The organism is Terriglobia bacterium, assembly GCA_020072645.1.
Classification (GTDB): domain Bacteria; phylum Acidobacteriota; class Terriglobia; order Terriglobales; family Acidobacteriaceae; genus Angelobacter.
The window spans coordinates 1-115,343 of the sequence record JAIQGK010000012.1 but is presented as its reverse complement, the minus strand read 5'-3'; the positions used below and the strand labels follow the sequence as shown (position 1 = coordinate 115,343).

Below are 115,343 nucleotides of genomic sequence, written 5' to 3'. Positions count from 1 at the left end.
CCGCCGGATTTGAAACTTCCGCCTGTGACACTGAAGCATCCCACAAGTTCCCTAACATGGTTGTCGCGAGGAGATATGGACATCAATAGCAGACCTGTCGTCGTAAAAAGAATGCCGGAGCGCCTGAACTCGCGCACAGCGCGAGAGTTTCTTCGTGACGTGCGTCCTTTTCTTGCGGCTGACCGTCCGCAACTGGTTTTCGACCTTTCGCTGGTAGCGCAGATTGACGCTTCCGGTGTGGAGATGCTGTTGAAATGCATGTCTGAGGCGCACAAGCGCGATGGCGACGTGAAGCTTGCTTCGCTCTCTGACCAGGCCGCTGTTGTGCTGGAGCTCACACGCACGGAGCGACTCTTTGAAATCTATGAAACATCAACCGAGGCGGCCCGCAGCTTCAGCGGATTTCTGCCCAACGCCATGCGGCAGCAACTTCTACACAACAAACGTCCCCAACCTCTTGCAGCATAGAGATACAGCGTGATGCCGCAATCTGAAAGCGTTATCACTCTCACACCGGCCGACGCCAGCGTTGCAGCCGCCCAAGCGCGTCCGCAGCGCAGCGACCGCTCCACCATGCTGAATGGCAGCGCCATCATGCTTGTTGCCATGATGCTGGTGAACATTTTCAACTTCGCCTACAACATGGTCATGGCCCGCATGCTGGGCCCGGGCGCGTTTGGCAATATCAATGCCGCCGTTACGCTGCTTCTGCTTGCTTCGTGCATCAGTCTGGCGTTCCAGTTGGTATGCGCCAAGTTCGTGGCCAGAAATCATGCTGATTCCAGCAAGGCGGCGGTGGTCCACAGCCTGCTCGGCAAAGCGTGGATGGCCAGTCTTGCTCTGGGCGGTGTACTTTTTCTGGCACAGAAACCCGTTGCAACGTATCTGAACGTTCCCAGTCCATGGATCATTGGCCTTCTCGCGATTGGCATTGCGGCCTATGCGCCGCTGGGCGTCAAGCGTGGCGCGATGCAGGGCGTCTGCGCGTTCCCACGGTTGGGCACGAACTTTGTTCTTGAAGCAGGTATCCGCTTCTTTCTGGGCGCGGGATTGGTGGTGGCCGGCTATGGAGTTCTCGGGGCAGTTGGCGCGATTTCGGCTTCGGTCATCGCGGCATGTTTTATTCCGCGAATCCCGGCGCAACTGCGTGTAAAGGCCAGCACGGCTGAGCCGCCATCGTATGCAGAGGCTGTGCAGGCGATTGTGTTCTTTGTGGGCCAGGTCATCATCAACAATATTGATATTTTGTTGGTAAAGCATTTCTTTCCCTCGGATCCTGCGGGTGTTTACGCTGCCATCTCACAGATTGGCCGGCTGCTCTATTTCGCTTCGTGGTTCGGTGTGGTCAACGCCATGTTTCCTGTGGCCGCGGCTGCCAGCCCGGAGCACAAGAAAGCCCACGGCATTGGCCTGCCCTTGCTGCTGGTGCTGGGCCTTTCATTGATATTCATTGCCGCTGCCGCGCTCTTTCCACACTTGATCATGGGTGTGATCTTTGGTTCGCGCTTTATTGAAATCGGCTGGCTGCTGGCTCTCTATGCCGCTGCCACGGCGCTGTATTCGCTGAGCGTTGTGTTCATCGCCTATGAAATGTCGCGGCGCATCGCCAACACGGGCTGGCTGCAACTGATCTTCAGCGGCGCTCTGGTGCTGGGCATCGGACTGTTCCACGGTTCGTTGCATGAAGTCATCATGGTGCGGGTCGTCTTGATGGCTGCGATGCTGGCGCTCGTCGCGCTGCCGTTTCTGCGCCGCCATAACAAGCCGGAGCTGGTTGAGGCCATATGAGAAAGCTGCGTCGTCTAACTGAAGCTGAGATCATCGCGGAGTTCCTTCGCGGCGAGTTTTTCCATAAGGAATATGACGCGGACCGCGATCGCTTTGCGTCGCTGGTCGAACAGCCGAACCTTACCGACGCCCAGGAAAACGAAATCCGCCGCATCCTGCTCTTCCGCCGCCGAGACACCATGTGGTGGGAGCTTCCTGAAGACCGGCAGTGGTGGGAGATTGAGTTTGAGCCGGAAGACGTGGAGCTGGTCAGCGTTTTTCCGCGAGCGCACTGGAGAAAGATCGCGCGCGGCAACTTCAGGGCCTTGGACGTGGCGGCTCGCATCCGGCAGCTCAAAGAGACCGAGCCGAACGAGTTCGTCAAAAAGATTTCCGATATCTGCTCCAATCTTTCCTCCGATCTGCCGCAGGGGATGGTCATCTTCCTGGGCATTGACGAAGAGCGCCCGGTCACGCTGCTGGAAGGCAACCATCGCTTTATAGCCGCTTTGCTGGCCGGCGGCCCGCAGCACCTTAGAAACGCCAGAATGGTGGCCGTTTTCTCCCCTCATATGGAAAAGTGCTGCTGGTATAAAACCAACCTCAAGACACTAGCCCGCTGCCTCAAAAACCGCATCCAACATCATTGGGACAGAGACACTGATTTGGCCCGGCTGCTGGCGGCAACTGCCGGAACAGAGAACCTGGGCGCGTTTGCCGGAAACACTCGTCCCCTGAAGTTCAAGTAACGACGTTGAAAAGATGACGTTCGAATAATGACGTTCAAATAAGTTCAGAAACCAAAGTTCCCCGAGGTTTTTATGACAGTGCAATACCGAATCACGAGAATCCTGAGTACCCTGTTGCTTGCCGGACTGTGCTCCGCGCCGTTGCTCCGCGCGCAGCAGACGAACCCTGCTACACCGCAACAGGCGCCGGAAACCAGCCAGCAACCGCAGCAGCCCGGCGCAACGCAGCCGGCGCAGGCAATCCCGCCCGCGACGACGGACCAGGCGCAGCCTGCCAATGCCGCGCCGGCAACGTCTCCGGCACAGAATACGCAGCCCGTGGCTCCGGCAAACCAGAACCAGCCGCAGCAGCAGCCACAACAACAGCAGCAGCCGCTGACGCCGGGAACAAGCGTGAACCCATCGCAAGCGCCGCTTGCGCCCGTTACCACGTATCCAGACGCGTCAGGGGCGCAGCAGGACCAGACATCGCCCAACGCAGAGCCACAAACAACCACCACGGTTCCAGAAGCGCCAAAGCCCAAGCCGCAGTCTGAGCCCGTGGGCGCCGCGACCGCTGAAAGCGTTCCGACGGCGGGAGGCGCGGCAGCCAAGCCGGCCGGTATCGCCATTGCTCCAGCCAAGCAGCACCAGACACGCTCATTGCTGATCAAGATCGGCGCAGTGGTGGCCGCAGGCGCAGCTTTAGGAACGGTCTATGCGCTCAGCCACAGCACCTCGTCGATTCCTCCGGGCACAGGCGTAGCCGGGGTTACGGGAAGATAGTTTGTAACGGCAAGAGCTTATGCAGCACAACTGATATGGACGGGCCGAATCCAATGACTCATAGCGCTTCCAGTACTTTCAGCACCCCCTTGCTCATCTCTTTCTCTGGCGTGGATGGCTCAGGTAAATCCACGCAGATTGAGAGCCTGCGCTCAGCGCTGCACGCCGCCGGACTCAAGACCACGTTGCTGGCCTTCTGGGACAACGTGGTCGTCGGCGTGAAATACCGCGAGGGCTTCGTCCATAAGGTCTATAAGAGTGAGCGTGGCATTGGCGCTCCGGGCAAGCCGGTAAACCGCCGGGATAAAAACGTCCGCGGCTGGCACCTTACGCTGGCCCGTCATTTCCTTTATCTTCTCGACGCCATCCACCTCTGCCGCGTGGTGGCCCGCGCCAAAAAGAGCGGTGCGGACATCGTGATCCTGGACCGCTATATTTACGACGAGCTTTCCAACCTGAACCTGCATAACCCGCTGAGCAGGACGTTCGTGAAGTTTGTCCACGGCTTTGTGCCCCGGCCAGATATCGCCTACCTGCTCGACGCTGACCCGGTCGCCGCCTATGCGCGCAAGCCTGAGTATCCTGTGGACTTCATGAAGAAGTGCCGGCGCGCCTACTATGAACTGGCCGGGATCCTAAAGACCATGACCATAATCCCAGCTCTGAGCCTGCCGGACGCCAAATCGGCCGTGCTGCGTGCCGCCGAACGCGAACTGGCAGCCCAGGGGCGCTCGAAGGATCTGGTGTCTGGAAGCTTGTCAGCGGCGTAATCCCTCTCGAGCGCAGCGAGAGATCCCTATCACTTTCTAGTATGACGGTGATTCCGGCGTTCGATTTGCTGGAAGCCAAGTAGGTGTCAGGGAGCTTGTCAGCGGCGTAAGGTAGGCTAGAGCCAAGCGCTCCGGTAGGCCGTGGGGTAGTTCTATTCAGCCTCGTCAAAGCTCCTGGGCCATTTACGTGCCGCGTGGAAGACACGGAGAACCTCAACAGAGTCACCGCGGACGCGATAGGGAATGATGTAAGGAGTGCTGGGTACGACCAGCTCTCGCGTTCCGGCAACGCGGCCAGGTCGGCCCATCGCAGGATGCCTGGTAAGGCGATCCACGGCCGTGGCAATTGAAGCTACGATCTTCGCTGCAGCCCTTGGATTGTCGCGCGCGATATATTCCGCCTCAGCGTCGAGTTCCGCCAATGCCGCGCGTAGCCACCTAACCCGCATTCCGGGTCCACTTCTTCATAACCTTTTTCACGTCTCGTTCGGCAGCAAAATCGCCGCTGTCTGCCTCTTTGACGGCCTTTTTGATCTCGTCAATCTGCCAATCATTGAGCGCTATGTAGTCGCGAATGGCTTCGGCTGCCAGGAACGATCGGCTGCGCTGAGTAGAGGAAGCTAGCTTGTCCAACTGCTTCTTTAAACCAGCATCCAGCCGAAGGGTCAAAATTGTTGTACTCATGGCAATACAAAGTATACAACGTAATACATTCGAATATCCAACCCCCATGTGCATTATTTTCTACGCCCCCGAGCCGCAGCAGTTCCGCGATCTCCGTCTGCTTGCCTTCCAGCACCCAGGCGAGCGCCGTGGAGTTGAATTGCTGGTTACGAAGAGTGAAGTCTGCGCCGTGGCCGATCAGAAACTCGACCATCTGCTGTAACCATGGATGGCGGCCCAGTGCAGGCCAGGAGCGCCGAAGAAGCCGCGACAATTGATGTCAACGCCTTTTCCAGTAAAAACTTTGCCACCGGGGACATGCCCATTGCGGCGGCAATGTGCAACGCTTCAGAGATGAGATCCTGATAGCTTTCCGCAGAGGCGCTTGCCACTTACCATTGCTTAAATCGCGTGTGCGCGTCTGCGCCTGCGACGGACCGCAACGTGGTGGGAGACTCCCAGAAGGACCGCCGTTAAGAATGCGTCCCATGGAACGCGGACGAAAGCCGGGAGGATCGCGCACGGTAAGGATGCAGTCGCGCGTCATCGCCCGAGATCGGAAAAGGCAAATTAGTTGAACGACGGGATCTGCTGCGGGCCTTTGCCTTTTGCTGGTTGGGGCTTGTTGGCGTCTGGTTTGGAAGCGGCGACGGCCTGCTGTTGGGCGGCGGCCTCAGCGGCCTGGGCGTCAAGGATGCGCGTTTGCTGGTAGGTGTATGCGATGCGGTGAATGATGGTGATGGTGGAAAGCACGGCCAGAACCCAGAGCACGGGCGCCATGGCCCCAAAACGGGCAAACAACGCGCCGATAATGACCAGCACCACGCGCTCAGGACGCTCCATGAATCCGACCTTGCAGGAACCAATGAGCGATTCAGCGCGCGCGCGCGTGTAACTGACCATGACGGAGCTGACCATGACGAACGCGACCAGCACGAGATAAAAGAAATGATTGCCGCGGGCGTAGAAAACCAGCAGTCCGAAGAAGAGCGCGACGTCACTGTAGCGGTCGATGACGGAATCAAAGAACGCGCCGAAGGTTGTGACCTGTCCAGTGGCGCGCGCAACGCGGCCATCGACCATGTCAAAGATTCCGGCGCCGATGATCACCAGTCCGGCATACGGAAACAGCCGGCCATAGTTTGAAGTGTTGGCGTAGCCGAAAAGAATGGCGGCGATGGTGTTGATGACCAGTCCAAGAAAGGTGAGCACATTGGGGGAGATGCGGGTAAGCGCAAGGCCGCGAACGATCGCGTACAGCAGAACGCGGCAAGCTCGTCCAAAAGCGCCGGTCCAGGTCATGAAGCCTCGTCGTGAATGGTGGTCAACTGCAGGACCTCCAGTTCGCGCTTGCCGTTCGGGGTAACCACGGTGGCCATGTCGCCTACCTTTTTACCCATCAGGGATTTTCCGATCGGTGAAGTTGTGGAGATCAGCCCTTTGGTCACGTCCGATTCCTCGCTCGTTACCAAAGTATAAACAATCTCTTCTTCCTTGGTATTGTCGAAAACCTTTACCTTGGAACCAAACGCGACACGGTCCTTGGGGATGTTGGTAAGGTTCACCAGAGCGAGCTCAGACATGCGTTTTTTCAGCTGTCCAAGACGGGCGTTTACGAACTCCTGGCGCTGCTTGGCCATGTGGTATTCGGCGTTTTCGCTCAGGTCGCCCATGGCAACGGCCTTTTTGATCTCTTTGGGCAGCTCGTGCGTGAGCTCATGCTCCAGAAGTCGGATCTCTTCTTCCAGCTTCTTCTTGATATGTTCCGGCATAGTAGCGGAAGATTACTCCCCTCTGGCGCAAAATCGGCGGGTTGCGAAGGCCCATTATAAACCTTTCAGCCTGAATACGTTAACAGCCCAAAAGGGGTCGCGTCTGATTTTTTTCCGGCCAAGCAGCTGCTGAACAGAATGATTGTTGCTAAATGTTGTTAAAAAGTTTATAATGTTTTCTGTCTGGAGTTCCCCCGCAATATGTCCCATCTAGGTGTTCAATGAATGGTCAACTGAACTTTGCAATAGGCGACAAGGTAGTTTATCCGAATCATGGAGTCGGGGTAATAGAACAGATCAGCAGCCGCACAATAGGCCCGAACGTCCACAAGTTTTATCTTCTCAAAATCAAGGCCAGCAGCCTGAAAGTGGAAGTGCCTTTCAACAATGTTGGCATGGTAGGACTGCGCCCCGTGGTCAAGAATGGTGAAGTCATGAAGATTATCACCTTCCTGGTCGACGGCAAGTGCGATAACCATACGGACTGGAAGTTCCGCTTCAAAGAAAACTCCGACAAAATGCGTACCGGTTCGCTACTGGAAGTGGCCGTGGTGCTGAAAAGCCTTCTGCTTTTGGCCAAAGACAAGCCGCTCTCCTTCCGCGAAAAGAAAATGCTGGACCGCGCACGCTATCTGCTGGTGACCGAACTGGCCATGTCAAAGAACGTGGAAGAAGTGGAAATCGAAGACATGCTCAACAAAGCGCTTAGCAAGAGCAAGCTGAAGTTCCCTGAAGTGACGGCTGACGCCTAGGTTCTGAAGTCTCGACCCTGAGCTTGCCGAAGGGGAGAGATCCCTACCAACAGATTATTGACGTTTAAGGCAGGCCTAATCAGCCTGCCTTTTTGATGCAATGCAGCTTGCCGGATACCGTTTTACCCACGAGTTCAATCCGGAAATAGGGTTCCCTCGCTGACGCTCGGGACTTCGGATCGCTAATGCTCTGTTTTCCCATCCAGCAGCTCCAGCGCGTGCGGCAGGATTCCGATCACTGCCTGCAATGATTCCACCGCCGCTGAAGGACTCCCGGGCAAGTTGAGAAACAGCGTTCTTCCCCGCACGCCGCAGACCCCGCGACTCAACGCCGCAAACGGTGTCTTCTTTGCGCCTTCCTGCCGCATCTTTTCTTCCACGCCAACGATCCGTCGCTCAATCACGGCAAGCGTGCCTTCCGGAGTGACATCGCGCATGGCGATACCTGTTCCGCCGGTTGTCACCACCAGGCGCGTAAGTTCGCTGCACTCGATCAGGCGCGCGGCAATCGCATCTTTTTCATCGGGCAGCACAGACGTGTGAATCACCTTGAAGCCAGCGGCCTCAAGTTCGCGCACAATCGCCGGCCCGGATGCATCTTCACGTTTCCCGATGTACGACGAGTCGCTGATGGTCAGCACGGCGGCGGTTTTGGCGGATGCGGCGGTCACCGGCTAAGCTTCCAGAACGTTTTCTTCGGTGTCGCGATTGGCTTCGTCCAGCAGCCGCAGGCCTTCCAGCAAAATGCCTTGCGACGACTGGGTAATCGTCTGCTCGCTGCTGCTGCCGGCAAAGTCAATCTCAAAAGTTCCGGCAGTCCAGGTGAGCACCTTGTACACCGCAGGATCGCCTTTCAGATCGCCATAGACGGCGTGATTGATCTGCCCTTCAGTGAAATACATCTTGCACTTCTCGCCGCTGTTGGTGAGCGTGAGCGCGCAGGTTTTGCGGCCCATATCCAGCGACTGCAATAGGTCCAGCACGTTCATCTGCGCCAGGCTTCCGCGCAGCACAGATTCTCCCGGAGCTTCGCGCGCCATCTTCTCCAAAGAAATCTTGTCCACTACCTTCTTGATTCGGGCCGCAGCTTCCTTCAGGAAAAAAGGCTTCTCAATAAAATCTTCCACCGTATCCTGGACGGTCTTGAGCTTCTCATTAATATCAACCTTGCTGGCCATCAGGATCACCGGAATCCCAGCGCTGGCGTTGCGGCTCTTGATCTTTTGCAGCAACTGGCGGCCATCCATGCCGTTCATGGCGTAGTCGGCAATGATCAGGTCGGGCTTGTCTTCAATGGCTTTCAGCAGCGCATCGGCGGCATCGGTCATCGGCTGTACGGTTGAAAAATGCGCAAGGGCCTGCCGCAACATCTCCAAAACCATGGGATTGTCATCGACCAGCAGGACCTTAATATTGCTCGGCATGAGACCTATTTCTTCAGGCGATGGCTGGACGACTTCCGCTGATAGTCTCCGCTTTTTCCACCTGATTTACGCTGCAAAACTATTTCACGGATGGCGATTCCTTTATCCAGGGCTTTGCACATGTCATATACGGTTAGCGCAGCGACGGTGGCTGCCATCAGCGCCTCCATCTCCACTCCGGTCTGGGCGGTTGTGGCGGCTTTGGAGTTGACCTGAACGCCATTTTCGCACACCTCAGTGGTCACATCAATGAATGAGAGCGGCAGCGGATGGCACATTGGTATCAAGTCGCTCGTTCGCTTAGCCGCCGCAATCCCGGCAAATCTGGCTACTTCCAGTGGATTTCCCTTGGGATTTTGCGGCAGAGCCTTGAGGACTTCTTGCGACATCTCAATAAACGCAGACGCTTCCGCTTCGCGACGGCTGGCCGTTTTCCCCGACACGTCCACCATCTTGGCGCGCCCGGCAGAGTCATAGTGCGACAGCTTGCCAGTCGATTGTTTACGATCATCTGCCCGAGTTGAAGTCTTTTTGCTCATGACATTTACATTGCGACAATCTTTTACTTCACGACACCGTCCAACCCTGTCATCCTGAGCGGCACTCCGCGACGAAAGGAGCGAGGTAAAGTCGAAGGACCCCGACAACGTATCCTTTGCCATGCCGCATCAGGGAGTTCTCACGAGGAACTCCGGTACGCTCGTCCTCTCCTGAAACCTCACCGCATCACCACCGTTACCATCTCGCCTTTCGCCAGCTTCTCCCTGTCCGGGGGCACCACAAGATAGCAGTTTGCCCGCGCCGCCGCCAGCATATCGCCGGATCCCTGCCACGGCATCATTTCGACTTCAGGATCGTCTAACGCGCCATCAAGTCTCGCCGGCAGAAATCTTGTTAGACCTGTTTTGGTTTTGAAATCTTTCTTCAGTTTCGCCTTGGCCGACTTCATTCGCTCAGGCTCAGCGCCGCTAAGAGCTTCCACCATCTGCCGCGCGAATAGCTCAAACGTTACCATTACTGAAACAGGATTCCCCGGCAGCCCAAAGAAAGGAACTGCTCCGACCTCGCCAAACACCACCGGCTTTCCCGGCTGAATCAAGGCTCCGGTAAAAAAGAACTTTGCTCCCAAAGCCTTGAGCGCCTGCTCCACCAGATCAAACTTTCCCATGGAAACGCCACCGGACAGCAGAAGCATGTCCGCCTTGAGCCCTTCCTGGATCAACTCCGTGAGCTTGCCCTCTTCGTCCGGCGCAATGGGTAGCTGCACCGGCTCACCGCCGCATTCCGCCACCAGAGCCGCCAGGGAATAGCTGTTGCTGTTGCGGATCTGGCTTGGCCCCGGCTTCTCCGCAACCTCCACCAGTTCGTCTCCGGTGGAGAGAATCGCAACTTTCGGCTTGCGATATAGCTTCACACTGGCTTTGCCCGCGGCGGCCGCCAACGCAATCTGCGCCGATCCCAGGCGCACGCCATATGGTAAAAGCTCCTGTCCTACCTTGGCTTCTGCTCCGGCCGGCACAACGTTTTCACCCGCCACCACAGGGCGCTGTATCTCGACCAAGTCTTCGGTTCTCTTCTCTACCGTCTCTGGTTCAGCATGTCCTGCAATGTCCAGAATATGATCGTCGTCCGTGATGCTCCCGCGATTCTCCGATTCCTTTTGCGTTCCTTCGCGCTCTTCGTGGCTGATTTCCCGGCTTTTGCGCTCCGTGTATTCCACCATCACTACGGCATCAGAGCCCGCAGGGACAGCCGCTCCAGTCATGATTTCTACGGCTTCGCCCGAATCCAGCGGAAGATCGTAACTGTCGCCAGCCCTCACCTGCCCCACCACGCGAAGAAGTATTACTCCGCGCGCCAAATCATCTGCCCGGACGGCAAAACCATCCCGCGTGGCCCTTGGGAACGGAGGAAAATCCCGATCAGCCGTGATCGGCTCCGCCAAGACCCGACCTACGGCCTGCATCAACAAGACTTCTTCGCTCGGGCGCCCCCCGGCCTTTAAGATCTGTTGGCAATGCTCGCGCACCACCTCGTAAGCGTCTTCAAAGTTCAGCACACCCGCGGACTGTACAGCCGTATTCATAAGATGATTTTAGCTTGAGAAGCTCAGAACTCACGGGGACTTCGTGGTCCTGGCGGCTTCAGGTTGGTTCGTTCCAGGGCGTTGTCGCAACCTCTGTTCGATTCGCGCCTTTTCTCCGCGGCAGATCGGCCTCTGCGGAGATCAGCGAAAATCTGTGGCGAAAACTTCTTATGCGATCCGCTCAGCCTCCTCGTCATACGAGCTTGCCTGATTCAGCTTCTCCATCGACTCGCGATCAAGTTCAAGTCTCATTGCCTGCGCCAGTTCATTTAGCTGTTCCACGCTGGTCGCGCTGGAAATCGGCGCCGTAATACTCGGACGCGCCATCAGCCACGCCAATGCCACCTGCGCCGGCTTGCTCTGGTAGCGTTCCGCCACCTGGTCCAGCGCCTGCAAAATGCTGAAGCCACGATCATTCAGATACTTCTTCGTCGTCCGGCCGCGCTGGCTTTTTTTCAAGTCGTCCTCTGACCGGTACTTGCCTGTAAGAAAGCCGCTGGCCAGAGAATAGTAAGGGATCACGCCGAGCTTTTCCTGCAACGCCAGAGGTTCCAGCGTGGTTTCATAAGCGGCGCGCTCATACAGGTTGTAATGCGGTTGCAGGCTCTCGTAGCGGGGCCAGCCATGCTTGCGGCTAGCTGCCAGGGACTCGCGAGTCCGCTCCGCCGTAAAGTTCGAGCAGCCAATCACCCGCACTTTTCCCTGCTGAATCAACTGCGCGTATGTTTCCAGAGTTTCCTCAACCGGCGTTGCCGGATCGTCGCGATGCGACTGGTAAAGATCAATGTGATCGGTCTGCAATCTATTGAGCGAAGCTTCCACCTGGCGCATGATCCACGTCTTACTCAGTCCTTTTCCCTGTCCTGGGATTTCCGCTCCCACCTTGGTGGCGATCACAACCTTGTCACGCTTGCCGCTGCGCTTGAACCAGTTGCCGATAATCGTTTCGCTCTCCCCGCCCTGATGCCCCGGCACCCAGGTGGAATAGGTGTCCGCGGTGTCAATAAAGTTCAGGCCTGCGGCTACGAACGCATCCAGGATCTTGAATGACGTTGCTTCGTCGGCGGTCCAGCCAAACACGTTGCCGCCCAGCATAAGGGGCGCTACTTCGATTGACGATTGTCCCAGTTGGCGCTTTTTCATCGCAGAAATCTCCCCTTCCATTTTACTGGTTCGACATGGATTGGAAGCTCCGCGATTGAGGAATGGTCAAAGTCTGCGTAGGTCCTGTGAAAAGTGTCTGCTCAAAAGATATAAGCGTCGCCAAGTACGTGGACAACAGGCGTTGGTCCGCACAAATGTGTTGGCTCCTAACGCATGCCCTTGCGCTGATCAGAGCGCGTCAGCGGCTGCCGCAATCGTCTGCTGGATGTCGGATTCTGAATGCGCCGCGCTCATGAACATGGCTTCATATTGCGATGGCGGCAGGTAAATGCCATGTTCCAGCATTGCGCCATGGAACTTGCCGAAGGCCTTCGTGTCTGATTTCGCGGCGGTGTCCCAGTCATGGATCGTGCCGGGCTGGAAGAACCATGTGAACATCGAGCCCACGCGATTTGCGGTGAGCGGCACGCCTTTCTTTTTTGCCGCGTCCAGCACGCCATCCACTAAGGCGGCGCTGCGCTGCTCAAGCTGCCGATAAATCTCAGGATGTTGCTTCAACTCGCGCAATGTTGCGATTCCGGCAGCCATGGCCAGCGGATTTCCAGAAAGTGTCCCTGCCTGATATACGGGCCCAAGCGGCGCGATCATGTCCATGAGTTCTGCGCGGCCGCCGTAAGCGCCCACTGGCAATCCACCGCCGATGATCTTTCCCAGCGTGGTAAGGTCAGGCTTAATCTTGTACAGGGCCTGCGCGCCGCCAAAGCTCAGACGAAAGCCGGTCATCACTTCATCCAAGATCAATACAGCGCCTTGCTGTTCAGTGATCGACCGCAGAAACTCAAGGTAGCCCTCATGCGGAGGAACACAACCCATATTGCCAACGACCGGCTCAACGATGACGCAAGCGATCTGTTCTTTGAACTTGGCGAACGCCTCTTGCAGCGCTTGCTTATTGTTGAATGGCAGCGCCAGAGTAAACTTAGCCTGCTCGTCGAGCACGCCGGCAGAGCCGGGAATGCCCAGCGTCGCAACGCCGGAGCCGGCTTTCACCAGCAGGGAATCAGCGTGTCCGTGATAGCAGCCTTCAAACTTTACGATGTATTTACGTCCGGTAAAAGCCCGTGCCAGGCGGATAGCGGACATCGTCGCTTCCGTGCCGGAGCTGACGAAGCGGACTTTGTCCATTGAAGGAAAGGCTTCGATCACAGCTTCTGCAAGTTCGGCTTCTGCGGGAGTACATGCGCCAAAGCTGGCGCCATCGCGGTTGGCTTTCTCCACGGCTTCCACCACGCTGGGGAAGGCGTGTCCCAGAATCAACGGCCCCCATGAGCCGACGTAGTCGATGTATTCGTTGTCATCGGCGTCCCATATGCGGGAGCCTTTGCCACGGACGATGTAGGGTGGCTCGCCGCCAACGGACTTGAACGCACGCACTGGTGAATCGACTCCGCCGGGGATCACCCGCGAGGCGCGTGCGTGCAGTTCCTGTGATTTGGTTCGCTGCTTCATTTGGACTCTTGAATATACCCCAACAAAAAGAGGAACCACAAAGGACACGAAGGGACACAAAGAGCAAATCAAGCAGATTTCGCTAAGTGGATCCTAAGTGCTGAAAAGGCCTTCGCTTGAAAAGCCTCAGCGAAAGAGCAACCCGATCACCGCCGAAATCTTAGAACTTCGATAAATCCCCTTTGTGTTCCTTCGTGTCCTTTGTGGTTATAAGTTTCTTGCGGTGGCTTGCCCGTGTTATGCCGCACTTTGCCGCTCGCGCACCAGCAATAGCCGTGGCAAGATCGCTTCTGTGGTTACGACCCAACGGAGGAGCAAGATGAAAAAACTATTTTTCCTTACTTTGATGGCATTTATTTCCAGCGTCGGCTTTGCCCAGCAGGGCTCACGGCTACCGGACAATAGAGAACTGGTCACGCGGGCGCGCAGCTATTACGTTGAAACCGATACTTTCTATATGAAGCGGGAGGCGCTTGAAAGTTCTTTGCTTGGGCAAGCGGAGTTTAAAGCCTGGAACTTGCAAGTAACCGGAAGAAAAGATCTGGCCGACATGGTTGTGCGGGTAAAGCGGGTGCCATTTTCCAACCACTTCAGCTATACCGTCACGGACCGCGAGACCGAGACAATCGTAATGGCCGGGAAAGTGGATTCTCTGGCCGGAACGGTCTATGGCCGCATCGCTAAAGAGATCGTGGACAAGATGGTGGCGTTGCGTGGCAATCCTTTGCCGGCGCAACAGGAGAAGCAACAGGCAGAAGCGGCAAAATAGCCCATCCCGTGTACCTCTCTTGGGAGAGGCAGCCTGTCATCCGGGGTAACTCAGAGGCTTTGTTAGAATAGGCAAGTGATCCTTCCATTCGTCCGCGAAGTCCTGGCGGACGTGGAAAAAAGCCCTGGGTTCCAGCAGGCGGCCTCATATTTAAAGCAACGGAGGGGGGAGTCAAAACCTCCTGCGGGGCGTATTCGCCTGTCCGGGCTCATCTCTACAGCAAAAGCCCTTCTGGTTCCCTATTTACAGCGCACTGCGGGCGTGCCGCTGGTCCTGATCGTCGCAGACAATCGTGCGGCTGAGGCAGTCTGCCCCGTAATCCAGTCATTCTGCGAACTGACCGGCGCGTGCAGTCCTCAGTCGGTAGTAAAGCTGCCGGCCTATGACGTGTTGCCGTTTGAGAATATGTCTCCGCATCCCGATATACAGGAAGAGCGCGCGACGGCGTTGTGGAAGATTTCCACCAACGCGGCTTCGATTGTGATTGTGCCGCTCAACGCGGCCAGCATGCGGCTGCGCTCGGCAGAGCACTACTCCGGGTTGGCGCGCATCATCCGGCGCACGGACATGCTGGACCCGGAAGAACTGGTCGAGCACCTGAACACCATTGGCTATTCAGCGGTTGACGTGGTGGAGATGCCGGGGCAATACGCGGTACGTGGCGGGTTGCTGGATGCATATCCTCCTGAGGCTGATCGGCCGTTGCGCATTGAGTTGTTTGGCGATGAGGTTGAGTCCATCCGCAAGTTTGATCCCGGCACGCAGCGGTCTGCGTCGGCCGTGGATGAGGTTGTGCTGCTGCCGTTATCTGAGACGCCTGTCCGCGAAGAACTGCTCACGGAGATTCATGCACGGCTTTCCGGCGCTCGGCTGGAAGGTGAAGGTGACGCGGTGCGGCATGCGCTGGCAGATACCGGTGTCTCTGTCTTTCCCGGCTGGGAGTTTTACGCCAACGCCGGAGCCAAGGGAACGCTGTTTGATCTGCTGCCCAATGCCGTGGTCTTTATGGACGAGCCGACGGCAATCGAGGCTGAGCAGGAACACTGGTGGGAAAAAGTTGTCCAGCGACACGAGCAGAGCCTGGTGGGCAAGCTGGCAAAGCCGGAAGATATCTATCTTCCTCCGGATGAATGGAACGCGCTGATCACACGGCTGCCGGGCGGAAGTCTTGAGCACTTGAATGTCTTGCGGATTGCACACGCGGAAGAAGAGCTGGGGCTAGTTGATCCGCAGGTTCCAGACCAGTCTCTAATTGAGTTTCCCGCGCACTCAACCTCGCGCTTTCACGGGTCGGTACCGGCGATGGTGGAGGAAGTAAAGAAGCTTACCGCGCAGGGCCAGCGCGTGATGTTTGCCGCGCCCAATACCGGCGAGATGGAACGGCTGGCCGACATCTTTACGGAGTATCAAGTACCGTTCCGGCTCGGCACGCGCACGCCCGTTCCGGGCAGCGAAACGTATCTGGACGAAACCGCATATTTTTCCGGCGATCTTCTTACTACAACAATTGTCCGCGCCGCGGTGCCGGAAGGTGTGGCGCTTTCCGACGCGCGCCTGGTGATCTTTGGCGCGCGCGATCTGTTTGACGATTCAGAGATCGAGCCCGCACAGCCATTGCGCCGCAAATCGAAGACAGCGGCGTTCATGTCAGACTTCCGCGATCTGGCGGTGGGTGACTTTGTTGTACACATCGAACATGGAATTGCGATGTACCAGGGGCTGAAGGAAATTGAGCAGGGCGATATCACCGGGGAATACATGGTGCTGGAGTTTGCGGAGGCTGCGAAGCTTTATGTGCCGCTCACGCGGCTGGACCTGATTCAGAAATATCGGTCGAGTGAAGGCGTGCATCCTCCGCTGAGCCGGCTGGGTGGAACGGCCTGGGCCAAGACCAAAGCGCGTGTGAAGAGCGCGATGAAAGACATGGCCGACGAGCTGCTCAAGCTCTATGCCGCGCGCAAAGCCGCGCAGGGCCATGCTTTTCCCACGGACACGCAATGGCAAAAAGAGTTTGAAGACGCCTTTGAGTTCAACGAGACCGACGATCAGCTCACGGCCACGGCGGACATCAAGCGTGATATGGAATCGACACTACCCATGGACCGCCTGCTCTGTGGCGACGTGGGCTACGGCAAGACTGAAGTCGCCATGCGCGCGGCGTTCAAGGCCGTGCAGGACAATAAACAGGTTGCGGTGCTGGCGCCGACGACTGTTCTGGTCTTCCAGCATTTTGAAAACTTCAAGCGCCGCTTCGCGGCTTTTCCGATCACGATTGAGATGATGAGCCGCTTCCGCAACGCCAAGCAGCAGAAAGAGACGGTGGAGCGGATCGAGCAAGGGAAAGTCGATATCGTCGTCGGCACGCACCGCATTCTTTCCAAGGACATCAAGTTCCAGGACCTGGGGCTGGTGATAGTCGACGAAGAACAGCGGTTCGGCGTGCGGCATAAGGAACGGCTCAAGACGCTGAAGAAAGAAGTGGACGTGCTTACCATGTCCGCCACGCCGATTCCGCGAACGCTGCACATGTCGATGGTCGGCCTGCGCGATATGAGCGTGATTGAAACACCGCCGAAAGATCGCATGGCCATACAGACAGTGGTTGCGGCTTACGATGAAAAGCTGGTGAAGTCAGCACTGGAGCATGAACTGGAGCGCGGCGGGCAGGCGTATTTTGTGCACAATCGCGTGGAAACCATTTATGAAATTGCCGCCAAGCTGCAGGAGATGCTGCCGAAGGCGCGCGTGATTGTGGGTCACGGACAGATGTCCGAGGGCGAGCTGGAAAAGGTGATGTTTGCGTTTGTGCGGCATGAAGCGGACATTCTGGTGGCGACCACGATCATTGAAAACGGCCTCGACATTCCGCTGTGCAACACTATCATCATCAATCGCGCTGACCGCCACGGCCTCTCTGAGCTTTACCAGCTGCGCGGGCGCGTGGGCAGGTCCAATCGCCGGGCCTATGCGTATCTGCTGGTACCGGCGGAGCAGGAGCTTACGCCGGTGGCGCGACGCAGGCTGGCTGCGCTCAAAGAATTTTCCGATCTGGGCGCTGGATTCAAGATCGCCGCGCTTGATCTTGAGCTGCGTGGCGCGGGAAATCTGCTGGGTGGCGAGCAGAGCGGCAACATCGACGCCGTGGGCTTTGAAATGTATACCGGCATGCTGGACCGGGCTATCCGCGAACTGAAAGGCGAAGAGCTGTCCGACAAGGTCAGCACACAGCTCAACCTCGGCATTGATCTGCGCATTCCGCCGACGTACATCGCAGAAGAGAACCAGCGCCTGCGCATGTATAAGCGAGCCGCAGGCGTTGAGAGCGAGGCCGCATTGGACGATGTCCGCAAGGAACTGCAAGACCGCTATGGAGAACCGCCTGCGCCGGTACGCTACCTGCTGGCGGCGTCCGCGCTCAAGCTGTTGTGTGAGCGAGTGGGCGTGCTGGCCATCGACCGCAAGCGCGATTCAGTAACGATCAAGTTCACGGAGCAGGCGTCGATTGAGCCCGAGCGGCTGGCGCGATTCGTGGCGCAATCCCGGGGCGCACAATTTTCGCCCGGAGGCGTGCTCAAGTTCAATATCAAGTCCACGCAGCCTGAAGCTGTGATTGACCAGATCAATGGCTTGCTGCGCGAGTTGAGTCCCGAGGTGGTGGCGCAGACGTGGCTGCAGGCAAAGTAAATTTGCTTGGCCTTTCCAAAGAGTGAGCAGCCCGCGGCGGTTTCCGGTCGATGAAATTAAGATTTCGCAAATTCCATCGCATTGCTTTTCAACAGGCATCCATATTCAAGGAGGTCCGGGCTGTCACCGTGGAAGCTGCGACCGCACTCTCTCTGAAAAGAACCACTCCACAAACAATTTGTTCGTGATTCATAGTCTTGCTAAGGTTCGCATGGTGCATATTAGGATATCCGGCAGCAAAGCCCCTCAGCGCACAATATTTCCTGATGCCCGTGAAGAGGCCCAGGGTGTCGTTCATGTTGGCAACTCCAAGTTCAGCTAGAGAAAGATTGGTCAATGTAATTGGCGAAGGATTGGGCTGTTTTTTGATTAGTATTGTTCCACAGACCCTTGTCCCATTCAGTCCAGTCGGAGCGTCGAAATAGTTAGGGAACCCCGCGAGATATCCATGCGCGGTGGCGTAGTCATGGGCCGCCCTCATTCGGCCCGCGAAATCATTGAGAGGCGGGTTGCCGAGCGCAGTGAGTGCAACATCCTTCCAATCGTCAAATTCAGGTTTGATTAAGAACACTTTTATTACTTTGTCCCCTTTAGTTAGTGGGTCGCTTCCGATGGCTGTTGTGCAGAAGGTGGGAAACCCCCCGAGAAGCTGGTGGTGCGATGCCTCTACCCCAGCAAGACGATAGATATCCATCATTTGGCCTTCAATAGACTGATCCGCCCAAGCCACTGTCGGCATTGCCATTGCGCCTGCCATTGCTAAGATACCCTTCATAAGCTCTCGGCGTTGAATGTTTGCCATGAAAATCTCCTTCTAAAGTCTTGTAAGTTCAAGGCTTAAATTCGCGCAGGGAACGAAGATACGTCTTGATCAAAACCTAATTTTTTCCTGATAAAATCTTGAGCCATTTCCTTTACGAGTGTCCTATGCCCGAGGCGAGCAAGATTTACGAGTTCGGTGGTTTCCGATTGGATCCAGCCGAGCAGCTCTTGCTTCGCGACAACGTACCTATCCAATTGAAGCCCAAGGTATTTGAGACTCTTGTCATCCTGGTGGAGAGCGGTGGAAGTCTGGTGACAAAGGACGAGTTCATGAAGCGCCTCTGGCCGGACACGTTTGCCAGTGATGAGGCTTTGGCGCAAAATATCTCCCAGCTCCGGAAGGCTTTGGGGAACGGAACGGGCGGGACGGTCCTTATTCAGACTGTGCCTAAGAGGGGATATCGTTTCACCGTCCAAGTCCGAATAGTCGAACCGGAGCCGGAACTGTCCCCAGCAGCTGCGCTTCAGCCACCCGCAGAAGCCCCTGCTATCGCCACTGCGCTTCCTGTGCAATCCAAGAACCGCTGGAGTCGAAACCTCCAGCGCCTGATCTTTGTGATGCTGGGGATCGCCGTAGTCGGCGTAGTCTCTACGTTTATTTCCCAACCGTCGCCACTAAAGCCGCCCCAGCTCACGCGAATCACATTTTCCGGGAAGGTGGACGCAGGGGGTGGAATTCACAGCGATGGCCTTCGGCTGATCTTCATGGAACGAACTGGAAGCCTCTGGCCGCTGATGCAGACATCCATAGGCGGTGGAGGGGAGCTTCCGTTCACAGCTCCATTTCCTAAGACGAGGGTTTGGGCCTTGTCGCCGGACCGGACGGAGTGGCTGGTCAGCAGCTTCACGGATTCAATCAGCAACATGCCGTTATGGATTGTGCCGGTTCAAGGCGGCCCTCCTCTTCGGGTGGGGGACGTGACGGTGGATTCCGCCACCTGGTTTCCTGATGGCAAGCGCGTCATTGCGGCCATAGGTCATCAAGTCTTTTCTGTTGATCGGGATGGCCGTAATCGCGACGAACTGTTTTCAGTCCAAGGCCGTGCAGCCGATTTTCACTGGCACCCCGATGGAAGCCGTTTTCGATTTACCGTGGTGAAAGAAGGATCAGAGTCAGAACCTTCACTTTGGGAAGCCTCCCCCAATGGTTCAGACCCTCATCCGGTAACCCTGGGCCTGCCACCCCAAACGCCGGCTTGTTGCGGGATGTGGATGCCCAATGGAAAGGACTATGTATTTACGGCCGCAGAAAATAAACGTGGAGACATCTGGGTCCTGCACGAGGCCGAAGGCATCTTCCCGATAGCCTACATTGGCGAAGGCCTGATTCTTTGGCGCTCCAGGCCCGATGGGTCCGAGCGATTGCAGCTTACCACTTCACCTATGCATGCTCTTAGGCCGCGATGGTCGCATGATGGCAAAGAGATCCTGTTTGTAGCAGACCTTCCAGATGTGAGCTATACAGCGTTCGTGGTGGCTGCCAATGGAGGAGCGACCACCCAGGTTTACAAAGAGGACAAAAAATATCGCAGCTTTGCCGATTGGTCACCTGATGGAAAATCCGTCATCATCGACATATTGGCCGGTTCCGAGCCCGATGAACCGATGACGCTCGTAAATCTCACCAGCGGGCAAACCTCAGTGTTTCCGGGATCTCAGGGCATGCGCAACATGCATTGGTCGCCGGACGGACGGTTTCTTGCTGCCAGCTCCGATGATACAAAAACTCTATATCTTTTCAATGCCGCTTCGCAGAAATGGATTCGTGCTGCCAGTGCGAAGTCAGTCGCACGCATGGAATGGTCAAGAGATGGACACTATCTCTATTTTCAAGACATCTTTGATCCAGCGGAAGCGGTATTCAGGTTAGATTCCCAGACCCTTGCTACGGAGCGCGTCCTGGATTTCAGCAAGCTGTTGGGAGCAGGCGCGGTCCGGTGCGGCTTTGAAGGCATTGCTCCTGATGGTTCCTTCCTAGCTTCCGTTCGTCGCTCCGCTCTGGACATATATGCGATTGATGTTGACGAGAGGTGAGCTAGCTTGACCGGCGTCTGAATCTGATCAAGTTGGAGCCATGTCGGCGAAGCTGCTGCGTGCCGCGGCTCACGCCGTCGAGGGTTCGACGGTAGCCGAAAGCAAGCGCATTACGCAGCTCGCGGCCCGTGGACGGAGTCAGCAATAGAGCAGCGGCAGCGCCGATCCCTATTCCCAGTAGGAGCCAGCCCACCGCATTCGAGGTTTGGTTGCGTTCAGATCCTTTCTCCATCTCCCACCACGGACCTTCATAGCGCGTACTTTCTCATGCTTCCTCATTGGAGTTGTTGACGGCGGCTTTCGACCGGCAAAAGGCTTCTATCTTTAGACTTAGAAAACTGAGGTCGTTGTGGTGTTGTCCCTAAAGGCCTGGGACGCCGGAAATCGCCGGGAATGGCTGGAGGCATGCAGAGAAGGACGTATTTGAGGTAAAATTTTTAGTTCGTCTAAAGGCCGCTGCGCAACAGCAGGTTTGGCCGCCTGTTTTGCTTTATCCCGCAAGAGAGCAGGCAAGACTCACCAATCAGCAATCGTTCTTAGGAGAGAGTTGAACACATGGCAATTCCAGCAACCCAGATGCGTCCGGGGATGATCATTAAACACAACAACGACCTTCATCTCGTTTTTACCGTGGAGCACCGCACGCCCGGCAACCTGCGAGCCTTCATCCAGGCCAAGCTGCGGAACATCCGCACCGGCGCCATGTTTGAGCATCGCTTCCGCTCCAGCGATCCCATTGAGAAGATCACGGTGGATGAAATCCCCATGGAATTCCTTTACCAGGATGGCGACAGCTACTGCTTCATGAACACTGAGAATTACGAGCAAACACACCTGAGCAAAGACACGCTGGGCGACTCCGTCGATTACCTGACGCCGAATTTGCAGATTAAAGTTGAGTTTTACGACGGCAAGGCAGTGGGCATCGAACTGCCGCAGACTGTCACATTAACTGTCGTTGAGACTGAGCCGGGGTTGAAGTCAGCCACGGCATCCAGCGTAACCAAGCCGGCCAAGACTGAGACCGGTCTGATCGTACAGGTGCCGCCATTCATCAATGAAGGTGAAAAGATCCGCGTGGATACGGCTGAAGGCGCTTATCTTTCAAGAGCGTAGTTGCTCAGGGGCTAAAAGCTCCATTTTTATGGAGCATTGCGCCACGACAAAGTCATGCCCTGACACGTGTTCTGTTCCCGAAAATTTCAGCAGGCGTCACGGGTGATATACCAGCAATAATTTATGATTGCCAAACGTTACATTGTTCGCGGACGTGTGCAGGGTGTAGGGTTCCGCTGGTTTGTTGACCATGAAGCGCGCTCGCTGGGACTGGCCGGCTGGGTCAGGAACAACATTGACGGCACTGTGGAAGCGCTAGCCATGGGCAGCGATCGGCAGCATGCGGCGTTTGCCGGCAAACTGCGCCAGGGGCCGCGCGCGGCGCGTGTGGATGAAGTTACAGAATTGCCGGCTGAGCCGGTGGATGGTCTTACAACTTTTCGCATTGAAGGAGCATGGTAGATGGAGCCGAAGACCGCAATGAACTGCGAGCATTTGAAAAAGCTGGTCCGCGAAGTGCCTGACTTTCCCAAGCCGGGAATTTTGTTTTATGACATTACAACGTTGCTAAAAGACAAAGCCGGCTTTGCCACGCTCATTGATGCGCTTTCCGAGCATTACATCAACCACGATATTGACCTCGTGCTGGGCATTGAGGCGCGCGGCTTCATCTTTGGGCCGGCGCTGGCGTATCGGCTGAATGCCGGTTTTGTGCCTATCCGCAAACCGCGCAAGCTGCCCGCTGAAACCGTAAAGTGGACTTACGACCTGGAATATGGCACGGACACCCTGGAAGTCCACAAAGACGCCGTCAAGCCGGGCCAGCGAGTGATTATCGTGGACGACCTTCTTGCCACCGGCGGGACGGCCAATGCCTGCCTGCAACTATCGCAGTCTCTGGGCGCCAAGGTTGAAGGCATGGGATTTGTAGTGGAGCTGGATTTTTTGAATGGACGAAAAAAGTTTCCGGGAACGGAAGTGTTTTCGTTGCTGCACTATGACAAGTAGGAAGAATTTCTTGTGGATATTGCCGCTCTGCCTTGGGCTGATGGCAGCGTCAGCCGAAAAGGTTCCTGATCCGCAGCAGTTGTTGGATGCTGCGCACAATGCCTCAGACGTTTCGCAACTCGGTTCGTATGTCCTGACGGCGCGGGTCATCGTAAATCCGGGTGACAGCAAGAGAGAGCAGGCCGGCACGCTTACTATCTCTCGCGATCACGAGCTTTCCCGTGTGGAACTAAAGATAAACGGGAAAGATGAGGTGCAGATTCGTCGCAATCGCGCCAGCTATATTGTCCCCAGCCAGACGTTGCTTGCCGCAAGCGGGCTTATTGACTTTGACAGAAGCTGGGACCCACTATATTTGAAAAGGATGGAAAACAACGATGCCAAGTACAACTTGAGCAAAGCGCACGCCAAAAACATCGGTGAACACCGGGCTTGGTGCTTCGACAAGAAAACCGCGTACACAAAATTTACGTCGACAGAGAAGCTCTGCTTTGATACTGCGCGACCGGTCCTCTTGCGCAGAAGCTTTGGCAAAAGCTGGAAGGAATTCACGGACTATACGCAACTGGGCACACAGGAATATCCACAAAAAGCAACCATAGTTCGCGAACACATGGCCCCCATTGAGGCGACTGACGTTCATATTGCCTCGGCTACTCTTTCCGGAGAGCTCTTTAAGCCGCAGGAGAATGCAATGGAAAGCTGCGCGAACGAACAACCTCCCCAACCTCAGCACACTCCTGAACCTTCTTATCCCGAGCGTGCGTCCGCGGAATCAAAAAAGGGAATGGTGGTTCTCAATGTGATTGTCGCCAAGGATGGGACCGTCCCAATGGCCCGGAGCCTTACCCCTGATAGTTACGGCTTTTCTGAAAGTGCAGAGCAAACAGTTCGCACATGGCAGTTCAAGCCCGCTACCTGCGATGGCCGTGCCATAGCAATGGAAATGAACGTAGAGGTAAATTTCAACCGCTTTTGATCAACCGCTAGCAGTTAATTCCCACTTTTTCGCGCTCGGTATTCTTGTAAGCCCAGGCCATGCGCGGCGTGTTGTGGGCGATTCCGAAGCGGCCACGCTGGTCCAGCAGGATCATGCCGCCGTGTCCGTTGAGCCGATTTTTCAGATACTGCATCGCTTCCTGGGCCACGGCATCCGGCGCTCCGCCGGTGCGTACACGGTCTGCGGCCCATTTGGCCAGCACCAATTTCATGATGGGCTCGCCCCAACCGGTGCAGGAACTGGCAGCGCTTAGGTTATCGGCATAGCAGCCGCAGCCAATGAGCGAAGAGTCGCCCACGCGTCCGGGATCTTTATTCAGCGTGCCGCCGGTGGAAGTTCCTGCGGCAATGTTGCCATTCACATCGAGCGCAACGCAGCCCACCGTGTCATGGCTGGAAAGGGGGCCGGCAAAAGTCAGGTCAGGATGTCCGGCAGCTTCTTTTTCCTGTGCCTCTTTCAGTCGCTGGATCTCGCGTTCGATGACCAACTCTTCATTGCGGCAAAGCGGCATGCCAAGCTTCTGGGCAAAGCGCTCCGCGCCTTCCGCGACAAAGTAAACATGAGGGCTTTTATCCAACACCAGCCGCGACGCGCGAATGGGATTGCGAATGCGCTCCACGCAGCCAACGCCACCGGCCCGCAAAGTCGCGCCATCCATCATCAGGGCGTCGAGTTGCACGCGGCCGTCGCGCGTGAGAAAGCTGCCGCGACCCGCGTCAAAGGTTTCATCGTCTTCCATGCAGACGATTGCGGCTTCCACGGCATCCAGCGCTGAGCCGCCGCCTTCCAGAACGTGCCAGCCCTTATCCAGGGCATCTTGTACACCACGAGTATGGGCTTCAACCATGTCGTCAGGGATGGCCCAGGCGCCGCCATGGACCACGATTGCAGGGAGTTGTCTCAAAGTGTTTAGCCTCAGTAAAACTGCAGAGATTTTAACAGAGGGCTATTGGCCTTTGGCTTTTGGCTTTCGGCCAGACGGTCCGTGTCTGAGGCATCGGTTGGCACTGGATAAATAAAATTCCGCACGAAAGATTTTCGGGAACTTTCGTTCTACTTGAGACATTAAGGATGTAGAGACCAAGGGTTTGGAACAGACGCTTCGGGCGGTGCGGCAAGGAAAGGACAACCGCAGGTGACAACGATCTGGGTGATGAAAGACCGGTGATGACGGCCAATGATCAGTGATGAAGCCCTGATGCTCGAGTTCCAGCGCGGATCGCGCGAAGCGTTTGAAGAGCTGTTCGCGCGCTATCGTGAGCCGCTATACGGCTTCTTTCGGCGCAGGCTGGCCAGTAAAGACCGAGCTGAGGACCTGGCGCAGGAAACCTTTCTGGCCGTGATTCGCGCGGCTGTGCGTTACGAACCAAGATCATTGGTCAAGACGTATCTCTATGGGATCGCATTGAAGCTGCTGGCTGCCGAGCGAAGAAAACTTTCTGGCAATGAGCCGCAACTCGATGAACATAATGAGCTGGCGGAAGATGGCCTATCGGCGGAAGCGCTGTGGGTACGGCAGGCGCTGGAGAAGTTAGACGCAGGCGAGCGCGAGATTCTGATGTTGCGGGAATATGAGCAACTCAACTATGCGGAGATTGCCGAGCTGCTGCGCCTGTCGGTGAACACGGTCCGGTCGCGGCTGTTCAGGTCGCGCATGTCATTAAAGAATTTTCTGGAACCGAAACGGAAGGCACAAAGCAGGACGCGCGGCGCGTCTGAGGGCGAGGCGAAACCATGAGCACCCACAATCATCCTATCGAACAAGAAGAGCTCATGGCCTACCTAGACGGCGAGCTGGCGACCAACCGCGCGGTCGCGGCAGCAGCGCATTTGGAACATTGCGCGGAATGCCAGGAGCTGGCAGCCGATCTTAGAAAGCTTTCGCAGGAGATGATGGCGTGGGAGGTGGACGAGTCGGATATTACAGAAATATCAAATGACCTTGCGTTAGCGTTGGAGCAGAGGAAAAGAGAACCAAAAAAGAAAAGCGCTTCTGTACGGGACTCGTGGAGCATGCTGTTTACACGGCGCAAGTTAGTGTTTGCAGGCGGCTCGACGGCAATAGCACTGTTCATTTTCTCGTATCTCACATTCAGCCCGCGGCCCCATCAAATGGCTCGACTTTATCAACGGCAGGAAGCCAAGCTGGAAGGCTATAGCCGGGATGATAGTTACATGCCCAAGTCGGCTCCGGTCGCCCCACCACCGCCGAAAATCTACGCGTACGATTCTCTTCACCAATCGAACGCGATGGGCGATTTGGCAAAGATAGCGCCCGGGATTGTCGGCAATGCAAACAGAACCAACAAGGCTGCAGAAGAAAAATATGCGGACGACGAGACGGACAGCAGCGACCACCCGGTTCCTACCGTCCCCATGATCGCGCGGGTTGCCGGGCTCACGCTGACAACCAAGGAATTCGACAAAACGCGCGCCAGCCTGGAAGAAATCCTGAAGCGCCACAGCGGTTATATGGGCGAGTTGAAAGTGAGCGCACCGGCCGATGCAGGGCGCTCTCTAACAGCCACGCTGCGCATTCCCGCCCAGAAGCTTGAAGCCGCGATGGCGGAGTTGAAGAAGCTGGGCCGCGTGGAAGACGAGTCGCAGGGCGGTGAAGAAGTCACGCAGCAATACGTCGATTTGGAAGCGCGGCTGGCCAATGGAATCCATACCGAGCAGCGGCTCACGGAGATCCTGCGCACGCGCACCGGCAAGCTTCAGGACGTGCTGAAAGTTGAGCTGGAGATTGACCGCGTGCGCGGCGAGATTGAGCAGATGCAGGCGGAAAAGAAAGAGCTGAGCAAGCGCGTGGCGTTTGCCACGTTGAACACTACCGTCAAAGAAGAATATTTCGCCAAATTACAGGGCACACCACCCTCCACAGGAAGCCGTTTCCGCAATGCCGCCGTGGACGGCTACAACACAGTAGTGGAGGGATTGATTGATGTTGGGCTGTTCCTGCTTTCGGCGGGACCGAGCCTGCTGCTGTGGGTGGCGGTACTGTTCTTCCCGGCGCGGTGGGCATGGAAGAAGTTACGCCACAAATTTGCGGAGCCTGAGATGCCTTCCGCTTCGTAACTTAGTTCCCGGGCTAAGGTTTGAAAGCAATGCATTTTGTGTCACCCTGCTGCACGTGCGGCTCACTTGCGAGTAGAATTATGTGAGTTGTTCCAGGTTTTTCCATAGGCTCCCCCAGCCCACGTTTTTTCCCGAACGGAGGTCACGAGTCCCATGCGAGTAACACCCTCTCTTCTCTTCTTCGCTTTCATTCTCGCACTCACATCCGCAACTCAGGCGCAGAATGCCGGCAGCCCAGACCCTCAGCCCGTTCCAGTTCCTAACTCTGTAATTCCTACCGGTTCCGATCCGAATGACTCCGGCTACACAAGCCCGTATTTATCGAATTTCGATTGGACTGCATCGGACGATAATGCAGACAATGCTTTTCTGCGCCTGGAAGCCAATCGCCAACGGAGGAGCGGCAATCCAAACTTCATCGGCGACATGATGTTTCAAGCGCAGCAGGAACGCGCGCTGAATCCGCAGCTTGTACTTGGTTTTGCTCCCGCGCCCGGAGTTCCGATGTGGTCCAATATAGGACCGGTCAGGAGCAATCATGTTCAAAATGGCGTATTGCTCACGGTGACTGATAGCGGACGCGCCCGTACTATTCTTCCCCATCCCACTGACCCGAATATCGTTTACTTTCTTACTTCTTCCGGCGGATTGTGGAAGACCACCAATTTCCAGAAGAACAAGCCGGACTGGATGTCACTGACCGATGGCGTGATCACGACTTCCGGCGGCGCTGTGGCCTTTGGCCGGACTCCAGACACGCTTTATCTTGGCCTGGGTGATCCGTTTGACGGCAATGCCGCTGCGGGCGCATATGTGCTGAAAAGCACCGATGGTGGAAATACCTGGGGACCAGCCGTTCGTCTGACGTTCGGAAGCACATCAGCGACCAGCGTGCGCGATCTGAAGGTGGATACCAGCGGTCCAGTCGACGTGGTGCTGGCAGCAACTGACATAGGCCTTTTCCGCTCGGCCAATGGCGGCACAACATTCACTCTGAATCTCAGCCTCCCGCTGATTTATGTCACGCCTGTTGGGGCTTTCCTGCAGCCAGAATGGAGCATCGTGAATACCAGCCGAGGCTGGGTGGTTTCTACCGAGGCGCCTGTCGTGGGTGTGGCCGCGACTGCCACGACCGATGGCGTGGGCAAGCTGGCAGTTTCCACTGACCACGGCGCCACATGGCAGGCGTTAGCTGCGTTAACGGAAACCTTCCCTCCGCCGACTGGAACTATTCAAGCAGGGCGAATCACACTGGGAGTCGGCGCTCCGGGTGATGCGGGCGTGTACGCGTTTACCGCGACACAGCGGGACGGCAGCCAGCTTGATCTGTTCCGCTCCAGCGATGGCGGCGCCACTTGGACGCCCACAGGCTTGCCAGGGAAAACTCCGCTCAATCCCAACCCTGACGCTCCCAACATGAACCTGATGGGCGGCCAGGCCTTCTATAACCACATGCTGCTGGTGGATCCCAATGACGCTAATCGCAATACGGTGTTCATCGGCGGACAGCTTGCTTCCGCCAAGAGTGTTGACGGGGGCGCAACGTGGAGGATCCTGGCCGATTGGCTGGGCCAGTTCAAGATGCCCTACGTACACGCGGATTACCACGCAGCCGCAATTTCGCCTGTCACAAAACAGGTTTTCTTCGGCAGTGATGGCGGCTTGTTTGTCAGCAATGACGGCGGCGCTACCTGGGATGATGGCAAGAACGAAGGCATCGTTACCGAACTGGCTTATTCAATCGCTGTTTCGCCCAATAATCCGCTGTTTACCATCATCGGGACGCAGGACAATGGCACCTTCTCTCGCGTGGCCAACACCGCTATCTGGGAACAGACCCTGGGTGGTGATGGGATTGGTACAGCGTGGAGCAAAGCGCCTGTAAACAAGGACGTTGCATTTACCAGCTTCCCGGGCAGCTCAACCGTGGTGGCGGTGAACACTCCGCCTAACATCCAGGCCAAGTGGGCCTTTGCCCGCAGCGGCATTAACCGGCGCTTCGGCAACTTCTTTACCGCTTACGCGTCTCCCTCCGCGGCAGCCGATCCCACAGGTCAGGTGTTTTACACCTATACCAGCCGGGAAATCTATCGAACTGACAATGCCGGCGGCCTGTGGACTGACATTGGTCACACCACGATTCCGGGCAGTGGGACCCCTCCGGGCCCGTCAACACCGCCTTCGCCGGGCATTAATGCCGCTCGCATTTTCCGCGATACGCCGCACGGCATTGGTGTGAGCCCATTGCCAGACGGACAAAACCACGTAGCTGTGGTTTGCAACGGCGGCTTTGTGGTGGTAACTCACAACGGCGGCGCCACCTGGACACAGGCTACGCTAATCGGCACGGTGCCGGGATGGCAGGGATTCAATTCCAATGCGGAGTGGGCGGACAATTCGACGCTCTATATCGCATCAGAGAGCCCGGTTTCCGGTTCTCGTGTAGCCAAATCAACGGACGGAGGAGCCACTTTCGTCAACGCCAGTGCCGGCTTGCCAGATGTTCCGGTCGCACGCCTGGTCGTGAGCCCGGTGGACAAGAACACCTTGTACGCCGCCACGTTCCTGGGTGTTTATCGCACGATCAATGGTGGGATAAGCTGGAGCCGCTTTGGCGCCGGCCTGCCCTTTGTGGAAGTGGACGATATTTACATTGCACCGGATGCAAGTTTCCTTCGCGTTGCCAGCTTCGGCCGCGGCGTCTGGGAAATCCATCCGTAAAAAAAATCGAGGGCGGTGCCGTCGCACGGCACCGCCCTCGCCTCATTTCCCATCCGATTTACAGTAAAAGCAGGACGGAAATTCTGGGTCGCAGGCAAAACAACTTCCGCGCTCCCGCGGGAGTGGCATTCAGGTTCGGACAGTAAAGCCGGGCAGACTAAGCACATTTCGCTCACGTCAGCAAGCACAGCGCGTCTTACTACTCATTCATCAGGAGGAGTATGCGCCGTATCTGCTCACCGCTTGTATTCGTGATTTTGCTGGCGTTCGTGCATTTCGTCCCGCTGAAATGCATGGCCGCGGATTTCGGCAAGGTCTCCAGCCAAAAAGTAGCGGAAGGTGTCTATCTCTTCACCACCACGCCTTACGCAGACGTCGGCCTGAGCGGAAATTCTGTGGCAATCATTTCCGACGAAGGCGTTCTGGTCTTTGATTCCTGTGCCACGCCGCAAACCGCAGCGACCGTGCTGGCAGAAATCCGCACGCTTATAAGCAAGCCTGTTCGCTACCTGGTGAATTCGCACTGGCACTGGGACCACTGGGGCGGCAATCAGACGTATCAGGCGGCCTTTCCCGGACTGCAAATCATCACTCACGAAAAGACGCGCGAACTCATGCTAACGGTCGAACCGCGATGGAATGAAAAAGGGTTGAAAGCTGATCTACCGCAATTTTTGGATGGGTTTGAAAAGCAAATCACCGCTGCCAAAGCCAAGAATGCGCCTCCAGAGCGGGTCAAAGCGGCAGAAGATCGGCTTGCCGTCGATCGCGACTTTCTGGCGCAAAAGCTTGCCCTGCATAAGACCTATCCCAATGTGACTTTCACCGATTCCATGACGATCATGCTGGGCGGCCGAGAGATTCAGCTACTGCATGCACAGGCCATCACTACCGGCGATACCTATCTCTATCTGCCAAAAGAAAAGATTCTGATCACTGGTGACATTTTGCTGGCCCCATATCCTTTTGCGATTGGTGGCACTTATCCGGCGGAGTGGCTCAGGACTCTGGAGAAATTTGCGGCGCTCACGCCCAACTTAATCATTCCCGGTCATGGTGATGCCGAAACAAGCACGGACTTTCTTCGCGGCAACATCGCGCTCTTCCAGGAAGTTATGCAGCAGGTAAGAGCCGACAAGGCCACCGGCATGACCGTGGAACAGACCACAGAAGCCCTGAACAAGCAGAACGCTGAATTAGCAGCCAAAATCGGAATCAAAGATTCGGAAACAGCCGGCGCGTTTAAAGATTACTTCCTCAATGTCTTTGTGAAGCGAGCGTATCGCGAACTGGATGGACCGCTGGGAGATTTGCCGGATGGTCTGCCGAAATAACAACTTAGCGAATGAACGCAAATGAACACGAATCAAAACCTTGGTTTTATTCGCGTCTGTGATTCGCGGCCGGACTCTTGCGGCAAAGCTAAATTCCGACTGCCCCGTAATCATTGCCCGTTTCTGTATCTTGCACTTTATCGCGTTCATAGGCGCGATAAGGATTTCGCTGCGTGCCCAGCCGCCGCTTGCGCAATTCAAAACCCGCATACAGCCCGCCGGCAAGGACAGCGGCGGCAAGAGCGGCAATGGACATCACGCGTCCGGGATTATCCAGCAAGGGCCGCGCGATATGCGAAGCAGTCATGGCCACGCGAGCTGGTAATCCCATGGCATGGCGAAAATCATTCAATGATTCTTTTCCGCCGCGCTCCAGGGCGCGATATGCATAGAGCGAGCTGTAAGGCATGGGCATATCCAGGTCCTGGCCGCCATTGACCACCGCTTGGTGCACGCCGCGTTCTTCCTGTGCGTCCAGCAGTTCCTGGATGGCCTGGCTGAGTCCAGCGGGCTTGGACCAGAGGGAAAGAAAAGCCACCCGGCCGGATTTATCGATCAGAAATGCCGGGTTGGGCAGCTTGGAGTATTTGCGATGGATGGTGCCGCGGAGATCGTCCACAATGATGGGCATGTGCATGTCTTCTTCGTCACGCAGGAGCCGCGCAGCTTCGATCTTTTCACGCATGGATTTATGCGCGGGAATTACTTCGCCGGGATGAGCTTCACGCACATAAACAAAAAGAAATTCAATCTCATCACCGCGAAAACGGTCATAAAGCTCATTGATCTGGCCGATGGAAGCGGCGGTCATGGGGCACGTAGCCGAGCCAAAAACCAGCAAAACGTTCTTTTTCCCGGCGTAGTCGCTTAAGCGGACCGTTTCGCCATCAAGGGTGGTGGCCTTGAAGTCAGGCGCCTGCACTCCCGGTCCCGGCCCGGAGAATGAGCTGCGGGCAAGATCATGAAAGAGTTCCCGGGAAAAGTGCCCGTAATTGTAATTACCCAAACCCAGCATTTTTACTCCTATAAGCGTGCGCTTTCGCCGGCAATGTCCTGCAACTTCTCCAAAACAGGGGCCAACGCTATTCGATGCCGAGGCCGCTTCTGCCGTTTTCTTTAAGCTACCCTGTCTTAAATTATTTGACCACGATAAAATGAATGGTTTCTCAAGCAGTTTCCGGCGCTTGCAGTATAAGCCCGGTTAAGTTTACCCGGAGGGATGAATGGCGGCTTTGAAAGTTGGAGAGATGGCCCCGGAGATTGAGCTTCCCGGGGTCACGGGAAAACAAAGACACAAATTCAAGCTCAGTGATCTGCGCGGCAAAAAGAACGTGGTTCTTGCGTTTTACCCGTTGGATTGGAGCCCAACTTGAACGAATGAAATGTCGGCGTACGGCAAATATTTGCCAAAGTTCGCCGAACATGATGCCCAGGTCGTGGGCATCAGCCCGGATTCAATTTACAGCCACCTCGCCTGGCAGGAGAAGTCGATTGGCTGGCTTGAGTATCCCCTTCTGAGCGACTATTGGCCTCATGCCGGTGTGGCCCAGCAGTTTGGCATTTTGCGCCTGGGCGAGCCGCTGCCCGGAATCAATGACCGTGCGATCTTCATTGTGGACAAGCAAGGCAAAATCGCATTTTCCAAGACCTATGAACTTGGCCAGGAGCCGGATTACGAAGAACTGGTGACTGAATTGGGTAAGGTCAAATAGAGAAGCGGCACAACGCAAAGAAACCAAAATAAAAACGCCCTCGGCGAAGGAGGGCGTTTTCTATTTCTCGAACGGGCGTTATTTCTTCGCAGCCTTCTTTGCGGTTGTCTTTTTGGCCGCGGGCTTCTTCGCCGCTGATGCAGCGGGTGATTTCTGCAGCGTGTCTTCAATGATCTGGTCTAACTTGCTGCGGTCTTCAACCTCAACGGCGGGAGTCGCAGCGCCGCCGCTGCCCACGACAAAGATGGTTGGGGTGTGTTGCAGGCCGATTTGCGTGCCCATATTGCGGTCGGCCAGGATCTTGGCTTTAAACTGTCCATCAGGATCCAGAACAAACGGAATCGGCGCCTTGTTGTCATTAGCAAACTTCTCGACATATTGGCGCAGGTTGGACTTATCAATTTGTGTTTGATTCTTGAAAATATAGCCCCGGAAATCGTCGCCCAGCTTCTCTGATTTGGTGTCAAAGTAGCGGGCATAGACTGCCGCATCAAAAGACCAGGGATGTTGTTGAAGCGGGAAGTCATGCAACACCACGGGGATGTTGTGCTTCTTGGCTGCTTCCCAAACCACCGGATAAGCACGGGCGCAGTCAGGACATTCCAGGTCCTCAAACATTACAATGGCCGCGCGCGCGCCCGGCGGCGGCTTGAGTGACGAACCGTCTGCAGCGCGGCTGGCGGCTGGAGCAAGCGCAAGAGCAAGCGCTCCGGCGATGTGAATAAAACGCTTTGCCAATATATTCATTTTGCTGGTCATCCTGCCTTCTTAGGGGTTTTGACAATATTTTTCTTGCGGACTGCGGCCTTGGCCGGGGAATTTACTTTGGCTGCCGTCACAGGCTGCGCCTTGCTGAGCATGTCTTCAATCATCTGGCCCAGCTTCTCCCGCACTTTTACTTCTTCCACCAAAGGCCCAGAAGCTCCGCTATTACTTACAACCCAGATTGTGGGAGTATGTTCCACGCCAATGCGCTGCCCGAGCAAGTAATCTGCTTTCACCAAATCCGCCAGCTTGCCATCGGGATCCTTCTCCTGGGAGACGGCGGTCTTGTTCTCGCCCGCGAATTTTTGCGCCCACTGCAGCAGATTGTCCCGAGTGATCTGTATCTGGTTGGCATAAATAAACTTACGGAACTCATTTCCCGTGCTGGGCGATCTCTGGTCGAAATATCGGGCCCACACCGCGGCATCAAAGGCCCAGTTGTGCATGGGCAAAGGAAAATCACGTAGCACCACCGGGATTTTATGCTCGTTGGCGGCTTCCCAGATCGCAGGGTAAGCCTTGGAACAATCCGGGCATTGCATGTCTTCAAACATCACGATAGCGACTGTAGCTCCGCGAGGCGGCTTAAGCACCGAGGCATCGACGGCAAACACAGCGACGCTTGACGCCAGCATAAACACCGCGATCAAGACCCAATTCAGGCGCAATTTCATTCCCCGGCTCTCAACAAGAAATCTCTTACCCCATATTTTACGTGAGCCGCGGTCTTCACACATAGGTTGGAATAGCCTCAGAAATGAAACTTAAGGCTCCCGCCCAGCGTGCGTGACGGAGCAAACTGAATCGGAATCTCTTCGCTTTCCTTGGATATTTTGTAGCGGTTGTCAGTCAGGTTCGTCGCGTCCAGCTCCAGATCAAGGCGGCGGGATTCGGCCTTCCACATGTTGAATCCAGCGCCAAGGTCGGCAGTAAGATGCTGGTCCAGCCGTGGTCCGTTTTCAACGATGGTCCCGCTACCGTAGCGCAAAGCAGTGCCGATCCAGGAACTTCTCCAGCTGTTGCGATAGAAGAGATTGGCCGTTCCCGTATGTGTCTGATCGAAGGCGGGCTGAATACGCTCACCGGGATCAAGAGGCTCATCGCCGGTAAAGCCGCCGGTAACCGGACCGTAAAAGAAAGTGCGAGAAAGCGTATATCCCACCCGAGCGCTTATGCCAAGCCGTTCCAGGCTGCGCACATTCAGGATCACATCCGCGCCGCTGGAACGCGCCGTGTTGAAGTTAATAGGCAGGAACAGCCGCGAGATGCTGATTTCATGGTTCTCAAAACTGTTGTGCCCGGTGTGCGTGTAAGCATCCACTTCAAGCGACACCTGAGGATGAAGCTCCTGCTGTATGCCGACTTCAAAATAGTTTTGCGTGTAAGCACGCACGTTGCCTACGCGCTGGCCGGGATCGGCGGCGTTGTTGCCGATAAAGCTGGCCAGCAGGGAATATTCAATCGGGGGCGGGGAGAAAAGCCGGTTGTAAGAAGCGTGCACCACTGATTTGGTGCGCGTGATGTGATAAGCCACGCCCACGCGAGGGCTTAGCTGCACGTGCGTGTCAACCAAGTCAAAGTAGTCATAGCGCGCGCCCGCATCCACAGTGAGATTTTTGAATGGCGAAAAATGGTCTTGCAGGTAGAGTCCGGCTTGGCCGCCTTTTACTCCGCCACGGAAGTTGAAAGCTCCGCTGGCATCAAGATTGAAAATCTCAGCGTCGCCACGGCCGTCAATAAAGAAACTTTCCAATTCACGCAGGCGCGTCAGGTCCACGCCGGCTTTAAAGACGTGCCCATGCCACAGGTGCACCACGTCACTTTTTGCTCCCACGGTGAGCGTGCTGCGCGATCCAATGGAAAGCGGCGTGATGGGATCGGAAGTCGGCAGAATGCGGTCTGAGCCGATGCGCTGATAGATGGAGCTGGAGAGAACGGTATCGGGAGAAAACGAGTGTCCCCAGGTGAGGATGGCTGTCTGCTGGCGGAGATGGCGCGATGGATCGCGGCCTACGTCCTGGTCTTCCGGCAGATTGGGCTGCTGAAAGTTTGCGCCACTGCCCATCAAAAGCAACTTGAAATTATTTTTTCCGCTCACCCAATCCAGCTGCGTGGTGCCGCGCAGGGCAGAGCCAAAATCGTGCAGCTCAATAGCGTTGGGAGGGTCAAGAAAACGTCCGGAAGTAAAGCCGTCTGCGAACGCGTAATAGCCGAACTTGCCTTTCGCGCCGCCATATTCGGCGTTCATATCGTAATTGTCTTGCGTGGCTCCGTGAAAGTTTGCTGACCCATGGTCCTGCATGTCGCGGCCGGAGCGAGTTGTAATATCCAGGACGCCGCCAAAACGGTTGCCGTATTCGGCGGTGAAGCCACCTGTCATTAGATCAGCTGTCTCAAAGATCTGCGGGCTGGCGCCGGGACTGAACTGCGGCTGCGTGTTGTCCAGAAAAGAAACGCCGTTAATAAATTCATGCAGTGAAAATTCATTGCCGCGCACGTTGATAAAGTTGTCATGGCTCTGGCTTGCGCCGGGCATCAGGTTAGCAACCAGGTTGCTGGTGTTTTCCACCATTGGGTCCATCAGGCGCTCAAGCTGTTCGTGGCTGAATGTCTGTGAGCTGCCTGTCCTGCCCGGATCAATCGCTTGATATTGCGCCGTTACCTCCACGTTTTCAGTGACCGTGGTCTTGGGAGCCAGTTCGATCGTTAATGAGACCGTTTCGCGCGGCGGCAGAACCATCTGGTAGTCGCGGGTGAAATATCCCGATGCTTCAGTTTTGACGACATATTGACCGGCATTCACTGCCGCAAAATGGAACCGGCCATTGGCGTCAGCAACCGTCTTCTGTGCTGGCATGGAAGCGCCGGCGTGAGTGAGAGAAACTTGCGCTGAGCTGATGGGCGCTCCAGCAGCGGTTTTCACCACGCCTTCCACGCTCGATTGAGCGGTGCAGAAGCTAGTGGCGAAGATAAAAAAGGCCAGAAAATACCAGCGAATCGCGCGCAAAACAGTCTCCACAAGGATCGGTTTCAGTGTTCGATTCTACCTTAGTTGCTGAAAAAGCTGCTATGGATTGGGCTGCCGAAATGCTGGTAGTAGACAGAAATCTGGGTGGTGGGATGAAACGCACAATCGCCGTAACCGTGTTCACAACTAGTGAGGTTGAGTGGCGGAGTATTCTAGAAAAGTTTCTGCGGCGATAGCAGGGCGATCTTCTGGCGGCCTTTTTTGATCAGATTGCCGACCCAATGAAACATGCCTGTCTTGGGTTGCGCCTGAGGGGCTGCAATCGCCGGAAAAAATTCATCGTAAAAAGAAATATCGGCTGGAGCGGAGGTCATTTCCAGGGCCGCATGATACTTCGTAGAGCCTGTAAACTGGGGATTCGCGCTTTGATGCAGCGTGGCAGGACTGCTCACCGACGGAACAGAAGCTTGCAAACTTAAAGCAACACCCGCGAGGATGAGAGAGCAGACTAGACGGCGCACAGCCCTTATTATACGAGGACTTAGACCATGGCAGAAATTGGCGCAGACCGGAAAATTACCCTAGTCCTTTGGTGTTATGAAGTTCAAGGTTGCCTTGACTAAGGCCCGCAACAGTGACAAATTTCTTGGCGGCATAGCGTTCCAAAAGCTTGCCAGTGGCTTCGACGGTAAAGCGGCGGTCTGTACCAAAGGCCAAGTGCCCGCCATCGTGCAGCAGGACAATCTCTCCTTGCGGCTGGCGCCGAGAATCCACCTGCCCAGTTACCTTTTCCACGATGGTAGCGGCTGATTTCGCGCTCCAGTCGTACCCGGTCACCGACCACATCACAGGATTGAGTCCCATGGCGCGGGCCGTCCGCAGCACATTGGGGCGACGACCGCCAAAAGGCGGCCGAAAAAGCGCGATCCTTTTTCCCATCGCATCTTCCAGCGCTTTGCCGCAGTCGGCAAGTTCCTGGCGCAGCCGCGCCGCCGAAACCAGAATCAGGTTGGGATGGCTCTCCGTGTGGTTGCCAATTTCATGGCCTGCCGCAGCAATTGCCCGAACTACGTCCGGTCGCACGCGCACATATTTGCCTATAAGAAAAAACGTCGCCTTGGCATTGTGCCTGGCCAGCACGTCCAGTAAACGCATGGTGTGCGGATCGTTAGGCCCATCATCGAAGGTGAGCGCCATCTGACTGGGATCGCTGCCGTGCGTAAGCGTGCGGCCATAGAGCTGCGACGTGGGAGCCATGGTGGCGTATCCGGCATAGCTGGCCGCGGCAGCAGAAGCGAGCGTGATGTAAGGCCAGAGCATCGTGGAGATTTGGTAATTGGGTAAATTGGTAATTGAAAACCAAATTTTCGGAGCATCCACCCGGAACTATGGCCTTTAACGCATTCCAAGCTCGGATGATTTTCAGTTACCAAATTACCAATTTACTCAATTACCAAATTTTATCTGCTCCTTTCATGCGGCAACCCACGCTGAAAGGCTTTCACTATCAATCATTTCATTGCTCGCCGCTCCGGCTTTCCACAGCCTGTTAACTGATTGCACATTGCCAGCGGACGTTTTGCCATATATGCTGCGTTCAAGTCAGCCGACTTGTGACGCATTTGTCATTGACTCGTGAATCGTTTACCAGTGAAACGTCTATCAGAAGAACATGGCCAAGCTTTTTGAACCACCACAATATATAGCAGTGGAAGGCCCCATCCGCGTGGGCAAGAGCACGCTGGCCAATATCATCGCGGACCGGCTGAATGCCCAGCGCGTGATTGAGCCGGAAGACAATCCTTTTCTCCGGGCATTTTATGAAGGCGAGCGCGGCGCGGGTTTCCAGGCGCAGTTTGCTTTCCTGGTCCGGCGCTTTGAGCAGTTGCGCGCTCTGGAAGTTGGCCCCAAATCGCGCAAGACCGTCGTTGCGGACTATATTTTTGAAAAGGACAAGATTTTCGCGTACATCAACCTGAGCGATCCTGAACTGGAAGTTTATAACCGCTATTACCAGCTCTTCCGTGAGCAGCTTCCCGCCCCGGACCTGGTGATTTATCTTCAGGCGTCGCCAGATGTGCTGAAGAAACGCCTGCGCAAGAAAAACGTTGCCGGCGAGACCGCCGTGAGCGATGACTACATTGAAGAAGTGGTCAAGGCCTATGAACACTTCTTTTTTCATTACACGTCGTCAGATCTGCTGGTAGTGAACACCAATGACATTGACTTTGTCGAGCGCCATACTGATCTGCAAGAATTGCTCCGCCGCGTGAGCGAACCCATACGCGGGACGCAGTACTTCCTGCCGCTGGGATCTACCGGCGCGGCCGGCGTGTAAGGCTCTCTACCGCGGATTTGCGCGGATGCTCGCGGATCAAGAACCTTTAGCCCAAATAAACGATCCCGCTTCCCTGTTAAACTCGATTTGCATGGAGACCCACGATTCAGTCGGTAGCATGACCCAGGCCTACGCTCAGAAGGCCGTAATCATCGCCCAAGAGTTCAATGCGCGGCTCGATTACAGCGAGAACTCTTTGATGGAGCTGGAAAATATTCTGGGCCAACTCGCGCTCGACCTGCCGCCGGGAGGTCCTTCTACTGACGAGCTCACAGAAGTGTGCAAGATGTGGGGTTGCTACCTGGGCGAGGTAGTGCGGCGACGCTTTGGCGGAGACTGGAGCATCGACACTTATCCCGGCAAGCAATTCGCCACACTGACGTTGACGGTGGCCGGCAACAAGCTTTTTCCCTCGATGAAGATTCATCGTCGCCTTACTGAAGGCGAGGCCGACAACGTGTGGTCGTTCTACAAGATGGTCAAGGCCAAGCTGGATCCTGCGCAACGGCCGAAACCGAACTAGTCCCACCCTGATGATGTACATCTTCAAATCAGTGACGGAACGTCTCTCTGAGTTTGTTGATCAAAGCCTGCTATACATAAGTGATACTATTCGGAAGAAATATGCGCGTAAAACTCACGATTCTTCTGCTTTCAATCCTTGCGGCAAACGCTACCTCTTGGGCGCAGGATGCGGAGGCGACCCTCAAGCAGTTTGAGGGTAAGACTTTGATTCTTCGCCATGCCTTGCAGTCAGACTCTCAGCAATATGACGCAGCAGGCAAGGTGCTGAAGGGCGGAAAAGATGGGTCATGGACTGTCTTCGGCGGTATCATGATCGACCGTGTAACTCTCACGCCCGACAAGCTCCGCCTTGAAGGCCAGCGAATATTTTTCCTGTTCCCAAAGCAGAAATTAACCCTATTCGAATTCAAACGGCGCAAAGCTTTTAAGGGGCCGCCCTTTTCGCCTTCCGTGAATGTGGAAGTGATTCTTGACAAGCCGATTGATTCTGCCGAACAGGGGCTCACTGTCCTGGGCCGGATATTTGCCTTGAAGACAGAGGACTTTCTGGAATCCTTGCCGGATTTTTGGCGCGCGTACCTGCTGGACCACCATTTCAACTACGATGCTTCTCAGAAAAAAGAAGCGGAATACCGCTGGAGTGAGGAAGTTCCTAAAGCGAGTAAGCCGATTCAAAACGTCCCGTCAGAGTCGACCAAAGATCCCAAACATGAGGACTCTCACGAACTTGCCACGTATCCCATTGGTCCGGGTTCCGGGGTCAAGGCTCCCAAACCCAAACACACTCCCGAACCTGATTACTCAGAGATTGCTAAATATGAAGGATACCAAGGTACCGCGGTGGTGAATGTGATTGTTGGGACGGATGGCAATGTCCACTACGTTCGCCTACTTCGTCCATTGGGTATGGGGTTGGACGAAAACGCTCAATCCACAGTTCAAACCTGGCGTTTTCAGCCCGCTATTCGCAACGGACAACCGGTTGCTGTCGAAATGAATATTGAGATTGCATTCAACCTATACTGAAGTAAGCCTTTGTTCTTGTGTGCTCGCCCTGCCTTTTTGCTAGCTCTGCGTGGTTATAAAATCTGTGCTTAGATAGATAGTAATGATCCAGCTCACCGCAGCCGGCAAGCGCTTTGGCCCCAAAGTCCTCTTTCAGGAATTGGACTGGCTGATCACGCCCCATGATCGCGTGGGACTGGTGGGCGCGAACGGCACCGGCAAGACTACGCTGCTGAAAATCCTTGCCGGTACGGAGTCGCTGGACTACGGCACGATCACGCAGCAACGTGGCATACAGAGCGGCTACCTGCCGCAGGATGGCCTATCGCTTTCCGGACGCACCGTTTTTGCCGAGTGTCTCTCGGTTTTTGAGCAGGTGCACCAGATGCAGCGCGAGCAGGAGGATCTGGCGCGGCGCATGGCGGAAGTTGATCACGCCAGCGCGGAGTACCAGCAGATAGCCGAGCGTTTCCATCGCATACAGGCGGAGATGCAAGCCCGCGATGGTTACACCATTGAGGCTGAAGTCGGGACGGTGTTGAACGGCCTGGGCTTTAAGAAAGAAGATTGGGAGCGGCGGACAGAAGAATTTTCCGGTGGCTGGCAGATGCGCATTGCGCTGGCCAAACTGCTGCTGCAAAAACCCAATCTGCTGCTACTCGACGAGCCGACGAACCATCTTGATCTGGAAACTCGCAACTGGCTGGAACAATATCTGGTCAATTATCCGCATGCCTATGTGCTGATCTCGCACGACCGCTATTTTCTGGACGTAACTGTAAAGAAAACCGCCGAAATATGGAACAAGCAGGTCTTCTTTTATTCCGGGAATTATGAGAAATATCTGGCGCAGAAAGCGGAGCGCCGCGCACAGCTTGAGGCCGCTTACGCCAACCAGAAGGAAAAGATTGACCAGCTAGAGGCTTTTATCAATCGCTTTCGATATCAGGCGACAAAAGCAAAGCAGGTGCAGAGCCGGATCAAAGAACTGGAGCGGATGGAAAAGATTGAAGTCCCTCCAGAAGAGAAAGCCATCCATTTTTCTTTTCCGCAGCCTCGTCCCAGCGGACGCATGGTCGCTGAAGCTAAAGATCTGGGCAAAAGCTATGGCGCAAAGCAGGTTTTTTCCGGCGTGAATTTTGTGATCGAGCGCGGTGACCGCATTGCGCTGGTGGGCGTGAACGGCGCTGGAAAATCTACGCTGATCAAGCTGCTTGCCGGCTCGGAGCAGTCCACATCAGGAGAACTGCGGCTGGGCCACAATGCCGATGTCGATTACTTTGCGCAGGACCAATACAAGGCATTGGATCCCAACGCGCGCATGCTCGACGATCTTTTTGAAGCCGCGCCGCGCTCCACGCAAACGGAGCTTCGCAGTCTGCTCGGGTGCTTCTTGTTTTCAGAAGACGATGTTTTCAAAACCATCGGCGTGCTCTCCGGCGGCGAGCGCAATCGCTACGCGCTGGCGCGCATGCTGCTGCATCCGTCCAACTTTCTGCTGCTCGATGAGCCAACAAACCACCTTGACCTTCGCGCCAAAGACGTCCTCCTGGATTCGTTGCAGAAGTTTACCGGCACAGTCGTCTTCGTTTCGCACGACCGTTACTTCATTGACAAGCTGGCCACGCGCGTCTTTGAAATTGGCGAGGGGCGCGTGGAAGTCTTTCCCGGCAATTATGAAGATTATCTCTGGCGCAAAGAGGGGAAAGACAATGCTGCAGCCGACGTATCTCTAGCGTGGAACAGCGGAGCGATTTCGGCAAACACCGGGATCCAAACAAATCATCACGAAGCCGAAAAATCCCAGCCCGAAACGAAGCTGAAGCGCCTGAACCCGATCAAGCTTAAGCAGATGAAAGAACGTCTGGTGGAATTGGAAGAAGAAATCGCACGGCTGGAAGCCGCCATTACTACGGCGGAAACCGCATTGCAGAACTTTGTAAGCGTGGAAGAGACGCAGGGGCAGACAGACTTGCTGAATCGTGCAAAGACCGATCTTGAGAGCGCCATGAACGAGTGGGAAGAACTGAGCCAGGTGCTCGAAGCCCACATTGAGGTCTAGTTTCCCGGTTCAATTCTTATGGCACCACGACCTGCGCGCTGGCTGTGCCCATTTTGTTGGTGGTGCGGTCGAGTACGCCCATGCGAAGAGTATATGTTCCCGGTTTCAACTCTAGTTCCCGGTTGCAGGGCAAGAAGCGCTGTTGCTGCATCTGCTTAAATTCTGTTTCCGGCAGGTTCGCGTTCACCGTGCTGCTGGACATTGTCGGCTTGTCTTTGTCTTTGCCGTAGGCCCACACCGTACAGCTCAGCTTGGCTGATTCTAGCCCACCTTCTTTGTGCTCAAATGCAATGGTCTGTGGATCAACATGGAAATTTACAACCACTTTTCCGTTTTTGGCAGAAGGCGGTAATACCTGTGCCTGGAAGAGCAGACCAGTGGCAGCGGGAACGTCAAGCTGTAACGATCGGCTGAAGCTCTCAGCTACTGCGTCAGAATTTTCCTTGTTTACCTTTTCCGGATCCAGCGCATAGTAGCCTTCGCGATAGCGCAGATTCATTCCGGGCTGATTGCTCTTTATTTCAATTGTGCGGAATTGTCCGTCCCACTTTTTGTTGTTGGGATAATATTCCAATGTGTAATAGGTTGAGCCGTCTTCAATACTGGATTTGAGTCCAAGGACCAGATTGTTGCTGTTTTTAAAAGCCTTGCCGCCAGTACGCTCAGCCATATTCTCCATGGTGTGTTGAGAGGCCAGATGGTCATCTTTGCCAATTGCTCCCGCATCCACCGGATACACCGCCACCTGCGCCGCCATGAGCGCGTCTGTAACCTTCATGACCAGCGCGGCATAGCTTTTGGAAATCAACGATTTTTGAAGGGCCTTTGACGTGGATTCCCCGGTAGAAGCTTCCTGGCTCTTGAGGTCCCCGGCGCTCAAACTGTTTTGCGTGTTCACTTCAGGATAGAGCATGAGAGGAAAACTTTCGGAGAGCCAGATCAGGTTCTTGCGTCCTGGATAACCCTTCAGTATTTTGGCCAGCACATTCAACTGATTGAGCGTTGTCTCAATGCCTCTCTCGCTCGTGTGATAATCGCCCCGGGTGGCGTAGACCGATGCCCGCGCCTCAAAGCTGTCGCCGCTGAGGGTCTGCGCTGGCGGCCGGTACTTTGCTACAGCGGCGCTCAATACCCTATTGTCAGTCGTGAAATCGTGCAGCAGCTTGAGTTCTGATTCCAGCGCAAAAATGGCAACAGGACGGCTCAACTCTGCCGTGTTCAGGAACTTGAGCAGCTCATCTTTGGCGTAAGCGTGCTCAGGCAAGTTACCATTGACGGTGTCAAAAAGGATGACGTTTAAACTGCTCGACTGGATCCGTGGCGTGTTCGTAACAACATTTTGCGGCAATTGCGGCAGCTGCGTGGTTTTGGCTGCATTTGCCCCCTGGAAGATAAATCCGCTGATCTTTTGCGGCTTGCCATCTTCCAGCAAAGTGAAATCTTCCACCTTCAGCCCCGGGACCAGCACGCCCTTTTTAGCGGCGACCACGTCTACCACCACAAGACGCGTGTTTGTTCGCAGGACCTCATCAGAATGCAAAACCGGTGACTGATCTGACGCAGTTGGCTGCGAGACGGTTTGCGCATAAATCCCGGATGGGACCAGCGTAAGAATTCCCAGGAAAAAAACTAAGCGGCCCATAAGCTTCACTCCTCGACTATGGCACTACCACCTGAGCCGTGGCGGTGCCAATCTTGTTGGAAGCCCGATCCAGCACGCCCATGCGCAAGGCATATGTTCCTGGTTTCAAATCAAGCTGGCGGTCACACGGTAGAAAACGCTGTTGCATTATCTGCTCATACTCGCTCGCATTCAGGTTCGCGTTCACCGTGCTACTGGACATTATCGGTTTGTCTTTGTCTTTGCCGTAGGCCCACACGGTACAGCTCAATTTGGCAAATTCCACGCCGCCATCCTTCTTCTCAAAGGCCAGAGTTCGCGGATCAACGTGGAAGGTCACTACAACTTTCTTGTTCTTTTCTGAAGGCGGCTGCACCTGTGCCTGGAAAACCACTTGCGTGGCCGCGGGCGCGTCAAGCCCCAGCAGGCGGCTGAAGTTTTCCGCTACTGCGTCTGAATCTTCCTTGTTGATCTTTTCCGGATCAACCGCATAGTAGCCTTCGCGATAACGCAAATTTATGTTCCCGTGATCGCTTTTTACCTGGATCCTGCGGAACTGGCCGTCCCAATTTTTGTTTTCCGGATAATACGTCAGCGTGTAATAGGTTGAGCCATCCTCGATTCCGCTGCGAAGGCCCAACACAAGATCGTTGCTGTTCTTGAACGATTTGCCTCCAGTGCTCTCCGCCATGTTGTCCATGGTGTGCTGCGAAGCTAGATGATCATCTTTGCCTACCGCGCCCGCATCCACCGGATACACTGCCACCTGCGCCGCCATGAGCGCGTCTGACACTTTCTTTATCAGCGCCGCATACGTCTTGAATGTTGGTGAGGATTGCAGGTTCTGCTGCGTCGATGAAGAATTTGCCGCACCTCCAATTGCGCTTCTAAGGCTCTGGCCGTCCATGTGAAGCTGGTTGTCTGTCTCGGGAAAAAGCACTAATGGAAAGCTCTCAGAGAGCCAGATCAGGTTTTTCCGTCCGGGATATCCGGCAAGAACTTTTGCCAGCACGTTAAACTGGTTCAGCGTGTTCTCTATGTCGCGTTCGCTGGTGTGATAATCCCCTCGGGTGGAAAAGGCGGAGGCGCGCGATTCCATACTCTCGCTGTTGTTATTTTTTGCCGGAGGCCGGTATTTTGCCACCGCCGCGCTCAATGATTTGTTGTCTGTACTGAAATCATGCAGCAGCTTTAGCTGGGTTTGCATGGCGTAGATAGCCACGGGGCGATTGAGTGGCGCACCATTCAGAAACTTCAGCAGCTGGTCGCGGGCGTAAACCTGTTCAGGAAAGTCGCCATTGGCTACATCAAACAGGATCACGTTCAGGCTATTGGACTGGAATTTTGGCGCGTTTGTTACTACTGAAGGTGGAAGCTGTATCTGCGCTGTCTGCGACACATTGCTGCCAGAATGCTCAAAATTGAAACCGCTGATCTTTTGTGGCTTGCCATCCTCCAGCAAAGTAAAGTCGGAGGCTTTAAGGTCAGGCACCGGCTGGCCCTTGCCATCGGTGGCCACAACATCCACTACCACCAGGCGCGTATTCGTCCGCAGTGTCTGATCGGAGTGCATCACGTCCTGCGGCTGGTTCGCGGGATTGTTGGTTTGGGAATGGGCGCCCAGAAAGGACAATGAAAGACAAGAAATCGTGACCGCACGGCACAGTGTAGTCCAAGGCATGGTTAACGTCTCCCCTGAGATTCGCTGCGCATTACCCCCGTTCCGGCCATTCTACCCTGTGCAGAAAGCAATCTCCAACTTAACCCTGACTTAAGAAGTTTTCGGGGGACAACCCTCGGGCAGCCGGTGCTCTCCTACCTTAAGGAACGATTTGGGGGTCTGCGAAGGCAGAGCTGCGTCACACGTCAATCTGCAATGTGCCCGATGTTGGACCCTGGTACTGGGAAATTGATTCGGCGAATTCTTATTCTTTTGTTTTTCTGAAATGGGGCCCTGGGTGATCTCTCTTCGCGGTTTTCTGGCTGCAACTTTCCTTCTCGCATCCGTGAGCGCGGCATCTGCGGTTTGCACTCCCACAGTGGATAAAACAGTTAAGATCTGCTCTCCCGCCAGCGGAGCCACGGTGACTTCTCCCGTAACTTTTTCCGCAGGCGCCCGGGACAATGAGCATCCGGTCACAGCGATGATCATGTATATCGATTCAGTGAAGAAGGCCCAGAGCTCGAATGCTTCGCTCACGGCCGTGCTGTCTCTGGCAGCAGGAAAGCATGCCATCGTAATCCGCGCGTGGGATTCCACAGGATTTTTCTTTTCATCCTCAGAGAGCATTACCGTTGCTACATCACCCACGCCGACCCCGACTCCAACGCCCAGCCCAACGCCTACGCCTACACCAACCGCGACTCCAACACCGAGCCCAACGCCAACTCCCACGGCAACGCCTACACCGACTCCGGGGCCGGGAATCGCATCTATTAATCACATCATTTTTGTACTGCAGGAAAACCGGAGCTTTGATACCTACTTTGGAATGCTGAATCCCTATCGCAAGGCGCATGGCTGGAACATCGGCGACGACCAACGCGAATACGATGTGGACGGCATTGACGACAAGCTCACCACGATTTTCAACAAAAACGATGAAGGCGCCGTCTTCCCGCTCTTCCATACCACGAGCACCTGCCTTGACGATATGAGCTCTGCCTGGCTGGAAAGCTTTGGTGATGTGAGCCGCTTTGATTTCACCACCACGCGGCCAATCCTGATGGATGGGTTTGTCCACACGGCAGAGGGATTTGCGAAATCCGGCAGTGGCAGCGGGACATTTACCGATCTGGCGGGACAACGAGCGATGGCCTATTACCAGGACACCAGCACGACCGGCACAGACGAACTGAATTACTACTACTTCATGGCCTCGCAGTTCGCTCTTTCAGATCGCTGGTTCTCGCCAGTGGCGAGCAAAACGATCCCGAACCGGCTCGCCACTATGTCGGGAGGCACGTCACAGGGTTACGTGTTCGATCCCGGATTTGACGATCACGCGCCTCAGCTCGTAGGGACCACGATTTTCCAGTTGTTAGATCAACACAATATCTCCTGGAAAATTTATTACTCCACGACCAACAGCAATGGCGCTCCATCAACCACGTTTACGTATTTCACCTACAGCGGCAAGTACATTTTCAGAAGTTCCACCGGAGTTTTGACAGTTGACTCCACGCACATCGCGCCTATCAGCCAGTACTTTACTGATGTGCAGAACAATACGCTGCCACAATTTGCCTATATCGAAGCCAATTTCGGTCATGGCGATGAGCACCCGGGTTCAGGCCAGTCGATTCTTTCCGGCCAAGCCCAGATTTCAAACATCATCAACGCGCTGATGTCGAGTCCGTCATGGGGAGATTCGGCATTGTTCTTCACGTTCGACGAGGGCGGCGGGCCGTATGACCACGTGCCGCCGGTCCCGGGCCACACGAATCAGAACACCAGCGCAGCTCTGGCCGATCTGGAAGGCGATATTGCGCCGATCGCGGTAAATCCAGACGGATTCCTGCCTTGCCAGCCCACAACCGCGGGCGTTTATACCAATCATTGCGATCTGCGGCCTGACAGTCCGGGAGCGCATCCGGCTGACGCAGCTGCGGCGGGAAATCAGGGCTTTGGCGCACAACTGGGGTTCCGCGTGCCCAACATGATCGTGTCACCGTTTGCTCGCCGTCATTACGTGGGGCATACAGCGATGGACCACACAGCCGTGATTCACTTTGTGGAAGAGCGCTTTGGTCTGCCGGCGTTGACGAATCGCGATGCTGTCCAGCCCAACTTGCTCGACTTCTTTGATTTCACGGGCAAGCCCTGGGCAACGCCTCCAACGGGAATTCCAGTCCCGCCGGGCGTGGGATCAACGTGCCATCCTGCGACGATGCAGTAGTTATCGAGACGCTGCTTTCACGGCACCTTGGGAGCAGGCAGCGGCGGCGGAGATGCAGGCTCCGCCTTCTCTAAGGTCGCTGCCAAAAACTGGATAGCCTCCATATAGCCTTTGGCTAGATCCATATCGTTGTGATCAGCATTCTGTGCCCAGAATGATTGTTTTGGCTGGTTGGCCAAGTCGAATAACTTTTGTCCATGCCAGAAGGGAATCACTGAGTCCGCATGACTATGCATGACCAGGATCGGGCTGTGAATGTGGCGCACGTATTTGTAGTTGGGAAATTTATCGAACGGCAGCAGAGGGATCCGGGTAAGCACGCGAAAGGCTGAGACAAATGGGCTTTGCAGGATCACTCCTGCTGAAGGTCTTTTCGCCGCAATGTAGGCCGCAGGGCCTGCGCCTACTGATCTGCCAAAGATAATGATCCTGTCGGGAGGCGTCTTGAGATCGACGGCCAGAAACTCGTAAGCGGCGGCTGAATCTTCATAACAGGCCTTCTCAGTCGGTTTGCCTTCGCTGGTGCCGTACCCTTCATAGTCATAAGCAAAGACGCTGAAGCCTGCGTGCCGCAAGCCGTCCAGCCAGTACTTGTCGTCTCCCAGGTCTTCAGCATTGCCATGGCTTACCAGCAGAGTGAATTTGGCGGAAGGATTGGGAAGATAGACAGCGGAAATTTTCTTTCCGCTGGCCGTGGTGATCTTTATGATCTCCGCCGAATCCTTGTAAGAAGAAGGGTGTGGCAGGAAGATCATGCTGTCCGAGAGAAAAAACGCGAACAGCGCGAGTCCGATGTATAAAGCAGCAAGGATCAGCAGCATCCGAATAAGAAGCTTTTTCACTGGCAGACCATAGCTGGTCTTTACAAAGACCCGCGCCCCTCAAAGTATCTCTTTAATCCATGTTGCCGTTTGCGGGCAAAAAACTTATCGTCTTGCCGGCATCTTTGCGTGAGCTGCGGCAGCCTGCTTCTGCTCGACTGAAGGCGCTGGTGGCTCCTGCGCCACGATATGCAAGCCCAGCTCTTTCCTCAATTCAGCCTCCAGCTTTGCCATCATGTCTTTATTGTCTTTCAGGAACTGCTTCACGTTCTCGCGTCCCTGGCCAATGCGTTCCCCTTTATAGCTGAACCAGGCCCCGGATTTCTCCACGAGTTCCTTGGCCACGCCCAGATCAAGCAAGTCGCCTTCGCGGGAGATGCCTTCGCCATACATGATGTCAAATTCGGCTTCACGGAAGGGGGCCGCCGTCTTATTTTTCACGACTTTGATTTTGGTCCGGTTGCCAACCACCGCATCACCATCCTTGATGGCGCCGATGCGGCGGATATCGACACGTACGGACGAATAAAACTTGAGTGCGCGGCCGCCCGTAGTTGTCTCAGGATTGCCGAACATCACGCCGATCTTCTCGCGGATCTGGTTGATGAAGATCAGGCAGGTGCGCGACTTGGAAACGATTCCAGTCAGCTTGCGGAGCGCCTGTGACATCAAACGGGCCTGCAGACCCATGTGGCTATCTCCCATTTCGCCTTCCAGTTCGGCTTTGGGTACCAGAGCAGCCACGGAATCGACCACCAGCACATCAATGGCGTTGGAACGGACCAGCGCTTCGGCGATTTCCAGCGCCTGTTCCCCATAGTCCGGCTGGGCCACCAGCAAGTTGTCGACATCCACGCCGAGCTTGCGGGCATAAATGGGATCGAGAGCGTGTTCGGCATCCACAAAGGCCGCCATGCCGCCTGTCTTTTGCGCTTCGGCGATCACCTGCAGGGCGACGGTCGTCTTGCCGCTGGATTCCGGGCCAAAAATCTCAACCACGCGTCCGCGGGGAAAGCCGCCTACACCAAGGGCGGCGTCAAATGAGATGGAGCCGGTAGAGATCACCGCGATGGGGACAATAGCTTCCTTGCTCCCCAACCTCATGATGGAACCTTTGCCAAACTGCTTTTCGATTTGAGAGAGCGCAAGATCTATCGCCCTGGTTTTTTCCTGTCTTTCATCGGCCATTCATTCTCTCCATGCGGCATTTCCTAAAAAGGAAGAGAGCCTTTGCATTTCAGCGACGCTGGTGGATTTTCCCTTGCTGCGGGGGCGCGCTTCTATATTTCTATCATGCAGCGAATAAAAAGGGAACCGGAATTTTTATCGGACGTAAAAAAGCTCCCGGGCCTGAAACCCGGGAGCAGAGCCGACAGGAACAAACCGGTTACCAATAGGTGAGCTTTACGTTATCGAGCCATTCCTTGTAGGCCGCGTGGTTGCCTTTCAAATCCAGCTGGACCGCCACATTCAACTCATTCACGCTGGAAGCTCTCGAGGTGTAATTGCGGTTGACGTAATGCTTTACGCCGTCAATCGTGAGAGCGATGTAATCCACATAGTTGCCGTTGCGCTTGAATTCCCAGGTCAGATGATGCCATTTGTAGGCCGTGGGCATGGAGCAGTGGATGCCGGTGTGAATCCAGTTGCCATTGGCATTGCCCCAAACGTCCCATTGGCCGGCGGCGATGTTGCACTGCGTACCGAAGATCCAGCGCCGGTGCCCGTTGGCTTGGTTGCTGTCAAATTCGAGCGCCTGGGCGTTCTGAGGCGCAGTCAGGTAGAAGTAGACGTCGTACTTAAGGTTGTAAGCGCCATTAGCGGCGCCAAGCTGCTTCCACCACAATGCATCGGCATAGGGGTTGCTGCTGGATATAGAGAAAACTCTGGATACGCCGCTCATGGAGGGCGATGAGGTAGTCGCTGTATAAATGGAGGCTCCCGGACCTGCGGCGTTGGCGCCGGCACAGGCCACACAGGCTTGCCATCCAGTCATTCTCTGGATCTGACTCTTGACTGTCTGGGCGGATGAACGAAGCGAAGCGGCCGCCAAAAGGAACAGTACAACTACGAGAATGGAAACGCTTTTGGTTGTTTTCTTTACCATCACTACTTTTACTCCAGGGGATTTGTTTGCCGCCATTTCCAACGGCGAAACTGAGAGTAACGACGCATCTACTCTGCTTCAACCCTTTTCAGGCTGCCGCGCGAGAAACCAAAAATCGCGAACTACTAGGTGATTACGGCGGCTACTTAGTTCCCAAAAGCAAAAGGAGCGGAACCAAATCCGCTCCTTTTCGTGTTCATGAATGTTAATCGTTCTTCACATTCTCCACAGTTTTTGAGGTGAGTTCCCTCTGAACTGAACAGCCTTAACACTGCTAGAGCACTACCAATAGGTGAGAGTGACTTTGTCCAGCCACGTGGAATAGGCGTGCATGGCGGAGTCTCCGTCCATTTGGAAGGCCACATTCATTTCATGGACACTAGAGGCACGTGCCGGATAACTACGGTTCACGTAATGAGTGACGCCATCATAAGTAAAGCCGACGAAGATCACGTTGGTGGATGTCCGCTGAAATTCCCATGTAAGGTGGTGCCACACAAAAGCCGTCGGAGCAGAACAGGCAATCCCGGTTGAAATCCAGTTGCCGGCTGCGTTGCCCCAGACGTCCCAGTGGCCGCCCTTGATGTTGCACTGCGTGCCATAGATGAACTTATGCACAGCGTTGGACTGATTGTTATCAAACTCTAGGGCCTGCGACACGCCCGGATTGGTGATGTAGAAAGCCACGTCGTACTTAAGATGGGTGGCGCCGTCGGCAGCTCCAAGCTGTTTCCACCAGAGAGCGTCAGAGTAAGGCGTGGTGCCACTGATACTGAATTTGGCGGACGCGCCGTCGAGGGAAGGAGACACCTGGTTTTCCACCATGGAATAGGTCGCCACGGGACCATTGGCATTTGCGCCGGCGCATACGGTACAACTGGCCCAGCCTGTCATCTGGTCTATATTGCTTTTGACCACGGCGGTTGAAGGGGGCGCGGGGAAGGCCGCTGGAGTTGGAGTGGGAGTCGGGCTGGGGGTCGTACCGCTTACGGTCAGGCTCAGCGGCGCCTTGAAGACGGCGCCAGTTGAGTCCCAGGCTTGGACCACAACACTGTGGCCACCGGCCGCAATAGTTACGAATGTGTCAAGCTTGCTTGCCGAAATCAAATAAACGCTGATGTTGTCCACGTAAATCCTCATGGCGGTGATCGGATTTGCCGATGTTGCCGAGGCGACGAAGTGGACCGGGGATCCTGAAGTGGATCCAGCTGCGGGGGAACTTACCGTGACTCCCGCGAAGGATGCGGTGGCCAGAGTCAGGGTCGCAATCAATAACCGAATAGCGTTTTTCACTGCCGTACTCCTTCAGAGCTAGGGTGCTTGGCTTGAGGAGCAGAGGTTACGGCTGCATCTACTCTGGATGTATCAGGAGACTACTTAATTAGGTAGGATTTGACGCTTAGCTTAGTACTACGATTGAGAAACATGAGGAGAGCCCCTGAAAATGCGGCTGAAGCTGAAAATGACGGAAAGGGACTAAGTAAGTTTCCAATGAAAAACCGCCCCACGTGACGTGAGGCGGCTTGTGCAAAACATGTTGGAAGAAACCTATATATCGCTTTACGCTGCGGAATCCTGGACTGCCGCCAGCACTTTCTCCGTCTTGTAAACCAGCACGCCCTCTGCCTCTGACTGATGAAGCTTATGAACCAGATAAAGCGGGCGGCGGCGGACTTCATCATAGATCCGGCCGATGTATTCACCCAGCAATCCCGTGCAAATGAGCTGGACGCTTCCCAGAAATAGAATGGCGAGAAGAGTGCCAATGTGTCCCGCTCCCGGGATTATGCCGAAATATTTCAGATGGAAAACGGTATTGCCTAAATTCACTAGAGAGAGAAACAGCGTAAAAGCCAGCACTATTCCGCCCAGGACCATTCCCAGCCGCAAGGGCTTATAGCTGAAGCTGAAAATCGCATCCATGGCGTACTTGAAGAGCTTGGGAAGCGTTTGTTTGGCTTCGCCCGCGGCCCGTCCGGCGCGCTCGTAATAGACGATTGCCGTCGGAAAGCCCACCCATGCGCGCAGCCCGGGAAGATAGCGGTTTCCTTCTGAAAGATTATTGATTGCATCGGCTGCCTGGCGGTCCAGCAGGCCAAAAATCCCCGCATTCAGAGGGATGGGGAAATCCGAGATCAGGCCCATGACTTTGTAAAACAGGGGAAAGAGCTTGCCGCGAAGTCCGGTTTCCGCGCGGCTAGAACGCTCGGCAATGACTACTTTCGCGCCATCTTTCCACGCTTTGACCATGCGAGGCAGGACTTCCGGCGGATCCTGGAAGTCGCCGTCCATCAGCATAATGGCGTCGCCCTTGGCAACTTGGAGTCCCGCGGTGAGGGCCGCCTGATGGCCAAAGTTGCGCGAAAACTCCACCACACTTACGCGCGGATCGCGCTGTTGAATCTCTACCAGCAGTGAGAGTGACTTGTCCCGGCTGCCATCGTTAACGTAAATGACCTCCCAGTGCTCTTCCATACCCTCCATCACGGAGCGTATCGCGGTGTGAAAAGCAGGAATGTTTTCTTCTTCGTTATAAATTGGAACTACAACGGAAAGCATGGCCCAACTCCAGAGAAACTTTTTTACTGACTGCGTTCTTATTGCCTGGGTCTTGGCGAAGAACCGTGAAACCGCGCTTTCACGGCCTCCGCATAAAATCTAGGCTGCTTCGTTCTGTTTTGCTGCTTCTGCTTTTAAAGAAGCCTTGATCGTGACCGCGCGCTCGCCTACAACGTCAGGGCGTCCCACACTGTAGTAATTAAGGCCTGCGGTCTCCATCAAAGCCGGCTTAAAGAGGTTTCTGCCGTCCACCACAATGGGATAATGCAGCAACTGCTTGACTCGGGCAAGGTCAAGAGCAGCAAAGTCTTCCCACTCGGTGAGGACCAGACAGGCATCAGCGCCTTCCAGAGCTTCATAAGGGCCGCTGGCGAATTTCACAGCGCTGTTCGGTCCGAATTCCTCTGCGGCTCGCTCCATTGCGGCCGGATCATAAGCGGTGACAGAGCAGCCTTCCTTAAGAAGCGACTTAATAATGGACACGGCGGGCGACTCTCGAAGATCGTCAGTACCATTCTTGAAGGCCAAGCCAAGCACGCCGAGCTTCTTGCCTTTTAAGGTCCAGAGGGCTTTGCGCACTTTGCGCAGGAAGCGGTTGCGCTGCTCTTCATTCACTCTTACGGTTTCATCGAGGAGCCCAAAGTGGCAGCCGTTCTCACGGGCTACGGAACGGAACGCCAGAAGATCCTTGGGGAAGCAGGAGCCGCCGTATCCGACACCGGGTGAAAGAAAGCGGCGACCGATGCGTGAATCTGTGCCGATTCCCTCACGCACCTGCTCCACGTCCGCCCCCACGGCTTCACAGACACTGGCAACGGCATTAATGAAGGAGATTTTCATGGCCAGGAAAGCATTGGAGGCGTGCTTGATCAGCTCTGCACTCTTGGCGCTGGTGCGGAGCAAATTTGCCTTAAACGGGCCGGTCACCGGGCCGGGGATTGCGTCAGGTTTCTTGAAATAACTGCCATCCACCAGAGGCTGATAGGCCTCGGCCAGCAGGTCAGCGCAGCGGTCGCTATCCGCGCCCACCACAATGCGGTCAGGATAGAGGAAGTCTGCCACGGCAGTTCCCTCACGCAGGAACTCCGGATTGGAGGCAACGTCAAACAGCTCAGCGGGCGCGCCGTTCAACAGCATGATCTTTCTTACCCAGCTGTTGGTGTAAACCGGAACCGTGCTCTTTTCGACAACGACTTTATAGTCGTCAATGGCGCAGGCAATGCCCTGGGCAACTGATTCGACATAAGAAAGATCGGCGTCACCGTCATCCTTGGGCGGCGTACCTACGGCGATGAAAATCAGCTGGCTACGACGCACGGCGTCTGCCAGATCGCCGGTAAAATCCAGACTCTTGCCGCGATGGCGCTCAAGCAGCTCAGGAAGGAATTTTTCATGGATAGGGCACTCGCCGCGTTGGAGTTCGGCAAGTTTGCGTTCATCGTTATCGACCAGAACAACTTGATGGCCTAATTCAGCGAAACAGGCTCCTGCTACCAGCCCGACATAACCTGATCCTACAACTGCAATTCTCATTTAACGGGTCCCCAGGGTCCTAAACGAAGTTTGTCCTCAACAAAAGTGTGTTGAGAGCAGCTAAAAACCTCAGATGTCAGAACACCTGCTTGGGATGTCAAAACTAAGTAAATCCAGCAACATCCAACTTCGCGCTGAGAGGCAACATCTCATTCCATGGTCAGAGCTGCTGCTCGAACCGCTCTGAGCCCAGCAAGTTGCGGACGACTTGTCCCCTTCAGGCCTTTATGACTCAGCCCAAAAAACTCGCGCTTACCCTTGTTTTTGCTGTGTTGTCTCTCACTCTTCTCACAGGATGCCAGGGACTGGGCATCGGCGCCTCAGCATCGCCAACGCCATCCCCCACTCCCGCCGGTTCGCTACAGAGCGTGAACCACATCATTTTCATGATGCAGGAGAACCGGTCTTTCGACTCTTACTTCGGCAAGATTAATGACTATCGCGCGAGTCTGGGCCTGGGACGAGATGCCGATGATTTGGAAAACGATTTCACCAATCCCGCTGACGATGGAGACATAATTACCACTTTCCATCTGGCGACGAGCTGCATCTACAACACGTCGGCAGCATGGCTGGAGAGCCATGGCAACGCCAACCGCTTTGATACCAGTGACAGCGCTCCTCTCCTTTTGGATGGTTTTGTCCATACCGCGGGTCAGGGAGCGATTTTCGACGGCGATCCAGATACAGAAGGCGTACGCTCCATGGGCCATTACACCCAATCTGATTTGCCTTCGCCTTATTGGTTCGCCACACAATTTGCCACCTCTGATCGCTTCTACAATCCTGAGCCGGCCCAGACGGAAGACACCCGGCTTTACGCCATGGCAGCCACATCACAAGGCTTGGTGCAACCGCCTCAGGTCACTGGCACCACGCTCACCGCGAAGACGATTTTTCAGCTTCTGGACGCGGCAGGCATCTCATGGAAGATTTATTCCGTCGATCGCCAGCCGGATGGAAAGTTGATTACGTCACTGCGTAACTTTCAGCCCTACGTGACCACAGTGCAAGACCACATCGTTCCCATCTCTCAGTTTCTGACAGATGTGCAAAACAATACCCTGCCGGCGTATTCATACATTGAGCCGGGATTTTCCTCCGGGCGTGACGAGCATCCGGGAAAGACCAACAACATACAGCCTGGGGCGGCCTTCATGAATTCGCTCTTTGTCGCGCTGATTAACAGCCCTTCATGGAAAGATTCGATCTTCATTGAGACCTTCGATGAAAACGGAGGACTATTTGATCACGTCGGCCCTATGATTGATGGGAGGCCGATCCAGGAATTGTCGATCGGCGCAACTGGCCAGGCGGTTGGCCCAGGCAAGTATCCAACGGACGCCCCCATCATGCACGTTCCCAGTCCAGACGGTATCAAGCCCAGAGACTTGCGACCGAATGATCCTCCGGACGATTTCATACGTACGGGATTCCGCGTGCCGTTGATTATCGTGTCACCATTTGCGAAGCCCCATTACGTCTCACACACGCCCATGGACTATACCGCCGTCTTGAAGTTTGTAGAGAAGCGGTTCAATCTCCCGAGCCTCAACGCTCGCGACGCGGCCCAGGCGGACATGGAAGAGTTCTTTGATTTCTCTTCTCCCAACTTGAGTCCTCCATCCCCGGCCAGCCAGCCGGTGAATCTGCCGTGCAATGCAGATCTAGCGTCCGCCCCGACGAAAAACCCACCGACGCCCTAGCCACAATCTCCAGAAGTCGGTTAGAAGAGCTAAATTTCACCCCGCCCATAGGCGGGGTGTCTCTTTGGGGCGTCCTCAAAGACATCCTGGTTGAAGGCCTAGGGGCCTGATCCTACGAAAGTGCTCCCTCGCATGGTTTAAACTCAAACCGCAGGGCTTCTGCCGGAATTGCGGGGACTTACCTGAACCTTTAAGGTAAATAACCGACATGCACTAACGATTGCCCCATGTGGCTTGGGTTTCGCCGTTTTTCTGTGGTACTTTAGCCCCAATTACACTTGCGCGCGATTTCCCACGGCATTTGGAAAGGCTGCCCCTTCGGATTATTGATTTTTTATGGCACTCGGGTTTGGTTTCAACAAAGTAAAGGTCCTGGCGCAGGCGGAGAAGTTTGTCCAGCAAGGGAAGCTGCCCAATGCGATCTCTGAATACGAAAAGGTCATTAAGGAAGACCCCAAGGACCTGACGGTCCTGAATACGATTGGGGACCTCTACGCGCGCGTGGGCAACAACGATCAGGCCACATATTACTTTAAAAAAGTTGGCGACCAGTACGCGCAGAATGGCTTTGCCGTGAAGGCGATTGCCATTTACAAGAAGCTGACCAAGATTGGCCCTTACAACGCCGAAAATATCACCAAGCTGGCGGAGCTCTATGGGCAGCAGGGGCTCTATAACGATGCCCGCGTCCACTACATGCAGGTGGCCGACCATCTTTTAAAGTCGGGCGACAACGCGCAGGCGGCCAGGGTGTTCCAGAAAATACTGGAACTTGATCCTGAAAATGCCCACACGCAGGCCAAGCTGGCCGATCTATACACGAAGCTTGGCAAGAAAGATGAAGCCCGCAACATTTATTTCAGTGCGGCTGAGTCGCTTTATGCGCGTGGTTCTTACACCGCGGCGGAAGAAGCGCTGGGCAAAGTGCTTGCTCTTGATCCAACCAATACAGGCGCGCTAATGCTGCGCGGAATGATTTCCGTGGAGGCCGGCGACAGCCAGGCTGCGGTCATCTATCTGGAGCAGGTCACTGACATCGATTCGCGGCCAGACGGCCTGAGGGCGCTTTTACGCGCTAAGCTTCATACGGGCAACGCGGATGGAGTGGAAGAAGTCGCCGAGAAGCTGCTGACAAAGCACAATGACACGACAGGCGTGAGCACGGTGGCGCAGTGGTACGTGACCAACAATCGCGAGGAGAGCGCGCTGCGCCTGTATGAAAAGCATGCGGAACGCCTGTTCGGGGGCAATCCGGCGGCGTTGCAGGAGACGCTTGGCCCGCTGACTAGCCGCGTCCAGAACAATCCGGCGGCTCTGGCCATTTTGAACCGGCTCACAAACAAGTCAGGCGGACACGCGCAGACCGCCGAGGTAATGGAGATTCAGGCGCACACGGCGGCGCAAAAAGGTAATTTCACTGAGGCGCGCGATCTCTACAAGAAACTCACAGAAATGGAGCCCGAAAACGCGCTCCATACCCAGAATTACAAACAGATGCTGGCTAAGCTGGGAGAAGATTCCGCTACGCGGATCCTGAGCCCGGAGGAAGCCGCGCAGGCCTTCATGGTGGAGGAGCTGGACGAAACAGCCACACCGGTGCAGCAGAGTTACGATCCGCCAACGGAAAAGGCCATCGAGTCCGCGCTGACGGACGCCGAGCTGTATGTTTCTTACAACGTCCCTGCCAAGGCAATTCCGCCCCTGGAAGCTGCGTTGCCGCTCGCTCCAAAGGACGTGAATCTGAACCAGCGTCTGGCCAGCTTGTATGTCCGCGCTGAACGCTTTGCCGATGCCGCGCGAATGTACCAGAACCTGAGTAAGATCTATGACGAGCTGGGCCATCCGGCGGAAGCGGCAAAATATCTTGAAGCGGCAAAGAAATTTTCTTTGCGAGCGCCCGCGACTGCCGCTCCTGTCACGCCCGTCGCTCCACCGCCAACGCCAGCAGCAGCCAAACCCTCATGGCCGCCCTTGCCGGCTGAGACCAAGCCTGCTCCACCGCCAGAGCCTGTGGCTGAAGCGCCGGTGGAAATGGAAGCAGAAGCTGCGCCTTCAGTGCAGGAGTTCTCATTCGATGCGGCTGATATGGTTGAAGCTGAGCCTGAGCCCGCAGTGAGTGCGCCGATTAACGTTGCTCCGGCGGACGAGCCAGTTCCCCCGCCTGTAGGAGTAAGTTTTGAGCCGGTGGCCATTGACGCACCTACTCCACGCGCGGCTGCGCCTGAAGCTGCTGAGATTGACATTTCTAACGAGTGGGAAGAGATGATTGAGGTTGAGCCGGAAGAGTCCCCGGCTCCCGCGCTTGAAGTGCAGTCCTACCAGGAGATTCTGGCGGAGCCGGCAATGCCGGCGGAAGTGCCGCTGGAACAAGTGGTTTCGACCGAGCCCGAGCAGCCGGACCTTTCCGCGCAGGTTGCGGACAAAATCCAGGAAATCCACTTCTACATTTCGCAAGCAATGTGGGACCAGGCCAAGGCGGCAATTCTGGATTTGACCGAGCTTGCGCCTGATGCTCCTGAAGTAACCGAGCTGATATCCCAGGTCTCAAAGGGACAGCAAGCAAAGGCGACGCCTGCCGCCGCGGAAGCTACGCCGATAGAGACTGAAGAAGCTCCTGCCGCGTTTGCTCCCATAGAAGTTGCGGAGCCTTCGGCGCCGGTCATCGAAGATCGACCGATCGTTGCGCAGGCTGCGCCCGCGATGGACCTGGAAAATGTTCTCGATATCGTTGAGCCGCCGGCCAGGGTTCCCTCGCAGCCAGCCGCTCAGGCTGCTGCACAGTCAACAGAGGATATTCTTGGCGACTTTCTGCAGGACCTGGAGAAGTCAGACCTTGCGGATTTTGCACCGAAGGAAACTCACAGACCTCCCTCTGCGCCGACTCCCGCGCCGGCGATGGCAGCGGCTGCCGTGCCGGCAATCGACAAGCGCTCCAATGGCGACATGAAGGATACGGAATCCGCCAATGTGCTGAGCGACATTCTTTCTGAACTGCAGGAAGAGACCTCTGAAGCGGCTGAGCCTGAGGAAGATCCGGAAACGCATTACAACCTGGGCATCGCGTTCAAGGAAATGGGCCTGCTGGATGAGGCGATCGGCGAATTGCAAAAGGTTTGCCACGCGGTGGACCGCGGTGCGCCGTTCTCTCAACCCATACAGGCGTTGACCTGGTTGGCGCAGTGTCTGGTAGATAAAGGCGCGCCGGAAGCGGCCGTCCGGTGGTACCAAAAAGCGTTGCAACTACCGGGACTGGACAGCGGAAGCCGCTGCAGCATTTATTATGATCTTGGAGCGGCTTATCAGGCCGCCGGAGACAACAAAGCCGCCTTGACGAATTTCATGGAAGTCTATGGCTCGAATATCGATTTTCGCGACGTGGCCAGCCGGATAAAGGCGCTGAAAGCATAAAATCCTCTATTGCATCCAATTAAAGAAAACTAAACAACAAATTCCTAATCGCTTGAAAACTACTTCCACGAATCTCGAAGACCCCACCCCGGCGCAACCTACCGGGCCCACTCCGGAAAACACCGCTGAAATGCCCGTGTGGCTGCAGCGGGTCTTTGTGGTGGTATATGTTTTATTCTGCATCGAATTAGGATTGGTGCTGATCGTGCTTCCCTGGACGCGGTTCTGGTTCAGCGATGGATGGACATCACAATGGGCCGGCTTTCAGAATTTGGTGCAATCGGGTTTTGTACGCGGAGCGGTCTCCGGGCTCGGCCTGCTGGATATATGGCTGGGAGTGGTGGAAGCTGTACGGTACCGCGATCGAGTTTGATCGGGCATTTTTAGCACATTTATTAGCAGACAGATTGAATGGCAAACAGTAATAAAAATCCTGACGATGAAGGGTCCTTGCCGGAGCTGCTTCCCGCTCCCATGGCTTACCTCAATCCTGAGTTCCTGAACAGCCCGGACGGACGGTTGCTGCGCATCCTTTCGGAATACCAGGAACCGCTATCACGCTTCCGGCGCGAAAAGATCCAGGATACGGTGGTATTTTTTGGCTCCGCGCGCTTTGCCAGCCTGCCCGACGCGCAGAATGCCCTGACGATCCTGGAAAAGCCCGGATCAGCTAAACCAGCTTCACCAGAACAACAACCCGGCGGCAAAGATGGCGATGCCCTGCAAGCAGCCCTGAAGCGCGCCCATGCCGGAGTGGAGATGGCGCGCTATTACGAAGAAGCGCGCCAACTAGCCGCCAAGCTTACGGAATGGACGCTCACACTGCCCGGCAGACGCCACAGGTTTGTAGTGACCTCTGGCGGCGGTCCGGGAATTATGGAAGCGGCGAACCGTGGCGCGCGCGAAGCCGGCGGAAAGACGATTGGGCTGAATATCCGGCTGCCGTTTGAGCAGTATCCGAACCGGTACATCACGCCGGAACTGAATTTTGAGTTCCATTATTTCTTTATGCGCAAATACTGGTTTGCGTATCTGGCTAAGGCGCTGGTGGTCTTTCCTGGAGGCTTTGGCACGCTGGACGAATTTTTTGAAATTCTTACGCTGGCGCAGACGCACAAGCTGGCCAAAAAAATCCTGGTGATCGTCTATGGCCGGGAATACTGGAACCGCGTGCTGAATCTTGAAGCGCTGGCCGATGCTGGGACCATCTCCCCGGAAGACGTGAACGGCTTTACCGTGGTGGATACCCCGGAAGAAGCATTTGAGGTCCTGAAAGAAGGCTTGACCAAGTTCCATCTGCAACCGCAGCCTGCAAAACACGCGGCAGCGGATGAAGGCCCGGAGATCGCAAAGACGCTGCCGTGAAAATCGGCATTTAGTACTTGGTATTTGGTATTTAGCAATTCCTGAAAGATCCAAGCGGCTTCTTTGAATCCAGAGTGCAGTTTTCGAGTCACACGCTAAGTACCAAGTACTTAAATACCAAGTACTGGCTAAGCCGCTTTCCGCTCTTCCAATTCTTCAACTTTCTTTTCCACGTGCTTGATCTCAACGCGGTCTTTGCGGATATCGAGACGCAGGTGAGCGTAAACGCTCATGTATTGGTTGGCAATCCAGACGAGCGCGAAGAGGGCGATCAGGTAGCCGCGCCAGTCAGGGAACAGCAGCTTGTAATGTGTGAGCACGAGGAAAAACGCCGTTACGTAATGGCTGAAGCAGAATTCGCAGGTAAAGAGGAAAAAGAACTTGCGGCACGCAGGATTGGGATGGCTCTCACTCTGGCGGACGCAATATTCGCGCGGCTCGCGGAAGACCTCTTCATGCGTGACAGTCCAGGCGATGCAGGCAATGGGGAGCGCAAGCGCAAAAAGCCATACGAGTTGCAGCGTGAGAGGCACTCTTAAGAGAGTAGTTTTGCGCCTGCCAAGTTGCCTTGCGGAGCCGGTCGTGCCAATTACAATGCTGGCCAGTGCCCTTGCAGCTTTACTACATCACGGACCGGCGGCAGTTTCCCGGTGATGGCCATGAGCAGGAACAGCGGCTGCTGGCGAAAATTGCCGAGTGCGCCGCCGCTGGGGTGGAATACATACAGCTGCGGGAAAAAGACCTGGAGACTCGAACGCTGGAAGCCTTGGCGCTGAAGGCCATGACGGTGCTTTCAGGATCGCGAACGCAGTTGTTGATCAATGCGCGAACCGATGTGGCGCTGGCCTGCGGTGCGCATGGCGTACATCTTCCGGCGAATGATTTATCGGCGAGCGAGGCGCGATCTATATTTGCGCGCGTGGGGAAGAGTGAGCCGGTGATTGGGGTTTCCACGCATTCGGCCGCTGAAGTGGCAAGCACTGAAGCGCATGGCGCAAGCTTTGCCGTGTTTGGGCCGGTGTTTGAGAAGAGCGGCTCGGCGAATTTGGAAGGTCTGGAGCAGTTGCGGCGGATATGCCATCGCACAGAAGCAGCGCAGCCGCGGATGCCGGTCTGGGCGCTGGGCGGAATTACGCTGGAAAATGCGGGGCAGTGCGCGGCGGCAGGAGCGGCAGGAATCGCGGCGATACGGCTATTTCAACAAAATGATGTGCAAGCGATCACGAGGAAGCTACGATCTATGCAGGCCTAAAAGATACTGCTTCCTGTTGTCGGCTGCAGTGGCGGGCGAAATTCAAGTAGCTTGCGCTTAGCGCCGCGTTTCCAGGCGGCGATTGTCTTTGATCAGCCAGTTCAAGAAAGCCGAGACAAGGCTGAGGACAATCGCGCCAAGCAGGGCGGCGGTCCAGGTATGGACAATGAATCCTGGAGTGACTGAGGCAGCCATCTTGAGCATGATGGCGTTGATCACGATCAGAAAGAGGCCGAAGCTGAGAATCGTTAAGGGAAAGGTGATGACCTTCAGCACCAAGCCCAGCGTCGCGTTTACAATTCCGAAAACGATGGCTGCGATCAACGCTGCGCCGAAGCCGTGCAACTCAAAGCCCGGAACGATGTACGCGACGATCAACAAAGATACAGCATTGATAAGCCAGCGCAGCAGCAGTCGCATATTGTTCCGTCCTCTCTGGCAGAATGCCTGAATACATTATTGCAAAGAATTACTTCACAAACACGGCTTTCGGCATCATTACGTGCACTCCCTTATTGCCGTCCACCAGCTCCGTGATGTCCACGTCGCCTGCGACGCTGGTGAGCATGTAAGCATCATCGCGGGTCATATGTTTGGCGCTGACGAGGAAATCGATCATCTCACGCACGGCAATGCGCGTGGCCTCATGCAGCTCAGGATGAAAGCCCATGCTGATGTAATGAGTGGGCGTCTCAGCGCGCGGATATTTCTGTCCCGTGCCTTTGTGCACGATGAACTCCAGCGTTCCGACCAAAGAAGTTTCCAGCGCGGTGATGTCCACTTCACCATTGCCCTGGCCGGCGTGTCCGTCGCCGATTTCAAAGAGCGCGCCGCGGGCATGCACCGGCAGAAACAGCGTGGTTCCGGCGACGAGTTCTTTGTTGTCCATGTTGCCGGCGTGTAGGCTGGGAGGAGCGCTGTCAATGCGGCCAAAACCTTCCGGCGGCGCAACGCCCATGCTGCCAAAAAACGGATGCAGAGGAATCTCAATGCCGGGCGCAAATTTGGCGACCATGCGGTCTTTGTCGAGCGGGATGATCTTCATCTTGCGATAAGGAAAGTCTTCCGGCAGAAAGCCGCGCGTGGGGCCAAAGGCGTTGTAAGCGTAAGGAATGGCCAAGTCGATTTTCTGAATGCGGACTTCCAGCGTATCGCCGGGCTCGGCTTCTTCAATATAGACAGGGCCATTCAGGATGTGTCCGCCGGGGCCTTTATTGGTTACTTCTTTATAAATATCGCGCAGGCTCTGCTCCACCTGGTCAGGCGCGACTCCGGCTTTCTCCAGCCCCGTGGGACTGTTGGTGATCAGCGTGTCGAACTCCACGGTGTCACCGGAGTGTATGCGCAGGACCGGGGGCGCGGCTGCATCGTAATAACCCCAGGCAACGGTCTTGGGCGTGGCCGGCAGCTTGAAATGTTGCGGCGGGCGTTGTTCGTGCGAACCCAGCGGCAGGCCGGGTTTCATCTGTGTCGCGGCCAAACCGGGAACAGCCAGAATCAGGAAGAAGAGAGAGCGCATGTGCCTCCAAGAAGTGAAGGGAGAATGCTTACACAGGCGAGAGGCAAAGAGCAAGAGTTTGGCGCGAGCAGGGGGAGCTTGATTGGAGATGGGGAACTCTAGATGGAAAGCCGACGGGATTCCGTCGCCTCTTCAGGACACGATTGCTTTCACTCCCATCCATGATTCTTTTGCTAAGCTACGTGCCCATCAACCCATTCATCTCCTCATATGGCACTGCGCCTTCTGTCAGCGCCTTAAATGTTCCGGAGGTTTTGGCTTCTTCGGCCATGCGGCGCAGCAGGCGCATGGCTGCGCGATGCGGGCCGGAGCCATAGCTCACGCGCTTGACTCCGAGCTTTGCCAATTCGGGGATCGACGGCACGCCCGGGCCAGCCAGAATATTGATCGCGGGCTCCTGATGAACGGCGCGCAGATAATCGATGACTGTCTTGATGTGCTCGGGGTTGCGCAGGCCGGGAATAAAGATGCAGTCGGCACCGGCCTGCAGATAGGCTTTGCCTCGCTCAAGGGTGTTGCGCATGGCCTCAGCGGGTTCGACGCCGGCTTGCCAATAGGCGTCCGTCCGGGCATTGATGACGAGATGAATTCCTGCCGCCTGGGCCGCGTGCCGTGCGGCCTGAATGCGCGCGATTTGTTCCTGCAAAGGAAACAGCGGATTGCCGTGGCGGACAGCCTCGGCATTTTTAGAATCGGCGGTTTGATGAACGGGGTTGGCGGGCATTACGTCTTCTAAGTTCACGCCCACGGCGCCTGCCTGAATGATCTGGGTGATGGAATTTTCAAGGGCTGTAACGTTGGCGGCGAAGCCGGATTCAATATCCGCAGTGACGGGCACTTTGACGGCGCGGCAGACACGGGCGACAGCCTCAAGCATCTGCGCCCAGGGAAGGTACTGCCCATCTGGGAAGCCGAGAGCGTTGGCCATGGCGGCGCTGCTGGTGGCGATGGCGGGCAAACCGCAATGCTCAACCATGGCGGCGCTGGCTGCGTCCCAGACATTGATGAGGACGAGCGGTTGCGGGGCGTGATGCAGCTCAAGCAGCTGCTCAGCTTTTTGTGCGAGCGTGAGCGTGGCAGAAGACACAGTTGCAGAAGGCTGAGAAACGGGCGTGCGAGGTTCAGGAGTCATAACGAAGGAATGATAGCGGAACGGCAGGAAAGAGGTGGTTACTCTGGCTAAATGTCATAGACGGTAGCGGCTTTAAAGAGGTTGACGGCGTTGCTAGGTTGTGATGTCTCACAATTACCTTTACAAAGAGTTGGCCTCGATACTTGCTTGCCCAAAAGATTATTCCGCGCAGCCGAGGGCGGCTGCGGTCCACAATGATTTGTTTATTGCATGCATTGTCCGAGTTATTTCAGAGACACCACACTAGGTTGTAATGTCTCTCGCGAGAACTTCCAAGATGCAGTATGCATAGAAGAAAAATCCTCGTGGCCCGCAACGGCTAAAGCCCGCTATCTCTAAAGCAGCGAACCGTAGGCCCTACCAAGCCCGACACTTGGGCGCAAAGCCTGCAAATCCCAGAAAAAAGCGATCCTCGCGTAACTTCCAATCAATACCTTTCCGTGCTTTCGGGCTGATGCCAGAAAATATATTCGCTTTATTTTCAATGGCCTGCATGCTGTTGCAAGAAAACATCTATTGACTGTTATATAGTGTTATAGTTAAGTATAACAGTAATCGCGGTCAGCCGGGCCGCTTGAGAAAAAGGAGATTTATATGAAATCGCTTCGCTTGACTCTTTGCGTGGTTCTGATGTCGATGCTTCCACTTTCAATTTCCACCTTGGCTTTTGCCCAGGCTGACGCGCACCAGCATTCTGCTCAACCCAATGCGCCAAAGTCTGACGCGCAAAAATCTTTCGATCAACTTAAGACTCTCGCCGGTAACTGGCACGCCACAGTCACCACCGACCCGCCGGTGAAAGAAATGGGCAATGGCGCGATCGGCGATGTTACTCTGCGCGTGACCTCCCGCGGCAACGCGCTGGTGCATGAAATGGGCGAGATGGGAAAAGACGATCCCACCAAGTACGACCATCCGGTCACCATGTTTTATCTGGATAACGACCGCCTGATCCTCACGCATTATTGTGACGCCGGCAACCGGCCCCGCATGGCGGCCAGGACGTCGCCGGACGGCAAAACCCTGGAATTCGATTTTCTTGACGTCGCCGGCAACACGCAGTATGGCCATATGGAACACGCGGTTTTCACCTTTATCGACGCGAACCATCACACCGAGGACTGGACCTTTAAGATGAAGGGCGACAAGCTGATGCATGCGCACATGGACTTGCAGCGCGTAAACAAACAAGCGGAAATCTCACAGAAATAACTGGAAAACCTGATGGACCGTGAATGGAATGACAGCCAGCCGATATACCGCCAGCTGCGGGACCGCGTCGTCGCAATGATCCTCGACGGAGTCCTGAAAGAAGGCGATCCGCTGCCCTCGGTGCGCACCGTCGCCGCCGAATATCGGGTCAATCCGCTCACGGTCCTCAAGGGTTATCAGCAACTGGTAGACGATGGCCTGGTGGAAACCCGGCGCGGGCTTGGCATGTTTGTGAATCCCGGCGCGCGCGATTTGCTGCTGCAAGGTGAGCGGCAGAAATTTCTAACCGACGATTGGCCGAGGATACGGGAAACCATTCAACGACTTGGCCTGAAGGTGGAACAACTACTGAACGGCGACGGCCCAGCCCAATCTTCTTCCGATTCCGCACCCCAAAAAACCGACGACTCGAATCCCCCCGGCTCGAATCCCACAAAAAAAGAGGAGCGCTGAAGCTATGGCATGCATAGAAGCTCGCGGTCTCCGCAAATCATTTGGAACCACTGTCGCGCTGGACGGTATCAACTTGCGCGTGGAAGATGGCCGTATTCTCGGCATCATCGGCCCCAACGGCGCGGGCAAAACCACCGCGCTCAACGCGATTCTTGGCCTCACTCCCTACCAGGGCGAACTGCGCGTACTTGGGCGTAACCCATGGACCGAGCGCGATGAGCTCACGCGCGATGTCTGCTTCATCGCCGATGTCGCCGTGCTGCCGCGTTGGATCAAGGTTTCTCAGGCGCTCGACTACGTTGCCGGCGTGCATCCGCGCTTTGATCGCGCCAAGGCAGAGAGCTTTCTCGCCCGGACAACCATCGGCCGCGACCGCAAGGTGAAGCATCTGTCCAAGGGCATGGTGGCACAACTGCATCTCGCATTGGTGATGGCCATCGACGCGAAATTACTGGTCTTGGACGAGCCCACGCTAGGCCTCGACCTTCTCTATCGCAAACAATTTTACGATTCGTTGCTGAATGACTACTTTGATCGCAACCGCACCATTGTGGTCACCACGCACCAGGTGGATGAGCTACAGAATGTCCTCACCGATCTTATGTTCATGGATCGCGGCCGCATTGTGCTGGATTGCAGCATGGAAGAGATCGAGTCGCGTTACGTGGAAGTCACGGTGAATCCCGCGCAGGTTGCGGCAGCGCGTGCGCTCAAACCGATTCATGAGCGAGAGACGCTTGGCCGCAGCGTGATGCTGTTTGATCGTGTCGACCGCGGACAACTGGCCGCTCTGGGAGAAATGCGCACGTCCAGCATCGCTGACTTATTCGTTGCCGTGGTGGGCAACCATGCAGGCCAGCCGAAAGGAGCCGCTGTATGAACACTCCAAACATCGCCATGCCAGAACCTTCGCTCAGCACGCAGGCAAGCGTTCCCCGGACGATCTCTTATGCCCAGGGCTTTTACTGGTCTGTGCGGCGTGAGCTCTGGGAGAACCGCCTGATTTATATCGCGCCGCTCGCTGCAGCCGTCATCTTCCTGATCGCTCTCCTGATTAATTTGATTACTCTGCGGCACCGCATGCACGGCAGCACGTGGGCCATCAACCTGCGGGACCTTCAAAAGCCATTCGCCTTGCCCCACGAATTATCAGCGGCCCTGATCATGGGGATCGCTCTTGTCGTGGGAATCTTTTACTCGCTGGACGCGCTCTACGGCGAACGTCGCGACCGCAGCATCCTCTTCTGGAAATCGATGCCGGTCTCCGATCTCACCACAGTTCTTTCCAAGTTTGCGATTCCGCTGTTGATTATCCCGGTGCTCTCTTATGCCATCGCGGTGGTTACGCAGTTCATCATGCTGCTGCTGGCCAGTGCTGTATTGGTCGGAAGCGGCGCAAACATCGCCGCACTGTGGACACAACAGTCTTTCTTTCGTTCCACGCTCGACCTCTTTTACCACATGCTCACCGTTCATGGGCTCTGGTACGCGCCTCTTTACGCGTGGCTGCTGCTGGTCTCCGCCGCGGCGCCGCGGGCGCCATTTGTATGGGCCGTCCTGCCGCCCTTCGTGATCTGGGGCGTGGAAAAAATTGCCTTCAATACCACGTATTTTCTGTCGTTGTTAAAAGTACGGCTGATGGGGCCACCGGATCCCGAGATGACGATGTCCCGGAATGCGGATCTCATGAGCACGCTTATTCCGCACCATTTCTTTGGCCAGCCAGGACTCTGGGCAGGACTGGCGGTTGCTGCGGTGTTTCTAGCCATCGCTGTACGCCTGCGCCGCTATCGCGGGCCGATCTGATTGGCCGCTGTGATAGCTTGATCAGGAAACAAAATGGCGATCTACACCGTCAACGAGTCACAACGCAAAGCCGCTAAAGCAGCCGGCATCCTATACCTGTTCACAATCCTTATTGCGAACCTTACTGAATTTTATGTACGCGGCTGTTTGATCGTGCGGGGAGATGCCCTTCACACCGTCGGCAATATTGCTGCGCATGAGCAGCTTTTTCGGATTGGCATCGCCGGCGATCTGGTTATGTTAGCCGCCAGCGTCATGCTGGTAGTGGCTCTATACGGCATACTCAAGCCTGTTAACAGGACGCTGGCCCTGCTTGCAGCGTTCTGGCGTCTGGTGGAATGCGCCATCGCTGCGGCCACGGTTGGGACCGATTTCGCGGCAGTGCACTCTCTAACCAGCTCCAATTCCTTGCCAGCGCTGAACACGGAGCAGTTGCAATCGCTGGCCCGATTGTTGATCAGCCTGGATGCCGGCGGAAATCGGGTTGCCGCCTTGTTCTTTGGACTCGGTTCGACCATGTTCTGCTACCTTTGGTTCAAGTCGCGTTATATTCCTCGGCTGTTGGCAGCCTTGGGGATTCTTGCGTCTCTGGTGCCGACGTTAGTGCCTTTGTCCACTATTGTGTTCTCTTCTTTAGCTGATGCTCCGCTGCGTAGGGCCCGCTCAGGAATCCCGATTGCTATCTTTGAAGTGATTGTGGGACTTTGGCTGCTGATTAAGGGGATCAATGCGCCCACGCCAACCAAGTCCAGTACCTCATACGGCCCATCGTCCTCAGCAACTTAGCGCGCCTACAATATCCGCGCCCCTCATTCGTCTACACGGGTAGAGGGATGTCGTGGCGAGCGTAGATCACATGGCACTCGAACAGGACCAGCGGATTTCCGAAGTGGTGAAGCGGGAAGGTTCCCGGTTGCGCAACTTCATCCGCCGGCGCGTGGCTGATCCTCGCGACGTTGAGGACGTTCTTCAGGATGTCTTTTACCGGCTGGTAGAAGCCAATCGCCTGCTGATGCCGATTGACCACGTTACCGGCTGGCTTTTTCGCGTGGCGCGCAATCGCATTACCGATCTCTTCAGAAAGAAGACGCCGGAGCGCTTTAGCGACACGGCGGTTGAAGGCGAAGAGGGCGAGCTGTTACTGATCGAAGACCTGTTGCCTTCGCCTGATGCCGGGCCGGAAGCGCTCTATTTCCGTAATCTGCTTCTGGATGAACTGGAACTTGCGCTCAATGAACTGCCTGACGAGCAACGGGAAGTGTTCGTCGCACATGAACTGGAAGGGCGCAGCTTTAAGGACTTGGCGGAAGAAACCGGCGTGAGCGTGAATACGCTGCTCTCGCGCAAACGCTATGCGGTGCTGCAACTGCGCGAGCGTTTGCGAAGTATTTATGACGAATTATGAAGCCATAATTTTTGAAAGCATGAGGTAACTGATATGACCAGAGGAAAGCGAAAATTATTTTGGGTTGTTCCGGCGGCAATTGTAGGTATAGCGCTCTTTGTCTTCATCGGCGGGGAAATCGTCATGCGCCTGTGGAATTGGCTGCTGCCAATGTTGTTCGGCTGGCGACAGATTACCTTCTGGCAGGCCATTGGAATTCTGGCGCTGTGCCGGATTCTTTTTGGCGCACATGGTTTTCGCGGGACTCGTTCCAATATGCGTCGCCGCATGCAGGAGCGCATGGATGAGCGCTGGGATCGCATGACGCCCGAAGAGCGTGAACGGTTGCGGCAGAGCTGGCGCGGACGTTGCGGCTTTGGTCCATCCGCTGGCGAAGGCCAGGGACAATGAAGCTGCGCCTGGGGCGCACTCCTCGGAGCTTCCTATCAAAGCGACTGTTTGCCCACGATATGGACCATCGGAATAATTGCAGTTGATGGAGGCAGCAAAGGCAACTCCGAGGGATGATGAGGTCCTGATGAACTCATGCCGAATCTACGCCATGACCAGCGTAAATCCGCGATATGATCCTGATTACAAAATCATGCTTGTTTCCCGCAATGCTCTATCGATCGGAGAAAACAAATTCCTACTCCGCTGATTAATTATTGGCCATATGCAGCCATGTACTGGGCGGTGTTTGCCTGGGCGTACATTCCGGAGTTCATCCTCAATCTGCGCACACGCTCGCTGCTCGGGCCGCAGGACGCAGGTTCATTTCGCCTCGTGATGGCGCTACAGGGGCTGGCGATGGGCGCCGGCTTCGCCATCGCGTTCAATATCCGATTTGGCATGCTTCGTCACCAGCGCTTCTGGTTTTGGATCGGGCTTGGGACCATGATTACAGGAAGCTTGTTGCGGCGCCACTGTTTCCGCATGTTGGGGAAGTCCTTTACCGCCGTTGTCGTAGTCAATCCCGGCCAGCAAATCATTGAACGGGGCGCTTATCGCTGGGTGCGGCATCCGTCTTACACGGCCGGCATGCTGCTGTTCGCCGGAAGCATGCTTGCACTGGGCAACTGGCTGAGCGTGGCAATCGTTCTGAGCGGCGCCATCCTGGCTTACACCTATCGAGTGCGCGTGGAGGAACGCGCGTTGCTTGAGACCCTGGGCGCACCCTATCGCGCCTACATGCAGCGCACCAAGAAGTTTGTTCCAAAACTCCTGTGAAGCTCAACAAAATGAAACCGCGGACCCTCGCGATTGACGCTGATCTGCGCAAATCCGTGTGATCCGCGGTAAATACTTCTCGCTTTGCCTCAGTCACCGAACTTCGATTCAACTCGAGGCAATTTCGGCAATTAACTCGCTTCCGCTTCCTTCTCCACCGTAACCTTGATCTTGCTGGTCACGTCGCGATGCAGGCGCACCGGCACTTCAAACTCGCCCAGGCTCTTGATCGGCTCATTGAGCTGCAGCTTGCGCCGGTCAATGTTGAAACCCTTGCGCTCCAGCGCTTCAGCAATGTCAGACGTGGTGACCGATCCAAACAGATGATCTTTCTCGCCGACTTTGCGCTGGAAGCTCAGTGCGGTGCCATCCAGTTGTTGCGCCAGTGAGTCGGCAGCGGTTTTTTCAACAGCTGACTTGCGCACGGCAGACTGCTTCATCTGCTCGATCACGACGCGGTTGGCCGCAGTGGCTTCAATGGCCAGCTTGTGCGGCAACAGGTAATTGCGGCCGTAACCTTCGGCGACTTTCACAACTTCGCCACGGTGGCCCAGCTTGGGAACATCTTCTTTCAGAATGACTTCCATTTCAGAATCTCCAGTTAGCGGGCTAAAGCCCCAGTTCGTTTTCGACCGCTGACGACACGACTAAAGTCATGCCCTGACACTTGTATGGTGTCTCCAAACTTTCGGTGAACGCCACACGCAGTAACGAAAGATGAAATTCACCTTTGCTGTTCTCTGCGCCTCCGCGATGAATCGTCTCTCTACCGCGCGGCAAACGGCAGCAATGCAATATTGCGCGCCCGTTTGATCGCAGAGGTTAGCCTGCGCTGGTGCGGCGTGCACACCCCGGTCAACCGCCGTGGAACGATCTTGCCCCGTTCCGCCACAAACTGGCCGAGCAAGCGCACATCCTTATAGTTAATGTCGTCGATCTTTTCCACGCAGAACTTGCAGACCTTTTTGCGACGGAAAAATTTCCGTCCGCCGCCTTCGCGGCCACCCGGTCCACGATCGGGTCGCGGACCATCCGGCCTTCCGCCCTGCGGCCGGGGCGATGGTGTTGATACTTCCTGATTGTCGTCAGCCATGTTTCTCCTTCAAGCAGCGCGCTCCACGCGCGCAAATCTTTTTCTTTTATAAGTTCATTTCCGGTTCAAAAGGTCCGGTTTTTCAATCTTTGGCTTGCTTCATCGAAGCTGCCAGCACATCGGCGGCAAAGGCTAATTGCCAATTGCTAACTGCTAATTGCTTCCGCCGCCGCTTCCGCCTGCTGTGATCCTGCCGGCGGTCTCTTTACTTTGGCTTCGCGCAGCTTCCGCACTTTGTCCAGCCGCTGTTTTTCTTCGTCGGTACGCACGGTAATGAATTTGATCACCGGCTCAGAGACGCGCAGGCGGCGCTCCAGTTCGTGTATGGCCTTGCCGTCAGCCTGCAGGACAAACAGCACGTACTGGCCGTCAGAAAATTTCTTGACGTCATACGCCAGGCGCCGCTTTCCCATCTTTTCCGTGTTCTGTATCGTTGCCCCGGCCGTGGTGGCATGGCCTTGCAGCGTTGCAATCAGCTTGTCCATGTCTTCTTCCAACAGGTCAGGCCGTACAATAAACATCACTTCATAAGATCTTTGCATGTCTTCTCCGTTTGTCGCTTCGCTCCAAACCGCTTTAGAGCCTGGTGTACCGTAAGCTCCTTCCGCACTTGAAGCGCGCCGCTCAGCGCGTGAACCGGCTTCGCGGCTTTAGATTTCAAAAAATTGCGGTCTTACTAAGTACCGCTCTCACTGTTCTTCCGGTTAAATCTATTCATGGCGATCAGGATGCCTTCATTCACAATCACCTGCATCGCTTCCGCACTCAGGTCCAGCGCTTCATCCACTGCCACCATCTGCGACTTGCGAAAAGGCGCGAGTATATATTTCGCTCCGCCTTTTCGCGGATCATCTGGCGCTACGCCAATCCTGATCCGCCCAATTTCTTCGGTCTGCAGCGCATTAATGATCGACTGCATTCCGTTGTGCCCGGCCGACGAACCCCGCGCCCTGATCCGGATCATTCCCAGAGGCAGGTCAAGCTCGTCATAAATCACCATCAAGTCCCGCTGCGGTTCAACTTCATACTTCCTGACCAGCTCCAGTACTGACATGCCGCTCAGGTTCATGTAAGTCTCCGGCTTGGCCAGCAGGACCTCTTCGTTTCCGATTCTGGTCCTGCCCGTCAGCGCCTTGCAGTGCCGGTTATCGATCATTACTCCGCACTGCTCGGCGATCCGGTCAACGGCAAGAAAGCCAATATTGTGGGGCGTGAACTGGTACTCGATACCAGGATTTCCCAACCCAACGATCAGCTTCACCGCGGCTACTTCTTCTCTTTGCCGGCAGGAGCTTTTTCGGCTTCAGCGCCCTCTTCCGTCTCCTGCTTGCCCTTCTTAATAACTTCAGGCTCAGCCGGACCCGCTGCCGCAGCTTCCGCTGCTGCCTCAGGCGTTGCCGCAACTTCTTCCTTCACAGCCGTCACGTGCGCCACGCCCTGGTCTTCAGGGGTAATGAACTTGATCTTGCCGCCATGTGGCAGATCCTTTACGCGCAGCACCACGCCAAACTCCAGCGTGGAAACATCCGCATCAATGTGGCTTGGAATATCGCCCGGCAGGCACTCAATTTCCACTTCACGGATGATCTGGTCCATGATTCCGCCCTGCTGCTTCACGCCCGGGGCTTCGCCCACCAGATGGATTGGCACCATTACACGCATCTTTTCGTCCATGGCAATGCGCTTCAGGTCAATGTGCAGGATGCTGCCGCGGATCGGCTCAAACTGCCAGTCCACGATCATGGCTTTGGTCTTCTCGCTGCCAACCTGGAGGTCAAAAATCGTGTTGTGGCCGCTCGCAGAAGACAGGATCCGTGAAATCACTTTGGGATCAACGCTTACCGCCACGGTATCTTTCTTGGCGCCATAAACCACTGCCGGCACGCGGCCGCTCACGCGCAAACGCCGCGCTTCGTTTTTGCCGCGCGAACTGTCCGGCCTGGGTTGGGCTTCAACAACTTCTACCTGTGCACTCATTTGTCTCTTCCTTCTTCTCCGCTTCCCTCAGACGCTCATGCAAACAGCGAGCTGACGGAAGTCTCTTCGTGTATGGATTGGATTGCGCGGCCCAGCAGGCCGGCAATCGACAGAACTTTGATCTTGGGCTCGTTCTTTGCCGCGCCCGTAAGCGGAATAGTGTTGGTGACAATCACCTGTTCCAGTTGCGACTTCGATATGCGGTCAATTGCCGGCCCGCTCAGCACCGGGTGCGACGCGCAGGCATAAACCTTTGAAGCTCCGGCGCTCATCAGCGCATCCGCCGTTTTCACCAGAGTGCCTGCCGTGTCAATAATGTCATCGATAATCAAGCACGTCCGCCCGCGCACGTCGCCGATCACGTGCATTACCTCGGCCACGTTCATGTCCGTGCGACGCTTATCAACAATGGCCAGCGCGGCGTCAACTTTCTTGGCAAAGAAGCGCGCGCGCTCCACGCCGCCCGCGTCCGGTGAAACCACGGTCAGGTTCGGCAACTGCATCTTTTTGAAGTAGTCCACCAGCACCGGCGAAGCGAACAGGTGGTCCACCGGAATATTGAAGAAGCCCTGAATCTGCGGCGCGTGCAGATCTACCACGAGCGCGCGGTGCGCACCCGCCGTGGTAAGCAAATCAGCAATCAACTTTGATGACACCGGAACGCGCGGTTTGTCCTTGCGGTCCTGGCGCGCATAGCCGTAATACGGAATCACCGTGGTAATGCGCCGGGCCGATGCGCGCTTCAGCGCGTCCACCAGCAAAAGCAGCTCGAGCAAATGTTCATCCACGGGGAAGCACGTGGGCTGCACGACGAACACGTCGGCGCCGCGCACGTTTTCCATAATCTGGATGTAAACCTCGCCGTCAGAGAAGCGCGTGACCGTCGCTTTGCCGCGTTCCATGCCCAGGAAGGCGCAAATCTCGTCGGTCAGGGCCTCGTTCGCTGTGCCGCAGAAGATCTTGAACTTATCGTCTGCGCGCGAGCGTTGAGGTTTGTGCTCCTTCGGCTGCATTTCCTGCTTTTTCTCCGGTTTTTCCGTTGCTGTCGCTATCGTCGCCATGGCTTTTTCACTCCGTATGAGCTGGTTTGCTACACACTGGATTGCTGTTTACTCACAGAGCCTCCGGACTTGATTGAGCCCAACTCTGCAAGCAGTGACTATGCTGCAACTTAAAACTGTCCGTCGCTAACAGGCATCGCGCTTTCCCGATCACGGCGATCACGCGCGATCTCGGCGATTAACTTGGCTGGGCCGCTAGGATTCGAACCTAGACAAAGTGCTCCAAAGGCACTTGACCTACCATTAGTCGACGGCCCAAAAAACTCGTGTGGCACAGTCGCCCTCGGCTGTGCGGTTCTGGCTCTCCGATCACCCGATCACGGCGATCACCGGATTACCCGATCTCCAAAAGGGGCACCCTTCCCCCTCCTACTCAACTAGGAATCTAAAGGGCTTACACATTTCAACCCCGGGGATACGATCAAAAACCGCACACCATCCACGCTCAATCGGGCGTGAAACAAGTTTTGTACATCCACAACCGCTGGTTTCCGATCACCCGATGACGGCGATCAACAGATCACCCGATCTCTCGTCACCCGATCTTTTCCGCGCGGCGCTCGCCCGCCCCAAACAGCTCTTTCCAATATTCTGACCGGGGCAACGTTACCGTGGCCTGCGCCGGAATATCGTTTGCTTCCAGCTTCTTTACTGCCTGGTTCGCTGATTCCTGGTCGGCAAAAAGACCAAACACCGCAGAACCTGACCCCGATAGCGACACGTACTTCGCCCCAGACCGTTCAAGCGCACGTTTGACCTCGCGTATTGCGGGATACTTAGGGAAAACGACACTTTCAAAATCGTTTTCAATCCCGGTACGGACAAGGTCGAGAAGCAGTGCCTCGGCCCGGTCCCGGCCTTTGCCTGGGACACCGGTTGCGGTAAAACTCCCGTTCAGCCACTCGTAAATCGTCCGACTGAACGTATTTATTCTATCTAAGCTCTCTTTGTCCGTCAATTTCACATCGGCCAACTTCCGGTCAGCCAATGCTGCGGCGCATTTTTTGTCCCAGTCCGCAAACGCCGCCGGCGTTGAGACGCCTGCTTCCGGCGTGGCAATCACGCAGTGGAAGCTGGGCAGGTCTTCCAGCGGATAAACCTGCTCCCCGCGTCCCGTTCCCAGTACCGTGCCTCCCACCAGAAACAGCGGCAGGTCAGACCCGACCTCGGATGTAATCCGCAGCCGCTCTGCTGCCGACAACGGTTGCCTCAACTCTTTTTCCAGCGCCAGCATCGTGGCGACCGCATTGGACGAGGCCGCGCCCAGACCGCCCTGCACCGGCAGGCGCTTCTCAATCGATATCCTTACCTTGCCGCGCACTTTCAGTGACCGCAACATGCGGTCGGCCACGCGCCAGCAGGTGTTGCTCTCGTCGTCGGGCACGCGCGGATCTTTGCACGCAATCTCAATGCCCACGCCCTTGTTCACGTCCACCCGCACCTGATCGCTCAGCGCGACTGTCTGATAAATGGTGCGCAGCTCGTGAAATCCATCTTCACGCAGCGGCCCAATTTTCAAACCGAGATTGATTTTGGCAAAGGAACGGACAGAGGTGGCCATACTGTGTCTGGCAATGATAAATCAGAATGTTGTTTTTTCCCGTGACTCAGCGGGCAGCTTTTTTCTGAAACCTCGAGCTTGGCGAGGGGGCCTTATAGCACCAGAGACGACCCGGGTAGGCGTCTCTATTTAACGGTGTTCTCTTTGCAAAAAGTAATCCATCACTGCGGGCCGCATTTCAACTGGGGAGCCCGTGCTTTCCCCAGCGGTTAGCGAAGTGTGTGGACAGAATCTTTCCCCTTGGAACAACAACCGCTATAGTGCTATTTCGCATACCTTTGAATTGAACGCGTGGCCACCCTGGCATCATCTGGCTGGCAGGTAATGTTTTTATGAAAAAAGCTGAGGAAAAACCGCGATTCTATTATGTCGACGAAGCTGGCGATCCGGTATTTTACGGTAAGGGAAAGAAGGTAATCGTTGGAACCGAGGGATGCTCAAAGACATTTTCTGTTGGTTTTCTACGAACGTACGATCCTGAATCAATTCGCAGTAAATTGGCGGATGTCCGGTTAGAGATACTGAATGATCGCTACTTGAAAGACATTCCTTCGATCACCAAGAGCCAAAGGGCTTTTCATGCCAAGGATGATTGCCCGGAAGTGCGGAAACTAGTGTACTCGGCACTGGATAAAATGGATTTCGGGGTCCAAGTGATCGTGGCGAGGAAACGGGAGTTTACATTCAGAACTACTCACAAAGGTTCCCAGGACCGCTTTTATGACGATTTGATATCACGGTTATTCTCAGCACAACTGCATTTGGCGCATCAAAATACGATCACCTTTGCTCGCCGTGGCAATAAAGCCAGACAACATTCCCTCAGGGCTGCGGTTGAGTCGGGATTGAAAAAGTTTAGGAGTAAATACGTAACTGCAGCAGTGACGAGTGTCCAAATAGAGACGCGTCAACCAGCTCAGGAATCGGCTTTACAGGCGGTCGACTATGTACTTTGGGCGGTGCAAAGGGCGTTCGAAAAAGGAGAGATGAGATACTTTGAATACATGCGGGACAAAATTGAGTTGGTTTGGGATATCTATGACATCCATAAGATTGGCCAAAAAGAATCAAGTGTTTATGATCGAAAGAGAAACCCATTCGACATAAAAAAAGCCAGTTCCCTTAGCTAAGCCGCACTAAAGCGGCAACGGCATGCAGCCGACCTTCACTAAGGCGAACCAGCACCTTTATGATGCAGCACATGCCAATATCGATGCAAGTATAAAAGTCACCTCTGGCATTTACGCTCGTCAAATGGCTGGGTACATTTATTTGTAACCCTTGCATGCACGCAAGCACAGCGTCAAAAGACACGGATTCTCCGGAGCTCTCATTTCACGATCTGTCCCCGTGATTTGAAAGGTTAGAACCCGTCACCGAGCTGGCCAAGCCGTTTGACATGAGCATGCCTGCCATTTCCAAGCACCTGAAAGTGTTGGAGCGTGCCGGACTGATTGCCCAGGGACGCGAAGCGCAATGGCGTCCGCGCCGCCTGGAGCCAACCGCGCTCAAGGAGTGCATGACTGGGTGGAGCACTATCGCCAATTCTGGGAGCAGAGTTTTGACCGCCTTGATGCGTATCTGCAAAGGCTCAAAAAGAGCAGCTGAAACTGAAGATCTCAATTCCAACGCCAAAAAAGTCGATGGTCTGAAATCAAAGGGCGGGAAATCGCAACGCCCGGAACGAGAAAAGATTCATGAGGAGAAAAAGCATGTCCACACTCAAAGAAAAAATAATCCAGCCGCGGTAACGCCTGATCGCGAGATCGTTATCACGCGTGTCTTTGATGCGCCGCGTGAACTGGTGTGGAAAGCCCGGACCGACCCTGAACACCTGAAGAACTGCGGGGGACCCAAAGGGTTCACAATGCTCAGCTGCAAAATGGACCTGCGCCCGGGCGGCATGTTCCATTACGGCATGCGCACGCCAGACGGCCATGAGATGTGGGGCAAATTTGTTTTTCGTGAAATTGTTCCGCCGGAGCGGCTCGTCCACGTTGTCTCATTTTCAGATCCGCAGGGCGGCGTTACTCGCCATCCCATGAGCGCCACCTGGCCGCTGGAAGTGCTGAACACCATGACATTGACGGAGACGAACGGCAAGACCACCATGACGCTCAACGGCGTTCCTATCAATGCTACGGAAGAAGAGCGCAGGACGTTCCAGGAAGGTCGCGGATCAATGCAGCAGGGCTTTAAGGGAACACTGGACCAACTGGATGCTTACCTGGTAAGCGTACAGAAGGAACGCAGTCTTGATGCGTTGCAGAAAGAAAATTTGGCTGGGCCGCCTACCTTGTTGCGGAAAAGCAGCCCAGCCACAAACGCTACGCCGACTTGCGGGTCGTGCGGGCAGGGAAGTTGATGATCTTTCCGCGCAGCTCTTCAGGAGTCCACTGTTTGTTGGACAACGGAAAATTTACCGGAACGTAAAACACAATCAATTTCGCCATCACATCCTCCTTGCCGGTGATCCCAAGCCGTCTGGCAGCGTTCTTAAGGAGCCACCGCAGAAATCTGTATTTACTCAATCTCATATCAGCCTGGTCCATCGCTCTACCTATTGGTCTAGCAAGCTGAGTGCCACTTACAAAAACACGGAAACAAAGAGAGAGTTGTTCGCCAGCGTGCGTGAAAAGACTCAAGTTTGGTAAAGCAATGTGCGTTTTGACGCAAATAAATTGCATCTTTCGCCGGCGGCACTGTCCGCAGCCGGACAGTGTGAGACCAAGGGCATTAAGAACTAAGGTGCGACAGTTTAGAAAGAAATCTCTTAGCTGGATAAGAACTCTGCGAGGCCCGGACAAGCCCCGAACCAAAATGGAAGCCGGACGGAAACAGAGCCTGAACCGGTCTTCCCCATCTTGTAGCCAAAGCCTGACGAAGGCGTGTAGACTCAATCCCAAAAATTTCAATGTACGGAGGAACCATGTCCAAGGGACAAAAGATTGCGATGTGGGTTGTGAGCGGCCTGTTGACGGCGCTGTTTCTGTTCGCGGCCACGCCCAAACTGTTGACGCCCGACAAGATCATGTCTCAGTGGGTCTATGCCCGGTGGTTCCTCACGTTCATCGGCGTGTGTGAGGCACTGGGCGCAATTGGCTTGCTCATACCACGCGTCGCCGCGCTGGCCGCAGCAGGGCTCAGCGGGATCATGATCGGCGCAGTTTACACGCTGGTAACGCATCACATGAATAAAGAGCTTCCTGTTCCGATCATAGTGTTCATTCTGCTGATGCTGGTGATTTTCCTGCGGCGCAAGGAAGGCAGCGCGTCCGCTACGGCTTAATACCTGAACAGGTATGACAGCTTGATAAATATCTGGCGGCCGTCATTGATAAAGTTGTTGCGTGTGCGCAACAGGCCGTCAAAACCTTGTCCGGGCAGGCAGGGCAGCCCGTCGCAGATGCGCTCCAGTCGCGGATCAAGGTTTTGCAGGTCACTGTTGTATCCCACGTAGACCGCGGTGCCGGGAGTCAGCAGGTAGGTGAACAGCACGTCGCCATTGAAGCCCTTGGTGTTCTGCAGCGTGGTCAGGAACGGGTTGGAAATCGTGGTGTTGTATTCCCCGATCAAGCGCAGTGAGAACTCCTTGGTGAACTGGTAATTCCACTTGGACCGCATGATGTGGTTGTTGAAGATATTCAGGTTCGTGTTCTGGTCCAGCAGCCGCGTCATTAAATAAGTATTTTCAATGGTGAGCCCTTTTGTGGGCCGGACAATGGCCCGCGCAAACGCGGTGTTCTGGTAGCCCAGCACCGGCGGCCCTGTGCGCGGCACAAAATTTGTCGCCGTGCCCCAGTCCATCTCCATGGCGAAATTGAGCCACTTGAAATATTGCGTGTTGATTTGCGCGCCGCCCACGATGTGTGGGTAATCCCGGTTGGTTGTGAGCGTTGAAAAATCCTGCGGTCGCAACTGCTCATGTTCCCACAGGGTGAAGATGGAAAAAGAACTAAAGCGCGGGAAGTCCCATTCATAGGCAGGATTAATCACGTGATCCAGGCGCGTGCCGTTGTGGTCCCACAGGCTCTGTTCAACAACACGCGGACCATGGGCCGTCAGGAGTTTGCCTTCAGGATGAAAAGTCCGGGCAATCAAGGTGATCACGCGGCGAATGTCCGTGCGGTTGACAAAGCCGGCTTCGGAATCAAAGCCGGCAGAAATGTCACCGAACTGAGTGTTATATTCCCAGGCGCGCGAACTGCGCTCAATGGAAGCATGGTACGCGGGGCCAGACTGGTGTGAGCCGTCACTGAACTTGGTTTCGCTGGTCACGGCCTGGGCGTTCATCTGCCAGTTCTTGTTGATCCTGATCTGCGTATCCACGCCACCCACGCGGTTAAACCCCACCACACAACGCAAGGCGCTGCAGAATGAATCGGGGCTGGTGTGCAATTCGCGGTCGGTATAAATAAAGCCAAAGCTATTGTTCTTTCCAAATTCGCGATTTACGCGCAGCACGCCAAAGTAAGCGCTCTGGCCCGCCAGCGGGTCAGTGCCAATCACGCTTCTGCCGGGTGAGCGATCATCGGCCACCATGGCGCCAATGGCCCACGGGCCTTCTTTGCCCGTAAGGCGTATGCCATACAGCGGATCGACAATGCGCCGCGTAAAAACCAGTTGCATCGGTGTCTGAAAGTAGTTGGAGTTCTCCTGGAAAAACGGTCGCTTCTCCGGAAAGAAAACCTCAAAGCGCTGGTTCACGGTAACCTGCGGATCGTCGGATTCAATCTGGCCGAAGTCGGGATTAATGGTCGCGTCCAGCACCAGGCTGTCTTTGATCACCACTTTGGAATCGAGGCCCGCTTTGGGATACACGTGCTTGCCGGTAAAGCGGTCAGCCGCGGGATCACGCTCATCTAAAGCCCGGAACGATTCCACTGAAGTGTAAGGAATGAACTGGATGTTGTGGCTGGGAGAAATTTCCGAAAGGCCGTTGATCGTTCCTTCCTTGGTCAACATGCCCTGGATGTGATTGCTGTTGGGCGGAAAGAATGAATGCTCTGAGTTACGCGGTATCACCCGTATCAGGATCACGCCCCAGCTTAGAGATGAGTGTTGCTGCCGGAAGCGTAGGGACTTAAACGGAATCTCAATCATCACCATGTAGCCGTTGCCGGTGAGTTTGCCGGTCGTATGCCAGACGGTATCGAATGAATTGTCTGGCCCGCCGCTTTCCGCAAAGAGCCCATCCTGCTGGATTCCGTAAGGGTTTGCATAGAAATAGTAGGCGTGGCGCTGGTCATGGAATGTGTCCAGCCAGAGGCCTACCTGGTCGTCATCATCAATCTGCTCGCGGCGCAGCATGCGCGCGCGGATTTTCTTTGGGTGCTTGTCAAAGCACAGGAACACGGCATAAAAACTCTTGTGCGTATAGCCCAGGTAGGCTTCCGTTGGCTCACTCGCGGGCTCGCCGTCGCGCGGCTCCTGCTGAATGAACTTGTCGATCTTCAACATCTTCCGCGCCAGATCGGTGACCGGCTCCATGCCTTCAAAGTCTTCAAGTTTGGGTGCGGATGGCAGGCGCGGAATTGTGAGAGAACTGATTTCCGCCTTCAGGTTCGGCGCAGGAAGGCTGGGACCTTTATGTTGGGCAAACATTCTTGGGCTGCACAGCGGAGATGCTGCCAGGAGCGTGACCGCCAGCATTCTGGCGAGATGTTTGAAGCGCCGCCGATTTGTCACGTCAATGTGTACCTGGGATCCGCCTAGAAGGCTCCGCCTCTTAGACTCAAATTGCTAATAAAGGTTAACCCGCCTGACTCTTCCACATCCAGCGAATGGCTTGCGATGTTCACAGCCTATGACGAACGCGAATTCGCTGCCATTCAGGATTTTGTCATTTCGCCGATCAGTGTCATTCGACGTTCATCAGTGGCGAGATTTTCGACTTTCCCGATCAAAACAGTTCCGGCTGGCGGCCATACTTGATGCCAAAGTGATCGTAAGCCAGCCTGGTGGCGACGCGGCCGCGCGGAGTGCGATCAAGAAAACCAATCTGGATCAGGAACGGCTCATAGATTTCTTCCAGCGCGTCCTGTTCTTCCGCCAGCGCAGCAGCCAGCGTACTGAGTCCCACCGGCCCGCCGTTGTATTTCTGGATAATCGTCAGCAGCAGTCGGCGATCCACTTCATCAAAGCCATGCTTGTCCACTTCCAGCATTTCCAACGCCGCCTGGGCGGTGGTTTTGTCAATGCGGCCCTGCCCGCGTACCTGGGCAAAGTCACGCACACGCCGCAGCAGACGGTTGGCGATGCGCGGAGTTCCGCGCGCACGGCTGGCAAGCTCTGCGGCGCCTTCGGAATCGATTGAGACGCCAAGAATCTCCGCTGAGCGCTCCACAATGTATTTCAATTCTTCGTCGGTATAGAACTCCAGCCGCAGCAAAATGCCAAAGCGCGAACGCAACGGAGATGAAAGCATACCCGCGCGTGTGGTGGCAGCCACAAAGGTAAACGGACTCACGTCAATGGTGTGCGTGCGGGCCGAAGGCCCCTGACCGATAATGATGTCGAGCTTGTAATCTTCCAACGCGGAATAAAGTATTTCTTCCAGCGCGGGCTGCAGGCGGTGGACTTCATCCAGAAACAGGACTTGCTTGTCCCGCAGGTTGGTCAGGATCGCGGTGAGATCGCCCTTGATCTGTATGGCAGGCCCGGCGCTTTGCTGATAAGCCACGCCCATTTCATTGGCGATGATTGTGGCCAGCGTGGTTTTGCCCAGGCCCGGCGGGCCGTAGAGCAGAACGTGGTCCAAGGCTTCACCGCGCGACTTCGCTGCTTCGACGGCAACGGCCAGATTCTCTTTTACTTTTTTCTGTCCGATGAATTCGCGCAGGTAGCGCGGACGCAACTTGAGTTCGTACGACGCATCGTCTTCCGCCTGCACGGCGGAGACGAGTCGGTCTTTGTCTTTATCTATCGGTTTGTGCTCTGAAGCGGACACTATTGGCGATGGTAAAGCGAACTGCACAAAAAAACCAGAAGTAGATTTGAAAGATACGTGGAAATTATGACAAGTGAGTCGTATTTGGTGAACCCCAGCAGCAAAAAGGGACCCGGGCTGGCGGCCCGAGTCCCCGTTGACGAAGTTACGCGAACATCGAGGCTTACAGTGTGGCCGAGCATGAAGGCGGCGGGAAAGTAGTCAGGGCCTGCACGCCCGCGCCACCCGATCCGGTAGCAAAAGGACGCCCCGGTACAGGCCGCAAAGTGCCATCGTCCTGGATCATCCATCCGTCAGCCTCTCCCTCGGCGAAGAGTGAGGCGTAAACAAACTTGCCGCTTCGGGTGGCGGCAATGGAGCCGACCCAGTCAGAGGCGGCAAATGGCGAATCCGGCACGGGCTGGAGCGAACCATCCGGGCCGACGGCCAGTGACGAGACCTCAGAATTGAATACGTCGCTGGTCAGCAGGTCCTGGTTGCTGGGCGTAAGCGTGAGCGCATTGATGGTGCTGGTTCCGCCGCTGGGAAATGGCGAGCCAGCCACGGGCGTCAAACTGCCATCAGCCGCCATGTCGAACGCGTCGATTAGGTTCGATCCCGCGCTGGAAACGAACACGCGGTTGTTGGCGCAAGTACTATCCATCGCCACAGCTGGACCGTTGGTGAGGAATGGCGAACCGAACACCGGCGTAAGCGCGCCATTGCCATCGATTGAGTACACTCCAAGAGCGTCCAACGACCTAAGGCCCACGAGGAGAAAATTTCCGTTGGCGGTAACTTTCAGGCCCTCAGGTTCAGCGCCGCTATCGAATGGAGAACCAGGGGCTTCTGTGATTGCACCGTTGGCTCCGATGTTAAAAGTGTGGATCAATCTTGAGCTTTCGTCGACCTGGAAAAGAAAACGCCCATTCGGACTTGACGTCAGTGACATGGTGGAGCCTGAAGTCGCGGTACCAACCTGGAATGGAGAACCAGGCACCGGGGCAAGCGTTCCTGTTTTTGGGTTAATGGCAAACGCGCTGATGGTGCTGCTGCCATTGTTGGCGGCGTATAGAAAACTTGCTGTGCCTTGCGTTGCAGTGGTGATATTTTCCGCGTTCACGTCGCCTCCTCCGCCATTGCCGCCGGTCAGAAACGGCGAGCCGGCAATGAGTGTGAGCGCACCGTTACTGGGGCTTACCTTGAAGACGGAGACGGTGTTGGGGGAAAAATTATCGTTGGTATAGACAAAGTTGTTTTGGGCGAATGCCGTGATGGCGAACAACAAAAGAGGACAAACGAAGCACGCTTTCTTCATAAACACACATACCCTCTGTTTTTGGATTCCAGGGGAGAGTCACTGGATATAAGTGCAAGCGAAATGCCAAAACCAGCAGAGACACTCTTTGCGCAGCGCGGGTCTCCGCAGGGGAATCCTGAGTAGCTCAATGCCACAAGTGGGAATAGTGGGTCGAGTGGTTGCTAACGGCGGGTTAAGGTGCGAGTCCAAGACGAGATGAAGCTAAGCAGTCACAGGCTGGTGGTCATATCTCTCTCAGTATTGATGCTGGCTGCCAGCACCAACTGTTACGGGATCGACAAAACGCGCTATCGCGAACTTTTTCAGAAGCTCAGCGAAGCGGCGAAGCAGAAGAACTGGCAGGGCGCGCGGGATATGTTGACCGAGATCGGGCGCGAGCTGCCCGCCCCAACGCCGCGCTACATGTTGAGCGTAGCGAACGTCGAATCCAAGCTTGGCCACAAGGACGAAGCGCTGAAGTGGATCGAGAAGTATGTCGCCACGGGCCTGAGCTTTGATCCTTCAAAGGATGAAGACCTGAACGCATTGATGACGGGAGCAGGCGCGAGAATAGATTTTCTGATGAAGGAACGCAGCCTGCCGGTTACCAACGCTGAGTTTGTTTGCGAACTGCCGCAGGCCGATACGATGCCTGAGGACATTACTTACCTGAAGTCGTCAGGCGCTTTTTTTGTCTCCAGCATTCAGCACCACACGATCTATCGAATCTCACTCCCCAGGGCCGGCAAACGGCAATGCGCCATGGACGAATTAACGTTGCCGGCGGAAGCCAGGCACTGGCCTACGCTGGCCATCTCCGCCGATCCCCAACGAAAAGTTTTGTGGGTGACTGCTTCTGCTATGCCCGGATTCAGCGGTATTCCTAAAGAAGAGCAAGGCAAAGCTGTGCTGATGGAGATCGACCCGACAAGCGGCAAGGTACTGCATCACTTCGATCCGGGAACCACAGGCCCCGCGGTGCTGGGCGATATGTGCGTCACGAGCCAAGGCACAGTCTATGTAACGGACAGCATTGGCGGCGGAGTGTATCGGCTTCATGGAGATTTGCAGACAGCGAAGCTGGAGAAAATTGCCGACGGACTTTTTTCTCCGCAAACGCCTGTACTGGCACGCGACGGCAAGCGGTTATTTGTGGCTGACTACACCATGGGCATTGCGATGATCGATCTGCCTGCGGCGGGGGCTGCTCCGAATTTGTCCGCAAAAATAAATTACCTGCCGCATCCAGAACATGTTGCCGTGGTGGGACTCGATGGACTTTATCGCCAGGGCAACTCGCTTATCGGGATACAGAACGGCACACAGCCAGAGCGAATCGTGCGCTTTCTGATGAACTCGGCACAAACGGAGATCACCGGCGATCAGGTGATCCATCAAATTGGGCAGCTTGATCCCACACACGCCGTAGAAGTGGATGGATGGTTTTACGCGACGGCCCACGTGGGCTGGAGCAAAGTGGATGACAACACTGGTCAGCTCAGGCCGGGAGAAAAGTTCACCGCGCCGGTACTGCTCAGGTTTCCTGTGGACGCTCCGTTGCATTCAAAACCCGGTAAATGCCAGGCTAGTCACGCTTGGCGGAGACGCTCAAATCCTCAAAGCGCTTGGCTTCGTTCTTAAGCGATTCGGCATCGGGTGAATTGGGCGCCAGAACCAGATACTCGCGAATTTCGCGGGCCGCAGATGCGTAATCCTGCCTGCCGGAATAGAGATAGCTCAACAGCAAACAAACGTCAGGATGACTATGCTGTGTATCCAGGCCCTTGAATCGTTTGGCGCTTTCTTCCGCCGGCGCAAATTTCTGCAAGTTGTAATTAGCCGCGGCGTTTAAAAAATATGCCAGCGGAAACGCGGCAGAGTTGAGCTTGATGACCTGCTCAGTCAAGCGGATTGTGTCGTCCCATTTCTTTTCCTGAGCGGCAATCATCGCCAGACCGTAACTGGGATTTACAAACTGCGGGTCCGCGGCGATGGCTTGCCCGTAGTCCGTCCGCGCAGTGTTAAAGTCATTGTGTTCGCGATGAAGATCGCCCAGCAGCGTCCATGCGGCCGCGAACTGAGGATAGATTTTCACGGCTTTGGCCAGCTCTTTTTCCGCTTCCGCCGGCTTTTCCGCCTTAATCTTCTGAGCTTTTACCAGGGCGCGCATGGCATCTTTGGGCGCGGCCATGCTGGTCACGCTAATGGTGGTTCCCGGAGCATTTCCAATCCGTTTAAGAAAGATCGTGCCCACGTCATACTGCCATGTATCGCCGCCCATGGACCTCAGATTTACCACTGTGGATTGATAGCCTGCCAGCACTGCGCGCAACTCACAGCCATTCAGTTCAAGAGGCCTCAGGGTATTACTGCCGGACCGCGACTGTGTAGCGGGAGTGATACGGCTATCATTTTCGCTGGCGTCTTGAAACGTAAGATTCAGGCCCAGCTGGAACTCAAACTGCCCTTTTGTGTCGGCATAACCTTCACGCCGCACCGTTCCATTGCAGACACGCTCAATAGGGACGGGCTCAGGCAGCGTTCCACCGCCCTGCAACATGACCTTGCCGGAGACAAAGACCGGCTTCGTACTTGCGTCTGGGGCGCCCGGTGCTCGTGTGGGGGGAATGCTGCGGGAAGGCGTGCCTGCTGAACCTGTAGAACCGGTGCCGCGTTGTGCCGTGGCGAGCGTTCCGGCCCACATCGTAACGAACATCATGCAGATGACGAACCTGCGGAAGCGATATGCTATTGCAGCCTCCCATCAAAAAACCCACAAAAGGTTCAAGCGGAACATCCGCGAAAAGAACAATCAATTCGATAACTGAGATGGTACGCCTTTTAGTTTGCAGCGCGGTGAAAATTTCGTCATAAAGGCCCAGAGACGAAATTCTGTGAAAATCCTAACCGCTCGAGCCTATTGTTTAGCGGCGCTCAGGCTTTCCAGGCGCTGCGCTTCTTTCTTCAGCGCTTCAGCGTTGGGAGCGTCCGGCTTCAGGTTAAGGTAGTCGCGATAGAGCTGCGCCGCTTCAGCATATTGGTGTTTTCCCGTGAGGATATTTGCAAGAAGAAGCGCAATGTCCGGCCGGGTATGCGCTTTGTCCACTTGCTGAAACTTGCGCGCGCTCATCTCCGCCGCGTCCAGCTTACCCAGGTTCAGGTTGGCGGCGGCATTGAAGAAGTAGGCCATAGGATACGCAAGTGAATTGAGCTGGATAAGCTGGTCCGTAAGCTGCGCGGCGTCACTCCATTTATTTTCAATCACGGCAATCGCAGCCAAACCGAAATAAGGACTGATGAACTTGGGATCCACGGCCAGGGCCTTTTCGTATTCCGCCTTGGCTGGCCCAAACTGGTTTTGCAGGCGGTGGATTTCCGCCAGCAGTGACCATGCTGCCGCATATTGCGGATAGAGGCTAACAGCCTTGTTGAGCTGAGTCACGGCTTCATCGAATTGCTTTTCTGAGCCCGCCTTGCGGCCTTTCTCAAAGGCTTCATGTGCCTCTTTGGGGATGGCCATGGTAGTTACACTGACCGTTGGACCTTCCAAGATCCCCATTTTGGTGAGCACAATGGTGCCGACTTCAAGCTGGGTAGCGCCGGCATACACCCGCATGGGCACAGAGGAAGATGAGAAGCCGGGCATGGAGGCGCGCAGTTCGCAATCGTCATACCGGATGTCACTTCCGCCGGAAGGAGGAAAGCGCGCGTTTCTATTGGTGACCATGCGGTCGGAATCTGCCTGGCTGGCGTCGCGCTCCATGGAGTTGCGTCCCAGCTCAAACTGAAAGTTACCCTTGTCATTGGTATAACCTTCACGCCGAACCACGCCGTTGCATATCCGCTCAATGGCAATCCGCCCTGCGGGCCCGCCGCTCTGCAGTACGACTTTGCCCGAAATAAAGACGGAGCGAGGATCAGTGTTTCTTTCCATGATAGGAGAGCCGGCGCTGGGCAGATCAACGGCGCCGCCCGCATGAGGATCTCCGCCGCGCTGAGCAACGGCACAGGGAACAAGCGTGGTGATAACAAGTGAAGCGAGGCAGAAGCGGGAAACGGAGAATAACATAGGCCCTCCGGGAAGAGGATGAAGCCAGATACGTAACAACGCAGCTTATGATAGTCCAAAAAACAGCGTGCGGCTATTCTTTGCGGGTATTGCCCAGCTCAGCGATGATCTCCTGCCCCATCATCTTCGTGCCGTCATAAAGGACTTCAATCAGGCGGGTGCGGGTAGTGCGCGCATTAGCCACCACCGTGGCGAGCTCAGTGGTGGGAAACAGCCCAACGATCTCCCACTTGTTCTGGGCGGTCTGCGCCCATAACTCGTATTGCTTCCACTTAGCCATCAGCAATAAGTGTCTCACATTGGCGCGGCACAGTGACGTTACTACAGCGATGCACCCAATGCGTGAGATCGGGCTGGCCGACGGCCCCTCTATTTTCCGACGGCAGTTACCAGTTCCATTTGCTTTTTTTTGTTGGTTTCAAGAGCGGCAAGGTCAGGCTCAAAACAGCGGCGGCAGCGGGCTTCATACATGCCGGCAGCGCCCACCACGATGAGGTCTTCATTGGCGATGAGCCGTTGCGTGTGCTTGGCGGGATTGCCGCACTGCATGCAGATGGAAAGCGTTTTGGTGATCTCGTCGGCCACGGCAAGCAGCTCAGGCATGGGATGGAAGGGGCGACCGAGATAGTCGGTATCCAGCCCGGCGATGACGATGCGCTTGCCCATATCGGCCAGGCGGACAACGAAGTCAATCATGGCTTCGCCCAGAAATTGCGCTTCATCAATGCCGATGACTTCTGTCCGCACGTCGAGCTTGGCCTGGACCTCCATGGCGTTGCTGACGGCTTCAGCGTGAATGCGGCCGTCGTCATGCGAGACGATCTGATCACTGGCGTAGCGCTGGTCAATGATGGGCTTGAAGATCTGCACACGCTGGCGCGCAATTTCCGCGCGGCGCAGACGGCGAATCAGCTCTTCACTCTTGCCGCTAAACATTGGCCCACAGATCACTTCAATCCAGCCCAGGTTTCCCCGCATTGCATTCATTAAAAAAAGCTCCTAGCTCTTAGCTACTGGCTTCCAGCTCGACACCAAATCACAATCAGGCATCCAAGGCGGCCAGCTTGCTGTTCATAAATTCGTTAAATTCCTCAAAGCTTGCAAAAACTTCCGTGGCGCAACCCAGCAGCCATCCGCTGATGTGCTCCACCGGCATCCCGCAGATTAAATAAACTGGAATTCCCATGCGGTGGGCGAAGGTTAGCTCACCCTGCGTGCCTGCGCCTCGCCCGGCGTACTGGTCCCAGTAGCAGACAATCGCGTCACATTGGTGCTCGATCAGATCAAGATCATAGGCAATGATTTTCTGGATTGTCCGGCGAAAGCGTTGCAGGTCGCTTTGCTTCCATGCGCGAAACTCAGTGGCCTCGACGGCGGTCAGATTTTTCATCTCGTCCTCAGCGGGATCGTAAATCTCATGTCCCAGGGCCTTGAGCGCAGGAGTGATCTGGGCGCGCCAGCCCTTGCCGAGATCGGGAGAGTATTCGATGGAGCCTGCGAGATAGAAAAACATGAAAGGCGATTGTCAGCGATTCAGGGTTGCAGGTCAACGTAGATTTGGCGGAGTTTGGGACGAGTTTTCCAGAGGTTTTCCTAGGTCTTCTTTCTGAAATCCCGAGCCGAAGCGAGGGAACCCTATTGTCTTCCAAGGTCTCTAGGATTGAAACGTTTTGTTTTCACCGCAAAGGACGCAAAGGGCGCAAAGAAAGAGCGGTGTCCGACGTCACGGCGTCTTGTCACCCTGCAAAGCCATTTGGTTATAGGGACCTCTCACTGCGTTCGAGGTTTCATAAAAAGCTGCGCTCAGAATGAATCCTTCTGGCTATAGCGATTTCTCCCCTTCGACAAGCTCAGGGTCGGGATTTCAGAAAAACCTATTCATACTTCAACGCCCTTAGCGGCTCAACGTTCATCGCGCGGCGTGCGGGAATGTAAGAAGCCACTAAACCCACCGCGGCCAGCAGCAACGCGACAGAGATCAGCGTGATGGGATCAGACGGCGAAACGCCGACGAGCAATGACACGATTCCGCGGGCGGCAACAAAGGTGAGCACCAGGCCGGCAATCAGGCCTGCGCCGACCAAAACAAAGCCCTGGCGCAGCACCATCTTTAATATGTCACCACGGCCTGCGCCCAGCGCCATGCGCACGCCGATTTCATGTGTCTTCTGCGATGCCGCATAAGAAATGACGCTATAAACGCCCACCACCGCCAGTACGAGGCCGAGCAGTCCAAGAACTACGGTAAAGCGGCTGCCCATGCGGAAGAGAAAGAATCCGTTGACGCCGCCCAGCGACTGCTCCATGGTTTGCACATCGGTCACGGGAAGGCCGGGGGCAAGGCTGTGGATCTGCTGCTCTACTGCTGAAATCAGTGCTTCCGGCGAAGCGGCGGTGCGCAGTTGCAGCGTTACAAACGAGCGGAAGTTCTGCGCGATGGGTTGGTAGTAATACATCGTGGTGGTGTCAACAGGATCGGTGTACTTGCCCTGTTTGATGATGCCCACAACTTCAAGGAACGGGCCGGATGGAGCAGTGTCACTGAAGCGCTTGCCTACTGGGTCCTGACCGGGCCAAAGCTTGTTGGCCATAGCTTCACTGACCACCGCAACCCTGGGAGTCTTGGCGGTGTCCTGATCGGTGAAGATCCGTCCGCGCAGCAGTGGAATGCGCATGGTGGGGAAATACGCGGGATCCACTACGTTGAAGAAGGCTGAAGGCGCGGCTTCCTTGCTGGCTTGCGTTTGGCCTTCGGGAAATACATGGCTGGCTTCATTGGAGTATCCCATGGGAACGCTTGCGGCCACGCTTACGGACTCGACACCGGGCAGCACGCGGACGCGGTCTTCCATCTCGCGGAAAAACTGCTCGGCACGCGGCTGGTCAAAGCCGATGGTGCGCGTTTCCATGGTGAGGTTGAGAACGTTGTGCGGATCAAAGCCGAGATAAGTATGTTCAGCGTTCTGGCTGCTGCGAACAAAAAGACCGGCGACAACGAGCAACACTAATGAGACGGCAACCTGTGCGACAACAAGCACGTTGCGGACTTTAGATTTGCCGGAGCCCAGAATGCCACGGCTGCCTTCATGCAAGACCGTGTTGAAATCGGACCGGGCAGCGCGCCATGCGGGAGCCAGACCCACCAGCAAACCGGTGATAAGAGCGATGGCAAGACCAAAGCTGAAGACGCGCCAGTCAAAACTGAAATCAAAGCGGATGGGAATGTCAGAGACTTCAATGCGAATAGAGCTGATCAAACGCGTGGCCCACACACCGACCAAGGTCCCAAGCAGGGCGCCCATCACTGCCAGCAGCAGGCTTTCCGTGAGCAACTGGCGGACAATGCGGCTGCGCGCCGCGCCTAGAGCTGTGCGCACAGCAAGCTCGCGTTCACGCGCGGTGGCGCGCACCAGAACAATATTGGCGACGTTGGAGCAGGCCAGCAGCAGCACCATTCCGGCCAGAACCATGAACAATATGCCGACGATCAGCATGCCGTTGGAAGGATCGGGATCGGGCCGCGCCAGCCTTTCCGGATAAAGATGGTAAGTGTTGCCTTTGTGCGTTTCCGGAAATTGCTGATTGAGCCGCTGCGCCACTACGTTCGCTGAAACCTGTGCCTGTTGCCGCGAGACGCCGGGTTTTAATATGCCAAGAATTTTTACGTCGCCATCATTCCGCTTGTTCCAGTAGTCGTCTTTGTTGCCGGTGAGCCACAAGGTCCGCATGCCGAAGGGCAGGTAAGCCTGCATGTCCACCAAGGCATAGGTCCCATGGAAGCCTTCCGGCGCAACGCCAATCACGGTGACGGAGTGGCCGTTCATTTTTACCTGCTGGCCCACGATAGAAGGATCGCCATTGAAACGCTTTTTCCAATAGGCGTTGCCCAGCACCACGACATTCTCTGCGCCGCGTTTTTCCGTTTCCGCGCCGTAGATCAATCGTCCCACGGCGGGCTTGAGGCCAAGGGCCTGGAAAAAGTTAGCACTCACGTAGCTGTAAATAACGGGCTCAACTTTGCCTTGATGCTCCATGCCGGCGAGACTTAGCGTGTAGCCAAGAACGTCAGAGAATCCATCGGCCTGGCTGCGAATGTCCTGAAAATCAGGGGAAACTGGCCGAAAGAATTTGCCGCCCCTTGCGCCCGTCCGTCAAAGACAACGAGGCGGTCAGCGTTGGCCACCGGCAAAGGCCGAAGCATGAGCCCGTTAACGGCGCTGAAGATGGTGGTATTAGCGCCGATTCCGAGAGCAAGCGTTAAGGCCGCGACCGTGGTCATGGCGGGATTCTTCAGCAGCATGCGCATGCCGTAACGGATGTCCTGGAATAAAGTTCTCATTTGAGCGCCCTCCGGAGGCGAGCTGGATTACGGGAAACAATGACAGTGGCAATTCAATGCCCGAATCGGGAAAAAGGTGCAAGCAGTTGAATGCCTAGCAGATATACGCAAGTTTGGCGGCGCAAGTTCCGGGATTGTGGTGTTCGAATCCGAACAGCGGGATGGCAGAAATGAACAGGGAAAGAAGCGATCTCTTCCAGAGGCTCGGGTAGTGGACTGATTCCGTGTTGCGGGTGAGGCGGGCTTCGAGTGCTGCCGCAGGAGAAGTGAATCAGTCGCTAGTTTGCATTGTGGGGACTACCTGGGAAGGATAAGATTGCGCTGTCATGCAGTTTCTAATCGTCCGCTCAGACTGCGAAGCACCCGCCGAAATCCTCCCAGAATATGTCAATAAGGTCTGCGTACCATGCCGCAAGTGCTACTCAGTTAACTACTGGCTATGCGGCCCCCGGGAGATGGGGGAAGAAGCGGTGCGAGTGCAAGCCAAATGGCTGGAAGCCCATGTGACAGCGAGATGCCCAGATCATCCGGGATGGTTCATTACTCCGGACAGCGCCGGAAAGTAAGGAATCGCTGCTCAACTACACGGATGGAAAGAGGCTCTGGATGGTCGCGGGAGCGAAGCGATGCTGCAGTTGTTGGTCTCTTTGCGAGAGCTTCACCAGCTAGGCTGGAACGGTCAGCGCAGGAGCAGCAATCCCGCCACGCACAGCACCATCCCCGAGGCGGTACGGAAACCGAAGCTCTCGCCATAGAAGAAAGTCCCGACAGCCAACAAGACTAGGGCAATGAGATTGTTGCAGGCGAAAGAAGCAATGTTCAACTTGAGGCCAGCGCGATATCCGATGAGGTAGCCCGATTCGATCAGCACCAGGGCGACGCCCAGCGCTATGGAGGTCCAATTGACACGGTGCAATTCCGGGGTGGCGAGGCCGTGTTTCCCAACGAACAAACCCACGCAGGTCAGCGAGGCCAGGCCAAAGGAGATGCCGAGCGCCAGAAATGGGTCGAGTCCAGCCGGAGTGGCCTTCTGACAGACGTGATAAAGAACCCCGCCGCCGATGATCATGATCACAGAAATCAATTCCGTGCTGTTCAGGTTCATTTACGCCCTTTCCTGTTGTGCCACTGGCGGGTCGCGTTGCATCAGAAGGTCCCTTTGCGGGTCTGCGCCGACCAAAAATAATTGTGTGCCCACAATGCGAAAGCCCCATTTCTTATAAAAAGCTATGGCCCGTGGATTTTCAGAAAAAACGCTCAGCCACACCGCGGCCCGGCGGTCGTGTTCCAGGCTTGTGAGCGCCTGACGCACAAGCTCGTCGGCGATGCCACTGCCATGGCGGGCCGGAGCAACGTAGAGCTTTCGCAATTCCGCCGGCGCAGCATCTTCGATCTGCGGGTGCGGACTCAAGCGGAGCACCAGAACGTAGCCGCATATCTGATCCGCCATCTCCGCGACAAACAGGATGGCATTGGGATTCTCGATCCAGGTGCGAAAGCATTTCGCCGTCAGCTCGGCGCCAATATAGTGCGCGAGGTCCAGAGGATCGGCACCGGGAGGACCACCCAGCGGGAAAACGGCGGCGGCAAAGGCCGAGAGCGCTTCCGCGTCGTCGGTCACCGCACAGCGAACGCAAACAGGGATAGTTATTCCGTGCGTCATAACCTCACCATCAAAATAACCTTTACCGGTGATATGATACCGTCATAAAATGTAACCTGTAAAGTTTGTTTTGATGGTTATATATCAAGACGATCTGACCAAAGCAAAATGCCAGCAGTCCGACCGAAATCGCCGTTCGAGTTTACGGGAGGAAATCCCTGTCTGGATTTCGCCGACACCGTGGACAACCGCACCACCGGCCATCCCCGGGAGCTGCTGACCGACTATGGACGGCTTCTGCGGTGGGGAGAAGAAGCTGGAGTGATCACCGCAAGAACTGCGGAACGTCTGCGCCATTTGGCCGCCCGGGAGCCTGGCCGAGCTGCGAACACGCTGCGCGCCTCGATACATCTCCGCGACGCGGTTTACCTGATCTTCTCGGCGGTTGCGCAGCGACGGGCAATACCGGGTGCGGCTCTTGCGAGCCTTAATAAGGCTGTCCGGCAAGCCGCGCAACACGCCCAGCTTGTCCATGCTAACCGGCGGTTTACGTGGGAATGGATCGACCCGGGAAGCAATCTGGATTCGATACTCTGGCCAGTGAGCCAAGCCGCAGCAGAGCTGCTCAGCGGCGAGGACATCGGCTACGTGCGGCAATGCGCGTCGGAGGACTGCTCCTGGCTCTTTCTGGACAAAACCAAGAACCACAGGCGCCGTTGGTGCGACATGAAGAGTTGCGGCAACCGCGACAAGGCACGGAGATATTACCAGCGTCAAAAAGAAGGTTAGGCGAGGTAAGGCTGATTATCGACAGGAACACCTTTTGTTCAAGAAGTCCAGATTGCTTACAGCCTGTCACGGCAGGCAGTAGTCTCTGGTCTCAGTGGTCCATGTGTTTCGGCTTCTCGGCGTCAAAGCTTTCGAGAGGCCTGTCTTATAATTGCTGCGCTTCCTGAACAATTTACCGTGGAGGGTCCGAATTGAAGTCTCTTTTTGTGTTTGCGCTCATTCTGCTTCAAACCAGCTTTATTTTTGCGCAACGTAATCTTCAGCAGCCACCGGCCTACTCGCCGCAGCTTACCGCCGAACTGAAGCAACTGCAGGAAGCAGCATTGAAGAGCGACTATGCATGGGACGAGCTTGCCCATCTGACGAACAACATCGGGCCGCGACCGGCAGGATCGGCACAGGCGAATTTTGCCGCGCAGTATGTGGCCGACGAACTACGCAAGCTGGGACTCGACGTGAAGCTGGAAAAAGTTGTTGTGCCGCATTGGGTGCGCGGAGAAGAAACCGGGGCGCTGGTGGAATTTCCCGGCATGGCTCCCGGAACAAAGCAAAAAGTTGTGCTCACGGCGCTTGGCGGCAGCGTGGCTACGCCGTCGCAGGGAATCACCGCGCCCGTGGTTGTGGTGAACAATTTTGACGAACTGGCCGCGCTGGGCCGTGACAAAGTTGCCGGCAAGATTGTTCTCTTCAATTACAAATTTGATAAGCAGCTTGCCGCTACGGGACATGGCGGACCTGCTTATGGCCAAGCTGTTATCTATCGTGCGATTGGGGCGAGCGCAGCGGCCAAACAGGGAGCGATTGCCGCGCTGGTGCGGAGCGTGGGCGGCGCTGACTACCGCATCCCACACACCGGCGCGATGATCTATCTAAAGGACGCTCCCCAGATTCCGGCCGCGGCGGTTACCGCGGAAGATGCCGACACTCTGGCGTATCTGGCGAAACAGGGAAACGTGCGCATGCATCTGGTGCTGACGCCGCAGAAGCTGGCCGATGTGGATTCATACAACGTAGTGGCCGACCTGAAGGGCAGCGAGCTACCGGACCAGGTGGTGATCGTTTCCGGCCATCTTGATTCATGGGACCTGGGCACGGGGGCCATTGATGATGGTGCGGGAGTTGTTGTGGCCATGCAGACGGCGCAGCTGATCAAGCAGCTTGGGTTGCATCCGCGGCGCACGATCCGGGTGATTGCGTGGATGAACGAAGAATTTGGCAACTCTGGCGGGCGAGCATACGCTGCCAATCACAAAGGGGACGTCGCGAAACATTTTGCCGCGATTGAGAGCGACCTAGGCGCGGGACATCCTGTAGGCGTCAGCATGGCGGCCCCGGCAGGAAATCTGGCGCTGTTGCAGCCCACAGCGCAGATTTTGCAGTCGAGCGGCGCGGGAATTCTTCGGGCGGCGGAAGATACTGAGACTGATATTGGACCGTTGCTTGCGCTGGGCGTCCCTTGCTTCGGTCCGATTCAAGACGACCGCTTCTATTTTAACTATCACCACACTGCTGCAGACACGCTTGATAAAGTGGTGCCACGCGAGTTACAGGAGAACGCAGCCGTGATGGCGGTGCTGGCGTATTCACTTGCGAATGTGACAAAAGACCTGGAGAGACCAGCGCCGAAGCCGGCTCGGGAGTTTTGAGTCATGCGGAAGGTCACAAAGAAATCCCGCGTTCTGAATGTTCTGCTAAGCTCTCAGCGTATGTTGCCTGATATGAAACTGCGATCCCTTTTTTCCTTTTCATTGTTTTGGGCATTGTTGCTATGTGGCGTCTGCCGTGCCGCGGACCTGGCCTTGGTCGGCGCAAAGATTTATCCCTCACCCACGGAGCGTCCTATCGAGCACGGAACGATTGTTCTCCGTGACGGGCGAATTTTCGCAGTCGGTCCAAGCGCCTCAATAAAGGTCCCGCGCGAAGCGAAGGTTATCGACTGCAAGGGATTGTTTGTCACAGCTGGATTTTGGAACAGCCATGTACTCATCTTGACGCCGGGGCTCTTGCATGCGGAGAAACTCCCCCCAGAACAGATTGAGTCGCAATTGCGAGAGATGCTGACACGCTGGGGGTTTACTACCGTCTTTGACGTCGCGTCAGTACTGGAAAACACAAATCTCATCCGTAGCCACATAAAAGCCGGTGAAGTCAAAGGACCAAGGATTCTCACGGTTGGGGAACCGTTCTGGGTACAGACACCCATTTATGTGAAGGGATTTCTTGCGGCCAATCAGATCAACATCCCTGATGGAGAATCAGCAGCGCAAGCGAGAAGTCGAGTACATCAACAAACCGTGGCTGGCGCGGACGGCATCAAGATCTTTGCAAATTCAGTGGAGCCGGACGGTATTCTGACCATGCCATTAGACCTGGCCCGGGCGATTGTCGAGGAGTCTCATCAGGCCAGAAGACCTGTATTTGCTCATGTATCCAATGATCAAGGAATTGAAGTTGCCATTCAGAGCGGGGCCGATATCCTCACTCATACCACGCCGGTCGATCAGCCCTGGAGTTTATCGCTTGTAAAACGCATGATCGCAGCCCACATGGCGCTGACTCCCACGCTCACCTTGTGGGATTTCGAATCCAAGAAGTTCAACACGCCGCCTGCGGAAGTGGAGAAGGGCATGGCGAAAGCAGCTGGACAATTGAAGACTTTTTCTGATGCAGGAGGGCAGGTTTTTTCGGCACGGATGTGGGTTATACAGACCATTTCGATACGGCCGAGGAGTTCGTTTGGATGTCACGCTCCGGCATGAGTTTCGAACATATCCTCGCATCCATGACCACAAATCCCGCTGAACGCTTTGGCTACTCGCAGCACAGCGGCCGCATCGCGAAAGGGATGGACGCCGATCTTGTGGTCCTGCGCGAAGACCCTCAACATGACGTTACCGCGTTTTCACGAGTGCGTTATACGATCCGCCGCGGCGAAATCATTTATTAGCACACCCTTCGGCACGTAAGCGCCGGAATCGTGGCCCGGTGTTCGGGTCCGAAGCGTAACGCGGCTTGAGATTAATTGCAAAATATTCGATTCAATCGTATATTTCGCGGCCGTCTCAGTTGTATGCCGCGCAGCGCACAGCTTTCCACTGGCCCGCGGGTTCCGGACCTTGCCGGTAAATGAATTGAAGTAGGACTGACAATCGGCGAAGACGGGCGATTTGCATCCAGCCGCGTTGAACGGCTAGGCTAAACAGTTTGACTGACCCACCGGAGGAGCAATGTTTTTAAACCGTATCTGTAAATCGTCGCTAGTGCGATCCGCAATCATCGTTTTGCTGGCAGCCAGTACGGTGCTGGCGCAAACAGCGCCGAAGAAGCCGGCATCGGAATCATCGAGCCAGGGACCATCCAGCAAATCGGCATCAGGGAAAGCATCGGCGACGCATGCCAAAGGGGGAGCGACAGTGGCTGAAGCGCAGGCGTTCATGAAAAAAGCGGAAGATCAGCTTGAGGACTTGACGGTCCGCGCGAGCCGCGCGCAATGGGTGCAGGAAAACTTTATTACCGACGATACGGAGACGCTGGCGGCGCAGGCGAATGAGAAGCTGACGGCACTGGTAACGCAGTTGGCGCTGGATGCGCGCCGGTTTGAGGGGCTGAAGCTGCCTCCGGAGCTGGCGAGGAAGTTTCTGTTGCTGAAGCTGTCACTCACCGCGCCCGCGCCTAATAATGATGCCGAACGCAAAGAGCTGACGGAGCTGACCAGCAAGCTTGACGGCATGTATGGCAAAGGCAAGTACTGCAAGCAGGTGGACGGCAAAGAAAAGTGCTTTTCATTGAACGACCTGAGCCGCATTCTGGCGACCAGCACGAACCCGGATGAGCTGCTGGATGCGTGGGTCGGGTGGCACAAGATTTCCGTGCCGATGAAAGACAAGTATGCGCGGTTTGTGCAGCTATCGAACAAAGGCGCGACGGAGCTGGGCTTTAAAGATACGGGCGCGATGTGGCGCAGCAACTATGACATGTCGCCAGACGAGTTCAGCGCTGAAGTGGAGCGGCTGTGGCGGCAGGTGGAACCGTTTTATATTTCACTGCATACGTACGTCCGCAAGCAGCTGATCAAGAAATATGGCAAGGCGGCGGAGCGGCCGGACGGCATGATCCCCGCGCAGTTGCTGGGCAATATGTGGGCGCAGGAGTGGGGGAATGTTTATCCGCTGGTAGCGCCGGCCAACGGCGGACAGGGTTACGACCTGACGCAGCAGCTGGAGAAACAAGGCCTGGGTTCTGGGCCGGCAACGCTCGACAACGCAAAAAAGATGGTGAAGTATGGCGAGAACTTTTTTACGTCGCTGGGATTTGCGCCGCTGCCGCAGACCTTCTGGGAGCGCTCACTGTTTGTGAAGCCGCAGGACCGCGACGTGGTGTGCCACGCCAGCGCGTGGGACATCGACCAGAAAGACGATTTGCGGCTGAAGCTGTGTATTGAGGTGAAGGACGAAGACTTTGTCACGATCCATCATGAGCTGGGGCACAACTTTTATCAGCGCGCATATAAAGACCAGCCGCCGCTGTTTCAGGACAGCGCGAATGACGGTTTCCATGAGGCGGTGGGAGATACCATTGCGCTTTCCGTGACGCCGGAATACCTGAAAGAAGTCGGGCTGCTGGATACGGTGCCGCCGGAGAGCGCCGACATCGGCTATCTGCTGAAGCAGGCTATGGACAAGATTGCGTTTCTCCCGTTTGGATTGATGATCGACAAATGGCGCTGGGAAGTTTTTTCCGGACAGGTTACGCCGGCGCAATACAACAAAGCGTGGTGGGACCTGAAGGCCAAATATCAGGGCGTGGCGCCGCCGGTGGAGCGCAGCGAAGCCGACTTTGATCCGGGGGCGAAGTATCACATCGCGGCCAACACGCCGTACGTGCGCTACTTTTTGGCGCGAATATTGCAGTTCCAGTTTCATCGCGCGCTGTGCCAGGCGGCGGGAATCCAGGGGCCGCTGCACAGGTGCTCTATCTACAAGAACAAGGCGGCGGGCGAGCGCCTGAACAAGATGCTGAGTATGGGCAAAAGCAAGCCATGGCCAGACGCGCTGGAAGCCATCAGCGGACAGCGCCAGATGGACGCGACGGCCATCCTGGATTATTTTGCGCCGTTGAAGAAATGGCTCGACGAACAGAACAAGGGCGAGAAACCGGGCTGGCAAGGGATGGACACGCCGACGGAAACTGCGCCGAGGCATACGAGTAGATAGGGCAGCCATTAGCTCTTAGCCGTTAGCAAAAAAATCAAAGACGCATCATCGCTCCCGGGAAATCCCGGGAGCATTTTTATTTGCAGCAATTAGCACTAGCCAAAGAAGAACCGGGGATTTAACCGCAAAGGACGCAGAGGGCGCAAAGAAGAAATTGGAAGGTTATCTGGGTCCTTCATTCGCGGTAAAAGCGCCGCTCATTCAGGATAACATTTTGAAGCGCGGCGAATTTGAGTTGCGCGACTTATTTTGGCCGCGAATTAACGCGAAGAACGCGAATAAAAAAGGCAAGAGGAGTCGCCGCAGATTTACGCAGAAATGCGCAGATGAGGCTGAGCAATTGGCACATAGCAACTGATAATTAGCGACTGAACTCACTATGACGTATATTTAGGCGGCCCCGATAGAGCGGCATCGGCCGCAACAAACCCATACATAAGGAAAATCGATATGAAACAGCTATTGGCAGCAATGGCAGTGTTGTTTACTGCGACGGCTATGCCGGCCCAGAGCAACATACACTCCAGATTCATCCAGCAAGGGACATTTGCCCAGGTGGCCACAGGCGTTGGCAATGGAAACGTTAGCTTGCAGGTGCAAAGCGGGACAGATCCGAACAGCCCAGATGGACAAGGGATAGCGACTGTGGTGTCTTACACTTTCTTCCAGTTCAGCGCAGACGGTAACGGCTCAACCTTCACCCAGGTGTTTGCGCATATTCCTAACGGCTCATTCATCGGGCAAAACACGCAACGGATGATTCTGGATGTAGACACAAGCCAGTTTGATCCCAACGATTCGGTCATCAGCACCTGCACAGCGAACTTTGTTCCGGTCGTGACGGTGGTGTGCACCGACACAGCGCCCGCAGGAACAATCCACCTGGAGTTTAGGGAGAATGGCCTGCAGCGGGGCCGGCTCCTGGCTTTTCAGCAGGAAACGACTCTTGGGCCGGTTACCGTCCGGGAACGCGCCAACGGCGATAACAGTTCAGCCAATGTCAAGGGTTCATTCCTGGGACTTCCTGTGGCGGACACGCTCGCTTTTGTGGGAACGAGCCAAGACACGTCCTGGACCATCACGAAGAACCAATAAGGGTGCGGGTGATTTAGCAAATGGGTAGCTAGCAAGTCAGAGCCGGGGATTTAACCGCAGTGGGCGCAGAGGGGCCAAAGAAGAAATTGGAAGGCCATCTGGGTCCTTCATTCGCGGTAAAAGCGCTCCCCTCGACTCCGCTCAGGGCTCAGGCCTTCGGCCTCCGGCTAAGAAGGATGACAGTTTGAAGCGCGGCGAATTTGCGCCGCGCTGCTTATTTGTCCCGCGAATGAAGGCGAAGAAGCGCATTGGAAAGGCAAGAGGGGGTCGCCGCAGATTTACGCAGGAAAGCGCAGATAAGGCAGAGCAACTGGCAATTAGCTAAAGCCGGCATAACCAGGAAGGAAATATTTGGCAGCGATATAGGTTATGAAACTCATGGAGCTGAATGACAGCTGGCTACTATTATAGTTTTCTAAATTCTGTTCAAAACCGGCCAGCAAAGTCCATGGCGATGGATGATTCAACAACATAAAGTCTTAATTATCTGATTGTCAGTAGCAGAGTTGCCGGATATACTACGCGACGCCCCCCTGAAACTCATCCTTGGAGTCTGCATTGAAAACCTGTGGATCGTTCCCCGGCTTGTCAGCCATAGCTATGCGTTTGTTATGGTTTTTCGGTTTAACATCAGTGTTCGTATCTGGCTTCTTTCCTAGCCATATGGCCGCCGAACAACGCAAGATACCTGATCAAAGTATTCGCATTCCATTGACGTTTGAGCAGAACAGGGGACAAGCTGGCAAGCCAATCCGTTTTATCGCACGCTCCGGCGCCGGACGAGTTTTATTGACGAGGGATGGAGCCATCCTTGCGGGCAGCCAAGAAGCAGGCCATCCTATACATCTCTATTTCGACAAAGGTCAGCGGGCCGAACCGATTGGAGAGACGCCCACGGGAGGCATAGCCAACTATTATTCCGGCAGAGACCAGAGAGATTGGCTCACGGCTATACCGATGTTTTCCCATGTGCGATATCCGAACGTGTATCCGGGTATTGACGCGGTATTCCATGGCAACGGTGATCAACTGGAATACGATTTTGAAGTAAGTGCGGGAGCAGACCCAGAATTAATAGCATTCCGTTTCGATGGAGCGAACCAGATCCATCGTACTGATGCCGGCGCTCTGGAGATCCAAGACTTCGGCCAAAGCTGGCAACTATTACCTCCAATGGCGTACCAGATGCGAGATGGCGTGCGCCATACCGTGAGCGTTGAATACCGGATGGCACGCGAACACAGAATCGGGTTGCGGCTGGGTAGTTATGATCACTCGGCGCCGCTGGTGATTGATCCTGTTGTGCAGTACGCCGGAATCATCACCATGAATAATAGGACAGGCGTTACCGGTATCCGGGTAGATTCCCAAGGGGACCTTCTGATTGCAGGCGAGACACTTGCGTCAGATTATCCGGTAGTCAATGGGCAGGCAGGCACAGGTCTTTACATCACCAAACTAAACCCAGCCGGTGACACCATCTTGTTCTCAACATTCATCCAGCCGGGCGGTGGATCTGGTCTTCAAGCAGTGACACTCGATTCCGCTGACAATCTCTACCTGACAGGCCAATCCGGAGGGATCAACTTCCCCGTTACCACGGCGCTGGGGACCTCGGGTGGATTTGTGATAAAGCTTGCGCCCAATGGAACGATCGCTTACGCAGCGCTGATGAATGGCGCGTTTCCACAGGGCCTTGCGGTGGATGCGGCGGGAAGCGCTTACGTGAGCGGTACGGCCGATACCACTTTGCAGACAGTCAATGCATTCCAGCCCTTGCCTCCATGCGCCGGCCCGACTTGCGGAGCGCTATTCTTTGCCAAGATCAACCCCACGGGGACCGCTTATGTTTTTTCAAGCTATTTTTATGATCCTGCCGCACCACAGGCAAGCGTGCCGCTCTCTCTGCCGGGAATAGGCCTGGATGCAGGAGGAAATATTTATCTGGCTGGGTCGGGTTCAGTTCCTCACGTCAGTTCCTGGCAATTGGGCGGCGGTCTGTTTGTTTCAAAGTTTGCGCCGGATGGACAGACGCTGCAGTTTTCAACCGACTTTGGCACGGATAGCACTGGCCAAGGGCTGCGAGGAATGGCGGTAGGGAGCGATGGGACTGTTTATCTTGTAGGAGAAACGTTCGACAATGGTTATCCCTACACCGTTGATGCAGCACGGCATCCGGAAGGACAAGTGGGTAACCTGAGGATGTTTGCCACGGCGATCAATCCAGCCTTAACCGGTCTTACCTACTCGACATATATCGCTGATGGCAACATTGGCGGGACATTCCTTGGTCCCAACGGTCATTTATATATTGCCGGCGACCTGACGGGACCATTTCAGACGCAAAACACCGTGGTGTCCGACGTTAGTCACAGCGGCGCCGGCTTTTTTGTGGAGTTGGATGCGCTAGGCATTTTTGTAAAAGCAAGCCGCTTTGGTGGACACCTGACCGATGAGATCCCAAGCGCCATAACCGCGGACGCTGCCGGAAACATCTATCTGGCGGGAGGAACCTCGCCCCAGAATGAAGCTCCTAAGCCCGATCCGATCCTTGTGGGCAAGAGTTTTGGGGTGTTGACCGGGGGCAACTTTGGGACGTTCTTCGCCAAGATCAGTCCGACGAATGCGCCGAAGATCAGCCTGGACACTTCATTGATTCCACCGTTTTATTTTCTACGCAATGCCGGGTCGGCTGATCTGCACATCAGCAGCATGACATTTTCTGGCGGAACAGTGTTTGGAAACTGCGGAGCCGTGGTTGCGGCAGGAACTTCCTGCATCGTCACGCCTGCTGACATAAATGGAGGCCTGGCTCCAGGCACTCTCACCATTACCAGTGATGACACGCCGGCGGTACAGACGTTTCAAGTCACGCTCGCTCCATTTCAAAAGCCCCACACAGCGATCGGAGATCGTCTCTGGTTTGACGATGACCGCCAGATCCTGCCGCAGAGATTCCAGCAGACAGTCCCATTTCATGTGTGGAACGTGGGCGCGGCAAACGCGGTGATCAACCTGATCGCGCTCAACAATGGAATCGGCAACACGCCGCCGAACGATTGCGGAACCGGGCTGACGCCGGGAGCAAGCTGCACCATCCAGCTTACGGTCACGGGGCCGGGCTCGGGCGTGTTCAGTATCTTCTTCGATAACGGAGGGCAGAAGACCTTTTCGCTGTTCCCGCTGGGAGCGACCGACGATCCGCTCCTGTCGGTGAGCGGCATCCGGTTCCCGCTGCAGTTTGTGGGAGGCATTATGCTGCCGCGAAGCATCACCGTAACGAATACCGGCGGGAACGACATTGTGGTGCCAGCGCCGCTGCTAACGGGCGATCCTGAATTTACGATTGCCGGGAATACATGCCCAAACCCATTGCCATCGGGCCAGAGCTGCGTGATCGCGGTGCAGTTCACGCCGCTGATCGACGGCAATCGAACGGCGGTTTTAAACGTTGGCAGCAGCGCGGTGCAACTGTCCGCTCAGGGAGAGATCAACTCAGCCATTCTGATTTCGCCGCTGCAGCAGGATTTCTTTCCCCAGGTTGTGCACCTAGGCATCTTCACCTCGCCGGTTAAGCTAACCAATACGCTGGCTTCGGCGGTGCCGATCACCGGCATCAGTTTCTCCGTGCCGGATTACAGCGAGACGGACGATTGCGCCGGGCAGGTGCCCGCCAACGGCTTTTGCACAGTGCAGGTGGCGTTTAGTCCGCAGGCCGTTGGACAGAGAAACGGCACGATGACCGTGAATTTCACGGGCGCTACGGCGCAAGAGATGACGCTGACCGGTTCTGGTGAAACACCGTTCCTGGTGACGCCGACAACGCTTAATTTTTCGGCGGGCGTAGGCGGAACCAGCACGGAGCATTTTGTCTCCATCGGCAACCGGAGTTCCAGCACGCTCGGCTATACATTTACGGTCACGGGAGATTTTGCCATCGCGCAAAACCCCTGCGCGAATCCGCTGCCGCCGAATGGAGCGCCCTTTTCGGGCTGCGGGCCGACCCTGGTGTTCAAGCCTACCGTTGCCGGACCGGCGCAGGGAAGCTTTACGGTGAGCTATAGCGGCATCACGGAAACGGACGTGGTAGCTCTGAATGGGATAGCCTCAACCGTAAATGCCTTGCCGCTGCAGCTTAGTTTTCCCACGACGACCATTGGGCAGAGCAGCAGCCTGGATGTGACGCTCAGCAATAGCGGGGCCAGCGCAGTGGGAATTACCAGCATTACGTCATCGAGCGGCAGCTACTCCGAATCCGATAGCTGTGCGGGCCAGGTGCCGGCGAATGGAACCTGCCTCTTGCACGTAAAGTTCACGCCGAACAGCGTGACGTTCCCTGTCATCGCAACGCTCACAGTCAATCTGGCTGATGGCGCGCAATATGTGGTTGGGCTCACGGGCATAGGAACGGGGCCGGTGATCGCCATTACGGGAACGCCAGTCAACTTCCCGGCGCAGGTGGTGGGAACCACGACCGGTGGTCCGATCACGCTTTTCGTGATCAACAACGGCGACGCGCCGCTGCTGATCTCCGGCATTTCCATCACGGGAGACTTCACGCAGACGAACAACTGCCCGGCATCGCTGGTCTCAACATGCAGCATCAACGTGACGTTCTCGCCCAAGGCGACCGGCTTAAGAAGCGGGATCCTGAGCATCACCGACAACGGCTTGAACAGCCCGCAGCAGATTTCAGTTACAGGCACGGGCACAGATTTTGATTTCGCGCCGGGAGGCACAACGCAAGTGACGGTGGTGGCGGGGGATACGGCCACCTTCAACCTTAGCGCGATGGCCGTGAACGGATTCAGCGGGCAGCTTTCGTTCGACTGCGCGGGAGCGCCCGCCGGCGCCCTCTGCAGTTTGAGCACGCCGAACCTGAACGTGATTGGCAACGTACCTGTGCCCTTGACGGTGACGGTGACAACGTCGCCGCACACATCTGCTTCCAGCCGGCCACAGAAAAACTTCTGGGGCTTCACTCTGGCGTCAATCATAGCGTGCGTGCCACTGGCATTCTTTGCCCGGAAGCAACGCGCCAGAGTGTGGCTGACTGGCAGTCTTGCGGTGCTGGTGGTCGCTATCGTGCTGGCGGGGTGCGGCGGCGGGGGAGGAACGCCTCCGAACCCAACTCCGACGCCGCCGAGCCCAACTCCGACGCCTCCGCTAACCACGGGCGGAACTCCAGCGGGGACTTATACGATGACGGTGACGGCGACGGCCCAAACGGGCAGTGGGCCGGTCTCACACCAAGTCCAGATGACGCTGGTGGTGCACTAGGGATTGGCTAAAGCATCTCGGCTCCCGGGGAAAATCCCGGGAGCATTTTTATTTGGAGCAATTGGCAATTAGCACTGGGCCAAAGTCAAAAACCGGGGATTTAACCACAAAGGACGCAAAGGGCGCGAAGGCCAGAAAAAGCTTGAAACGTGGAGGAACAGAGGAAGCGGAGGACAGAGAAAAATTACCGCGGATCACGCGGATTTTGCACGGATTTTTCGGAGTTGTGTTTCTTACTGTATTCGCTTAAAATTCGCTATCAATCCTTGTGAAATGCTATGCGCACAAAATGCGAACGAGGGCGGGTTATGGCGAGGGACCCAATTACGAACGGAGAGGGCGGCAAAGAAAAGATTCTGGCGGCGATTCGGCAGGCGGCGGAGGAGCTGGGCAGAGCGCCGTCGCGTGGGGAGTTGCGGCGGATAACGGGAGTGAGCCATTATCGGGTGCTGGCGGAATTTCCGACTCTGCGGGAAGCGGTGCGGGCGGCGGGGCTGGAGCCGAATCCGAAAGGAGAGAAGATCAGCACGGAAGATTTGCTGTCCGATTGGAATAGGGTGGCGGAGAAGGTGGGAAGAAGGCCGTCGCGCGCGGAGTATGTAAGGGAGGGACGTTATAGCGCGGGCGCGTTTGTGGGGCGGTTTGGTTCGTGGTCGGGGATTTCAACCGCAAAGAGCGCAAAGAACGCAAAGCAAAAACCATTTAGCCGCGAATTAACGCGAAGAACACGAATCAATCAAAATCCGGAAAAAGCTAACCACAAAGGACACGAAGGATCACAAAGGGAGCGCAATGGAGATTCTGTGTTGCACAACTTTGATCGTGTGCCGCTGGCGGCGGTGCCGGCGCCGGTGGTGGGGATGCGTCGCGTGACGGAAGACGTGGCGCAGATGGTGGTGAATACGTTGATGGGGAACGGCTATTGGCCTTGGGTTATTGGCCAAAAGCAAAACCGGGGATTTAACCACGAAGGACACGAAGGAACGCAAAGGAAGAGCGGGACGGAACTAGAGCTGCGCGGAGTTCGCAAGGAAGGTGATTTAGATCCTTCACTCGCGGTAAATACGCCGCTCGTTCAGGATGACAGGTGGAGGCGCGCGGATTTTGCCGCGCGCGGCTTATATAAAGACAGGCCGGTGATGGGGGAGCCGCTTGACCGGCGGCCGATGACGAATGCGCCGGTGAACGAATTGGGCGTGATGGTGCTGTTTGGGATGGTGGCGGCGGGGCTGGGTTTGCAGGTGGAGTCGGTGCAGGGGAAGTTTCCGGACTGTATCGCCAGGCGCCAGGTTGCGCCGGGGAAGTGGCAGTATCTGCGGATTGAGTTTGAATATGAGAGCAGGAATTTCAAGCTGCATGGGCACGATCCGAAGGGGTGCGACATGATTGTGTGCTGGAGACATAATTGGAAGGAGTGTCCGGCGGAGATAGAGGTGGTGGAACTGAGTAGGATGTTTGGGATGCAGTAGTTCTCACCGCGGAGGCGCGGAGAAAAGCAAAAGGGAATTTAGCCGCGAAGGAACGCGGAGAGCGCGATAGAAAAGCGCAAGAGAGGTCGCCGCAGATTTACGCAGAAAGGCGCAGATGAACAGGAGCAATTGGGCAAAATCAAAACCGGAGATTTGACCGCAAAGTACGCAAAGGGCGCGAAGGCTAGAAAAAGCTTGAAACACGGAGGAATAGAGGAAGCGGAGGACAGAGAAAAATTACCGCGGATTGGTGCGGATGAACGCGGATTACTTGGATCTGGAGCGCAGCCGCCCTCGGCTGCGTTTATTTTTCCACGCTGCGATGCAATGGCATTTTCAATGTATTGAAACTGCCTACACCCTGGAAAAGCTTCCCATGACCTCAAAGAGAATACAAGACACCCTGCTGGCTACTTGAGCGCAGCATCATGCACAATTGCTCAAGAATCTGCCACCTGATTACTTGCCTCCGGATTTGGTGCTTGTATCGCTTTTGGTCTTGCTATCGGTGGAATTGTTTCCTGAGCCGCCGATGTTGAATCGATAGGAAATAGCTACGCCGAATTTGAAGTGCGTGACCTGGTCAACAGGGAGGTCGCCCTGGATTGCGCTCACGTCCTGACCGGGGAACAGACCATTCTTGAGTACCTGCTGTTTGCCGATGTATGTGCCAAGGGTGATGAAGAACTTCTGATCGACGAGACTCTGGGAAATTCCCACCATATATTCCGATCGTGCTCCCAGGTTGTCGGCTTGCGCGCCAATCCCAAAAGTAGCGAAGAGGGCTTCATTAGTTAGGAAGCTGGGTGAATGAAGAGAGAAGAGCCGAGTATGCAAGAAGAACAGGGGAGTGATACGTACGTCAGATTCGCTCTTGAGTCCAACGATATTGGTTACCGCGGTACCAGTTGGCGTTCCATGAACGTCTGTGGGAATTCCACTAACTCGTCCAAACTCCGGTTTGGGGAGGAACCCGAAACCAACGCCCGCAGCGGTAATGAAGCGTTGACCACCGAAGTGAACAATGGCGCTGCCGTCAGATTCATAACCATCGTCGCTCGCAGCTGCGGGTTTGGCGCTGGAGGCCGTTTTAGACTTAGAGGATGATTTCTTGTCGGCAGTCGATGAGGCGGCCTCACTTGTGCCAGAGTCGGCGGCGGGAACGTAATATTCAGTCCCGGCAAAGTCATCGGCGGTGAGCAACTCCTTGGAGCAAGAGTCGCCCGAAGCTGACTTGCCGGTAGATGAAGAACTCGGGAAAGCGGCTGGAGGAAGAGGCTTCGCGGGATCGACGGGTTTGCGCTGGTTTATGATAGTGACGTCAGTTGGATTCGAGTATGGGCCGATTGCTTCGGTGCGCCAAAAGTTACCATCATTGGCGGTGACTTGTTCAAGGGGGTCGATAACGCCTGATTGAATGCCACCAATTTGGTTTTTGGCGAAATCGAGATACATGCACTCCAGGCGGAGAGCGGACTGCTTCAGATCATCCAGTTGCTTGCGCATGTCCTGGGCGGCCTTGAGTTCCGCTTGAGCCTCCCGGAGGTTTTTAATGGCATCGCCCTCATTGCCTTTTTGTACCGTCACGGTGCGGGCATCACTCCTGGATGTTGCATCCGCGATGCCTTCATTTAGCGTGTCGCCGAGTTGTGAATAGTCGGCGCCGATTTTCTTGACGACAGATAGAACGGATGCGTGGGCATCCAGCAGCTTCTTACGGGTGTCGATCGCGTCTTGATGGATGGCGTTGACGATAGGACCGAGCCGCGTGCACGAGTCCTGTTTTGAAAGCTGGATGGTTGCGCTCCTATAACGCTGTGCGAAGGGCTGGTATAACTCAATTTGGTTAGCGATCAAATCTCCAAGATTTCCGATTTCCTCGCCCAAGCCCGCGAGGGTAGGCCCTGTCTGGTCAAAGCCAAGGGTTAGCGGTGTCATGTTTTTTGCTTTGTTCTTCGCGTCACCTCCAGTTTGCTGTGCGTCAGCTTTCTGCGCTGCGGGAAGAAATAGTTTAAGAAAGCCGCTGACGTCATCATCGGCAATTGTCGCTTCGTCAAGATGGAGTTTGTACTGAAAGGCAAAAGGGTTTTTGTTGAAGACTGTGACGCGCACCTGTTTATTCTTGCTCAGTGAAAGGACAGGGTCTTGCGTGACCTTCGTCTGCGCATTAATGCATATTTGTGTGCTGGTGGAAATGCAAGGCGGATCATCTGTAGTCGGGGCACATGAAATGTTGATGGACGGAGCCGCGGTTTGCGCAAACCCAGACGCAAAAAGCAAGGGAAGGCCCATGAGTACACCAAGAATTAAGTAGGCACGTCGTAACATTGAAAACCTCCACACAGTGGATACAAACGGAAAAAGGAGGCGCATCCCTTTTTAACTACAATGAAGCAGGAATCTGCGGTCTTCCTCGGTGGAATGATTTAGCGTGAAATAGCTGGCCTGTTGGGATTTTATGCGCGCTTCGCGCGCTTATGGCCGATCCCTCTTCGGGCTGCGCTCCGGCCGCGGCAGCGAGGAAAATGCGATCGGGGAGGGCTTCTAAAAAGACAGGCAGAAGGACTGCGCCACCTGCGGAGGCGGCTGTTATTGAACGGGAACCAAGCTGAAGACGCGCATAGCCGAGAGTGCCATGGCCACATGAGCATTGAAGCCCCCTGAACTTTCTCTAATCCCCATACACCGTCACCACCACCGTTCTCTGCCTTGCTCTGACGTCGCATTCGAGGTGAAAAATCTGCTGCCAGGTGCCAAGCAGCGGCTTGCCGTCGGCAAGTGGGACAGCGAGTGACGGGCCGAGGAGCGTGGCTTGAAGATGGGAATGGCCGTTGCCGTCGTGCCAGGCTTGTTCGTGTCCGTAGTGGCGGCTGGGCGGGATAAGCTTGTCGAGGAGTTCTGGGAGATCGCGCTCAAGTCCGGGCTCGAATTCAATTGTGCCTACCGCAGCGGTGCTGCCGATGGTGAAGATGTGAACGAGGCCCGTGCGAATTCCTGAGCTGGCGGCGATGGTTGCAACCTGTTCGGTGAGGTCGTGCATGTGACCGTGGCCAGTGGTGGAGAAGGAGATTTGTTGTTGGTGGGTCATGGAGTAAAAACGTATCACGGAGAATAGAGACGCGGAGTTGCGCGCCCCTCAAAGCAATGAAATCGAGTGCCTTGAGGGGCGTCTGGATGGATTGTTATCGCCCCAGTTTAATTGCAGCCGGAGGAAGCTACCGGAGGAGCAAGCGCGAAGGTGTGGTAGACCGTGTCTTCATAGATGTTGACGGTCTCGAAGCAGCCTACGTCGGTGGTTCCCAGAGTCACATTGGCTGAATGGCTAGTTCCGTTGCTGGTGCCTGTGCTCATGGTATGAGTCCAGGTCAGGGTGCCGGTGTTTCGCAGGGTCATACCGGACCCCAGCAAGCGCAGGCCAGACTGGACGGTGAGCCCTACTGATTTGGAATATGTTGTGCCTTTTGTCGTGCTGGAGCTTTGCGAGTCGTTCACGGTGAAACTGTTTCGTAGGGGATCACAGCCGCTGCACTCCGGTCCCTCAAGCACCTGGGAAGTGACAAAGGCGAAGCGGTTGGGGTCAACCTGGTCCGGCAACATATTCTGCAGGGAGACTGAAATGAGTGGATCGGTTGCCAGGATATCGGTGAAGTCATTTGTGGTGCACCCGCAGGGCGCCGACGTGCATTGGGGGACAGGGTTGGCGCAGACATTGGCGAGGCCGGGCAATCCGCTCACATTATTTCTGGACTGCGGATTCAGAACATCCAGTGGGATTGCGGCAGGGTTTTGCAAATCGACCGCATTGATGTTCACGATATCCATTGGCTCGGCTTGCCCGTTGCTGTCAATGGGCGTTTGCAAAGTATAGTTGGCGGTGGTGGAACTGGTGGGAGTCACCACCACCATTGGATTGAGCCAAAGCAGGAACTGGTCCTGGGTGTGGTCAACCGGATTCCTTAGCGAAACCAGGGTTGAGCCTGATCCATTGGATGTGCTGACCTGGAACGACTGCGAATCCTGCGTTGCTTTTGAAATGGAGAAATTTACGGAAGCCCCATTGCCGAAAAGAGAAAAGTTAAGCGACGTTGCAAGTCCTTGCGTGAAGCTGGAGGAGATGGAAGTTGTGAGGGAATTGTTGACGCTATTCGTGAATCCATTGCTGCTCTGGTTGCCGGGCGGAGCGTAAAGAATCGATAATACCTGATATTTGGGATAGAGCAGTACGTTCAGGCTGGCGCTGAGTGAATCGGCGGCCGGCTGCACGTTGATGAAAAAACCATCACCGTTGAGCGTGGCAGAATAACCACCATCCGGCGGGCAGGATGGATCGCTGCCCGAGACCTGGTAATAGGTCGTCGATCCCTGGAGGGAATGGCTGGCGCCGGTTGGATCGGTATAGACGAATCCGCTGTACGTCCAGGACTGATAGCCCGGAATAATAGCGGTTGAACCGGGATCACAGGGTTGGTAGCCGCTGGCGTCGGTAATATAACTGAGCGTTCCTGAGCCGTTGAGATCTACGCTTTGAGCCTGCGCGAACTCGGTTGCGCCTAGAAAGACCAGAACTGCTAGATACAGCAATGACTTTGCTGACTGGAGAAAAGAACGAAGCATCGATACTCCTGTAGTGGAAAAATTTGTTCTGCTAAAAAAGAGATTGGTTGCGATTGCAGACTTGTCCCCGAAACGTAAGGGCAAGCTAGTGAGAGTCACTGTAGATTGCGGATCTTCTCTCTAGAAAGTAATTTTTCAGTTAGATTGATTTCCGAAACCGAAATAAAAACAGAGCAAATACATCGCCATGCGATATGCTTTTCGAAGAGCAGTTCACAAAAAATGAACAGGCTTCTGGCCCGGGAGTAAGGGCGATGGGAAAGGGTTAAGTTTGCCTGATTTAACAAAGGCGGAAATAGTTTGCGAGAATTGGCGCGACGCGAACAAAAACTGCAGGGTATATGGGCCTACAGGAGCATTGAGCCGCCAGCAATGAGTCAAAGCCGGGAGGCGAATATCGGTGGGGCATGTACGATTTCGTTGGAAAAAGTTTCTGCTCACGCTTGCGCGATTTGGGTTGTCCTGATACATTAATAAAAGACGTAAGAGATGTGGCAGCCGCTGTGTTGTGCAGCGAGGGGCCGGGACGAGTCGAAGGGAACAAGGTTTGAATCGACTGAAGAGTCCGGGTCATCTAAAGCAGAAGCCGCGTTAATCGCCTCCAAGGCAAAACCTGCGAGGCTCTATTCGGGAACATGAGAGTCCTGAAGGGTTTAATCACCTGTAACGATCTTTAATACAAGATTTTTGCCTCCTCAATGGGGAGGCACCGATGTGTTGCGGAGAAGCTTCTGGCTGCTAGCCGCTAGCTTCTAGAAAACCAACACAAATCGAGCTGCAAAGGGTCGCTGAATCGTTGACTCAAAAGAAGTAAGAGTTAATAAAGAGATTCGCCCCGGATTTCCAACGAAATCCACATTGACAGAAAGCAGCCGCTCGGGGTAAGTTTGAAAGGTTCGTCTCTGTGGGTCGGTAGCGACCTGCGGTCTGGATGAGAATCCGGAATGAAACACAGGCAAGAGTGCCTGTGCCACAAGACAACAAGTTTCGAGGAGCTCCAGGCTTATGGTCTGGGGTACCTGAAAAGCGCCGCTCAGGCGGAGTGCTATCGGGTCTTTGACAAAATGGTTGAACGTGCCAGTCGTGAGATGAACGAGGGTTATGGCCCGAGTGATCTCACAAGAATCAGGGCCATCCGGTGAATTCCGGGCGTCGATTACGATGCCTTATTAGCCGCGATGGCAACTCCCCGTAATTGTCGGGATATCTACAGGCGTTTGGCTTGAAAGAGCTGAAGGTCGGTTAGGTTAGCCGATGACCCGTCGGGGAGTGAACAGGTTTCAAACGAGAGTTTGATCCTGGCTCAGAATCAACGCTGGCGGCGTGCCTAACACATGCAAGTCGAACGAGAAAGTGGAGCAATCCATGAGTAAAGTGGCGACCGGGTGAGTAACACGTGACTAACCTACCCTGAAGTGGGGAATAACCTCGGGAAACCGGGGCTAATACCGCATAACATCGCGAGCTGTAAACGCTTGTGATCAAAGGAGCAATTCGCTTTAGGAGGGGGTCGCGGCTGATTAGCTAGTTGGTGAGGTAACGGCTCACCAAGGCAAAGATCAGTATCCGGCCTGAGAGGGCGCACGGACACACTGGAACTGAAACACGGTCCAGACTCCTACGGGAGGCAGCAGTGGGGAATTTTGCGCAATGGGGGAAACCCTGACGCAGCAACGCCGCGTGGAGGATGAAGTCCCTTGGGA

Annotated in this window: 103 protein-coding genes, 1 tRNA gene, 1 rRNA gene and 2 pseudogenes (1 of these 107 running past the window's edge); 53 read left to right on the top strand and 54 right to left on the bottom strand. The window is 55.5% G+C overall.

The window, feature by feature from the left end:
• The 6 genes from LAO76_16920 to LAO76_16895 all read left to right on the top strand — a co-directional run.
• Positions 1-89 carry the 3' portion of a hypothetical protein gene (locus LAO76_16920; protein ID MBZ5492606.1) on the top strand. It extends 1,093 nt beyond the left edge of the window, so only the last 89 of its 1,182 coding nucleotides appear in the window; its start codon lies off the left edge, out of view; the stop codon is at positions 87-89.
• Complete coding sequence (locus tag LAO76_16915; GenBank protein ID MBZ5492605.1) at positions 76-468, top strand: STAS domain-containing protein; 393 nt, start codon at positions 76-78, stop codon at positions 466-468. The genes LAO76_16920 and LAO76_16915 overlap by 14 nt, the downstream gene beginning before the upstream one ends.
• Before the next feature lie 12 nt (positions 469-480).
• Positions 481-1,788 (top strand): hypothetical protein, encoded by a 1,308-nt coding sequence (locus LAO76_16910; protein ID MBZ5492604.1) that lies wholly within the window; start codon positions 481-483, stop codon positions 1,786-1,788.
• Positions 1,785-2,516 (top strand): hypothetical protein, encoded by a 732-nt coding sequence (locus LAO76_16905; protein ID MBZ5492603.1) that lies wholly within the window; start codon positions 1,785-1,787, stop codon positions 2,514-2,516. The genes LAO76_16910 and LAO76_16905 overlap by 4 nt, the downstream gene beginning before the upstream one ends.
• A 72-nt stretch (positions 2,517-2,588) precedes the next feature.
• A complete protein-coding gene (locus tag LAO76_16900; GenBank protein ID MBZ5492602.1) occupies positions 2,589-3,281 on the top strand; it encodes a hypothetical protein in 693 nt (230 codons plus the stop codon).
• Positions 3,282-3,334: 53 nt separating this feature from the next.
• Positions 3,335-4,051 (top strand): thymidylate kinase, encoded by a 717-nt coding sequence (locus LAO76_16895; protein ID MBZ5492601.1) that lies wholly within the window; start codon positions 3,335-3,337, stop codon positions 4,049-4,051.
• A 152-nt stretch (positions 4,052-4,203) separates the two neighbouring features.
• On the opposite strand, the gene LAO76_16890 is transcribed toward LAO76_16895, so the two are convergent.
• Both LAO76_16890 and LAO76_16885 read right to left on the bottom strand, forming a co-directional pair.
• A complete protein-coding gene (locus LAO76_16890) occupies positions 4,204-4,500 on the bottom strand; it encodes a type II toxin-antitoxin system RelE/ParE family toxin (protein ID MBZ5492600.1) in 297 nt (98 codons plus the stop codon).
• Positions 4,490-4,735, bottom strand: coding sequence for a CopG family transcriptional regulator (locus LAO76_16885; protein MBZ5492599.1), 246 nt, complete (start codon positions 4,733-4,735; stop codon positions 4,490-4,492). Before LAO76_16885 ends, LAO76_16890 begins: the two co-directional genes overlap by 11 nt.
• Here LAO76_16885 and LAO76_16880 point away from each other — a divergent pair.
• Positions 4,734-4,937, top strand: coding sequence for a hypothetical protein (locus tag LAO76_16880; protein ID MBZ5492598.1), 204 nt, complete (start codon positions 4,734-4,736; stop codon positions 4,935-4,937). The two genes, LAO76_16885 and LAO76_16880, sit on opposite strands and share 2 nt — an antisense overlap.
• A 347-nt stretch (positions 4,938-5,284) precedes the next feature.
• Here the strand turns inward: LAO76_16880 and LAO76_16875 are convergent, their stop codons facing one another.
• Together LAO76_16875 and LAO76_16870 are read right to left on the bottom strand one after the other, a co-directional pair.
• On the bottom strand, positions 5,285-6,016 hold the full coding sequence (locus tag LAO76_16875; GenBank protein ID MBZ5492597.1) for a CDP-alcohol phosphatidyltransferase family protein: 732 nt from the start codon (positions 6,014-6,016) through the stop codon (positions 5,285-5,287).
• Positions 6,013-6,486, bottom strand: coding sequence for a transcription elongation factor GreA (locus tag LAO76_16870; protein ID MBZ5492596.1), 474 nt, complete (start codon positions 6,484-6,486; stop codon positions 6,013-6,015). Before LAO76_16870 ends, LAO76_16875 begins: the two co-directional genes overlap by 4 nt.
• Positions 6,487-6,707: 221 nt before the next feature.
• Between LAO76_16870 and LAO76_16865 the strand changes: the two genes are divergently transcribed.
• Complete coding sequence (locus tag LAO76_16865; GenBank protein MBZ5492595.1) at positions 6,708-7,238, top strand: CarD family transcriptional regulator; 531 nt, start codon at positions 6,708-6,710, stop codon at positions 7,236-7,238.
• A gap of 182 nt (positions 7,239-7,420) precedes the next feature.
• Here LAO76_16865 and LAO76_16860 read toward each other — a convergent pair whose 3' ends face one another.
• The 6 genes from LAO76_16860 to hemL all read right to left on the bottom strand — a co-directional run bounded on the left by LAO76_16860 (position 7,421) and on the right by hemL (position 13,361).
• Complete coding sequence (locus LAO76_16860; GenBank protein ID MBZ5492594.1) at positions 7,421-7,909, bottom strand: MogA/MoaB family molybdenum cofactor biosynthesis protein; 489 nt, start codon at positions 7,907-7,909, stop codon at positions 7,421-7,423.
• Positions 7,910-7,912: 3 nt separating this feature from the next.
• The gene (locus LAO76_16855; protein MBZ5492593.1) at positions 7,913-8,662 is read right to left on the bottom strand and encodes a response regulator; all 750 of its coding nucleotides are present in this window, start codon (positions 8,660-8,662) and stop codon (positions 7,913-7,915) included.
• Positions 8,663-8,667: 5 nt separating this feature from the next.
• Positions 8,668-9,201 carry a cyclic pyranopterin monophosphate synthase MoaC gene (gene moaC / locus LAO76_16850; protein MBZ5492592.1) on the bottom strand — a complete coding sequence of 178 codons (534 nt, stop codon included), beginning with the start codon at positions 9,199-9,201 and terminating at the stop codon, positions 8,668-8,670.
• A gap of 179 nt (positions 9,202-9,380) precedes the next feature.
• Entirely contained in the window at positions 9,381-10,748 is a 1,368-nt protein-coding gene (locus LAO76_16845; protein ID MBZ5492591.1) for a molybdopterin molybdotransferase MoeA, read from the bottom strand.
• Between the two features lie 168 nt (positions 10,749-10,916).
• Complete coding sequence (locus LAO76_16840; protein ID MBZ5492590.1) at positions 10,917-11,891, bottom strand: aldo/keto reductase; 975 nt, start codon at positions 11,889-11,891, stop codon at positions 10,917-10,919.
• Positions 11,892-12,080: 189 nt separating this feature from the next.
• Positions 12,081-13,361, bottom strand: coding sequence for a glutamate-1-semialdehyde 2,1-aminomutase (gene hemL / locus LAO76_16835; protein ID MBZ5492589.1), 1,281 nt, complete (start codon positions 13,359-13,361; stop codon positions 12,081-12,083).
• A gap of 319 nt (positions 13,362-13,680) precedes the next feature.
• Here hemL and LAO76_16830 point away from each other — a divergent pair, with 319 nt between their 5' ends.
• Positions 13,681-14,130: a hypothetical protein gene (locus LAO76_16830; protein MBZ5492588.1), complete on the top strand. Its 450-nt coding sequence runs from the start codon at positions 13,681-13,683 to the stop codon at positions 14,128-14,130.
• 75 nt (positions 14,131-14,205) lie between these two features.
• Positions 14,206-17,814, top strand: coding sequence for a transcription-repair coupling factor (gene mfd, locus LAO76_16825; protein ID MBZ5492587.1), 3,609 nt, complete (start codon positions 14,206-14,208; stop codon positions 17,812-17,814).
• A gap of 88 nt (positions 17,815-17,902) precedes the next feature.
• Here mfd and LAO76_16820 read toward each other — a convergent pair whose 3' ends face one another.
• Positions 17,903-18,616 carry a hypothetical protein gene (locus tag LAO76_16820; GenBank protein MBZ5492586.1) on the bottom strand — a complete coding sequence of 238 codons (714 nt, stop codon included), beginning with the start codon at positions 18,614-18,616 and terminating at the stop codon, positions 17,903-17,905.
• 125 nt (positions 18,617-18,741) lie between these two features.
• On the opposite strand from LAO76_16820, the gene LAO76_16815 reads away from it, so the two are divergent.
• Complete coding sequence (locus LAO76_16815) at positions 18,742-20,670, top strand: winged helix-turn-helix domain-containing protein (GenBank protein ID MBZ5492585.1); 1,929 nt, start codon at positions 18,742-18,744, stop codon at positions 20,668-20,670.
• A 1-nt stretch (position 20,671) separates the two neighbouring features.
• Here LAO76_16815 and LAO76_16810 read toward each other — a convergent pair whose 3' ends face one another.
• Positions 20,672-20,902, bottom strand: a complete 231-nt coding sequence (locus LAO76_16810) for a YtxH domain-containing protein (protein ID MBZ5492584.1) — start codon at positions 20,900-20,902, stop codon at positions 20,672-20,674.
• Between the two features lie 323 nt (positions 20,903-21,225).
• Here LAO76_16810 and efp point away from each other — a divergent pair, with 323 nt between their 5' ends.
• From efp to LAO76_16790, 4 genes are all read left to right on the top strand, one after another.
• Positions 21,226-21,786: an elongation factor P gene (efp, locus tag LAO76_16805; GenBank protein MBZ5492583.1), complete on the top strand. Its 561-nt coding sequence runs from the start codon at positions 21,226-21,228 to the stop codon at positions 21,784-21,786.
• A 123-nt stretch (positions 21,787-21,909) separates the two neighbouring features.
• The gene (locus LAO76_16800; GenBank protein MBZ5492582.1) at positions 21,910-22,188 is read left to right on the top strand and encodes an acylphosphatase; all 279 of its coding nucleotides are present in this window, start codon (positions 21,910-21,912) and stop codon (positions 22,186-22,188) included.
• Entirely contained in the window at positions 22,189-22,734 is a 546-nt protein-coding gene (locus tag LAO76_16795; protein MBZ5492581.1) for an adenine phosphoribosyltransferase, read from the top strand.
• Between the two features lie 10 nt (positions 22,735-22,744).
• Entirely contained in the window at positions 22,745-23,713 is a 969-nt protein-coding gene (locus LAO76_16790; GenBank protein MBZ5492580.1) for an energy transducer TonB, read from the top strand.
• 7 nt (positions 23,714-23,720) lie between these two features.
• Here LAO76_16790 and LAO76_16785 read toward each other — a convergent pair whose 3' ends face one another.
• Positions 23,721-24,638 carry an isoaspartyl peptidase/L-asparaginase gene (locus LAO76_16785; GenBank protein MBZ5492579.1) on the bottom strand — a complete coding sequence of 306 codons (918 nt, stop codon included), beginning with the start codon at positions 24,636-24,638 and terminating at the stop codon, positions 23,721-23,723.
• Between the two features lie 273 nt (positions 24,639-24,911).
• Here LAO76_16785 and LAO76_16780 point away from each other — a divergent pair, with 273 nt between their 5' ends.
• From LAO76_16780 to LAO76_16765, 4 genes are all read left to right on the top strand, one after another.
• Complete coding sequence (locus LAO76_16780) at positions 24,912-25,472, top strand: sigma-70 family RNA polymerase sigma factor (GenBank protein MBZ5492578.1); 561 nt, start codon at positions 24,912-24,914, stop codon at positions 25,470-25,472.
• Positions 25,469-26,812, top strand: coding sequence for a DUF4349 domain-containing protein (locus LAO76_16775; protein ID MBZ5492577.1), 1,344 nt, complete (start codon positions 25,469-25,471; stop codon positions 26,810-26,812). Before LAO76_16780 ends, LAO76_16775 begins: the two co-directional genes overlap by 4 nt.
• A gap of 153 nt (positions 26,813-26,965) precedes the next feature.
• The gene (locus tag LAO76_16770; protein MBZ5492576.1) at positions 26,966-29,533 is read left to right on the top strand and encodes a hypothetical protein; all 2,568 of its coding nucleotides are present in this window, start codon (positions 26,966-26,968) and stop codon (positions 29,531-29,533) included.
• Positions 29,534-29,754: 221 nt separating this feature from the next.
• Positions 29,755-30,867 (top strand): MBL fold metallo-hydrolase, encoded by a 1,113-nt coding sequence (locus LAO76_16765; GenBank protein ID MBZ5492575.1) that lies wholly within the window; start codon positions 29,755-29,757, stop codon positions 30,865-30,867.
• 88 nt (positions 30,868-30,955) lie between these two features.
• On the opposite strand, the gene LAO76_16760 is transcribed toward LAO76_16765, so the two are convergent.
• On the bottom strand, positions 30,956-31,882 hold the full coding sequence (locus tag LAO76_16760; GenBank protein ID MBZ5492574.1) for a peroxiredoxin family protein: 927 nt from the start codon (positions 31,880-31,882) through the stop codon (positions 30,956-30,958).
• Between the two features lie 208 nt (positions 31,883-32,090).
• On the opposite strand from LAO76_16760, the gene LAO76_16755 reads away from it, so the two are divergent.
• Positions 32,091-32,240 (top strand): redoxin domain-containing protein, encoded by a 150-nt coding sequence (locus LAO76_16755; protein ID MBZ5492573.1) that lies wholly within the window; start codon positions 32,091-32,093, stop codon positions 32,238-32,240.
• Between the two features lie 9 nt (positions 32,241-32,249).
• A complete protein-coding gene (locus tag LAO76_16750; protein ID MBZ5492572.1) occupies positions 32,250-32,579 on the top strand; it encodes a redoxin domain-containing protein in 330 nt (109 codons plus the stop codon).
• A gap of 78 nt (positions 32,580-32,657) precedes the next feature.
• Here LAO76_16750 and LAO76_16745 read toward each other — a convergent pair whose 3' ends face one another.
• The 5 genes from LAO76_16745 to LAO76_16725 all read right to left on the bottom strand — a co-directional run bounded on the left by LAO76_16745 (position 32,658) and on the right by LAO76_16725 (position 37,632).
• Entirely contained in the window at positions 32,658-33,326 is a 669-nt protein-coding gene (locus tag LAO76_16745) for a DsbA family protein (GenBank protein MBZ5492571.1), read from the bottom strand.
• Between the two features lie 8 nt (positions 33,327-33,334).
• On the bottom strand, positions 33,335-34,018 hold the full coding sequence (locus LAO76_16740; GenBank protein ID MBZ5492570.1) for a DsbA family protein: 684 nt from the start codon (positions 34,016-34,018) through the stop codon (positions 33,335-33,337).
• Between the two features lie 77 nt (positions 34,019-34,095).
• A complete protein-coding gene (locus LAO76_16735) occupies positions 34,096-36,351 on the bottom strand; it encodes a TonB-dependent receptor (protein MBZ5492569.1) in 2,256 nt (751 codons plus the stop codon).
• Positions 36,352-36,524: 173 nt separating this feature from the next.
• Positions 36,525-36,785 carry a hypothetical protein gene (locus LAO76_16730; GenBank protein MBZ5492568.1) on the bottom strand — a complete coding sequence of 87 codons (261 nt, stop codon included), beginning with the start codon at positions 36,783-36,785 and terminating at the stop codon, positions 36,525-36,527.
• 103 nt (positions 36,786-36,888) lie between these two features.
• A complete protein-coding gene (locus LAO76_16725) occupies positions 36,889-37,632 on the bottom strand; it encodes a polysaccharide deacetylase family protein (GenBank protein MBZ5492567.1) in 744 nt (247 codons plus the stop codon).
• Between the two features lie 352 nt (positions 37,633-37,984).
• On the opposite strand from LAO76_16725, the gene LAO76_16720 reads away from it, so the two are divergent.
• The 4 genes from LAO76_16720 (at position 37,985) to LAO76_16705 (ending at position 42,242) form a co-directional block, all read left to right on the top strand.
• Positions 37,985-38,650, top strand: coding sequence for a deoxynucleoside kinase (locus LAO76_16720; GenBank protein ID MBZ5492566.1), 666 nt, complete (start codon positions 37,985-37,987; stop codon positions 38,648-38,650).
• A 91-nt stretch (positions 38,651-38,741) separates the two neighbouring features.
• Positions 38,742-39,173 (top strand): hypothetical protein, encoded by a 432-nt coding sequence (locus tag LAO76_16715; GenBank protein MBZ5492565.1) that lies wholly within the window; start codon positions 38,742-38,744, stop codon positions 39,171-39,173.
• A gap of 101 nt (positions 39,174-39,274) precedes the next feature.
• Positions 39,275-40,201 (top strand): energy transducer TonB, encoded by a 927-nt coding sequence (locus LAO76_16710; GenBank protein MBZ5492564.1) that lies wholly within the window; start codon positions 39,275-39,277, stop codon positions 40,199-40,201.
• An 82-nt stretch (positions 40,202-40,283) separates the two neighbouring features.
• Complete coding sequence (locus LAO76_16705; GenBank protein MBZ5492563.1) at positions 40,284-42,242, top strand: ABC-F family ATP-binding cassette domain-containing protein; 1,959 nt, start codon at positions 40,284-40,286, stop codon at positions 42,240-42,242.
• Positions 42,243-42,258: 16 nt separating this feature from the next.
• On the opposite strand, the gene LAO76_16700 is transcribed toward LAO76_16705, so the two are convergent.
• Positions 42,259-43,884, bottom strand: coding sequence for a VWA domain-containing protein (locus LAO76_16700; protein ID MBZ5492562.1), 1,626 nt, complete (start codon positions 43,882-43,884; stop codon positions 42,259-42,261).
• A gap of 16 nt (positions 43,885-43,900) precedes the next feature.
• The gene (locus tag LAO76_16695; protein MBZ5492561.1) at positions 43,901-45,544 is read right to left on the bottom strand and encodes a VWA domain-containing protein; all 1,644 of its coding nucleotides are present in this window, start codon (positions 45,542-45,544) and stop codon (positions 43,901-43,903) included.
• A 277-nt stretch (positions 45,545-45,821) separates the two neighbouring features.
• Here LAO76_16695 and LAO76_16690 point away from each other — a divergent pair, with 277 nt between their 5' ends.
• The gene (locus LAO76_16690) at positions 45,822-47,762 is read left to right on the top strand and encodes a hypothetical protein (protein ID MBZ5492560.1); all 1,941 of its coding nucleotides are present in this window, start codon (positions 45,822-45,824) and stop codon (positions 47,760-47,762) included.
• Positions 47,763-47,779: 17 nt separating this feature from the next.
• Here LAO76_16690 and LAO76_16685 read toward each other — a convergent pair whose 3' ends face one another.
• From LAO76_16685 to LAO76_16660, 6 genes are all read right to left on the bottom strand, one after another.
• Complete coding sequence (locus LAO76_16685) at positions 47,780-48,583, bottom strand: alpha/beta hydrolase (GenBank protein ID MBZ5492559.1); 804 nt, start codon at positions 48,581-48,583, stop codon at positions 47,780-47,782.
• Between the two features lie 105 nt (positions 48,584-48,688).
• Positions 48,689-49,771 (bottom strand): recombinase RecA, encoded by a 1,083-nt coding sequence (gene recA / locus LAO76_16680; protein ID MBZ5492558.1) that lies wholly within the window; start codon positions 49,769-49,771, stop codon positions 48,689-48,691.
• Between the two features lie 199 nt (positions 49,772-49,970).
• Positions 49,971-50,690, bottom strand: a complete 720-nt coding sequence (locus LAO76_16675; GenBank protein ID MBZ5492557.1) for a hypothetical protein — start codon at positions 50,688-50,690, stop codon at positions 49,971-49,973.
• A 282-nt stretch (positions 50,691-50,972) separates the two neighbouring features.
• Positions 50,973-51,983 carry a hypothetical protein gene (locus LAO76_16670; GenBank protein MBZ5492556.1) on the bottom strand — a complete coding sequence of 337 codons (1,011 nt, stop codon included), beginning with the start codon at positions 51,981-51,983 and terminating at the stop codon, positions 50,973-50,975.
• A gap of 267 nt (positions 51,984-52,250) precedes the next feature.
• On the bottom strand, positions 52,251-53,249 hold the full coding sequence (locus LAO76_16665) for a glycosyltransferase family 2 protein (GenBank protein ID MBZ5492555.1): 999 nt from the start codon (positions 53,247-53,249) through the stop codon (positions 52,251-52,253).
• 99 nt (positions 53,250-53,348) lie between these two features.
• Positions 53,349-54,782 (bottom strand): UDP-glucose/GDP-mannose dehydrogenase family protein, encoded by a 1,434-nt coding sequence (locus LAO76_16660; protein MBZ5492554.1) that lies wholly within the window; start codon positions 54,780-54,782, stop codon positions 53,349-53,351.
• Between the two features lie 227 nt (positions 54,783-55,009).
• Here LAO76_16660 and LAO76_16655 point away from each other — a divergent pair, with 227 nt between their 5' ends.
• The 4 genes from LAO76_16655 to LAO76_16640 all read left to right on the top strand — a co-directional run bounded on the left by LAO76_16655 (position 55,010) and on the right by LAO76_16640 (position 61,261).
• A complete protein-coding gene (locus LAO76_16655) occupies positions 55,010-56,488 on the top strand; it encodes a hypothetical protein (GenBank protein ID MBZ5492553.1) in 1,479 nt (492 codons plus the stop codon).
• A 336-nt stretch (positions 56,489-56,824) separates the two neighbouring features.
• Positions 56,825-59,896, top strand: a complete 3,072-nt coding sequence (locus tag LAO76_16650) for a tetratricopeptide repeat protein (GenBank protein ID MBZ5492552.1) — start codon at positions 56,825-56,827, stop codon at positions 59,894-59,896.
• A gap of 52 nt (positions 59,897-59,948) precedes the next feature.
• On the top strand, positions 59,949-60,269 hold the full coding sequence (locus tag LAO76_16645; GenBank protein MBZ5492551.1) for a hypothetical protein: 321 nt from the start codon (positions 59,949-59,951) through the stop codon (positions 60,267-60,269).
• 38 nt (positions 60,270-60,307) lie between these two features.
• A complete protein-coding gene (locus tag LAO76_16640; GenBank protein ID MBZ5492550.1) occupies positions 60,308-61,261 on the top strand; it encodes a TIGR00730 family Rossman fold protein in 954 nt (317 codons plus the stop codon).
• Positions 61,262-61,389: 128 nt separating this feature from the next.
• On the opposite strand, the gene LAO76_16635 is transcribed toward LAO76_16640, so the two are convergent.
• Entirely contained in the window at positions 61,390-61,794 is a 405-nt protein-coding gene (locus tag LAO76_16635; GenBank protein MBZ5492549.1) for a hypothetical protein, read from the bottom strand.
• Between the two features lie 71 nt (positions 61,795-61,865).
• Between LAO76_16635 and LAO76_16630 the strand changes: the two genes are divergently transcribed.
• Positions 61,866-62,513, top strand: coding sequence for a thiamine phosphate synthase (locus LAO76_16630; GenBank protein ID MBZ5492548.1), 648 nt, complete (start codon positions 61,866-61,868; stop codon positions 62,511-62,513).
• A 57-nt stretch (positions 62,514-62,570) separates the two neighbouring features.
• Here the strand turns inward: LAO76_16630 and LAO76_16625 are convergent, their stop codons facing one another.
• The 3 genes from LAO76_16625 to LAO76_16615 all read right to left on the bottom strand — a co-directional run bounded on the left by LAO76_16625 (position 62,571) and on the right by LAO76_16615 (position 65,164).
• Positions 62,571-62,933, bottom strand: a complete 363-nt coding sequence (locus LAO76_16625; protein ID MBZ5492547.1) for a phage holin family protein — start codon at positions 62,931-62,933, stop codon at positions 62,571-62,573.
• 49 nt (positions 62,934-62,982) lie between these two features.
• A complete protein-coding gene (locus LAO76_16620) occupies positions 62,983-63,978 on the bottom strand; it encodes an acetamidase/formamidase family protein (protein MBZ5492546.1) in 996 nt (331 codons plus the stop codon).
• A gap of 232 nt (positions 63,979-64,210) precedes the next feature.
• Positions 64,211-65,164 carry an isocitrate lyase/phosphoenolpyruvate mutase family protein gene (locus LAO76_16615; protein MBZ5492545.1) on the bottom strand — a complete coding sequence of 318 codons (954 nt, stop codon included), beginning with the start codon at positions 65,162-65,164 and terminating at the stop codon, positions 64,211-64,213.
• Between the two features lie 627 nt (positions 65,165-65,791).
• Between LAO76_16615 and LAO76_16610 the strand changes: the two genes are divergently transcribed.
• The 8 genes from LAO76_16610 (at position 65,792) to LAO76_16575 (ending at position 71,249) form a co-directional block, all read left to right on the top strand.
• Entirely contained in the window at positions 65,792-66,376 is a 585-nt protein-coding gene (locus tag LAO76_16610) for a hypothetical protein (GenBank protein ID MBZ5492544.1), read from the top strand.
• 12 nt (positions 66,377-66,388) lie between these two features.
• Complete coding sequence (locus LAO76_16605; GenBank protein ID MBZ5492543.1) at positions 66,389-66,829, top strand: GntR family transcriptional regulator; 441 nt, start codon at positions 66,389-66,391, stop codon at positions 66,827-66,829.
• Between the two features lie 4 nt (positions 66,830-66,833).
• Positions 66,834-67,709, top strand: a complete 876-nt coding sequence (locus LAO76_16600; protein ID MBZ5492542.1) for an ABC transporter ATP-binding protein — start codon at positions 66,834-66,836, stop codon at positions 67,707-67,709.
• A complete protein-coding gene (locus tag LAO76_16595; protein ID MBZ5492541.1) occupies positions 67,706-68,635 on the top strand; it encodes an ABC transporter permease in 930 nt (309 codons plus the stop codon). Before LAO76_16600 ends, LAO76_16595 begins: the two co-directional genes overlap by 4 nt.
• A gap of 33 nt (positions 68,636-68,668) precedes the next feature.
• Entirely contained in the window at positions 68,669-69,421 is a 753-nt protein-coding gene (locus LAO76_16590; protein ID MBZ5492540.1) for a DUF4386 domain-containing protein, read from the top strand.
• A gap of 70 nt (positions 69,422-69,491) precedes the next feature.
• A complete protein-coding gene (locus LAO76_16585; protein MBZ5492539.1) occupies positions 69,492-70,040 on the top strand; it encodes a sigma-70 family RNA polymerase sigma factor in 549 nt (182 codons plus the stop codon).
• A 33-nt stretch (positions 70,041-70,073) separates the two neighbouring features.
• Complete coding sequence (locus LAO76_16580; GenBank protein ID MBZ5492538.1) at positions 70,074-70,430, top strand: DUF3106 domain-containing protein; 357 nt, start codon at positions 70,074-70,076, stop codon at positions 70,428-70,430.
• 273 nt (positions 70,431-70,703) lie between these two features.
• Entirely contained in the window at positions 70,704-71,249 is a 546-nt protein-coding gene (locus LAO76_16575) for an isoprenylcysteine carboxylmethyltransferase family protein (GenBank protein MBZ5492537.1), read from the top strand.
• Positions 71,250-71,380: 131 nt separating this feature from the next.
• Here LAO76_16575 and rplI read toward each other — a convergent pair whose 3' ends face one another.
• The 8 genes from rplI to ispE all read right to left on the bottom strand — a co-directional run bounded on the left by rplI (position 71,381) and on the right by ispE (position 76,941).
• Positions 71,381-71,836 carry a 50S ribosomal protein L9 gene (gene rplI / locus LAO76_16570; protein ID MBZ5492536.1) on the bottom strand — a complete coding sequence of 152 codons (456 nt, stop codon included), beginning with the start codon at positions 71,834-71,836 and terminating at the stop codon, positions 71,381-71,383.
• Positions 71,837-72,015: 179 nt separating this feature from the next.
• Positions 72,016-72,342, bottom strand: coding sequence for a 30S ribosomal protein S18 (rpsR, locus tag LAO76_16565; protein MBZ5492535.1), 327 nt, complete (start codon positions 72,340-72,342; stop codon positions 72,016-72,018).
• Positions 72,343-72,488: 146 nt separating this feature from the next.
• A complete protein-coding gene (gene rpsF, locus LAO76_16560) occupies positions 72,489-72,884 on the bottom strand; it encodes a 30S ribosomal protein S6 (protein ID MBZ5492534.1) in 396 nt (131 codons plus the stop codon).
• 134 nt (positions 72,885-73,018) lie between these two features.
• Positions 73,019-73,603: an aminoacyl-tRNA hydrolase gene (gene pth, locus LAO76_16555; protein MBZ5492533.1), complete on the bottom strand. Its 585-nt coding sequence runs from the start codon at positions 73,601-73,603 to the stop codon at positions 73,019-73,021.
• Positions 73,604-73,608: 5 nt separating this feature from the next.
• Complete coding sequence (locus tag LAO76_16550) at positions 73,609-74,319, bottom strand: 50S ribosomal protein L25 (GenBank protein MBZ5492532.1); 711 nt, start codon at positions 74,317-74,319, stop codon at positions 73,609-73,611.
• A 35-nt stretch (positions 74,320-74,354) separates the two neighbouring features.
• A complete protein-coding gene (locus tag LAO76_16545; protein ID MBZ5492531.1) occupies positions 74,355-75,380 on the bottom strand; it encodes a ribose-phosphate pyrophosphokinase in 1,026 nt (341 codons plus the stop codon).
• 184 nt (positions 75,381-75,564) lie between these two features.
• Positions 75,565-75,638, bottom strand: a tRNA-Gln gene (locus LAO76_16540).
• Between the two features lie 277 nt (positions 75,639-75,915).
• Complete coding sequence (ispE, locus tag LAO76_16535) at positions 75,916-76,941, bottom strand: 4-(cytidine 5'-diphospho)-2-C-methyl-D-erythritol kinase (protein MBZ5492530.1); 1,026 nt, start codon at positions 76,939-76,941, stop codon at positions 75,916-75,918.
• 332 nt (positions 76,942-77,273) lie between these two features.
• Between ispE and LAO76_16530 the strand changes: the two genes are divergently transcribed.
• From LAO76_16530 to LAO76_16515, 4 genes and pseudogenes are all read left to right on the top strand, one after another.
• On the top strand, positions 77,274-78,071 hold the full coding sequence (locus LAO76_16530) for a DUF3800 domain-containing protein (GenBank protein MBZ5492529.1): 798 nt from the start codon (positions 77,274-77,276) through the stop codon (positions 78,069-78,071).
• A gap of 269 nt (positions 78,072-78,340) precedes the next feature.
• A pseudogene (locus LAO76_16525) lies at positions 78,341-78,549 on the top strand (ArsR family transcriptional regulator).
• Positions 78,515-79,306, top strand: coding sequence for an SRPBCC domain-containing protein (locus LAO76_16520; GenBank protein ID MBZ5492528.1), 792 nt, complete (start codon positions 78,515-78,517; stop codon positions 79,304-79,306). The pseudogene LAO76_16525 and the gene LAO76_16520 overlap by 35 nt, the downstream one beginning before the upstream one ends.
• A gap of 564 nt (positions 79,307-79,870) precedes the next feature.
• Positions 79,871-80,230 (top strand): DoxX family protein, encoded by a 360-nt coding sequence (locus LAO76_16515; protein ID MBZ5492527.1) that lies wholly within the window; start codon positions 79,871-79,873, stop codon positions 80,228-80,230.
• Here LAO76_16515 and LAO76_16510 read toward each other — a convergent pair.
• From LAO76_16510 to LAO76_16500, 3 genes are all read right to left on the bottom strand, one after another.
• Positions 80,227-82,545 (bottom strand): carbohydrate binding family 9 domain-containing protein, encoded by a 2,319-nt coding sequence (locus tag LAO76_16510; protein MBZ5492526.1) that lies wholly within the window; start codon positions 82,543-82,545, stop codon positions 80,227-80,229. The genes LAO76_16515 and LAO76_16510 overlap by 4 nt on opposite strands.
• 298 nt (positions 82,546-82,843) lie before the next feature.
• Positions 82,844-83,893: a Holliday junction branch migration DNA helicase RuvB gene (gene ruvB, locus LAO76_16505; protein ID MBZ5492525.1), complete on the bottom strand. Its 1,050-nt coding sequence runs from the start codon at positions 83,891-83,893 to the stop codon at positions 82,844-82,846.
• Positions 83,894-84,053: 160 nt separating this feature from the next.
• Positions 84,054-85,187, bottom strand: a complete 1,134-nt coding sequence (locus LAO76_16500) for a lactonase family protein (protein ID MBZ5492524.1) — start codon at positions 85,185-85,187, stop codon at positions 84,054-84,056.
• A gap of 198 nt (positions 85,188-85,385) precedes the next feature.
• Here LAO76_16500 and LAO76_16495 point away from each other — a divergent pair, with 198 nt between their 5' ends.
• Entirely contained in the window at positions 85,386-86,810 is a 1,425-nt protein-coding gene (locus LAO76_16495) for a hypothetical protein (protein ID MBZ5492523.1), read from the top strand.
• Here LAO76_16495 and LAO76_16490 read toward each other — a convergent pair.
• From LAO76_16490 to LAO76_16450, 9 genes are all read right to left on the bottom strand, one after another.
• Positions 86,755-87,888, bottom strand: a complete 1,134-nt coding sequence (locus LAO76_16490) for a tetratricopeptide repeat protein (GenBank protein MBZ5492522.1) — start codon at positions 87,886-87,888, stop codon at positions 86,755-86,757. The genes LAO76_16495 and LAO76_16490 overlap by 56 nt on opposite strands.
• 198 nt (positions 87,889-88,086) lie before the next feature.
• Positions 88,087-89,238, bottom strand: a complete 1,152-nt coding sequence (locus LAO76_16485) for a tetratricopeptide repeat protein (GenBank protein ID MBZ5492521.1) — start codon at positions 89,236-89,238, stop codon at positions 88,087-88,089.
• Between the two features lie 73 nt (positions 89,239-89,311).
• Positions 89,312-89,518, bottom strand: a complete 207-nt coding sequence (locus LAO76_16480; GenBank protein MBZ5492520.1) for a hypothetical protein — start codon at positions 89,516-89,518, stop codon at positions 89,312-89,314.
• An 89-nt stretch (positions 89,519-89,607) separates the two neighbouring features.
• Positions 89,608-90,225 carry a thymidine kinase gene (locus LAO76_16475; GenBank protein MBZ5492519.1) on the bottom strand — a complete coding sequence of 206 codons (618 nt, stop codon included), beginning with the start codon at positions 90,223-90,225 and terminating at the stop codon, positions 89,608-89,610.
• Positions 90,226-90,280: 55 nt separating this feature from the next.
• Positions 90,281-90,751 (bottom strand): nucleoside 2-deoxyribosyltransferase, encoded by a 471-nt coding sequence (locus LAO76_16470; GenBank protein MBZ5492518.1) that lies wholly within the window; start codon positions 90,749-90,751, stop codon positions 90,281-90,283.
• A 361-nt stretch (positions 90,752-91,112) separates the two neighbouring features.
• A complete protein-coding gene (locus LAO76_16465; GenBank protein MBZ5492517.1) occupies positions 91,113-93,332 on the bottom strand; it encodes an ABC transporter permease in 2,220 nt (739 codons plus the stop codon).
• Entirely contained in the window at positions 93,284-93,577 is a 294-nt protein-coding gene (locus tag LAO76_16460) for a hypothetical protein (GenBank protein MBZ5492516.1), read from the bottom strand. The genes LAO76_16465 and LAO76_16460 overlap by 49 nt, the downstream gene beginning before the upstream one ends.
• A 679-nt stretch (positions 93,578-94,256) precedes the next feature.
• Positions 94,257-94,682, bottom strand: a complete 426-nt coding sequence (locus LAO76_16455) for a hypothetical protein (GenBank protein ID MBZ5492515.1) — start codon at positions 94,680-94,682, stop codon at positions 94,257-94,259.
• A complete protein-coding gene (locus LAO76_16450) occupies positions 94,683-95,240 on the bottom strand; it encodes a GNAT family N-acetyltransferase (GenBank protein MBZ5492514.1) in 558 nt (185 codons plus the stop codon).
• A 108-nt stretch (positions 95,241-95,348) separates the two neighbouring features.
• On the opposite strand from LAO76_16450, the gene LAO76_16445 reads away from it, so the two are divergent.
• From LAO76_16445 to LAO76_16410, 8 genes and pseudogenes are all read left to right on the top strand, one after another.
• Complete coding sequence (locus LAO76_16445) at positions 95,349-95,969, top strand: CGNR zinc finger domain-containing protein (GenBank protein ID MBZ5492513.1); 621 nt, start codon at positions 95,349-95,351, stop codon at positions 95,967-95,969.
• Between the two features lie 239 nt (positions 95,970-96,208).
• Entirely contained in the window at positions 96,209-97,615 is a 1,407-nt protein-coding gene (locus tag LAO76_16440) for a M20/M25/M40 family metallo-hydrolase (protein MBZ5492512.1), read from the top strand.
• A gap of 72 nt (positions 97,616-97,687) precedes the next feature.
• Positions 97,688-98,916, top strand: a pseudogene (locus tag LAO76_16435) (amidohydrolase family protein).
• 280 nt (positions 98,917-99,196) lie between these two features.
• Positions 99,197-101,182, top strand: coding sequence for a M2 family metallopeptidase (locus LAO76_16430; GenBank protein ID MBZ5492511.1), 1,986 nt, complete (start codon positions 99,197-99,199; stop codon positions 101,180-101,182).
• Between the two features lie 450 nt (positions 101,183-101,632).
• Positions 101,633-102,277, top strand: a complete 645-nt coding sequence (locus LAO76_16425) for a hypothetical protein (GenBank protein MBZ5492510.1) — start codon at positions 101,633-101,635, stop codon at positions 102,275-102,277.
• Between the two features lie 663 nt (positions 102,278-102,940).
• Positions 102,941-107,557, top strand: coding sequence for a choice-of-anchor D domain-containing protein (locus LAO76_16420; GenBank protein ID MBZ5492509.1), 4,617 nt, complete (start codon positions 102,941-102,943; stop codon positions 107,555-107,557).
• 308 nt (positions 107,558-107,865) lie between these two features.
• Positions 107,866-109,026, top strand: coding sequence for a hypothetical protein (locus LAO76_16415; protein MBZ5492508.1), 1,161 nt, complete (start codon positions 107,866-107,868; stop codon positions 109,024-109,026).
• Positions 109,027-109,155: 129 nt separating this feature from the next.
• Positions 109,156-109,374: a hypothetical protein gene (locus LAO76_16410; protein ID MBZ5492507.1), complete on the top strand. Its 219-nt coding sequence runs from the start codon at positions 109,156-109,158 to the stop codon at positions 109,372-109,374.
• A gap of 111 nt (positions 109,375-109,485) precedes the next feature.
• Here LAO76_16410 and LAO76_16405 read toward each other — a convergent pair whose 3' ends face one another.
• The 3 genes from LAO76_16405 to LAO76_16395 form a co-directional block, all read right to left on the bottom strand.
• Positions 109,486-111,138: a hypothetical protein gene (locus LAO76_16405; protein ID MBZ5492506.1), complete on the bottom strand. Its 1,653-nt coding sequence runs from the start codon at positions 111,136-111,138 to the stop codon at positions 109,486-109,488.
• Positions 111,139-111,697: 559 nt separating this feature from the next.
• Positions 111,698-112,114, bottom strand: coding sequence for a secondary thiamine-phosphate synthase enzyme YjbQ (locus LAO76_16400; protein ID MBZ5492505.1), 417 nt, complete (start codon positions 112,112-112,114; stop codon positions 111,698-111,700).
• 107 nt (positions 112,115-112,221) lie between these two features.
• Positions 112,222-113,640, bottom strand: a complete 1,419-nt coding sequence (locus tag LAO76_16395; protein ID MBZ5492504.1) for a hypothetical protein — start codon at positions 113,638-113,640, stop codon at positions 112,222-112,224.
• Between the two features lie 1,280 nt (positions 113,641-114,920).
• On the opposite strand from LAO76_16395, the gene LAO76_16390 reads away from it, so the two are divergent.
• Positions 114,921-115,343: ribosomal RNA gene (locus LAO76_16390) — 16S ribosomal RNA — on the top strand; the annotation flags it as partial.

Excerpts from the sequence above, each read along its gene's own strand:
- LAO76_16915 (MBZ5492605.1), top strand. The coding sequence starts at position 76 with ATGGACATCAATAGCAGACCTGTCGTCGTAAAAAGAATGCCGGAGCGC.
- LAO76_16910 (MBZ5492604.1), top strand. The coding sequence starts at position 481 with ATGCCGCAATCTGAAAGCGTTATCACTCTCACACCGGCCGACGCCAGC.
- LAO76_16905 (MBZ5492603.1), top strand. The coding sequence starts at position 1,785 with ATGAGAAAGCTGCGTCGTCTAACTGAAGCTGAGATCATCGCGGAGTTC.
- LAO76_16900 (MBZ5492602.1), top strand. The coding sequence starts at position 2,589 with ATGACAGTGCAATACCGAATCACGAGAATCCTGAGTACCCTGTTGCTT.
- LAO76_16895 (MBZ5492601.1), top strand. The coding sequence starts at position 3,335 with ATGACTCATAGCGCTTCCAGTACTTTCAGCACCCCCTTGCTCATCTCT.
- LAO76_16890 (MBZ5492600.1), bottom strand. The coding sequence starts at position 4,500 with ATGCGGGTTAGGTGGCTACGCGCGGCATTGGCGGAACTCGACGCTGAG.
- LAO76_16880 (MBZ5492598.1), top strand. The coding sequence starts at position 4,734 with ATGGCAATACAAAGTATACAACGTAATACATTCGAATATCCAACCCCC.
- LAO76_16885 (MBZ5492599.1), bottom strand. The coding sequence starts at position 4,735 with ATGAGTACAACAATTTTGACCCTTCGGCTGGATGCTGGTTTAAAGAAG.
- LAO76_16875 (MBZ5492597.1), bottom strand. The coding sequence starts at position 6,016 with ATGACCTGGACCGGCGCTTTTGGACGAGCTTGCCGCGTTCTGCTGTAC.
- LAO76_16870 (MBZ5492596.1), bottom strand. The coding sequence starts at position 6,486 with ATGCCGGAACATATCAAGAAGAAGCTGGAAGAAGAGATCCGACTTCTG.
- LAO76_16865 (MBZ5492595.1), top strand. The coding sequence starts at position 6,708 with ATGAATGGTCAACTGAACTTTGCAATAGGCGACAAGGTAGTTTATCCG.
- LAO76_16855 (MBZ5492593.1), bottom strand. The coding sequence starts at position 8,662 with ATGCCGAGCAATATTAAGGTCCTGCTGGTCGATGACAATCCCATGGTT.
- moaC (MBZ5492592.1), bottom strand. The coding sequence starts at position 9,201 with ATGAGCAAAAAGACTTCAACTCGGGCAGATGATCGTAAACAATCGACT.
- LAO76_16845 (MBZ5492591.1), bottom strand. The coding sequence starts at position 10,748 with ATGAATACGGCTGTACAGTCCGCGGGTGTGCTGAACTTTGAAGACGCT.
- LAO76_16840 (MBZ5492590.1), bottom strand. The coding sequence starts at position 11,891 with ATGAAAAAGCGCCAACTGGGACAATCGTCAATCGAAGTAGCGCCCCTT.
- hemL (MBZ5492589.1), bottom strand. The coding sequence starts at position 13,361 with ATGAAGCAGCGAACCAAATCACAGGAACTGCACGCACGCGCCTCGCGG.
- LAO76_16830 (MBZ5492588.1), top strand. The coding sequence starts at position 13,681 with ATGAAAAAACTATTTTTCCTTACTTTGATGGCATTTATTTCCAGCGTC.
- LAO76_16820 (MBZ5492586.1), bottom strand. The coding sequence starts at position 18,616 with ATGGCAAACATTCAACGCCGAGAGCTTATGAAGGGTATCTTAGCAATG.
- LAO76_16815 (MBZ5492585.1), top strand. The coding sequence starts at position 18,742 with ATGCCCGAGGCGAGCAAGATTTACGAGTTCGGTGGTTTCCGATTGGAT.
- LAO76_16810 (MBZ5492584.1), bottom strand. The coding sequence starts at position 20,902 with ATGGAGAAAGGATCTGAACGCAACCAAACCTCGAATGCGGTGGGCTGG.
- efp (MBZ5492583.1), top strand. The coding sequence starts at position 21,226 with ATGGCAATTCCAGCAACCCAGATGCGTCCGGGGATGATCATTAAACAC.
- LAO76_16800 (MBZ5492582.1), top strand. The coding sequence starts at position 21,910 with ATGATTGCCAAACGTTACATTGTTCGCGGACGTGTGCAGGGTGTAGGG.
- LAO76_16795 (MBZ5492581.1), top strand. The coding sequence starts at position 22,189 with ATGGAGCCGAAGACCGCAATGAACTGCGAGCATTTGAAAAAGCTGGTC.
- LAO76_16780 (MBZ5492578.1), top strand. The coding sequence starts at position 24,912 with ATGATCAGTGATGAAGCCCTGATGCTCGAGTTCCAGCGCGGATCGCGC.
- LAO76_16775 (MBZ5492577.1), top strand. The coding sequence starts at position 25,469 with ATGAGCACCCACAATCATCCTATCGAACAAGAAGAGCTCATGGCCTAC.
- LAO76_16770 (MBZ5492576.1), top strand. The coding sequence starts at position 26,966 with ATGCGAGTAACACCCTCTCTTCTCTTCTTCGCTTTCATTCTCGCACTC.
- LAO76_16765 (MBZ5492575.1), top strand. The coding sequence starts at position 29,755 with ATGCGCCGTATCTGCTCACCGCTTGTATTCGTGATTTTGCTGGCGTTC.
- LAO76_16760 (MBZ5492574.1), bottom strand. The coding sequence starts at position 31,882 with ATGCTGGGTTTGGGTAATTACAATTACGGGCACTTTTCCCGGGAACTC.
- LAO76_16755 (MBZ5492573.1), top strand. The coding sequence starts at position 32,091 with ATGGCGGCTTTGAAAGTTGGAGAGATGGCCCCGGAGATTGAGCTTCCC.
- LAO76_16750 (MBZ5492572.1), top strand. The coding sequence starts at position 32,250 with ATGTCGGCGTACGGCAAATATTTGCCAAAGTTCGCCGAACATGATGCC.
- LAO76_16745 (MBZ5492571.1), bottom strand. The coding sequence starts at position 33,326 with ATGAATATATTGGCAAAGCGTTTTATTCACATCGCCGGAGCGCTTGCT.
- LAO76_16740 (MBZ5492570.1), bottom strand. The coding sequence starts at position 34,018 with ATGAAATTGCGCCTGAATTGGGTCTTGATCGCGGTGTTTATGCTGGCG.
- LAO76_16725 (MBZ5492567.1), bottom strand. The coding sequence starts at position 37,632 with ATGCTCTGGCCTTACATCACGCTCGCTTCTGCTGCCGCGGCCAGCTAT.
- LAO76_16720 (MBZ5492566.1), top strand. The coding sequence starts at position 37,985 with ATGGCCAAGCTTTTTGAACCACCACAATATATAGCAGTGGAAGGCCCC.
- LAO76_16715 (MBZ5492565.1), top strand. The coding sequence starts at position 38,742 with ATGGAGACCCACGATTCAGTCGGTAGCATGACCCAGGCCTACGCTCAG.
- LAO76_16710 (MBZ5492564.1), top strand. The coding sequence starts at position 39,275 with ATGCGCGTAAAACTCACGATTCTTCTGCTTTCAATCCTTGCGGCAAAC.
- LAO76_16705 (MBZ5492563.1), top strand. The coding sequence starts at position 40,284 with ATGATCCAGCTCACCGCAGCCGGCAAGCGCTTTGGCCCCAAAGTCCTC.
- LAO76_16700 (MBZ5492562.1), bottom strand. The coding sequence starts at position 43,884 with ATGGGCCGCTTAGTTTTTTTCCTGGGAATTCTTACGCTGGTCCCATCC.
- LAO76_16695 (MBZ5492561.1), bottom strand. The coding sequence starts at position 45,544 with ATGCCTTGGACTACACTGTGCCGTGCGGTCACGATTTCTTGTCTTTCA.
- LAO76_16685 (MBZ5492559.1), bottom strand. The coding sequence starts at position 48,583 with ATGCTGCTGATCCTTGCTGCTTTATACATCGGACTCGCGCTGTTCGCG.
- recA (MBZ5492558.1), bottom strand. The coding sequence starts at position 49,771 with ATGGCCGATGAAAGACAGGAAAAAACCAGGGCGATAGATCTTGCGCTC.
- LAO76_16675 (MBZ5492557.1), bottom strand. The coding sequence starts at position 50,690 with ATGGTAAAGAAAACAACCAAAAGCGTTTCCATTCTCGTAGTTGTACTG.
- LAO76_16665 (MBZ5492555.1), bottom strand. The coding sequence starts at position 53,249 with ATGCTTTCCGTTGTAGTTCCAATTTATAACGAAGAAGAAAACATTCCT.
- LAO76_16660 (MBZ5492554.1), bottom strand. The coding sequence starts at position 54,782 with ATGAGAATTGCAGTTGTAGGATCAGGTTATGTCGGGCTGGTAGCAGGA.
- LAO76_16655 (MBZ5492553.1), top strand. The coding sequence starts at position 55,010 with ATGACTCAGCCCAAAAAACTCGCGCTTACCCTTGTTTTTGCTGTGTTG.
- LAO76_16650 (MBZ5492552.1), top strand. The coding sequence starts at position 56,825 with ATGGCACTCGGGTTTGGTTTCAACAAAGTAAAGGTCCTGGCGCAGGCG.
- LAO76_16640 (MBZ5492550.1), top strand. The coding sequence starts at position 60,308 with ATGGCAAACAGTAATAAAAATCCTGACGATGAAGGGTCCTTGCCGGAG.
- LAO76_16625 (MBZ5492547.1), bottom strand. The coding sequence starts at position 62,933 with ATGCGACTGCTGCTGCGCTGGCTTATCAATGCTGTATCTTTGTTGATC.
- LAO76_16620 (MBZ5492546.1), bottom strand. The coding sequence starts at position 63,978 with ATGAAACCCGGCCTGCCGCTGGGTTCGCACGAACAACGCCCGCCGCAA.
- LAO76_16615 (MBZ5492545.1), bottom strand. The coding sequence starts at position 65,164 with ATGACTCCTGAACCTCGCACGCCCGTTTCTCAGCCTTCTGCAACTGTG.
- LAO76_16605 (MBZ5492543.1), top strand. The coding sequence starts at position 66,389 with ATGGACCGTGAATGGAATGACAGCCAGCCGATATACCGCCAGCTGCGG.
- LAO76_16600 (MBZ5492542.1), top strand. The coding sequence starts at position 66,834 with ATGGCATGCATAGAAGCTCGCGGTCTCCGCAAATCATTTGGAACCACT.
- LAO76_16595 (MBZ5492541.1), top strand. The coding sequence starts at position 67,706 with ATGAACACTCCAAACATCGCCATGCCAGAACCTTCGCTCAGCACGCAG.
- LAO76_16590 (MBZ5492540.1), top strand. The coding sequence starts at position 68,669 with ATGGCGATCTACACCGTCAACGAGTCACAACGCAAAGCCGCTAAAGCA.
- LAO76_16585 (MBZ5492539.1), top strand. The coding sequence starts at position 69,492 with ATGGCACTCGAACAGGACCAGCGGATTTCCGAAGTGGTGAAGCGGGAA.
- LAO76_16580 (MBZ5492538.1), top strand. The coding sequence starts at position 70,074 with ATGACCAGAGGAAAGCGAAAATTATTTTGGGTTGTTCCGGCGGCAATT.
- LAO76_16575 (MBZ5492537.1), top strand. The coding sequence starts at position 70,704 with ATGTACTGGGCGGTGTTTGCCTGGGCGTACATTCCGGAGTTCATCCTC.
- rplI (MBZ5492536.1), bottom strand. The coding sequence starts at position 71,836 with ATGGAAGTCATTCTGAAAGAAGATGTTCCCAAGCTGGGCCACCGTGGC.
- rpsR (MBZ5492535.1), bottom strand. The coding sequence starts at position 72,342 with ATGGCTGACGACAATCAGGAAGTATCAACACCATCGCCCCGGCCGCAG.
- rpsF (MBZ5492534.1), bottom strand. The coding sequence starts at position 72,884 with ATGCAAAGATCTTATGAAGTGATGTTTATTGTACGGCCTGACCTGTTG.
- LAO76_16550 (MBZ5492532.1), bottom strand. The coding sequence starts at position 74,319 with ATGAGTGCACAGGTAGAAGTTGTTGAAGCCCAACCCAGGCCGGACAGT.
- LAO76_16545 (MBZ5492531.1), bottom strand. The coding sequence starts at position 75,380 with ATGGCGACGATAGCGACAGCAACGGAAAAACCGGAGAAAAAGCAGGAA.
- ispE (MBZ5492530.1), bottom strand. The coding sequence starts at position 76,941 with ATGGCCACCTCTGTCCGTTCCTTTGCCAAAATCAATCTCGGTTTGAAA.
- LAO76_16530 (MBZ5492529.1), top strand. The coding sequence starts at position 77,274 with ATGAAAAAAGCTGAGGAAAAACCGCGATTCTATTATGTCGACGAAGCT.
- LAO76_16520 (MBZ5492528.1), top strand. The coding sequence starts at position 78,515 with ATGCGTATCTGCAAAGGCTCAAAAAGAGCAGCTGAAACTGAAGATCTC.
- LAO76_16515 (MBZ5492527.1), top strand. The coding sequence starts at position 79,871 with ATGTCCAAGGGACAAAAGATTGCGATGTGGGTTGTGAGCGGCCTGTTG.
- LAO76_16510 (MBZ5492526.1), bottom strand. The coding sequence starts at position 82,545 with ATGTTTGCCCAACATAAAGGTCCCAGCCTTCCTGCGCCGAACCTGAAG.
- LAO76_16500 (MBZ5492524.1), bottom strand. The coding sequence starts at position 85,187 with ATGAAGAAAGCGTGCTTCGTTTGTCCTCTTTTGTTGTTCGCCATCACG.
- LAO76_16495 (MBZ5492523.1), top strand. The coding sequence starts at position 85,386 with ATGAAGCTAAGCAGTCACAGGCTGGTGGTCATATCTCTCTCAGTATTG.
- LAO76_16490 (MBZ5492522.1), bottom strand. The coding sequence starts at position 87,888 with ATGATGTTCGTTACGATGTGGGCCGGAACGCTCGCCACGGCACAACGC.
- LAO76_16485 (MBZ5492521.1), bottom strand. The coding sequence starts at position 89,238 with ATGTTATTCTCCGTTTCCCGCTTCTGCCTCGCTTCACTTGTTATCACC.
- LAO76_16480 (MBZ5492520.1), bottom strand. The coding sequence starts at position 89,518 with ATGGCTAAGTGGAAGCAATACGAGTTATGGGCGCAGACCGCCCAGAAC.
- LAO76_16475 (MBZ5492519.1), bottom strand. The coding sequence starts at position 90,225 with ATGAATGCAATGCGGGGAAACCTGGGCTGGATTGAAGTGATCTGTGGG.
- LAO76_16470 (MBZ5492518.1), bottom strand. The coding sequence starts at position 90,751 with ATGTTTTTCTATCTCGCAGGCTCCATCGAATACTCTCCCGATCTCGGC.
- LAO76_16460 (MBZ5492516.1), bottom strand. The coding sequence starts at position 93,577 with ATGAGAACTTTATTCCAGGACATCCGTTACGGCATGCGCATGCTGCTG.
- LAO76_16455 (MBZ5492515.1), bottom strand. The coding sequence starts at position 94,682 with ATGAACCTGAACAGCACGGAATTGATTTCTGTGATCATGATCATCGGC.
- LAO76_16450 (MBZ5492514.1), bottom strand. The coding sequence starts at position 95,240 with ATGACGCACGGAATAACTATCCCTGTTTGCGTTCGCTGTGCGGTGACC.
- LAO76_16445 (MBZ5492513.1), top strand. The coding sequence starts at position 95,349 with ATGCCAGCAGTCCGACCGAAATCGCCGTTCGAGTTTACGGGAGGAAAT.
- LAO76_16430 (MBZ5492511.1), top strand. The coding sequence starts at position 99,197 with ATGTTTTTAAACCGTATCTGTAAATCGTCGCTAGTGCGATCCGCAATC.
- LAO76_16425 (MBZ5492510.1), top strand. The coding sequence starts at position 101,633 with ATGAAACAGCTATTGGCAGCAATGGCAGTGTTGTTTACTGCGACGGCT.
- LAO76_16420 (MBZ5492509.1), top strand. The coding sequence starts at position 102,941 with ATGGCCGCCGAACAACGCAAGATACCTGATCAAAGTATTCGCATTCCA.
- LAO76_16415 (MBZ5492508.1), top strand. The coding sequence starts at position 107,866 with ATGGCGAGGGACCCAATTACGAACGGAGAGGGCGGCAAAGAAAAGATT.
- LAO76_16400 (MBZ5492505.1), bottom strand. The coding sequence starts at position 112,114 with ATGACCCACCAACAACAAATCTCCTTCTCCACCACTGGCCACGGTCAC.
- LAO76_16395 (MBZ5492504.1), bottom strand. The coding sequence starts at position 113,640 with ATGCTTCGTTCTTTTCTCCAGTCAGCAAAGTCATTGCTGTATCTAGCA.